The 115,343-nt window shown below is 53.0% G+C and carries 100 protein-coding genes, 1 tRNA gene and 1 riboswitch (1 of these 102 only partly in view); of the genes, 29 read left to right on the forward strand and 72 right to left on the reverse strand.

All coding sequences use genetic code 11. The features are described 5' to 3' along the window. Positions 1–991, forward strand: partial view of an MFS transporter gene (locus tag LKH74_RS06175; protein ID WP_287788678.1) — the 3' portion only. Its footprint begins 269 nt before the window's first position; 991 of the gene's 1,260 nt are visible here — the last part of the coding sequence; its start codon lies off the left edge, out of view; its stop codon occupies positions 989–991. A gap of 484 nt (positions 992–1,475) precedes the next feature. Here LKH74_RS06175 and LKH74_RS06180 read toward each other — a convergent pair whose 3' ends face one another. From LKH74_RS06180 to LKH74_RS06215, 8 genes are all read right to left on the reverse strand, one after another. Beyond that, positions 1,476–2,171 (reverse strand): glycerophosphodiester phosphodiesterase, encoded by a 696-nt coding sequence (locus LKH74_RS06180; RefSeq protein ID WP_287788679.1) that lies wholly within the window; start codon positions 2,169–2,171, stop codon positions 1,476–1,478. A gap of 583 nt (positions 2,172–2,754) precedes the next feature. Continuing rightward, positions 2,755–4,110 carry an extracellular solute-binding protein gene (locus tag LKH74_RS06185; RefSeq protein WP_434737653.1) on the reverse strand — a complete coding sequence of 452 codons (1,356 nt, stop codon included), beginning with the start codon at positions 4,108–4,110 and terminating at the stop codon, positions 2,755–2,757. 5 nt (positions 4,111–4,115) lie between these two features. After that, the gene (locus tag LKH74_RS06190; RefSeq protein WP_135368594.1) at positions 4,116–4,934 is read right to left on the reverse strand and encodes a carbohydrate ABC transporter permease; all 819 of its coding nucleotides are present in this window, start codon (positions 4,932–4,934) and stop codon (positions 4,116–4,118) included. Further along, positions 4,934–5,878, reverse strand: coding sequence for a carbohydrate ABC transporter permease (locus LKH74_RS06195; protein ID WP_287788843.1), 945 nt, complete (start codon positions 5,876–5,878; stop codon positions 4,934–4,936). The genes LKH74_RS06190 and LKH74_RS06195 overlap by 1 nt, the downstream gene beginning before the upstream one ends. Then, entirely contained in the window at positions 5,844–6,962 is a 1,119-nt protein-coding gene (locus tag LKH74_RS06200) for an ABC transporter ATP-binding protein (protein WP_287788681.1), read from the reverse strand. The genes LKH74_RS06195 and LKH74_RS06200 overlap by 35 nt, the downstream gene beginning before the upstream one ends. Before the next feature lie 266 nt (positions 6,963–7,228). Next, positions 7,229–8,359 (reverse strand): vitamin B12 independent methionine synthase, encoded by a 1,131-nt coding sequence (locus tag LKH74_RS06205; RefSeq protein ID WP_287788683.1) that lies wholly within the window; start codon positions 8,357–8,359, stop codon positions 7,229–7,231. Positions 8,360–8,849: 490 nt separating this feature from the next. Continuing rightward, positions 8,850–10,370 carry an ABC transporter permease/substrate-binding protein gene (locus tag LKH74_RS06210; protein WP_287788684.1) on the reverse strand — a complete coding sequence of 507 codons (1,521 nt, stop codon included), beginning with the start codon at positions 10,368–10,370 and terminating at the stop codon, positions 8,850–8,852. Then, complete coding sequence (locus LKH74_RS06215) at positions 10,371–11,303, reverse strand: ABC transporter ATP-binding protein (protein WP_287788685.1); 933 nt, start codon at positions 11,301–11,303, stop codon at positions 10,371–10,373. A 218-nt stretch (positions 11,304–11,521) separates the two neighbouring features. Between LKH74_RS06215 and LKH74_RS06220 the strand changes: the two genes are divergently transcribed. Beyond that, positions 11,522–11,944, forward strand: coding sequence for an Lrp/AsnC family transcriptional regulator (locus LKH74_RS06220; RefSeq protein WP_287788686.1), 423 nt, complete (start codon positions 11,522–11,524; stop codon positions 11,942–11,944). A gap of 800 nt (positions 11,945–12,744) precedes the next feature. Beyond that, positions 12,745–13,980: an ArgE/DapE family deacylase gene (locus LKH74_RS06225; RefSeq protein WP_287788687.1), complete on the forward strand. Its 1,236-nt coding sequence runs from the start codon at positions 12,745–12,747 to the stop codon at positions 13,978–13,980. Positions 13,981–14,804: 824 nt separating this feature from the next. On the opposite strand, the gene LKH74_RS06230 is transcribed toward LKH74_RS06225, so the two are convergent. The 16 genes from LKH74_RS06230 to LKH74_RS06310 all read right to left on the reverse strand — a co-directional run bounded on the left by LKH74_RS06230 (position 14,805) and on the right by LKH74_RS06310 (position 37,982). After that, complete coding sequence (locus LKH74_RS06230; RefSeq protein WP_287788688.1) at positions 14,805–16,934, reverse strand: WxL domain-containing protein; 2,130 nt, start codon at positions 16,932–16,934, stop codon at positions 14,805–14,807. 12 nt (positions 16,935–16,946) lie between these two features. Further along, positions 16,947–17,957: a DUF916 and DUF3324 domain-containing protein gene (locus tag LKH74_RS06235; RefSeq protein ID WP_287788690.1), complete on the reverse strand. Its 1,011-nt coding sequence runs from the start codon at positions 17,955–17,957 to the stop codon at positions 16,947–16,949. Positions 17,958–18,025: 68 nt separating this feature from the next. Beyond that, positions 18,026–18,676, reverse strand: a complete 651-nt coding sequence (locus tag LKH74_RS06240; protein WP_287788691.1) for a WxL domain-containing protein — start codon at positions 18,674–18,676, stop codon at positions 18,026–18,028. A gap of 284 nt (positions 18,677–18,960) precedes the next feature. Beyond that, complete coding sequence (locus LKH74_RS06245; RefSeq protein ID WP_135368603.1) at positions 18,961–19,623, reverse strand: hypothetical protein; 663 nt, start codon at positions 19,621–19,623, stop codon at positions 18,961–18,963. Positions 19,624–20,578: 955 nt separating this feature from the next. After that, positions 20,579–21,952: an amino acid permease gene (locus LKH74_RS06250; protein ID WP_135368604.1), complete on the reverse strand. Its 1,374-nt coding sequence runs from the start codon at positions 21,950–21,952 to the stop codon at positions 20,579–20,581. 204 nt (positions 21,953–22,156) lie between these two features. Beyond that, the gene (locus tag LKH74_RS06255) at positions 22,157–22,675 is read right to left on the reverse strand and encodes a GNAT family N-acetyltransferase (RefSeq protein ID WP_125577557.1); all 519 of its coding nucleotides are present in this window, start codon (positions 22,673–22,675) and stop codon (positions 22,157–22,159) included. A gap of 228 nt (positions 22,676–22,903) precedes the next feature. Beyond that, on the reverse strand, positions 22,904–23,350 hold the full coding sequence (locus LKH74_RS06260) for a flavodoxin domain-containing protein (RefSeq protein WP_287788693.1): 447 nt from the start codon (positions 23,348–23,350) through the stop codon (positions 22,904–22,906). 254 nt (positions 23,351–23,604) lie between these two features. Further along, positions 23,605–24,807, reverse strand: a complete 1,203-nt coding sequence (locus LKH74_RS06265; protein ID WP_287788694.1) for a trans-2-enoyl-CoA reductase family protein — start codon at positions 24,805–24,807, stop codon at positions 23,605–23,607. Between the two features lie 201 nt (positions 24,808–25,008). Continuing rightward, a complete protein-coding gene (locus tag LKH74_RS06270; protein ID WP_135368608.1) occupies positions 25,009–26,004 on the reverse strand; it encodes a tRNA dihydrouridine synthase in 996 nt (331 codons plus the stop codon). A gap of 381 nt (positions 26,005–26,385) precedes the next feature. Beyond that, positions 26,386–32,166 (reverse strand): MBG domain-containing protein, encoded by a 5,781-nt coding sequence (locus tag LKH74_RS06275; RefSeq protein ID WP_287788696.1) that lies wholly within the window; start codon positions 32,164–32,166, stop codon positions 26,386–26,388. 57 nt (positions 32,167–32,223) lie between these two features. Continuing rightward, positions 32,224–32,634 (reverse strand): hypothetical protein, encoded by a 411-nt coding sequence (locus LKH74_RS06280; protein ID WP_135368610.1) that lies wholly within the window; start codon positions 32,632–32,634, stop codon positions 32,224–32,226. A gap of 1,163 nt (positions 32,635–33,797) precedes the next feature. After that, the gene (locus tag LKH74_RS06285; RefSeq protein WP_287788697.1) at positions 33,798–34,757 is read right to left on the reverse strand and encodes a DUF4097 family beta strand repeat-containing protein; all 960 of its coding nucleotides are present in this window, start codon (positions 34,755–34,757) and stop codon (positions 33,798–33,800) included. Then, positions 34,754–35,389 (reverse strand): DUF1700 domain-containing protein, encoded by a 636-nt coding sequence (locus LKH74_RS06290; RefSeq protein WP_135368612.1) that lies wholly within the window; start codon positions 35,387–35,389, stop codon positions 34,754–34,756. The genes LKH74_RS06285 and LKH74_RS06290 overlap by 4 nt, the downstream gene beginning before the upstream one ends. Then, a complete protein-coding gene (locus tag LKH74_RS06295; RefSeq protein WP_135368613.1) occupies positions 35,382–35,699 on the reverse strand; it encodes a PadR family transcriptional regulator in 318 nt (105 codons plus the stop codon). The genes LKH74_RS06290 and LKH74_RS06295 overlap by 8 nt, the downstream gene beginning before the upstream one ends. 191 nt (positions 35,700–35,890) lie before the next feature. Further along, complete coding sequence (locus LKH74_RS06300; protein ID WP_287788699.1) at positions 35,891–36,793, reverse strand: D-alanyl-D-alanine carboxypeptidase; 903 nt, start codon at positions 36,791–36,793, stop codon at positions 35,891–35,893. Between the two features lie 271 nt (positions 36,794–37,064). Next, positions 37,065–37,982, reverse strand: coding sequence for a hypothetical protein (locus LKH74_RS06310; RefSeq protein WP_287788702.1), 918 nt, complete (start codon positions 37,980–37,982; stop codon positions 37,065–37,067). Positions 37,983–38,509: 527 nt separating this feature from the next. Here LKH74_RS06310 and LKH74_RS06315 point away from each other — a divergent pair. Beyond that, on the forward strand, positions 38,510–39,061 hold the full coding sequence (locus LKH74_RS06315; RefSeq protein ID WP_287788703.1) for a cysteine hydrolase family protein: 552 nt from the start codon (positions 38,510–38,512) through the stop codon (positions 39,059–39,061). A 60-nt stretch (positions 39,062–39,121) separates the two neighbouring features. Here LKH74_RS06315 and LKH74_RS06320 read toward each other — a convergent pair whose 3' ends face one another. The 8 genes from LKH74_RS06320 to LKH74_RS06355 form a co-directional block, all read right to left on the reverse strand. After that, on the reverse strand, positions 39,122–40,108 hold the full coding sequence (locus tag LKH74_RS06320) for a LacI family DNA-binding transcriptional regulator (protein WP_287788704.1): 987 nt from the start codon (positions 40,106–40,108) through the stop codon (positions 39,122–39,124). Positions 40,109–40,262: 154 nt separating this feature from the next. Then, positions 40,263–40,805, reverse strand: a complete 543-nt coding sequence (hxlB, locus tag LKH74_RS06325; protein ID WP_287788705.1) for a 6-phospho-3-hexuloisomerase — start codon at positions 40,803–40,805, stop codon at positions 40,263–40,265. Further along, entirely contained in the window at positions 40,805–41,425 is a 621-nt protein-coding gene (locus tag LKH74_RS06330) for an orotidine 5'-phosphate decarboxylase / HUMPS family protein (RefSeq protein WP_287788706.1), read from the reverse strand. The genes hxlB and LKH74_RS06330 overlap by 1 nt, the downstream gene beginning before the upstream one ends. Beyond that, complete coding sequence (locus LKH74_RS06335) at positions 41,425–42,387, reverse strand: sugar kinase (protein WP_135368970.1); 963 nt, start codon at positions 42,385–42,387, stop codon at positions 41,425–41,427. Before LKH74_RS06335 ends, LKH74_RS06330 begins: the two co-directional genes overlap by 1 nt. A gap of 25 nt (positions 42,388–42,412) precedes the next feature. Next, a complete protein-coding gene (locus tag LKH74_RS06340) occupies positions 42,413–43,702 on the reverse strand; it encodes an SLC13 family permease (protein WP_135368969.1) in 1,290 nt (429 codons plus the stop codon). A 1-nt stretch (position 43,703) separates the two neighbouring features. Further along, positions 43,704–44,453, reverse strand: a complete 750-nt coding sequence (locus tag LKH74_RS06345) for a sugar phosphate isomerase/epimerase (RefSeq protein WP_287788708.1) — start codon at positions 44,451–44,453, stop codon at positions 43,704–43,706. Positions 44,454–44,468: 15 nt separating this feature from the next. Next, positions 44,469–44,723 (reverse strand): hypothetical protein, encoded by a 255-nt coding sequence (locus LKH74_RS06350; protein ID WP_135368967.1) that lies wholly within the window; start codon positions 44,721–44,723, stop codon positions 44,469–44,471. 289 nt (positions 44,724–45,012) lie between these two features. Beyond that, on the reverse strand, positions 45,013–46,299 hold the full coding sequence (locus tag LKH74_RS06355; RefSeq protein ID WP_287788710.1) for a CAP domain-containing protein: 1,287 nt from the start codon (positions 46,297–46,299) through the stop codon (positions 45,013–45,015). 363 nt (positions 46,300–46,662) lie between these two features. On the opposite strand from LKH74_RS06355, the gene LKH74_RS06360 reads away from it, so the two are divergent. The 5 genes from LKH74_RS06360 (at position 46,663) to LKH74_RS06380 (ending at position 51,475) form a co-directional block, all read left to right on the forward strand. Then, positions 46,663–47,655, forward strand: coding sequence for a C39 family peptidase (locus tag LKH74_RS06360; protein WP_287788712.1), 993 nt, complete (start codon positions 46,663–46,665; stop codon positions 47,653–47,655). 19 nt (positions 47,656–47,674) lie between these two features. Then, entirely contained in the window at positions 47,675–48,712 is a 1,038-nt protein-coding gene (locus tag LKH74_RS06365; protein ID WP_287788713.1) for a DUF5776 domain-containing protein, read from the forward strand. Between the two features lie 526 nt (positions 48,713–49,238). After that, positions 49,239–49,757, forward strand: a complete 519-nt coding sequence (locus LKH74_RS06370; RefSeq protein WP_287788715.1) for a helix-turn-helix domain-containing protein — start codon at positions 49,239–49,241, stop codon at positions 49,755–49,757. Positions 49,758–49,925: 168 nt separating this feature from the next. Next, complete coding sequence (locus LKH74_RS06375; RefSeq protein ID WP_287788717.1) at positions 49,926–50,747, forward strand: ABC transporter permease subunit; 822 nt, start codon at positions 49,926–49,928, stop codon at positions 50,745–50,747. Next, positions 50,747–51,475 (forward strand): ABC transporter ATP-binding protein, encoded by a 729-nt coding sequence (locus tag LKH74_RS06380; protein ID WP_135368962.1) that lies wholly within the window; start codon positions 50,747–50,749, stop codon positions 51,473–51,475. Before LKH74_RS06375 ends, LKH74_RS06380 begins: the two co-directional genes overlap by 1 nt. A gap of 58 nt (positions 51,476–51,533) precedes the next feature. Here LKH74_RS06380 and LKH74_RS06385 read toward each other — a convergent pair whose 3' ends face one another. The 6 genes from LKH74_RS06385 to LKH74_RS06410 all read right to left on the reverse strand — a co-directional run bounded on the left by LKH74_RS06385 (position 51,534) and on the right by LKH74_RS06410 (position 58,333). Beyond that, positions 51,534–52,403 carry an arginase family protein gene (locus LKH74_RS06385; RefSeq protein WP_287788719.1) on the reverse strand — a complete coding sequence of 290 codons (870 nt, stop codon included), beginning with the start codon at positions 52,401–52,403 and terminating at the stop codon, positions 51,534–51,536. A 41-nt stretch (positions 52,404–52,444) separates the two neighbouring features. Then, positions 52,445–53,176 (reverse strand): MerR family transcriptional regulator, encoded by a 732-nt coding sequence (locus LKH74_RS06390; protein WP_287788721.1) that lies wholly within the window; start codon positions 53,174–53,176, stop codon positions 52,445–52,447. A 117-nt stretch (positions 53,177–53,293) separates the two neighbouring features. Then, positions 53,294–54,427, reverse strand: coding sequence for a glycerate kinase (locus tag LKH74_RS06395; RefSeq protein ID WP_287788723.1), 1,134 nt, complete (start codon positions 54,425–54,427; stop codon positions 53,294–53,296). Between the two features lie 237 nt (positions 54,428–54,664). After that, entirely contained in the window at positions 54,665–55,651 is a 987-nt protein-coding gene (locus LKH74_RS06400; RefSeq protein ID WP_287788724.1) for an aliphatic sulfonate ABC transporter substrate-binding protein, read from the reverse strand. After that, the gene (locus tag LKH74_RS06405) at positions 55,648–57,174 is read right to left on the reverse strand and encodes an AMP-binding protein (RefSeq protein ID WP_287788726.1); all 1,527 of its coding nucleotides are present in this window, start codon (positions 57,172–57,174) and stop codon (positions 55,648–55,650) included. Before LKH74_RS06405 ends, LKH74_RS06400 begins: the two co-directional genes overlap by 4 nt. Continuing rightward, the gene (locus LKH74_RS06410; RefSeq protein WP_135368700.1) at positions 57,155–58,333 is read right to left on the reverse strand and encodes an acyltransferase; all 1,179 of its coding nucleotides are present in this window, start codon (positions 58,331–58,333) and stop codon (positions 57,155–57,157) included. Before LKH74_RS06410 ends, LKH74_RS06405 begins: the two co-directional genes overlap by 20 nt. A gap of 337 nt (positions 58,334–58,670) precedes the next feature. Here LKH74_RS06410 and LKH74_RS06415 point away from each other — a divergent pair, with 337 nt between their 5' ends. After that, on the forward strand, positions 58,671–60,413 hold the full coding sequence (locus LKH74_RS06415; RefSeq protein WP_287788728.1) for an aryl-sulfate sulfotransferase: 1,743 nt from the start codon (positions 58,671–58,673) through the stop codon (positions 60,411–60,413). Between the two features lie 67 nt (positions 60,414–60,480). Here LKH74_RS06415 and LKH74_RS06420 read toward each other — a convergent pair whose 3' ends face one another. From LKH74_RS06420 to LKH74_RS06435, 4 genes are all read right to left on the reverse strand, one after another. Further along, the gene (locus tag LKH74_RS06420; protein ID WP_287788729.1) at positions 60,481–60,606 is read right to left on the reverse strand and encodes a hypothetical protein; all 126 of its coding nucleotides are present in this window, start codon (positions 60,604–60,606) and stop codon (positions 60,481–60,483) included. A 236-nt stretch (positions 60,607–60,842) separates the two neighbouring features. After that, positions 60,843–61,523, reverse strand: coding sequence for a YoaK family protein (locus LKH74_RS06425; protein WP_287788730.1), 681 nt, complete (start codon positions 61,521–61,523; stop codon positions 60,843–60,845). A 127-nt stretch (positions 61,524–61,650) separates the two neighbouring features. Then, positions 61,651–62,586 carry a pyrimidine-specific ribonucleoside hydrolase RihA gene (gene rihA, locus LKH74_RS06430; protein WP_287788731.1) on the reverse strand — a complete coding sequence of 312 codons (936 nt, stop codon included), beginning with the start codon at positions 62,584–62,586 and terminating at the stop codon, positions 61,651–61,653. Positions 62,587–62,702: 116 nt separating this feature from the next. Beyond that, positions 62,703–62,774, reverse strand: a tRNA-Gln gene (locus tag LKH74_RS06435). 197 nt (positions 62,775–62,971) lie between these two features. Here LKH74_RS06435 and LKH74_RS06440 point away from each other — a divergent pair. Next, entirely contained in the window at positions 62,972–63,958 is a 987-nt protein-coding gene (locus LKH74_RS06440) for a LacI family DNA-binding transcriptional regulator (protein ID WP_225428721.1), read from the forward strand. Here the strand turns inward: LKH74_RS06440 and LKH74_RS06445 are convergent. From LKH74_RS06445 to LKH74_RS06470, 6 genes are all read right to left on the reverse strand, one after another. Then, positions 63,950–64,582, reverse strand: coding sequence for a pentapeptide repeat-containing protein (locus tag LKH74_RS06445; RefSeq protein WP_287788735.1), 633 nt, complete (start codon positions 64,580–64,582; stop codon positions 63,950–63,952). The two genes, LKH74_RS06440 and LKH74_RS06445, sit on opposite strands and share 9 nt — an antisense overlap. Positions 64,583–65,259: 677 nt before the next feature. Next, complete coding sequence (locus LKH74_RS06450) at positions 65,260–65,652, reverse strand: VOC family protein (protein WP_125577281.1); 393 nt, start codon at positions 65,650–65,652, stop codon at positions 65,260–65,262. A 13-nt stretch (positions 65,653–65,665) separates the two neighbouring features. Next, on the reverse strand, positions 65,666–66,373 hold the full coding sequence (locus LKH74_RS06455) for a fructose permease (protein ID WP_287788844.1): 708 nt from the start codon (positions 66,371–66,373) through the stop codon (positions 65,666–65,668). Between the two features lie 90 nt (positions 66,374–66,463). Next, on the reverse strand, positions 66,464–67,465 hold the full coding sequence (locus LKH74_RS06460) for a zinc-dependent alcohol dehydrogenase family protein (protein ID WP_125577277.1): 1,002 nt from the start codon (positions 67,463–67,465) through the stop codon (positions 66,464–66,466). Between the two features lie 20 nt (positions 67,466–67,485). Next, a complete protein-coding gene (scrK, locus tag LKH74_RS06465; protein ID WP_287788737.1) occupies positions 67,486–68,361 on the reverse strand; it encodes a fructokinase ScrK in 876 nt (291 codons plus the stop codon). A 428-nt stretch (positions 68,362–68,789) separates the two neighbouring features. Further along, a complete protein-coding gene (locus tag LKH74_RS06470; RefSeq protein ID WP_287788738.1) occupies positions 68,790–69,677 on the reverse strand; it encodes a LysR family transcriptional regulator in 888 nt (295 codons plus the stop codon). A 135-nt stretch (positions 69,678–69,812) separates the two neighbouring features. On the opposite strand from LKH74_RS06470, the gene LKH74_RS06475 reads away from it, so the two are divergent. Continuing rightward, positions 69,813–71,450 (forward strand): malolactic enzyme, encoded by a 1,638-nt coding sequence (locus tag LKH74_RS06475; RefSeq protein ID WP_287788739.1) that lies wholly within the window; start codon positions 69,813–69,815, stop codon positions 71,448–71,450. A 214-nt stretch (positions 71,451–71,664) separates the two neighbouring features. Here LKH74_RS06475 and LKH74_RS06480 read toward each other — a convergent pair whose 3' ends face one another. After that, on the reverse strand, positions 71,665–72,774 hold the full coding sequence (locus tag LKH74_RS06480; RefSeq protein ID WP_287788740.1) for a glycerol dehydrogenase: 1,110 nt from the start codon (positions 72,772–72,774) through the stop codon (positions 71,665–71,667). A 181-nt stretch (positions 72,775–72,955) separates the two neighbouring features. Next, positions 72,956–73,049, forward strand: a riboswitch (guanidine-I (ykkC/yxkD leader). Positions 73,050–73,105: 56 nt separating this feature from the next. Here LKH74_RS06480 and LKH74_RS06485 point away from each other — a divergent pair. Beyond that, entirely contained in the window at positions 73,106–73,429 is a 324-nt protein-coding gene (locus tag LKH74_RS06485; RefSeq protein ID WP_287788742.1) for a DMT family transporter, read from the forward strand. 2 nt (positions 73,430–73,431) lie between these two features. Beyond that, the gene (locus LKH74_RS06490; RefSeq protein WP_135368712.1) at positions 73,432–73,746 is read left to right on the forward strand and encodes a DMT family transporter; all 315 of its coding nucleotides are present in this window, start codon (positions 73,432–73,434) and stop codon (positions 73,744–73,746) included. On the opposite strand, the gene LKH74_RS06495 is transcribed toward LKH74_RS06490, so the two are convergent. From LKH74_RS06495 to LKH74_RS06555, 13 genes are all read right to left on the reverse strand, one after another. After that, positions 73,735–74,229: a GNAT family N-acetyltransferase gene (locus LKH74_RS06495; protein ID WP_287788743.1), complete on the reverse strand. Its 495-nt coding sequence runs from the start codon at positions 74,227–74,229 to the stop codon at positions 73,735–73,737. The two genes, LKH74_RS06490 and LKH74_RS06495, sit on opposite strands and share 12 nt — an antisense overlap. Before the next feature lie 73 nt (positions 74,230–74,302). Next, complete coding sequence (locus LKH74_RS06500) at positions 74,303–74,773, reverse strand: hypothetical protein (RefSeq protein WP_287788744.1); 471 nt, start codon at positions 74,771–74,773, stop codon at positions 74,303–74,305. A 4-nt stretch (positions 74,774–74,777) separates the two neighbouring features. Then, positions 74,778–75,209 (reverse strand): hypothetical protein, encoded by a 432-nt coding sequence (locus LKH74_RS06505; protein WP_287788745.1) that lies wholly within the window; start codon positions 75,207–75,209, stop codon positions 74,778–74,780. Positions 75,210–75,392: 183 nt separating this feature from the next. Next, a complete protein-coding gene (locus tag LKH74_RS06510) occupies positions 75,393–75,947 on the reverse strand; it encodes a DUF2441 domain-containing protein (protein WP_287788746.1) in 555 nt (184 codons plus the stop codon). 729 nt (positions 75,948–76,676) lie between these two features. Continuing rightward, positions 76,677–77,507, reverse strand: a complete 831-nt coding sequence (locus tag LKH74_RS06515) for a histidine phosphatase family protein (protein ID WP_225428722.1) — start codon at positions 77,505–77,507, stop codon at positions 76,677–76,679. A 226-nt stretch (positions 77,508–77,733) separates the two neighbouring features. Next, positions 77,734–78,810, reverse strand: coding sequence for a hypothetical protein (locus tag LKH74_RS06520; RefSeq protein WP_287788749.1), 1,077 nt, complete (start codon positions 78,808–78,810; stop codon positions 77,734–77,736). Between the two features lie 195 nt (positions 78,811–79,005). Then, positions 79,006–81,210: a glycoside hydrolase family 65 protein gene (locus LKH74_RS06525; RefSeq protein WP_287788750.1), complete on the reverse strand. Its 2,205-nt coding sequence runs from the start codon at positions 81,208–81,210 to the stop codon at positions 79,006–79,008. A gap of 27 nt (positions 81,211–81,237) precedes the next feature. Beyond that, a complete protein-coding gene (locus tag LKH74_RS06530; RefSeq protein WP_135368719.1) occupies positions 81,238–82,290 on the reverse strand; it encodes an alpha/beta hydrolase fold domain-containing protein in 1,053 nt (350 codons plus the stop codon). Between the two features lie 265 nt (positions 82,291–82,555). After that, positions 82,556–83,383 (reverse strand): alpha/beta hydrolase, encoded by an 828-nt coding sequence (locus LKH74_RS06535; RefSeq protein ID WP_287788751.1) that lies wholly within the window; start codon positions 83,381–83,383, stop codon positions 82,556–82,558. Further along, the gene (locus LKH74_RS06540; protein WP_287788752.1) at positions 83,370–84,743 is read right to left on the reverse strand and encodes an MFS transporter; all 1,374 of its coding nucleotides are present in this window, start codon (positions 84,741–84,743) and stop codon (positions 83,370–83,372) included. The genes LKH74_RS06535 and LKH74_RS06540 overlap by 14 nt, the downstream gene beginning before the upstream one ends. Before the next feature lie 361 nt (positions 84,744–85,104). Next, on the reverse strand, positions 85,105–85,887 hold the full coding sequence (locus LKH74_RS06545; protein ID WP_135368722.1) for a tyrosine-protein phosphatase: 783 nt from the start codon (positions 85,885–85,887) through the stop codon (positions 85,105–85,107). A gap of 498 nt (positions 85,888–86,385) precedes the next feature. Further along, positions 86,386–87,108, reverse strand: a complete 723-nt coding sequence (locus LKH74_RS06550) for a hypothetical protein (protein ID WP_287788753.1) — start codon at positions 87,106–87,108, stop codon at positions 86,386–86,388. 603 nt (positions 87,109–87,711) lie between these two features. Beyond that, positions 87,712–88,248 carry a PadR family transcriptional regulator gene (locus LKH74_RS06555; RefSeq protein ID WP_287788845.1) on the reverse strand — a complete coding sequence of 179 codons (537 nt, stop codon included), beginning with the start codon at positions 88,246–88,248 and terminating at the stop codon, positions 87,712–87,714. A gap of 171 nt (positions 88,249–88,419) precedes the next feature. Here LKH74_RS06555 and LKH74_RS06560 point away from each other — a divergent pair, with 171 nt between their 5' ends. The 9 genes from LKH74_RS06560 to LKH74_RS06600 all read left to right on the forward strand — a co-directional run bounded on the left by LKH74_RS06560 (position 88,420) and on the right by LKH74_RS06600 (position 98,424). Continuing rightward, on the forward strand, positions 88,420–88,956 hold the full coding sequence (locus LKH74_RS06560) for a phenolic acid decarboxylase (protein WP_135368725.1): 537 nt from the start codon (positions 88,420–88,422) through the stop codon (positions 88,954–88,956). Positions 88,957–89,268: 312 nt separating this feature from the next. Beyond that, positions 89,269–89,727: an NUDIX hydrolase gene (locus LKH74_RS06565; RefSeq protein WP_135368726.1), complete on the forward strand. Its 459-nt coding sequence runs from the start codon at positions 89,269–89,271 to the stop codon at positions 89,725–89,727. A gap of 549 nt (positions 89,728–90,276) precedes the next feature. Continuing rightward, entirely contained in the window at positions 90,277–91,380 is a 1,104-nt protein-coding gene (locus tag LKH74_RS06570) for a TcaA second domain-containing protein (RefSeq protein ID WP_287788756.1), read from the forward strand. An 18-nt stretch (positions 91,381–91,398) separates the two neighbouring features. Then, a complete protein-coding gene (locus LKH74_RS06575; RefSeq protein WP_135368728.1) occupies positions 91,399–91,857 on the forward strand; it encodes a zinc ribbon domain-containing protein in 459 nt (152 codons plus the stop codon). Beyond that, positions 91,854–93,329: a zinc ribbon domain-containing protein gene (locus tag LKH74_RS06580; protein ID WP_287788757.1), complete on the forward strand. Its 1,476-nt coding sequence runs from the start codon at positions 91,854–91,856 to the stop codon at positions 93,327–93,329. Before LKH74_RS06575 ends, LKH74_RS06580 begins: the two co-directional genes overlap by 4 nt. 12 nt (positions 93,330–93,341) lie before the next feature. Beyond that, positions 93,342–94,205, forward strand: coding sequence for a zinc ribbon domain-containing protein (locus LKH74_RS06585; protein ID WP_287788759.1), 864 nt, complete (start codon positions 93,342–93,344; stop codon positions 94,203–94,205). A gap of 183 nt (positions 94,206–94,388) precedes the next feature. After that, positions 94,389–94,931: a GNAT family N-acetyltransferase gene (locus LKH74_RS06590; RefSeq protein ID WP_287788761.1), complete on the forward strand. Its 543-nt coding sequence runs from the start codon at positions 94,389–94,391 to the stop codon at positions 94,929–94,931. Between the two features lie 169 nt (positions 94,932–95,100). Then, positions 95,101–95,760, forward strand: a complete 660-nt coding sequence (locus LKH74_RS06595) for an EAL domain-containing protein (protein WP_135368732.1) — start codon at positions 95,101–95,103, stop codon at positions 95,758–95,760. A gap of 1,014 nt (positions 95,761–96,774) precedes the next feature. Further along, positions 96,775–98,424 carry a peptide ABC transporter substrate-binding protein gene (locus tag LKH74_RS06600; protein ID WP_287788763.1) on the forward strand — a complete coding sequence of 550 codons (1,650 nt, stop codon included), beginning with the start codon at positions 96,775–96,777 and terminating at the stop codon, positions 98,422–98,424. A gap of 180 nt (positions 98,425–98,604) precedes the next feature. Here LKH74_RS06600 and LKH74_RS06605 read toward each other — a convergent pair whose 3' ends face one another. Then, positions 98,605–99,609: a LacI family DNA-binding transcriptional regulator gene (locus LKH74_RS06605; protein WP_287788765.1), complete on the reverse strand. Its 1,005-nt coding sequence runs from the start codon at positions 99,607–99,609 to the stop codon at positions 98,605–98,607. Between the two features lie 238 nt (positions 99,610–99,847). Here LKH74_RS06605 and LKH74_RS06610 point away from each other — a divergent pair, with 238 nt between their 5' ends. After that, positions 99,848–101,242 (forward strand): SLC45 family MFS transporter, encoded by a 1,395-nt coding sequence (locus LKH74_RS06610; protein WP_404819923.1) that lies wholly within the window; start codon positions 99,848–99,850, stop codon positions 101,240–101,242. 32 nt (positions 101,243–101,274) lie between these two features. Continuing rightward, on the forward strand, positions 101,275–102,948 hold the full coding sequence (locus LKH74_RS06615) for a glycoside hydrolase family 13 protein (protein WP_287788766.1): 1,674 nt from the start codon (positions 101,275–101,277) through the stop codon (positions 102,946–102,948). Between the two features lie 712 nt (positions 102,949–103,660). On the opposite strand, the gene LKH74_RS06620 is transcribed toward LKH74_RS06615, so the two are convergent. The 3 genes from LKH74_RS06620 to LKH74_RS06630 form a co-directional block, all read right to left on the reverse strand. Next, positions 103,661–104,206, reverse strand: a complete 546-nt coding sequence (locus LKH74_RS06620; protein ID WP_135368388.1) for a phosphoribosyltransferase family protein — start codon at positions 104,204–104,206, stop codon at positions 103,661–103,663. 3 nt (positions 104,207–104,209) lie between these two features. Continuing rightward, positions 104,210–105,286 (reverse strand): NCS2 family permease, encoded by a 1,077-nt coding sequence (locus LKH74_RS06625; protein ID WP_287788768.1) that lies wholly within the window; start codon positions 105,284–105,286, stop codon positions 104,210–104,212. A 195-nt stretch (positions 105,287–105,481) separates the two neighbouring features. Continuing rightward, positions 105,482–106,177: a hypothetical protein gene (locus tag LKH74_RS06630; protein ID WP_287788769.1), complete on the reverse strand. Its 696-nt coding sequence runs from the start codon at positions 106,175–106,177 to the stop codon at positions 105,482–105,484. Positions 106,178–106,326: 149 nt separating this feature from the next. On the opposite strand from LKH74_RS06630, the gene LKH74_RS06635 reads away from it, so the two are divergent. The 4 genes from LKH74_RS06635 to LKH74_RS06650 all read left to right on the forward strand — a co-directional run bounded on the left by LKH74_RS06635 (position 106,327) and on the right by LKH74_RS06650 (position 109,743). Next, positions 106,327–106,749 (forward strand): MerR family transcriptional regulator, encoded by a 423-nt coding sequence (locus LKH74_RS06635; protein WP_287788770.1) that lies wholly within the window; start codon positions 106,327–106,329, stop codon positions 106,747–106,749. A gap of 245 nt (positions 106,750–106,994) precedes the next feature. Beyond that, on the forward strand, positions 106,995–108,275 hold the full coding sequence (locus LKH74_RS06640; RefSeq protein WP_287788772.1) for an MFS transporter: 1,281 nt from the start codon (positions 106,995–106,997) through the stop codon (positions 108,273–108,275). Positions 108,276–108,407: 132 nt separating this feature from the next. Further along, positions 108,408–108,974 (forward strand): TetR/AcrR family transcriptional regulator, encoded by a 567-nt coding sequence (locus LKH74_RS06645; protein ID WP_287788774.1) that lies wholly within the window; start codon positions 108,408–108,410, stop codon positions 108,972–108,974. Between the two features lie 76 nt (positions 108,975–109,050). Beyond that, on the forward strand, positions 109,051–109,743 hold the full coding sequence (locus LKH74_RS06650) for a DUF4097 family beta strand repeat-containing protein (protein WP_287788775.1): 693 nt from the start codon (positions 109,051–109,053) through the stop codon (positions 109,741–109,743). Between the two features lie 96 nt (positions 109,744–109,839). Here the strand turns inward: LKH74_RS06650 and LKH74_RS06655 are convergent, their stop codons facing one another. The 6 genes from LKH74_RS06655 to LKH74_RS06680 all read right to left on the reverse strand — a co-directional run bounded on the left by LKH74_RS06655 (position 109,840) and on the right by LKH74_RS06680 (position 115,069). After that, complete coding sequence (locus LKH74_RS06655; RefSeq protein ID WP_287788777.1) at positions 109,840–111,027, reverse strand: NADH-dependent flavin oxidoreductase; 1,188 nt, start codon at positions 111,025–111,027, stop codon at positions 109,840–109,842. Further along, complete coding sequence (locus LKH74_RS06660) at positions 111,024–111,317, reverse strand: hypothetical protein (protein ID WP_135368380.1); 294 nt, start codon at positions 111,315–111,317, stop codon at positions 111,024–111,026. Before LKH74_RS06660 ends, LKH74_RS06655 begins: the two co-directional genes overlap by 4 nt. 109 nt (positions 111,318–111,426) lie before the next feature. After that, positions 111,427–111,801, reverse strand: coding sequence for a winged helix-turn-helix transcriptional regulator (locus tag LKH74_RS06665; RefSeq protein ID WP_135368379.1), 375 nt, complete (start codon positions 111,799–111,801; stop codon positions 111,427–111,429). A 186-nt stretch (positions 111,802–111,987) separates the two neighbouring features. Beyond that, the gene (locus LKH74_RS06670; protein WP_287788780.1) at positions 111,988–112,968 is read right to left on the reverse strand and encodes a cation diffusion facilitator family transporter; all 981 of its coding nucleotides are present in this window, start codon (positions 112,966–112,968) and stop codon (positions 111,988–111,990) included. Between the two features lie 121 nt (positions 112,969–113,089). Beyond that, positions 113,090–114,079, reverse strand: coding sequence for a serine hydrolase (locus LKH74_RS06675; RefSeq protein WP_287788782.1), 990 nt, complete (start codon positions 114,077–114,079; stop codon positions 113,090–113,092). A 213-nt stretch (positions 114,080–114,292) separates the two neighbouring features. After that, the gene (locus tag LKH74_RS06680; protein ID WP_287788783.1) at positions 114,293–115,069 is read right to left on the reverse strand and encodes a hypothetical protein; all 777 of its coding nucleotides are present in this window, start codon (positions 115,067–115,069) and stop codon (positions 114,293–114,295) included. Between the last annotated feature and the right edge of the window lie 274 nt (positions 115,070–115,343).

Below are 115,343 nucleotides of genomic sequence, written 5' to 3' on the forward strand. Positions count from 1 at the left end.
TGCCATCCTAATGGCTGGTCAATTTAAATGGACAGGTTTCATTATAGTTCTAAGCCTGAGCATCATAGTCAGCCTTATTGGCAGTTACAATACATATGGGGCCATTCCCATAATCAAGGATATTGTAAAACCAAGTGACATTCCCGAGGCGGAGGGGTTCGAGTCTGGTATTAACTCCACAATATCTCTTACCGGAGGCCTCATCGGCGCCTCACTGCTTTCACTATTCCAATATCAGTACAGCTTATTTGCATTTCTCAATGCTATCTCATTTTTTTCAGCTTTTTGGTTATTATTTCATTCTCGTGAATACTTTCTTCAATTGCCTTGTAGTCATGTCAAAATAGGAAAAACATACGGGATGTTTAATAACTGTCGTAAATTTCTTCGGAAAACCCAAGCCAATTTCACACTTCTCAAAAAAGAATCGACAATTGTTCAATTCATAAAAGTTTTTATGGCAATCAACCTTTTTGATTCAGGTCAAGGCGTTCTTTTGAATCTTTCTTTTGCTCATGAACAAAAGTTATTATTTATTAATTATGGATATACAGTCGCATTATTAGGAATGGTTGAATCTGTAGGAAGCATCGTTGGGTCATTATTGCCCGGTCGAATTACACGATACTTTAGTATTTCCATATGCATCATCTCGATTTATGTTGCATATGGACTGCTCGCATTAAATATAATCTTCTTCAAAGGAAAAATATTACTATTGGTTTTAACTGTTATTTCAAGTATTCTTATAGGAATCTTGAATCCTATAGTTCAAGGAAAAATGATAAATGAGCTACCTAAAGAATCAATTGGGTCTATTATCAGTGCTTTTTACACAGTTGTACAACTGACTGTCCCACTAGGATCTATGATTTTTGCAACAATGGCTAACACTCTCTCGCTACAGGTCTCTTGGATCAGTTTATTTTTATTTAATTTAGTAACGCTATTACTCTGGATTTTACTTCAGCGTAAACAAATAACAATATAGAAACTGAAGGTTACAAGTAAAATTAACGTGCTGATTGCTGTAACGACGGTGTTCCGACACCTAAAATTGGCGAAACCAGACGCCTGCGTTAGCCATGGTTCCACCTGCTCTGGGGAACGGCTCCAGCCTGAGGAACGGTCTTCCGCCTCGCTTGAAAGCCTGGCAAAAGCGACCAGTCTCTCACGACACAGCTGGCTCCACCCTGGCTGCCTCCGGCAAGGTGGAGATTATCAGTAACACTGTGTTAGTCAAAGACTAGTCATTAATGAGCTACTACCTGGGGTTAAGACGACTGTTACCGACAAGCACAGCTAAGCCGAGAGTTCACCAAATATGGGTTCAGCCGCTGAAAAGAGTGGGCCAACAGGCCACCCTTCAGGAAATCAGTGACTAAACCAAATCGGACGCATCAGGAAAAAGTTCCCGGTGCGCCCGATTTTTTAGTTTGGGTATAAATATGCACTAGCACTGCAAGTCGCAGTCCTTATTTCACCATCACCTCATCGCGCAGCGCCGTCATCGCCACGAAATCATCCGTGAAGATACCGGCCACGCCGTCTTGAAACAGTTGCTTGGCTAGTGCTGGGTCATCCACGGTCCAAATGCGTTCGGCAACCGGCACGTCGGCTTGATAATGGCTGAGGTGCAGGCCCGCCAAGTGCTCACTGGCCACGAAAGCCGCGGCGTTGACCACCGGCTTGCCCGTCAACCAGCAGTAGGCCTCGTCGGGGGCGAACTGCTGACAAGTCTTCAATGTGGGCAGGTGAAACGACGAGTAGATGACCGGATGCTTCAGTGGCGTGGCGTTGACCATCCCCATCACGATGCGTTCAATGTGGGGGTACTGGATTTTGTCGGTCTTGAATTCCAGATTCAGTTGCACGTCATGCGTCCCGACCAGCGTGAGAAACTCCGCCAGCGTGGGAATCGGTTCGTTTTCGGCCAAATGAAACTGGCGCAATTCGGCCAGCGTGTAGCTGTTGATGAGGCCGGTCCCGTTACTGGTCCGGTCGATGCGCTCGTCATGCATGATGACTGGCACCTGGTCTTTGGTCAAGTGCACATCAAATTCCAGGCCCTCGACCCCATGATCCAAGGCGTAGGCAAAGCCCGCCAAGCTGTTCTCAGGAAATTTCGCCGGATAACCCCGGTGCCCAAACACTAACGTTTTAACTGTCATTTTACCGCTCCCTACTACATTTTTAATATTTGTTTCTATATCCCGCCTCCAGCCTGCCCCAGATGAGACTGGAACGCGGTGGGCGGACGGGCCGAGCCAAAGTGCGGTCTCGACGCCTCGCTTTGAGCCGCAACCCGCGTCTCAAAGACGCCAGTTTTCTAAGCGGTCCCAACCCGACCGCTAAGGAAACTCCCACGGCTGAGCTCATCTGGGACAGGCTTCCGGCTACGTGGGTGCTTGCCAACTACCACCACTAAAATCGGCAGCAGACCGACTACAACGGTGTGATTTGCGCCAACGGACCGTGAAATCACAAACCTGCCGGAGGCGGCCAGGGATGGAACCGGCTGTGTCGACGGTGTTGGCAGAGGTTTTTTCTCTGCCTACAGCGTGGGACGACTTGAGAGACTGGCGGTTTTTGCCGGGCTTTCAAGTGAGCCGGAAGACCGCTCTTTGGCTGCAGGCGGTCCCCATAGCAGGTGGAATCCCTGGCGGCCGCAGGCGTCTGGTTGGCTCGACCCGTCCACCCACCGCGTTCCAACCCATAGTTGGCGAGCGGTAAGGCGAAGGCGTTGCTCACTGGTCAGTACCCGTTGGCACGGTTGTTACCCTGGATGTAGCTGTTCATGGACTTCTCCGCCGTCTCCAGGGACTTCTTGATATCACTCCCATTATAAATCTGTTCCATGGCCGTTTGGCTTAAATTACGTTCCTGAATCAATCCTTGTAAGAAGATCCCGGAATTCGTAGCGTTAGGCGTGGCTGCGCGTAGTTGTTCGCCGGGAACCTTGGTAGCCGGCAACTTCTGGTACAGCTTCTGCAAGACGGCCTCTTTTTGCGAGCCTTGGTTCAAGGCCAAGTACCCGGTGGCAACTTGCCACTGGGCCTGGCTCTTGGCGGTCATCAAGTATTTAATAAAGTCCCACGCCCCGCGCTGGACGTGCGCGGACTTGTCGTTGGAGATCCACAGCGAAGCACCGCCAATGGCGACCCCGTTGCTCTTTTGACCATCCGGGTGAGGGTAATACGTAATGCCCAGTTGGTCGTGATTGCCGGTCGTCAGTTGCCCGATCGACGCGGAACTTTGTAGAAACATCCCCAACCGACCGGACAGGAAGCTGGCGGTCTCGTTGTTTTGGGCGTTGGCGCCGGCCCCGTAATTGACGAAGTCGCCGCGTTTCAAATTATCCTGAATCCATTTCATCGTCGTCAAAGTCGACGGGCTGGTGAAGTTGACGGCCGTGGGTGTGCCCGCGTGACCGTCTTGGTGATTGGCCAGAGACACGCCGGCGTTGGCCATGAATTGTTCAAACAACCAGCCGTAGATTTCCACGGTCATCCCCTGCACCTGCTTGTGCGAGCGGTCCGTCAGCTGGGTGGCGACCCGGGTGATGTCGCTGTACGATGGGTTGACCGGCGGTGGCGTGATGTGGTATTTCTTCAGCAGCGTTTCATTGTAGTACAGCACGGGTTGTGAGGTGTTGAACGGCATGGAGAGCTGGGTCCCCTTGTTGGCGTAAAAGGCCCGCGCCCCGACCGCAATCTGATTGACATTGTAGTGGTCGGCATCGATGAATTTCTGAACTGGCGTGGTGTAGCCCGTGTGGTGGATCTGACTGGTCGAAATGTCCATCGACTGAAAGACCGCGGGCGAGGCGTCAGTGCCGTGGGTGTTGATGATCTTTTGGACGGCTTCGTTGTAGTTGCCCTCGAATTCCGGCACGACCTCATACTTGTGTTGCGAATGGTTGAAGTCCTTGACGAAGGTGTCCAACTGTTGCTGGGCGGGCCCCGTCATCTCGTGCCAAAAGACGATCCGTGTGCGTTTGGCGCCTTGGGCCTGGGCGGCGGGCTTGCTCATGACCGACCAGCCCACGAATACGGCCAGTACGGCCAAGAAAAGCCCACCGAGTGCTAAGAGCCGTTGACGTCCTTTCAAATGTGTCATTTCGTGGCCCCCTCATTTAACCCATTCTTGAAGTAATGTTGTCCCACGAACAAGACGATCAGCGTCGGCACGACCACGATGACCGCACTGGCCTGGATCATGCCCCAGTTGTTGAAGGTTTCTTGCGATTGCAGCTGCCGCAGCCCATCTTGTACAGGGCGGAACTTGTCGCTAAACGTGGTCAGCATAGGCCACAGGTATTGGTTCCAGCTTTCCAAAAAGCTGTAGGCCGCCAGCGTGAACAGGCTGATGCGCGCGTACGGCAGGGTCACGCGCCAGTAGAATTGCCAGTGGTTGAGTCCCTCGACGTCCGCGGCTTCCTTTAACTCCGGTGGGATCTGGCGAAAGGCCTGACGCAACATGAAGATGCCAAAGGCCGAGGTCAGAAACGGAATCACCATGACGCCGTAGTGGTTCAGCAAGTTGAGCCGCCGAACCGTGGCGAAGTTGGGGATGACTTCCGCTTCAAAGGGCAACATCATCGTGGCCAAGATCAGGTAAAACAGCAGGTCGCGGCCCTTGAAGGACAGGAACACAAAGGCGTAGGCGCCCAGCGAACAGAACAGCAACTGGGCGGCCATGGTCAGCGTGGAAATCACGAAACTATTGAGCAAATACCGCAAGATGGCCGTTTGCTTGACGGCTTCCGCGTAATTGGCAAAGGAGATGTGACTGCTCCACAGCGCCCCTTTGGCAATGTCGGCGGTCGGCAGCAGGCTGGTCCAGAACCCCAAAATGAACGGTCCTAAAATCACAATAGCTAAGAGAATCAGGACCAAATAGCGCAGGGGCTTTAAAGTCTTGGTTTGAATCATCAGTAGGTCACCCGCTTCTCTAAGAACTTGAATTGTAGTAACGTAAACAGCGCGATGATGACGGCCAAGATGACCGATTCGGCGCTAGCGAGGCCGTAGTTGCCATTTAAAAAGGCATCCCGGTAGACCTGGTAGACCATCAGGTTGGTGGCGTTGTTGGGCCCGCCAGCCGTCATTAAGTCGATCAGCCCGAAGCTCTTGAACGCGCCAATCAGTGTGACGGTCGAGGTGAAGAACAGCGTGGGACTGATCATGGGCAGCGTCACGTGAAAGAACTGATACCACGGCGATGCGCCCTCGATGGCCGACGCCTCATACAGCGGCTGGGGCACCATTTGTAGCGCGCCGAACAGAATCAAAAACGTGAAGCCCAGGTTCATCCACACCGTCGAAATGATGACAGCCACCATCGCCGGTCCGGGCGTCGTCAACCATTGGACCAGCGGTAAATGCAACAACTTGCCGATTTGGTCGAACAGACCCACGGATGGACTGAAGATGAAGAGCCAAAAGATGGCGGCAACGGAGACGGAGACCCCCATGGTGGCGGAGAAAATCGTCCGGAACCACTGGATCCCAGCCAGTTTGCGCACCGCCATTTGGGCCAGTAGTAAGCCGAGGACCAAGGTGCAGACCACCACGCCAATCACGTAGACGGCCGTGGCTTGCAGGCTGGCCTGGTAGGCGCTAGACGTTAACAGGTTCACGTAATTTTTCAAGCCGACAAAGACCGTGGGCCGGCCGACGTTGTTGGTTAGAAATAGGCTCAGATACAGCGTCCGCAACATCGGGTAGAACACGAAGACGCCCAAGACCAGCAAAGACGGTCCCAAGAAGGCCAACGCGTAGTACTTGTCGTTGACGTGCAGGTTGAAGCTACGTTGCTTTTCTCGCTCGGCGACTTGGGGCTTAGGCGTGGACTGCGGCTTTGGTGTTGACATCATTTCCGCCATGGTGCACGCCCCCTTCCACGATGAATTGGGCCTGACCGGCGTGATCAAAGACGTACGCTTTGCCAGCTAACGCCACGGTCAAGCGGTCCCCGACCTGATAGCTTTCCTCGGCCGCCGTCATCAATTCGATCGGCGTGCCATCGGCCATTTGTGCCTCAAGTAAGATGTCCGAGCCCAAATACTCGACCGTCTTGACCTGGGCGTTGGCCGCGTCCGCTGACGCCCGCATGACGCGCAGGGCGTTGGGCCGCAAGCCGACCACATAATCGGCCACCGGCAAGTCACTCGGCACCGCTAACCGCAGCGTGTCGGCTAACAACAGCTCCCGGTCACCGACGACGCGGGCCGGCAACAGGTTCATCCGCGGGGTGCCAAAGAAGCTGGCCACGAAGGTGTTGGCCGGTTGGTTGTAAATTTCTAGCGGTGTGCCGATCTGTTGGATCGCGTGGTTGTGCAACACCATGATGTGATCCGCCATGGTCATGGCTTCGACCTGATCGTGGGTCACATAGATCACGGTCAAGCCCAATTCCCGCTGGAGGTTCCGCAACTCGGTGCGCATCTTGATCCGCAATTGCGCGTCCAGGTTAGATAACGGTTCGTCCATCAAACAGATCTTCACGTCACTGGCAATCGCCCGCGCCAAGGCCACCCGTTGCCGTTGCCCACCAGAGAGGTCACGGGGCTTGCGGTCCTTGAACTCGTTTAAATTGACCAGGTCAATGGCCCGGTCGACACGTTCCTTGATCTCCGCCGCCGGAAATTTCCGGGCCTTCAACCCAAAGGCCACGTTGTCGCTAACGGATAGGAACGGGAACAACGCGTAACTTTGAAAGACCATGGTCAACTTGCGATCCTTGGGGGGAAGATTGGTGGCCACTTGGTCATCGATCTTCAATTCACCCGCAGAAATCGGAATCAACCCGGCAATCATCCGCAGTAGCGTACTCTTGCCACACCCGGAAGGCCCGACAATCGCAAAGAACTCGCCACTGTTGATGTGGGCACTGACATTTTCCAGCACCCAGTTGCCCGCTGTATACTCTTTGCCTAAAGCATTTAATTCAATCGCCATACTGCCACTCCCCTTTTTATGAATCTGTGACTAGTCTACGTGGCCCACGTAATGAGATGATGTTGTCCTTGTAAATAGTGTGTAAAGTTCTCCGGGAACCCCTTTCAAACCGCAAGTTACCCGCTAGTGCCAAAAGTTGCCGGATTAATTTCAAACCAACGCTAAGCAAAAAAGTGACCGAAGAAATGGCGGGGGCATTCCTTCGGTCACTTATCTAATTAACCTATCTTTTTAATTGCGACTGCTAACTAACTTGCAGCGCCTGCCTAATCCTCGTCCCAAACCTCATCGGCCACCTGCTTCACCAACCGCAGCTTGGCCCACTGCTGGTCTTCGGTCAAGATGTTGCCCTCTTCCGTGGAGGCAAAGCCGCATTGCGTGGAAATGGCCAGGTTAGCCAGGGGCACCTGCTTAGCGGCGTCAGCAATGCGTGCCTTGACCGTCTCAACGTCCTCCAGTTCGGGGAACTTAGACGTGATGAGCCCCAGCACCAGACGCTTATGGGCATCGTGGTGCCAGATCTTCGCCAGCGGCGTGAAACTGCCGGCCCGTTCGTTGTCGTATTCCAGGAACAAGCCGTCATAATTGAGTTCGCCCAGGTAGTCGGCAACATCATCATAACTGCCGGAGAACAGGTAGGTCGACTTGAAGTTCCCCCGACAAATGTGAGTGGTCACGGTCAAGTCGTCCGGCAGGTCCTTTAACAGGGTGTTGATCACGTGGACCGCATCTTGCGCCAGGTTGACGTAGGTCTGATGGGCGGTCACGTCGTCGGTCGTGGCGTTGAGCTTGCTGATGAGAAAGGCCCAGGTCGTATCATCCAGTTGTAAGTAACGACACCCCAGTTCATAGAAATGCAAAATCGTTTCGTGGTAGGCCTTGGCCAGGTCATCTAGGTAGGCGTCCCAGGTCGGGTAAAATTCGTGCCAGTTGTCACTGCGGTTGTCCCGGAACAACATGGTCGGTGACGGGATGGTCTGCTTGACCAGGACACCCGCCGGCACCAGGCTCTGTAAGTATTGGAAGCTCTCAAAAAACGGGTGGTTCGGGTTAAAGGCCACCTTGCCGACCAAATCGGCGTTGTCGGTCCGGGTCTTGCTGCCGTGGAACTTATAACTTTGTTGATAATCATAGTGGCCCACCCCGGTCAGACCCCACAAAAAGTCGAGGTGCCACCAGCTGCGGTTGAATTCGCCATCGGTCACGGCCTTGAGGCCCAGGTCGATCTGTTTTTGCACGACGCGTTTGGTCTCGGCGCGCTGGACTTGTTTCAACTGTTCGGCGTCGATGGCCCCCTGGGCAAACTCGGCGCGGGCTTGTTTCAGCGGGGCTGGTCGCAAGAGACTGCCGACGACATCGTAACGGAACGGAATCTGTGTTTCAGTAAGTGTAGTCATATAAATTCCTCCTATATTTAAACCTAGACAGTGTTTTCCAATCATCAGCTAACGCAAAAACGCGCTCATCCCCAGAACTAATTGCTTAGTTCCAGGGACGAACGCGTCGTTTTACCACCCTCATTTACAAGGCCCTCACAGACCTTGCCTCACCGGTACCATTGATACCCGGAAAGTTAACGGTTCCTACCGACCAAGCAGCGTGAACCGCTTGATAGCTGACGGGAGTTCATCTTCACGATTGGTCGTTGACCCGTTTGCACTGACTCGGGCTCACTGCGCAACGACCTGACCGTTACTCTTCTCCCAGCTTTGTTTATGAAAAACTGATTAGAAATTAATGATAGTTTAGTCTTCTGCTGTCCGCCTGTCAAGGTTAATTTCAGGAAAGCTCGACGACCTTGCTGAAACTGTGTTGCCTGACCGATGAGAGCATCCGTCGCGCGTGAACACCTCCGAGTGATTGCGTCCGCATACTGATCATCTTTTTCTAATCCAACAATCCGTGACTCCTCAGGTAGTCTCTGGCCACCGTGGCGGCCTTTTGGTGCTTGACCGAGACCTGATAATTCATCTTCTGCATGTCCGTGGTCGTGACCTTGCCAGCGAGCTTGTTCAGCGTTGCTCGCAGCTCGGGGTGGGCCGTCAACAGCTTTTCCGTCATCAACGGGGCACCTTGGTACGGCGGGAAGAATGCCTTGTCGTCCTTCAAGACGACCAGGTGGTATTCCTGGACCTCCGGATCGGTGGTGTAGCCGTCGACCAGGTTGACCTTGCCGTTGGCGATGGCCTTGTAGCGAATCGACGGCTCCATGGTCTTGACGCTGGCAAATTTCAAGCCGTACGCCTGACTCAAGCCGGGATAGCCATCCTTTTGTTGGTGGAAATCGGGGTCAAAGCCGGCGTGGACCTTGTCTTCGACGGCGACCAGGTCCGAGATGGTCTTGACGTGATATTTCCGGGCAAACTGTTTAGTGACCGCCAAGTCATAGCCATTTTGATACTTCATCGGCTTGAGGTAAGCCATCTGAAACTGCGACTTCAGCGCACTCTTCGCCGTCTGGTAAGTCTTGGCCGGGTCGTGGCTGGCCGATTTTTCCCCTTTGACCAACGATTCCAGGACGGTCCCAGTGAACTCGGGATAAATGTCGACCGAGCCCGACTGAAGCGCCTTGAACAGGAAGGAGGTCGCGCCAAAGTTGGCCTTGATGGTCACCTTGATGTTCGGGTGGTCGTGTTCGATCAGGTCCTTGTACATGTTGATCAGAATCTCCGGTTCGCTGCCGAGCTTGCCGGCCACCGTGATGGTCGTTTGTGGGTTGGCAAGCTTGCGGTAACCCGCGAAGCCACCAATCAAGACGACCAACGTCATTAAGATGATGCCGGCCTGCTTAAATGACAACTTGCCCAGCCAATCGATTGCGGCGCCAAAGACCAACGCCAGAATCGCCGAGAGCACGGCCCCAATGATCAGCAGAGCGTTGTTGTTGGTTTCGATTCCCAACAGGATGTAAGTCCCCAGCCCACCGGCACCAATCAAGGCAGCCAGCGTGGCGGTCCCAATGATCATGACGGTCGCAATGCGGATCCCCGAGATGATCATCGGTAACGCTAAGGGCAATTCAATCCGAAATAATTTCATCCGCCGTGACAATCCAAACGCCGTCGCCGCCTCTTCCAAGTTGGGGTCGATGGTCGTCAGTCCGGCATACGTATTTTGAAAAATTGGCATCACCGCGTAGATGACCAGCGCGATGATCGACGGCACGGTCCCGATTCCGACGATGGGAATCAAAATCCCCAATAACGCCAGGCTGGGAATCGTCTGGAGGATGCTGGTGATCTGCAGCATGACCTTGGCCCACCGGTCGTGGTGCATCAATAAAATGGCCACGGGAATCGCGATGACCGCCGCAATCAGCAGGGAGATCAACGACAGCCCAATGTGTTGGCCAATCGCGTGAAGGATGTCGCCACCCTGGGTCTGCAAAATATGGTTAATCTGTGACAACTAATTGGCCTCCTTTGTGGCTAAGTAATCCAAGAGATCGGCCGTGGTGAGCTGGCGCACGCCCTGGTCCGTGGTGACGGCCACCGCCGTTTGGGTGCGCAAAGCATCCGCCAGTTCACTGATGGACGCCGTGGCCGGTAACGTGGCCGGCGCACTGGTCGTTTCCCCGTAACCTTCCAGCAATAGATCGTGAATCGCGGCCGGTCGCGGCGTGTGTTCATTTTCAAAGAAGCCCTGCACGAAGTCGTTGGCCGGGTGCTGCATGATGGCCTCGCCCGTGCCAATTTGCTGGATGTGGCCGAGGCGCATGACCGCGATGTGTTGGCCCAACCGCAATGCCTCGTGCATGTCGTGGGTCACGAACACAAACGTCATTTTCAATTCCTGATGGAGGTGTAAGACCAGGTCCTGGAGCTGTTTACGTGAAATCGGGTCCAACGCGCTAAACGGTTCGTCCATCAACACGACCTTAGGCTTGATGGCCAAAGCGCGAATGATGCCGACCCGCTGTTGTTCCCCACCGGACAGCTCGCTGGGCATCCGGGTGGCGTATTGGTCCGGATCCAAGTCGACTTGTTTGAGCAGCGCCCGGGCCCGGTCAATGCGGCGTTTACGCGACCAACCCAGCGACTCGGCTTGAATCGCGATGTTGTCTTGAATGTTCAAATTGGGAAACAGGGCGATATTTTGTAACACGTAACCCATTTGTTGGCGCAACTGTTTTAAATCATAATCAATAATCCGTTTATCATCGAAGTAGATGTTGCCGTCGGTCGGTTCGATCAACCGGTTCAGCATCTTTAATGTCGTGGTCTTGCCACTACCACTGGGGCCGACCAGCACAAAAAAGTCCCCGGTCGGAATCGTCAAATTCAAGTCGTCTAGGGCTTGATTCCCGGCGTAGCGTTTACTAACGTTCTTAAATTCTATCATGACGACCTCCGTCCTGTTACTTTGTTATTAACAAGAACTATCTCACTACTGAGATAGTTCAAATAGTAGTTACCGTTTAATTATACTAATCTTCACCTAGATTCCTAAGCAAACGGCTTACAAATTTCCTAATGCAATGACCTCTACTTTACACGCTTTGAGTAGGACTGTTAATATTAAAACCAAAGCATTGGCCCCCTAAAAACTTAGAAAACAAGGTGTTTACCATCCCAGACGAAATCGACATGGCCATCATCAAGGCCCTAAATCGCGACAGCCGCATCAAGACCAGTCACCTGGCCAAATTGGTCCACCTGACCGCCCCAGCCGTGGCCGCCCGCATTCAACGGTTGACCGATACCGGCGTCATCACCCGTTATACCGTGGAAGTGGACCTCGACAAGTTGGGGTTCCCCCGGCAGGTCTTCATCCAAGTCGCGGTCCAAGAACAACAGCACGCCGCTTATTTGAAATTGGTCCACCACTATCACAATGATATTCGCCACCACTACCGCACGACCGGTCAGTTCGCCTACATGATCGAAGGCGCGTTCCCGGACCGCCACGACTTGAGCGACTTCCTTCAGGCTTTGAGCAAGCTGGCGACCTACCAGGTGATTGACGTGATCGACGATATTTGAGGCCTGGAATGATAGTATTCTAACACCTGAAATTGGTTAAACCAGGCGCCTACGTCAGCCAGGGTTCCGCCTGCTCTGGGGAACACCTCCAGCCTGAGGAACGGGCTTCCGGTTCGCTTGAGAGCCTGACAAAGACCGCCAGTCTCTCAAGTCGTCCCACGCTGTAACCTGGCAAGCAACGCCAGGTAACACCGCCGACACAGCCGGCTCCACCCTGGCTGCCTCCGGCAAGGTTGATGGCTATCAGCAGCACAGTGTTAATGAAAGACTAGTCGTCAATGCAGCTGCTATCCGGGGTTAAGACGACAGTTTCTAGCATGACGCGGTCAATAACTACTCCTAACACCACGCACCTAGCTGATTTTATCTTTCAATCTTTAGACACCTGCTACTATTTAAAAAGCGTCAGAACAATTGGGTTCTGGCGTTTTTTACTAGTTATCTAGGTCAACCAGCGTAATCTCAACTTAATCATTGTCCACAAACACTTGTCCCGGCTCGCGGCTGGCCATCACGTAGCGGTGCGCCTTCTGAATCTGGTCTGCCTACAGTATCAACTGACAGACTAGTGGCAACGTCGCTGGCAACTGGCCGTCCGCTTGCCCCTATTTTTAGTACCTTCATCCTGCACAAAATCAGCCCGCATCACTTCCCAGTACATTTGCCACCCTCACCCCAATTCGCCGCCTGACAGTCTTGACCCCTCCCGCGAAAAGTGCTGTAATCAGGTTGAACATCATTTCTCTGCTTAATCAATGATAACTATTCGTGGTCAAACTAAACCTAAGGTGGAATCAATTATGGATGAAGTAGTTCAAGCACTAAGCGATATTATTCAATTAAACACGGTCAACGGCCATGAAAAATTGGTCGCCGACTACCTGGCGAACCTTTTGAAACAACACGGTATCGACAGCAAGGCGGTCGCCTACGAACCGGATCGAGTCAGCCTGGTCGCCGAAATTGGCGATGGTCACGGTCCCGTTGTTGGTTTTGATGGTCACGAAGACATCGTGGCGCTCGGCGATGCCGCTAAATGGCAAGTCGAGGCCCTTTCCGCCACCATCAAAGACAACAACATGCTGGGTCGCGGGACGTCCGATATGAAGTCCGGCTTAATGGCCGGCGTCTTTGCCCTGATTCATTTGAAGGAACAAAACGTGCCGCTTCACGGAACCCTGCGTTTGATGGCCACGGTGGGCGAGGAATACGGCCAATACGGTGCCAAACAACTCGCCGAAGCCGGCTACGCCCAGGATCTGGACACCCTGATCGTCGGCGAACCCAGCGGTGTCAACAAGCAGTTACTCTTGCAAAAGCAGATTCAATACATGCTGCAAAGCGATGAAGCTGGCGCCAAGGACCTGTTAGCGGCCAACCAGACCAATGAACAACACTTTATTGAACTGGCACACAAGGGCTCTTTGACCTACACGGTGCACTCCAAGGGTGTCGCCGCTCACAGTTCCATGCCCGAAATCGGCAAGAACGCCATCACCCCGCTGATGACCTTCTATCAAAAAGAAGAAGCCTACTTTGACAGCATCAAGGCCTACCGCAACCCGGTCTTGGGCCCGGTCACGCCCGTCGTCACCATGGTCAAGGGCGGCGAACAAATCAACACGGTGCCCGCCAGCGCAGACTTGTCCGTCAAGATTCGGACCATTCCTGAACTGGCCAACGCTGACATCACCGCGTCCATCAAGCAAATCATTGCGGAAATCAACGCCCAAGGGGCCGACCTGAGTCTGGAAATCCACAGCGACTTACGGCCCATGCACACCATGGACGACACGCAACTGGTCACCGTGGCCAAGGCAATCGGTGAGGACGTCTTGCAACAAAAGCTCCCATTGATCGGCGTTCCCGGCGGCACCGACGCGTCCTCCTTCTTGGCGGTCAACCCGAACATCGACGTCATCGTCTTCGGCCCCGGCAACATCACCGCGCACCAAGTCAATGAGTACGTCGATCTGGACATGTACCACCGGTTCATCACCATCTACGAACGGTTGATCACAGAACTGTTGAAATAGATTGGCGATATTGGTTACGGCGTGCGGAGCTGGTCGCCTTGCCGTCCGGCCAATCTGAGTTGGAACGCGGTGGACGGACCGGCCGAGCCATGAGGCGGTCTCGTCCTCGCTTTGAGCCGAAAAACACGTCTCAAAGTGGCCTCATGGCCGAAACGTGCGCCAACAGGCAACTGGTTCCGCTTAACAGGGCTAGGCAAATAATCTAGGACCAGGATTATCCGCCTAGCACCGTTAATGCTCGCCAGTTAACCGCCTGTCGTCACACTCTTGTTAAGCGGCTGAACCCATATTTGGCGAACTCTCGGCTAAGGTTGTGCATGCCAGTAACAGTCGTCTTAAAACCAGATTGTAGCTGCGTTGACGGCTAGTCTATCATTAACACTGTGTTGCTGATAGACATCAACCTTGCCGGAGGCAGCCAGGGTGGAACCAGCTGTGTCGGTGGTGTTGGCTGAGGTTTTTTCTCAGCCTACAGCACGGGACGACTTGAGAGACTGGCGATTTTTGCCAGGCTCTCAAGCGAACCGGAAGACCGCTTCTCAGGCTGGAGGTGTTCCCCAGAGCAGGTGGAGCCCTGGCTGACGCAGGCGCCTGGTTTCACTAATTTTAGGTTCAACCTTCAATTCACCATCATAAAAGCGCAGTCGTCTCGTCTCCCACCTTCACAGGGAGCGAAACGACTGCGCTTTGCTTGCCTCTAACTATGCCGCTGGTCACCACGTCAACCCGGTCACATTAGGTTGGGCTGTCGTCGCGCCAACTGGTCGTCTTTAGCCGGTCGCTGACCGCTAAAGCGTACCTGTGACATTCCGTTAACGCGGTGGTCATTGCGGCGCATCGGTCAGCGCCCAGGTAATCGTGCCCTGGTACTGACCGCTAAGTGAGGCGCTTTGCACGTGCAATAGGACGCCGGTGTCATCGCGCCAACCACCGGCCACATCGACCTCACCATCGGCCACGCTATCATCCGTCACGTGCGAATACACTGCGGTAGGGGTGGTCAAGATGGGGATGCGCTGGTAGTCAGTGACGTAGACCGGCTGGCCCACCAGTTGAGCGCCGTGCGCGTCCTTGGCGATAAAGGGGGTCGCCGCCGCGGTCAACGTCCACCGCTCACCGGTCCCGCGGGTATCCCGCACCGCGAGTTGCCACTGACCGGCACGTTTGACCAACTGGCTTTGCCCCGTTAGTCGCGTCGCTTGGAAATTTTCCTGTGGTGAGACCGTTGAAAATTTCAGCTCGCCAGCCACCGCGAGGGTGACGGTAACCGGCGCCGATTCATCCCCCATCGCCGTCACGGCTCGCAGAACCAGATTGTTGGTCCCACCCTGTAGCTGCTTGGCCGTTAATGGAAGCGTAAACTGGCCGTCCTTGACCGACACGTCCGGTAAGGCCTGACCGTTCAACACGGGCTTGACCCGCAATCCAGTCAACGCCGGACTGACGGTCCCGGTCACCGTAGTAGCGGTCCCGGCTGCCAATTTGGCAGGATTGTCGCTAGTCACCTTCAGGTCCAGGTCGGCGTGCGGGTTGATGAAATACTTGGGACTATCGACCGCACACGTCTGCGTGGTGGACGTAAACGTACTGGTGACCGGCGCCACGGGCGTGCAGGCCGTCACCGTATCGACCTGCCCAACAACGCGAACGGTAGCTTGGCGATTGGCGGTGTTGAGCGCCTCACGCAGCCGCATCGAAAGCCGGTGGTCCTTGACATCGCGCACCGGTACCGTCTGTGGTGGCAAGTGGGCATCTTGGTAGGTGATGGTAATGGCTTCGGGCGTAAACGCCGTTGGCAGGGCCAAATTGGCCAAAATGTTTTGCCACGGCTGACGACCATCCACGTATTTCAGCTGATAGTCGAGCTGGAGGCGATCACCGCCGAGCACCTGGCCGTTGGTCGTGAGTTCGCGGGCCTGCGACAGGTTGGTGGCCGTCAGATCGGCGTTCGCACTGACCAGCCCCGGGATATTTTCCAGGACCACCAGGTTGTTTTCCGCCTGACTGCCACTGGTCGCGGTGAATCCCCAACGCACCTCCCCCGTTTGGTGGGGGTCCAGCATGAAGGGAAAGACGCGCGCCTCATCATGGCGGCCCGGTTGCCGCTCGCCCGTGACCGGGTTACGGTCATCAAACGCGTACGACAGCGTTTCGGCGCGATAGTCCCACTTCAACGTCACATGGTACCACTGCCCGTTCGCTAGGAAATTCGGGTGATTGACGTCCTCAATGACGCCGTGATGCGTCATGTTGAAGTAGTAGTGCTTATGGTTCAGGAGCCCTTTGTCAAAGACCCGCTGGGTATAAGTCCGAGGATCGGCGGGAAAATTGTTGCCGATGTGGGGACCATGCTCCGCGCCGTCAAACGCGTTGGCCTGACCGACCGCGGATTTCCCCCAGTCGCCGTTGTAGCCCGTGTCAAATTCCAACGCCCAGCTATTTTGAATAGCCGTTTCGGCAAGTGCCTTCGGTTGGGACTGGTGGCGATCATTGTCGATGCCCCAGACCCCTACCGTTTCCGCTGGGATGGCATCCTTACTCTTGACCGGCATGGCCCCGATGCCACGCCAGTCATTTTGCAGGACAAAGGCTACCCCGCCGGCTGACTTGACACCCTGGTCTCCCAGGTAGAGCCACGCCGAAATCGTCTGGTCGTGGTACAGGCTAAAGCTCCCCGCATCCAAGGACCACAGCGACCCGAACTGGTGCGTCCCGGACGTTAACGCCGCAACGTCGGTGCCGGGCGTCGCTTCATTTTTGCCATCCATAACGGTGGCTGAGCTCTTCTTTGTCGTCTCGGTTGTGACGAACGCATTGGTTTTGTCGAGGACGATACCCTGCGGCGCCGTCGCCAATGCGTGATCTAAATCACTATCGGCGCGGGCAACAATGGGCGCACTCCCCAGACAAATCGCCAGTAACAACCAGCCAGCGCTTAACCACCGTTTAAACAACACACTTTCCTCCTATTGCAATGACTTTCTCTGTTGACGATTGCGGTAAATCAGGTAGCCGATGACGGCCAGTAAAGCGACAATGATGAGCCCCAAGACCAGGTACAGCCAGTAGTTTGGCCGCTTAGTTGGCGTAATCACCGTCTTATTGAGCCGTTTGACCGTCTTCTTGGCAATCGTAAAGTTGCGGGTGAACTGCCAATTTTGTTTGCCCGCCTGAGCCGTTAAGTGCAGGATGTACTGGCCCGCCGGCAGGTCTTTGTTGCCCCAAGGGATGGCGAAGTTAAAGTTACTGTTAGGCGCCATACCCATGTGGCTTTGTTGCTGGCTGATCAGCGGTTGCAATTGGCTTTGCCCCGCCTTCATGACCTGCGCATTGACCTTCAAGCCAGACATGATGCCGGGTTCCGGATTTTGCAAATTGGCCGTGATGAAGTTACGACGGTTGAGCTGGGTCGCCCGAACCTGGTGTAAGACCAGATTAGGCTTGACCAGCGCACCCTCACGCAATTCCACCCCGATCGCGTAAGCAAACGCATTTCTGATGGAAATGGGAACTTTCGGTTTAGCCGCCTTGCCTTGCAGTTGCGCCACATAGACGCCGCCGAGCAAGGTGCCCCGCACCGTTTTTTCAGGCATTTGTAACGTCAACACGACAGTTTTTTGCGAGTTGGCCGGCACCGTCACGCGTTGGCCGCTCGCCTTGGTGAAGAGTTCTTTCATCCCCACCTGAAGCGTTGGATCCAACTTAGGGTCGCTTTGGCTATAGTCAATGACCCCGTTGTCGTTGGTCACCGCCTGATTGACGCTGACCGCGAACCGTTGCGTGGTGTTGCTGGTATTGCTGATGACGATCTTGAGCTGCTGTTGTTGACCCGGTTGCGTGTGCAAATCAAAATAGCTGACCTGCTTGCTCAACTGGTCGCTAGGCAACTCCGCCTTCACGGTATAGCCCACCGAACTGGCCGACGCGCTGGCCAGTTGCGCACCCCACGCCAACATGGCCACTAGTACTGCAAACAAAATTTTAAGTCCCCGCTGCATACTGACTCCCCCAATCAATCAGCGAAAAAGTCCTAACTCAGTTAACCTCATTGTGGCGTGTCACTTAATTGCCACGTCAACGTTGACGTGTAGGTCCCTGGCAATTGCCCTGAAGGAACCGTCAAGTTGACATTGTCCATCGCGTAACTGGAATCCCAAATCCCTAAACCGCCTTTAGCAGGGGCACTAAAGACGACTTGGTTGTCACCAGACCCAGTCAGTGGGGCACTGTCTTGGGTTGGTGCCGTTGAAGGGTTGCCACTGTTACCAGCAGCGACGTCAGCGGTCCCCAAGGTCAATTGGGCCCCGCCTAACGTGTCACCGTCAGCATCCGTAAATGGCGTGTTCTTCAACTGAACGGTCCACCCGGAAGACAGGCCGGGATTAGAAACTTCTAGGGGTGCACTCAACGTACTTGCCGTGTAACTCCCATTTGACTTGCTGTTAGGCGCAATGTTGGCCCCAAAACCAATGTCAGGCGCCGAATCCAAGGAAATCGCCGCATTGGGACTCATGTCAAATTCCGCCGTGGCAGTCGTGCTGTCACTGGTGACGGCCGATGAGCTACTACTGCTACTATCGCTGCTACTAGACGTGTCCGTCGTCGCAGCCAATGCAGGTGCAGCGCCCACTAATCCAACACCAATACTCAAAACAGCCAGACTACGCAGTAAAGTCACTTTTAATCTGCGTGTCATCATGCTCACCTCTCTAAAATAAGTGCTACACTCCTCGCGCGACAACGCATGATATCGTTTAAAAATGTAGTCCATTGATTACCGGCTTTAGTATAAACGAATGACCCTGGTAATGGCTGAGTCACCCAGCAAATGACCACCTAACTTGTTCCGTGCCGGCCACTAGGTTCGCCGACCTTCATTCTCTATGATTGCTTTACGGACCAATCACTTGATCCAATTAAGATAATACCTGCTCCCAACAAAAAAGACCAGACTTTAGCTGGCCTTTCGTATCTAGTCATTTAATGGTGGTGACCGCTCACGGTTAAGGCTAGTAAGCCGTTTAACCATTCACGGGTCTGGTCATCGGGTGTCCCCTGAATCTGAAAGCCCATGGGTTCAAACAGCGCGTCGACGGCGGACCACTGGACCTGACCGTCTTGAAAGAAGCTCTGGGTTAACCGCTCGCGTTGACTGGGCGTAATCGGCGTGGCCATCACGGTCAGTAAGTTCACCGCCAATTGGTCGGCAATGAGGCCCGCGTACGCCGTAGCCGTCAGGGGTTTGACGATTTGCCGCCGGGTCGCCAACGGGACGACGGGCCCTTCGCGCAACAGTAGCTTTTGCCAGCGCATGACCTGCCCCGCTAACACGTAGTAAAATTGCCACGGCACCTGATTGCCAATGCGCTTGAGCGTCACCGCCGTCGTGGCCGCAATGTCCCACTGCACCTGCTGTTCGCCGGCGGCCATGGCGGTGGTCAGCCACTCGCTAAAGAAACGCTGGACCGTCGCGTCGACTAGCGGCGGTAACTTGCTGCCCTGCACCAAGTGGTACCGACCCAACAGAAAGTCTGCTACCTGGTCCCAGTTGATGGTATTGCCCGCTTGTTGTTGCTTGCGCCGCTTGAGTTGACGCAGTTGTTTCAGCCGGCTTGACTTGCCGTAATTGCCTGGACGACTCATGTTTGTTCGCTCCCTTTTCCTTTAGTCATGACAACATCATACCGCAAATCTGGCGGGATTTGAACTGCTGGCATTGCTGACTCTGGCTGACGGGATAGTGGGGAGCTGGCCGCCTACCGCGGCGCGCAAGATGCGTTGGTACGCTGTGGGCGGACCGGTCGAGCCAAAGAGCGGTCTCGACGCCTCGCTTTGAGCCGGAAATCACGTCTCAAAGACGCCAGTTCCCTAAACGGCATGGCCCGCGCCGTTAAGGGAACTCCCACGGCTGAACGCATCTTACGCGCCGCTCCCGGCTCCGGTGGTGGTTGGCAGTAATGCTGGTTTAGGTCCCCGGATTGGCGGCTGTGGGTTGGCAGTCATGACCATTGGTGATGACATGACCAAACCAGCAGACATCGCATCATCTGATTGCTGCCGGCACTGGTTTCGTCAATCCCAACAGCTGAAGGTTGAAAGACAGAAATCAGCTGGAGCTACTGCTAGCATGCGACTTATAGCGTCAAAAATAGTCGTTTACAGCCACACAATACGAACTGGCCGGCTACGGTAGTGCGTGTTAGTAACAGTTGCCTTAACCCCAGATAGCAGATGCATTGACGACTAGTCTTTGGTTATCACAGTGTCACTGATAACCTCCACCTTGCCGGAGGCAGCCAGGGTGGAGCCAGCTGTGTCGGCGGTGTTGGCTGAGGTTCTTTCTCAGCCTACAGCGCGGGACGACTTGAGAGACTGGCGGATTTTGTCAGGCTTTCAAGCGAGGCGGAAGACCGCCCCTCAGGCTGGAGCCGTTCCTCAGAGCAGGCGGAACCCTGGCTGACGCAGGCGCCTGGTTTCACCAATTTTAGGTGTTGGAACGCCGTCGTTGTAGCAATCAACGCGTTAATTTTACTTTCAACCTTTAGCCCAACAGTAAAAAAACGACCGGGACACCTAAAGTCCCAGTCGCTCATCTTACTTATTTATCATTATTCGCAGCCTTTTCGCGAGGCTGGTATTTCTTGAAGTAGATCACGGTCATGATGGCCAAGAAGACCACGCCGACCAGGATGGAGACCCGCGTTTCGGGGTTCAGGAACATAAAGATCAGCGTGATGGCCAGGAATGCCAGCGTGATGTAGTTGGACCACGGGGCGAACGGCATCTTGAACGGATGCTCGGCCATGTGCTGCTGGTTTTGCTTGCGGAACTCGATTTCGCTGACCAGAATCACGAACCACGGTACCATCCCCGGCAAGACACTGGAACTGTACACCATGACGAAGATCTGACTGGCGTCCTTGAAGAACATCGGCAAGACCACGTTGAGCACGATCCCAATCGCAATCCCCAGTGAAATCGCGATAACGGAGTAAAAGGGCACCCCATGACGGTTCAGCAGCGTCACCTTGCGTGGCAACTGCCCCTTTTCCGCCAGGGTAAACGCCATCCGGCTGGCACTGTAAATCCCGGAGTTAGACCCGGATAAGGCCGCCGTGATGACCACGAAGTTGATGATGGAGGCCGCCGCGGTGATCCCAATCTTGGCAAACGTTTGAACGAACGGTGAGCCGATTTGGTTCAGTTTATCCCACGGGTAGATGGAGACGATGACGAAGATGGCCCCCACGTAGAAGATCAGGATCCGCGCTACCGTCGAACGAATCGCGGACACCAGGGTGTGTTGCGGGTTTTCCGCTTCCCCGGCCGTGACCCCGATCAGCTCGATACCTTGATACGACGCCAACACGATGGCCAGCGCGAAGATGAAGCCCTTGGCGCCACCGGTGAAGAAGCCGCCGTGCGTCCACAGGTTACTGATACCGACCGCGTGACCGCCGTTCCCAAAGCCAAATAAGATGACGCCCAACCCAGCGATGATCATTAAGATAATGGTGACCACCTTGATCAAGGCAAACCAGAATTCGAGCTCCCCGAACATTTTAACGGAAATCAGGTTGGCGACACACAGGAAAGTGATGGCGATCAGGCCGGGAATCCAATCCGGCAGGTTCGGCCACCAGAAACGAAAATACCCGCCCAGCGCAATCATTTCACTCATGCCGACCACGATGAACTGGAAGATGTTACTCCAGGCCGTCAAGAAGCCAAACACGGGATGCATGTATTCGGAAGCAAAGGTCGCAAACGACCCAGTGGTGGGATGGACGTACAACATTTCGCCCAGCGCCCGCATAATTAAGTAGAGAAAAATACCAGAAATAATGTAAGCGATGAGGACGGAAGGTCCCGTCCACTTGATGGTGGAACCAGACCCCATAAATAATCCAACGCCGATTGTACCGCCCAACGCAATCATCTGCATTTGGCGGGCACTTAGTTTTCTCTGCAATCTAATTCCTTCTTTCTATGATTTGGATAATTAAAACTTCATGAGGAAAGGTTACCTGATTTGGCCCCTTTCCGCAATGTTTTTTTCGTAAATTTAGTAAGACACTGTTTCAGTATGCCGCAAAACCAGTTGGCTTTCAAACGTCTCTCGACACAAAAAAGGCCGTTAACGGCGATGTACCGGTAACGGTCTCGGGTGATTTTTTTAAAGAACTTTTTCGTAAACGAAGCAGACATCGTCTGGATGGTAAACGCCGACGATTTGGCCCGCCTTAACGAAACCGAATTTTTCAATCAGATGTTGCATCTTGGCGTTGTCGCGGTGCGTGTCGATCCGGATGCTTTCAGCTTCGGGATGATTCTCAGCGATGTAATCGAATAAGTCGCGGAACAACTGGGATGCGTAGCCCTTCCCTTGATGATGGGAGAAGATGGCGACCCGGTGAACCGTCACGTACTTATCGGTATCCTTTTGCCATTCACCTTGCAGCGTATCGTAGGCGTGGTCTGGCGCTTCGATGACGGCAGCGACACCCAACGTTTCGTGGTCATCACTGTTGTAAATCACTGCCCGGCCGTCTTCGATATCACCCTTGATAACGTTGCGGTTCGGGTATTCATTTTGCCATTGGTCGATGCCGGCATCGGCGAGTTGCTTCTTGCCGTCTTCGATAATGTCACAAACTAAGTCTAATTCTTCAATCTTTGCTTTCCGTAAATACATGGTGGTCTCACCTCATCTTAAATTTTTTCTTACTCAACTGAAGGTTGCAAGACGAAAATCAGCTGGCACTGCTGTTATCATGCGACTCATGATGCGAACTGGCCGCCTACCGTTCGCCAAATATGGGTTGGAACCCTGGCTGACGCAGGCGTCTGGTTTCACCGATTTTAGGTGTCAGAACACCGCTGTCACGGCAGTCAACGTGCTAATTCTAGTTTCAACCTGCAGTTACTCAGCCAAGCTAGCTAAGACGCGCTTAGCCAGTTGGTCGACGCGGGCCCAGTCGGCGTCATCGGGATCTTGATCGATCTTGACCGAATCGGCGACCTGTTCGCCATTGCTGGCATTCAGCTGGATGGTCAGGTAATCCACGGCCCGGCCAAAATGGATGTGCTTCTTCGAGCTGGAACCCAGCACGGCAAATTTTGTCCGCGCCAAGTCGACTTCTTTCAAGTCAGCAAAGAAGTCTTGGGCTTCATCCGGCAGGTCGCCGTCGTGGAACGTGTAGCTGACCACGATGACGGCATCGTTAGCCGGTAAGTCAAAGGCATCGGCTTGCGATACCTCGGTGACTAACGTCTGCGCCTGAGAAGCCAGTTGCGCCTGCAAATGACCGGCAATCGCTTGGTTGCGGCCAGATTGACTGGCGTAAATGATTTGAATGGATGGTGTCATAAGTTAAAAGTCCTCTCGATTCCACCAGCCTCCCCACAGTGGGCAAACTGGAAACTGCTAAGTATTATAGCCCTTTTTTCTCAGATTCCCTAGCAAAAAGCACCGTTTCTCGCCAATTTTTAATTGATGGCGGTTGCAAGCAAACCCCGGTGTAGCGCTACCAATCCCGCTCGTTCGTTGTGTCAACGACCTTTCCGACCGGCGCACCCAATAAAAAAACGACACCGCGGTGGCAGTGTCGTTTGAGCACTTGGCTAGTCTGTGGCTAATTGCGTAAAGGCGTCGTGGTCCATGGTGTCAGGCACCCCGGGAACGTCAAAACCGTTTAACTGGCGAAATTCGCGCCGGAACTGTTGGTACCCGGGCATTGTCGTGCTGAAATGATCTGGCGTCAGCTGGGGCAACAGGTCCTCGACCGCACCCTGGACTGCCGGCGACAACTCCGCGGCGTCGGGCCGCAACCGACCACGGCCATCGACGACCCGTTTCGTCCCGTAGACCATGTCGCGGAACAGCCGGTCGATGTGAGCCACGGGTTGTTCATGGCCGCCGCGTTGCTGTTCGACTTGGTACAGCGCCATGCAGTAGCGCGAGAACCCCGGAATGACCACGGACGCCTTGGTGGTCACGGAACGGTTGACGCTAATCAGCGCCTCGCCGCCCGTCTTGGCCAATTTGGCCTGAATCTTGTGAGCACTGGCCTCGGCCGCACGCTTGGCCTGTCCCAGCGTCCCGTCGTGGTAAATCGGCGCCGTGACCCGCGGGCCTTCGTAGGAAAATAGAATCGTCTTGAAATTAGGCGCTAAGACGCCGGCAGCCTGCAGGGCGTCGACCCACAGCTCCCAGTCCTCGCCGCCCATGACGTGGTTGGTAGCGGCGACTTCTGCCACGCTGGCGGGTTCCAGTGTCGTCTTGACTAGACGCTGATGTTCCAGGTCGACCGTGTAGTCGGTCACCGGATTGCCCAGTGGCTTGATGACAGAACGCCAAGCCTCAGCAGGGTTGTCCGGATTCTTGCGTTTCGGCGCCGCAATCGAGTACACCAGCAGATCTAATTGCCCCCCAAATCGGTTGCGAATAAATTGGATGACTTCCTGTTTGGTTTGTGGCAGGAACACATCGGCATTTAAGTTGTTGGCAACGAGCCCCGCTTGAGCGGCCTGTTGCTTAAAGAACCGCTGATTCCACCAGCCGGCCGTTCCCAAGAAATCGGGGCGCGGTGGCCGCTCGTAGCCCACGGACAAGGTGGCGGCCCCCATCCCAAAAGCCGCGGTGATGCGGCTGGCCAGGCCATAACTAGAGGAGCCGCCAAGAATCAACGCGTGCTTGGCCCCGGTATAGTGCGGTTTTTGCGCGACCGCCGCAATCTGCTCGGCCATCATCCGTTGCAAGCCCAGTGGATTCACCGAACGCGCCACGTTGCCTTCAATTTTTTCCGTAAACGTCAGCTGTGTCATACCATTTCACTCTCCTAGGATCTTTCCTCTAACTTACCACTTCTCACCGGTGGATTGATAGAATTTTGCCCGAAGAAAAGCGTGGGGATTTCATCAAAGCTGGTGGCGCTTGCTTTAGCTAGCCGAAACGTGGGCCAACAGGCACCTGATTCTGCTTAACCAAAAAAGCCACGCCATCCCCGCGGACAACGTGACTCGTATTTAATCCGTAAATTCGGAAGCCGCCAACAACTGACGAACTTCGTCTGTCGTGTGCGTCTCCATCATCGCGTTCCGCAGGCTAGCGGCGTTGCGTTGGTTGCGCACGTAGATCTTGAAGAACCGCTTCAAGGATGCGAATCGTGACGTGTCGAAGCGTTTTTCGAAGTCGTCGTACAGGTCCAGCTGGTAGTTCAACAGGCCCAACAATTCCTTGATGTCGTGTTCTTGTGGCGTCTTTTCAAAGGCAAAGGGACTGGTGAAGATGCCGCGGCCAATCATGATGCCATCGACGCCGGGGTGTGCTTGCGCCAGCTTGACGCCTTCCTGGTAATTTTCGATGTCGCCGTTCAGCTGTAACAAAGTGTGTGGCGCCACCTCGTCGCGGAGCTTCACGATGTCGTCGATCAGCTCGTAATGGGCGGGCACGCGGCTCATTTCCTTTTTCGTCCGCAGGTGAATCGTCAGCAACGGGATGTCTTGTTCAAATAAGAACGTGAGCCAATCGCGCCATTCATCCAACCGGCTGTAACCTAGCCGCGTCTTCACACTGACGGGCAGGCCAGCCTCCTTGGCACCGGCAATCACGGCCGCCGCACTGTCGAAGTTGCGAATCAAATCGCTGCCCCCGTGGTTCTTGATGACCGTGGAATCGGGACATCCCATATTCAGGTCGATGGCCTCGTAACCCAGGTCCTTGACGGCCACAGCCGCGCGGGCAAAGGCGTCATGGTCGTTGCCCCAGAGTTGAGCGACCGGCATGTGGGCCTCTTCGGGAGCGACGTACAGCCGACCTTGGACGGTGAACTTAGCCTTGGGGTGGGTCACACTGATGGCGTTGGTAAATTCCGTAAAGAAGACATCGGGCGCCGCGGCCCGCGCCACGACGCGCCGGAAAATGGCGTTGGTCACGGCCTCCATCGGTGCCAAGCTAAAGAAGGGCCGGTTTTCCGCCCGTGCGTGGTCCGCAATTTTTTGCCAGTAAGATGAATCAGACACGATAAAATCTCCTTGTGTAGTTAAATTTGATGTTTAGTCCGGTTTAACGCAGTCCATATATTTTACCACGTTTGCCGAGGAAAGCCAGGAAAACCGATTAGCGCGGGAGTTTGTGTGGGTGGTCACGATTGAAGAAGTGACGATTGATTTGTTGGCAAACACCGCAACAACTCCTTTCCACGACCAATCTAACTGTCTGGTTTTCGGCTCTGTGAGAATCGGTTAACCTCGCCCCTAATACCCTCAAATGGTCTTGGGGTAAGGGCCACACAGAGTAATCAAAAAGAGGCTCAACTCGTAAGTGAATTGAACCTCTCAGATTCTCGGTTAACCAACGGCCACTTTTCCAGCCCAATGATTAGCGTAATTTTGCATAACTCATTAATGACGTCGACGGAAAATAAATGGTACGGCCAACAATGTCAACAGCAATTCACCTAAACGAACCAAAGAACTCTCATTCTCTTGTCCCGTTTGCGGTAACTTCTTTTCCTGCTGACCATGCACACGCTTAGTTTCTGCGAGATTACGCGTATGTCCCGCGTTGGAAATTGTTGCAGACTGTGAGTAGCGATCATTCATTTCATTAGCAGTTTGTCGGGTAAAGAATGGGACTGTCCCAGACTTATCAAATTGAACAATAATAACGCCACCATTATTATCTGACAAAATTGTACGCAAGGAGCCGGGAGCAACGGCTTGTTGTTCAATAAGATAACCATTTCTCAGTTCACGAATGAGTCGTTTAGTCGTTACGGGATCATAGGTATAAATTATCTTACTGCCATCCGGCCATTGTTTGGTAATCGTCACGGGTTTCTCAGGCTCACTCGTAGATTCATCGGTTGGTGTGTCAACAACCACATTGTGACTAGCTGGATAGTGCGTAATCGTTGGCTGCGTATCAGATTTATCAATCTTAACCACGATTGTACCACCATTACCATCTGGTAAGGTCACACTCGAATCACCAGGGTCAAACGACTTGTCACTAACAATTTTGCCATCCGCTTGTTGTTCCGTGACCTCTCGCTCACCAGTCGTTGGATTCGTTGGATTATAGGTGTATGTGGTGATACTCCCATCATTCCACTTCTTGATAACCTTAGTGACATTCCCAGTTGAATCTTTCTCAGTAACCGTTACGTTACCAGCTGAATCAACATCGCGTCCTAAGACCTTCAGTTGACCAAGAAAAATTTTCACCGCATAGTTTGAATTGTTGGCCGTTGCGCCAATCGTGTAAGTCCCAACCTCCTTACTATCTGGTTCCACATAATGCAAATCTAATTCGGAAAGTGACTCCCCATTAATCAAAGTCCCATTAACCAACTTAGCTTGATTTTCAGGATCCTGGTGACCTGCGTACATCGTCTGATCGACCACTTGAACGCTAATTTCGCGTCTATCAATGTTTAATTGTCCAGGATTAACCGTAACCTGGTAGTTTTGGCTGTCTGCCGAACCACTAATCGCGTAGGAACCAACATTTTCTCCAGCCTGACGGGTTAACGTGACCCCCAAAGCTTGCTCCGAATCACCATTAACTAGTACTTGGTCGCTAGTCTTCGTCAGACTTAAAGTGGGATCACTGTCGCCATAGATCTTATGTGGACTATCGGCGGTAACTGTTACCGGCCGCTTAGTCACCGTTAAAACACCATTTTTAATGGTGACTGCATAGTTGGCATTCGTTGTTGCTCCCGAAATGACATAGGTGCCGACATTTCTAGCAGTTCCACAGCTCAACTGCAACTGTAAATCGGCTGGCTGCTGCGTTTGTGGTAAAGGCGTTTGCGTACTTACTTGCCACGTCAACTCAGGATTAGCGTCTCCATAGACTTTTGTTTGATTGTCAATAGTGACGGTGACTGGTCGTGGATCAATTAGAAGCGTGCCACTATCAATGCTAATGTCATAGTTCTTAGAATTTGCGGAGCCACTAATCATGTAACGGCCAACGTTTTCACCTGACTGTCTCTGTAAGGTAACCTGCAAATCTGATGGTAAATTCTTAGCTAGCAATGGCGTTGCGCCCGAAACCTGCCATGTCAATTGTGGATCGTCTTCCCCATAAACTTTACGCTGGTTGTCTACCTGAATCACGATGGCTCGTTTGTTAATGGTCAGTTTAGCTGTTGCTATTACAAAAGTATAATTATTACTCTTGGAAGCTCCGCTAATCGTATAAGTCCCAACGTCTTCTCCAGAATCACGCGTCAACGTTAATAAGTCTGATAATTTTTGACCAGCTGCAAGCGTTGAACCATCAGATAATTGACAGGTCAATGTTGGGTCTGCTTCGCCATAGATCTTCTCTTGAGGATCAACTGTGACTGTAACCACCCGCGGATTAATCAAGAGCGTTCCATCGATAAACCGAACATCATAATTAGGATTATCAAATGTTCCCGTAATAGCATAGTGACCAACTTCTTCACCAGCCTGCCGCTGCAAACTAACGTTTAGCATATCGCGGGTATCGTTCTTAGTTAGGCCTTCTTGAGAAACAATCTCCCACGTCAAATCCTGATCGGTTGAAGCCGTACCATCATAGGTTTTACTCTGATTATCAATCTGAACGGTAATCGCCCGTTTAGTTATCGTAAACGTTCCATCTTTCACCGTCACATTATAGTTAGACGTCGCAACATCTGATCCTGTAATTTTGTAAGTTCCGACTGATTCACCCACATCTCGGCTCAACGTAAAGTCCTTATCGGTTAATTGATGCCCATCAACAAGTGTATCAACTAATACCAGTTGTGGGTCATCATCACCATACGTTTTCGACAGGTCCTTGGCCTGCACCGTCACTGGCAAGCGGGCAATCGTGAAAGTCCCTTTGTTGACCGTAATCTTATAATTACTGTTAAGCTGCGAACTCTCACCTTCAGTAATGTCATAAGTACCGGCATTTTCGCCAGCAGCACGGGTCAAAATCACACCAAGTGAATCGAGCGTATCGCCATTCACCAGGCCATTTGCGGAATCACTAGTCAAATCAAGTATAGGATCACCAGCCGTACCAAAAGTCTTACCGTGATTGTTCGCAGTTACCATAATCTGACGCGGCGTAACCGTCAGCTTAGCTGTACCAAATGACGTGAACGTATAGTTCTGGTCTTTGGCTAATTCAGCTTGAGCTTTCTGCGTATAGCGAATCGTGTAATTACCATTGGCTTGTAACTTGGTAATGTCGGTAACGACATTGCCACTTCCATCGACAACTTCAAAATCAGCCGAACTTACAGTGTGGTCTGCATCGGCCGTACCTAGACTACCCGTGAAAGCTGGCCAAGTACCCACCGTACCGTCAGCCGCATGACCACCGCCATATTCAACCGTAGCTGCGTCAACAGTTGCTGCAGTTTCCACCGGCTTGATTGTCAGCATCGCTGAGACATAAAGCCCGATCTTGTCGTTATTGGGGTTCAAGCTCTTTAAATAAGCTCGCCCAGCATCAGTCAATTTAAAGAAATAGTTGCCAACTGCCTTGGGGGTAACTGGGGTCCCGTCAGCCGCATCAGTACTGTAAAAGGCATAGTAGTCAGGATTGTTAAAATCAGCTGATGTCTCTGTTCCGTTAGTCCAGAAATCAGGGCCGAAGCTGACGACATCAGCTGGAATCGTAATCGGACTGCCATAATCTTCACTCCAAGATTCGAACGTTGCCAAACTGCTTGCCGCATCTGTATTGTTATTATCCAAATTTGTCAAATCAGCTTCAAACGATACCAGCAGGTTTTGAACTTTTTCCAATGAAGCATAACCATTTTGGCCGTCTTCATAAATATCGTTCGCTGCCGTGGCACCCTTAGCGGCTTCAAAATCCGCTTTGGCTTCCCCATTGGCTACAGAAATGTTGGTATAAATATCACTGACCGATTGCAGTAAGGCTTGCGCATCATCTTTTTGCGCCTGTGTCAGACCAGTAATTTCCATGAATTTATCGTACATCTGCTGTGCTTGCGTTTTATAAGTATCCGCTTTTGTCTGGTTATCCGTTGCTTGTGCTTCCCAATAATCTAAAGTACTGGTCGTTGGTAAGAGTAAACTCCCACCGGCTTGTGGATTGGCTTCATCCGTTGAATCTGTAGCGCCGGCGTTGCCAGTCGTAGACCAATAGTAATCACTACTAGTAATCGTTTTACCACCACTGGTAACGGCCTGACCGTTTGAATCAACTAATGGCTGTTGATTGAAGTTATCGGAAACGGACTGCCCTGTCCCAGCCATGACTGTCCCGGTCGTCACCGTCTGGCCATCAACTGTCTGGCCAGTGCCGACATAGTAATGGCTAATTGGTGTGGCTGTGTCATTGGTCGTTGTCGTATCCGTTCCCGTATTCGTTGACCCTTGATCAATCGGTAATTTATCATCGGCAACTTCTTCGCCAGCCTCTGGTGCAGCCAAAGTGACCTTTGTTGGCGTATACCCTGGTATTTGCACTAAAGTTGGCTCCCCATCCACTGCGACCACCGTTACTGGATCTAAGCCTGCAATAGGTTGTCCAGTCTTCGAATCAACCGGGGTCACCTTAGCTTTAAAGGCTAACCGCACGGGAATCGTCACTGACTGGTCATCTCTATCTTGGACCGTATAACTGTAGTACGTATTATCAGCAACGCCCGAATTGTCAATTGTCTTAGCCGTTCCCGTACTGCTAGGGGTCTGAGCGCCATCAATGACATACACGTTGCCGGCACTATCAGTCGGCAAAATGGCAATCAAATTAGGATCGACTAATCCCGCTGCAACCGCTCTTGCCGCTGCTGCTTGCGTGGAAAAAACCGAAACCGTATCCCCAACATTGGCGATTGCTTGTACTTTTGCCTGATCAAGTAAGGCTCCCTGATCGGCGCTATCCACCATTTGATAATCTAATGGCATTGTCTTGGGCGTATAGGTAAATTGGTCGATCCGTGCAGAGTAATCGTTCTGGCTCCCACCGGTAGAAGCAGCAATCGAGATGGAATAACCTTGGCTCGTATCCGAAATTTGTCGCACAAACGTCTGACCACCAAGCGTAACTGTCAACGTCTTTTTGGCCGCATTATAATCCATCGTAAAATCGTTTAACGGATTCGTCGACCGGTTGTTTAAGTTAAGCCTACTTGCTAACATCCACTCACTGGAGCTCGCTACGCGTTGCAAATTACCATTGCTGTCAGTCGTTCGCCAACCAAAATAAGGTGTAGACGGATCATTCTTATCCGAATTAGGATATTCGTCAAAAACGAAGCCAAAGGCGTTGGCCAGGCCACCAATACCCAAATCACCACCGGAACCACCCTCAGTGGCTTTCTCTGGGTTACCAGGGGCAAAAACAACCCCGACACTGTCAGCACCACCACTAGTCTTGGTCCCAATTCCTAACGCACCTGACAACGAAAAGTCGTGGCCAAAGTCAATTTCATGTTCAAATGAAACGTGGGCAACTTGATGCCCCGTTATGGAGGTTTTAGTGCCGTACTGTGAATAAACATCATGGGCATCATTTGATGTCAACGCAACACTGCCGTCTTTGCCAATCGTTTGGACATGCGTGTTTTTAGTTGGATTAACGTTTTTATCGTTATTATCCCGATCCACGACCGTCGCCGTAAAATGATCGGCAATCTGGTCAGCTGTCAAATGAACCTCGGTATTGTCGACACCAATTTCAGTCGTCCCATCCTGTGAAAGAACTGGGTACTGACTGCTACTATCCGAAGTCTTGTCCTCAGATGTTCCGTTCGTCGAGTCATCTGCTGCTGAGGGTTCTGGTATAGTTGGCGTCAGTGGTTCACTCTCAGAGACCGGCTGCTTGGTCGCATCTTTAGCTGCGTCGTCATCGGGTGCCGTATCCGGATTTAAGTTTTCATCTGATTCCTGGCTAGCTGGCGCAACCGGAGCTGCACTTGACTTCACGCTTGACCGCAAGGCTACTTGTGATGACGGCTTTTCTGAGTCTTTCACCGTCTTAGTCATCTGACCAGTTGCGGTTGAATCCTCGGTCGCTGCATGCGCATCCACTGACCCACTCCCCTCGGCCAAAGTTACCGCCGATAAGGCCACCACTAGGCTCCCAAAGAGTCGTGTCTTTACTTTCCAACCCGTATGTCCTTTGTACAGAATAAAGTTTTTCTTGAACCCTTGATTTGCCATTTTTTGTTTCAAGACTTAACTTCTCCTCTCGTATCCTCTAAAATCCGCAATGACTATCCTGGCCGACTGTCAAGAATCAGCCACCGCTTGCTCTTGCGCCAGTTCGTAGTATTCAGGCGCAATAATTTCATGTTCTAAGTATTGGGGACTCCCCTGCAGGCTCAAAGCACTCTGCCACCAATACAAATCCCGTTTATCAAAAAAGTCCGTGAATCCTTCCGCTAATGCGCCATATTGGTCGCGCTCGATAAACAGCAGTAACTTAAATAAATAATCTAATTTCGTTTGAGACTCTATGTACAAATCACATGCCTGACTTCTGGTCAGCTTGTCGTCGAAGAGGTAAGGATGCAGTTGTGGTCGAAGAACCTTTGGTAAATTTAATGTATTTTGAAGAGACAGCAACGTCTTACGTAGGTCTTCCATTCGACCGTTAATATTCGCAAGAGTCTTTGAATACGCTTCACTGTAATCTGTCATAAAAATCCCCCGTATTGTCTATAGCTCAAAACCATGCCGTTCTTCACGACCAGAGCCGCTTAATTGGCATCGTTTTTTAGCTGTAGCATTGTCAAATCATTAAATAAGTTGACCACTAACATTGCAGGACTAGATTATCACTATAAATTTCCACTCAGACTCTTCCTGCAGGAACTCAAGTGGTTGGCTAGCGTCCCATTGCTCAAAGCCAATGACCAAAATAGGCTCTTCGGGTTAGTTTGAAAACAATCATAAAATTACTTCTAAATATAATACAGAAATTATAGTATTAATTCAGCAAATGTTCAACATGTAAATATTAACTTATTGTTGAATGTTACTCATGTAATCGTTTGTGCACATTCCTCATTGCTTCTTCCTTATTACCCGACTTATATACTCTTGATTTTCAAGTTGAATGTTCTTTTTTTACGGAAAATGCTTATCGTTAAGTTTTCTTCGCAGCTCCTTCAATATCACGAACTTCCCGTTTACTATCACGAATCGGATTTTATGCCGTTCCATCTACATCAGCTGATCCCTGCTGCATTACAAAACTGATCAGCAGGCCACGTATTTTTAAAAATAATTAAACGTTTACGTTAAAAACAAGCTCAATTGTTTAGCCTTGCTGCGCGGTCAGTTCTGAATAGAAATCATCTTTTTATCTCAAATATACAAAACTATCAGCACCGCCATCCCGATTATTCAGATTAAAACTAGTGAAATTTTAATCAAGATGGGAAATCTGTCCATGATTACATCTAGTAAAAAAGGACTTTCGTCTAAAACCTTTCCAACCGCGATCAAGTAGCCGTTGGGCATTGTGTTGGATATCTTTTTTTCTGAACATAACGTGTCGTCGGCCAGCTGATAGCTACCGAAACCATTGTGACTAACGACCGCAAGTCAGAAAGTACACGTGCTTTACTGTATACAAGACACCACGTGTATGATTGCATCGTCTGAAATATAATCTCCGTCACCGTAAGTGGCCGACCAAAGAGCAATCTTGACGTTAACGTCTCGAGCAGGCGGTTACCCGTCAAATCAGTCTTTATCACAAGCAAAGATTCTGCCAACGACTGCTTTTCTACCGTACTCAAAAAGGCGACTTCGCCTCCCAACGAAATCGCCTCTCAACTCATCTTCTAAAATCCCCACTACTCCGCACTGACCGTCACATCCCCGTCTGCTGACGCCAAGCGATACTGGGCAGCGGCCTTGGGATGGCGCTGGTAACCGCTGTTGTGGACCTTGCCGAAGACCTTGATGTCACCCATATCGGGATCCTTGACCGTGGCCTTGACCCCGGCCGACGGTGCCACGTGAGCGGTGATGTCGCCATCAGCCGTCTTGGCCGTCAACAGGCGGTCCAGGCGGTTGTTCAACAGGTGGATATCCCCGTCATCCGCTTGGAGTTGACCGCCACCAAGGGTGTTCTTGATTACCCGCAGGTCGCCGTTGGCCGCAGACACTTGATTGTGCTGGCTGGTCAAGCGACTATTGTTCAGGCCCACGTCGCCATTTTCGGCCCGCAGCGTCAATTGCCGAGCGCGCAAATTGTTGACCCACACGTCGCCGTTGCTGGATTGCACGTCCACATCACGATCCACCGTGACGTCGTAGAGATGCAGGTCATCACTGATACGCGCGTCAAGGCGTTTGGCCCGTAGCGATTGCATTGATACGGACCAGCCGTGTTTGACGGTAACCGCCGCCAGCTTTTGATCGCGTGGCACGGTGATCAGCACGCCTTGTCGGTAATCGCTGTCGCTAAAGCCAAAGATGGTGTTGCTGAGGTGTTCGGTCGCGTTGCTGCCACTAACCGTCAACGTGCCGTGGTCCACCTTGGTCCGCAATTGTCCTTGGGTATCGCCGAAGCGACTGATCCGCACGCGATTGGTCTCTCCCGCTTCGATAGTCACCGGGGCGTGCGCGTCAATCACGATCTTGTCGTAGGCCGCCGGTTGATAACTTGTCGTGCTGTGGCGAATCACCTCAAAGCGCCGCGCCTGACTGGACCACGCGATGCCCTTGTTGCCGTGATTGAGCCAGCCGATACCCATTAAAATGGCCCCCAGGACCAGTAAGATGATGGCAATTTTTGTCGTTCGTTTCATTGTTTACGCCCCCGTTCTGCCCGACTCCGTGGAATGAAGCGGTTGTAAATCTTCTTGGCCGCCCAGGTTAACGCCCAGGCAATCTTGCTCCCCAACCATTTCAACAGGAGCCAACCAATCCAACTGGCCCCTAATGCCGCCAGGCCGACGCCCAGGTAAAAGATTCCGGTCCACGGCGCCTGCCAAATGGTGGCGATGCCGACGACCACGCCAGCGACGCCGACTAAGATGATACTTAAAAAGACAGCCAACGCCGCAACCAGTAGACTAAACACGACCGCTGCAAACGCGATGAATAGCGCGCCAATTACGATCAAAATCGGAATCGTCACCGGCGTCGACAACAACGCTAAGATGATCAGCCAGACCGTCTTCACGTTGGCCTTGGTCGCCTGGACGGACGACCGTGATTGCGCGGTGTCGCCTTGGTCTTGTTCCGTGAGTTTGATAGAATAATCCGCCAGGACCTTGCGCGCCAGCGACCGGGGGGTGCCCAGCTCGTCGACGGCCTGTTCGTAGGTCGTGATGCCTGCGTCCAATAAGTATTCCCGATAGTATTCGACGACTTCTTGTTGTTCCGCCGTCGTTAGCTGGCCGAGTAAGCGTTGCACGGCCTGAATGTAATCATTCATCTTGGTTGCCCCCTAATAACTTGGTGATGGCCTGGTTAAAGTCTTGCCACTCTGCTTGAATCTCCGCGAGTCGCTCCCGGCCACTGGCGGTCAGCCGGTAGTAACGGCGATTGCGGCCCTGAAAGGGTTCGTCGTAGGTCTCCAACCAGCCATTTTTCTTCAATCGGCGTAAGACCGGGTACAGGGTCGACTCGGAAATGGGAATCAGCGCCCGCACTTCTTGGGTCAGCGTGTAACCGTAATGGTCTTCGCGCGTCAGTAGCCCCAGCACACTGCCGTCTAACAACTCTGTTGGTACCTGAATGGCCATGTGACTGCCTCCTTTTCTGATACTATATCGCGTATAATATCAATTCACTAATAATATACGATAGCGGGTAGCGGTTGTCAAGGTGAAAAATGATTGAGGATGTGAAAAGCGCCTCACGGGTTGGCGTGAGGCGCTTGCTGGTAACTATTCTACTGTAAATTTTGACTTTATTTTGCTGCTCGTCGGCTAACTTACTTGGCCAAGCACAGGCCATAATCGTTTTGAACATTGAAAGCTGTATTGATCGTCCACGGATAGCCGCTCTTAGCCGCACTAACGCCGGTATTATCATTCATGTAAATGCCCAGCTTATAGCCTTGGTTGATCAAGCTGGCAATTTTCTTTTGCGTGTAGCCGTTTTTGACTAAGATCTTGTTGACTTGCTTAGCCTTCTTCGCGTTGCTGGTCAACACCGGATCCATCAGCGCATCCTGAACATAGGTATCAGTGATTGTCCGCGACGTGGTCACTTTAAAGTGTAACTTGGTTAAATCAATCACGTGCTGGTAGTCTTTCAGCGTCATGGCCTGGTAGCCTTTCAACGGCGTGGCCTGGCTGTTAACGTATTGACCCGCAGCGTGTCTGGTTAACGTCAGGTCAACCGTCGCGTTCGGAAAGTACTTTAAGAGCGCTCGCGATAGCTTCTGCGATGGGTTCGTCTTTAGGTATTTAACATACGCCTTATTCGAAGTGAAAGATGGCAAATCCCTGGAAATCGCTGGCGTTAGGTAGCCGTGCCAAACGTACCCAGATACCTTGCCGCCGTACACTTTGTAGTAGACCTTCCCGTTGCGTTTAAAGGATTGCTGAACGTACCAAGTGTGGTAAGGAAAGTTCTTCAGATTGTGCGTTTTCTTAGTGAACTTCTTATTCCAAATGTACGCGGACTTCTGCGTCTGCTTGACCTTGGTGTAATAAACTGGTGCGGCATCTTTGGGCTGCTTCCAGGAATAATTCTTCTTCAACCCGTACTTCCATGGATAGGATGCGGTTATTTTGGCACTTGCTTGCGTCTCCGATTGCAGTAGACCAATCCCCGTAGCCACAGCCAGCAACATCAGCCAAATGGCACCTCTTCTGCTGATTTTAAACAATCACATTACCCCCTAATCTATCATTGTTGCTCGTCTAGAACCGTTTCTCGTTGCTTAATGAGTTCTCTGAGTTCTTGCAGATCCTCCTGGGTGGCCTTATTGCGAATAAAACTACGTGCACTTGATCTGGCACTTAGATACCGCATTCTGTCTTTATTCTTTTCGTTCCACTCTTTATTGGCCTTGGCTCGTGCCTCAGTGTACGCGTTCTTAGCCATAGCGGTTCACTCTCCTCATCCGTTCATTCAAGTCCCCTTTGCGCTAAAATCAGCTACTGCAAATTGGCAATGTACTTTTGCGCGTCCGCCGGCTTAACCGCATTCTCAACATACTGGTCGTTCTTCGCGTTGCCAATGTACGTTTCAGCGATATTCCCCAGGTTAACATAAAAGCTCTTCTTGCCAACCTTGACTGTTATTCTGTAGCCGCCCGGATCCAAATTATAGTTATCATAGCTTCTGAAAACATGGCCTAAGGAGACTTTCAACTTGTATTGGTATGCCTTGCCGACGCGAACCTTCTTAGCGCCGAAGCCCTTCATTGGCTTGGCCAGGTAATAGGTAAAGTTGGTCTTACCGCGCTTGAGCTTTTTGATTTTGACTGACTGCGAGTACTTGCTGTAATTGACTTTCCCCGACTTACTCCGGTAGTTCGTGTAGTCGTTCAAGTAGTTATCAGCGGTAACCGTTAAAAATGGATTTCCAGTACGGTCGCCGTCAAAGTACGATTGCAAATTTTTACTCTGCAAGTCCGGTAGATTTTGAACACCCCGGTATGAAAAAGCCGTCTTCTTGGTGTATGGACCAACAGCAGTCTGATTCTTCCCTTCAAGAACGAAGTAGGCGCTTGGCTGTACTTTACTCAATGATTTAAAAACCCGCTTCTGATTCTTCTTACTAAGATTTTCAATTGCAATGCCGAAGCGACTGGGGAAGTCTGGATTCAAAGTGTACTTGCTCCCCAATACAACGGACCCTTTAGGTAACGTCACTGACTTCTTACCCCCGACAGAAATCTTAACTGCCCGCGTCAGCTTGTGTGTACTCAAGGCCGCCGGCAAGTCCGTGGGTAACTCGCCATTATTATCGTCTTGCATTAATGCACTGAGATTCTTCACACCGACTTGATCAAGCGCTGCATCAATCTGACGACTAGTCGCTGTTTTCTTGTTTTCCCTCTTTTTTAGCATTGTCAGGGTCTTTTTAGTCCCTTTACTCATGGCTGATGCGTTTGTTACGGCCATGCTCCCCGTTACAGCGCCCAGCAACATCAGCCAAATGGCACCTCTCCTGTTGATTTTAAACAATCTCATTACCCCCTAATCTATTTCCTACCTAATAATTGTAACTCAAATTAAAATGGATTAACATCCACCTCGTGGGAAAGACAGCCACCGCCCGCAAAACTACTTGTGTACAATCATTGTAGTGTATTGATTGTTATTTCGCACTAATCTAATTAGCCTGATAGTCGTTACTTTCTGATAATAGCAGCCGTTACAGGGGGCCACACCTTCACAAACTAACTAGTATTACAATTCTTATAGACCCGTTAAGACTCCGTTGCCTTTACTTTTTCACGCTTTACCACACCAAATCCTGCCGGTCATCCCGACACCACAGTTAGTCTTATTAAAAAAACGAATAACGTAATCCGTTGACTTCCCCACCCGGCTTCGGCATACTAGTGAAAACGACTGAAAACGGGGGAATTTTCATGACTAATCAAGCATTGTTGATCATCGATTATACCAATGATTTCGTAGCGGACCAGGGCGCCTTAACCTGCGGACAACCGGGGCAAGCTTTGGCACCTAAGATCGTCCAATTGGCCGAGGAGACTCACGAAAAGGGCGGCTGGGTTCTATTGCCAACCGACGTCCACACGCCCAACGACCCTTACCATCCCGAGACCAAGCTTTTCCCACAACACAACGTTCGCGGCAGTTGGGGGCGGGAACTCTTTGGGCCGCTCAAGGAGTGGTACGCCACTAACCAGTCCGCCGATGACGTCTGGCAATTTGATAAGACCCGCTACAGCTCCTTTGCGGGCACCGACCTCGATTTACGCCTACGCGAACGCCACGTGGACACCCTGATCCTTACCGGTGTTTGCACAGACATCTGTGTGTTGCACACGGCCGTGGATGCCTACAACCTGGGCTACCGCCTCATCATCCCCCAAGACGCCGTGGCCAGCTTCGACCCCGCCGGCCACACCTGGGCGTTGAACCACTTCAAGACTTGCCTGGGGGCGGAATTGATTTAAACTTCATTCAAAAAGAACGGCCACACCAGCATCCAGAAGATGTTTGCGTGACCGTTTTGCTTACTGTAATTTGGCCGGGATAATCATCTTATCCGGCGCGACCTGTTCACCCGCCAGTTGTCGGAGCATGAGTTCTGCCGAGCTGGCACCCATTAAAAAGGGATTTTGGGTAATCAACGTCAGCTTTGGTTCCATCCGGCGAATGAAGTCCGTGTCGGCAAAACCGGTGGCCGTCACGTCTTGATTGTCGATCAGACCGGACACAATCAGATTGGGGAAGAATTCCAGCAACCAACGTTCCTTTAGGGCAAAGACCACCGTCTTCTGGTCGCTCTTGGTAATCAATTGCGTCAGGCGTTGGTGCACGTCACTGTGGTTGTAGGATGTTTCGGATACCTCCAGCACATCCACGTTGTCGGCGGCCGCCTGAATCCCGCGAAACCGTTCCTGCCGCGTCCGACTAAGGGCCAGTTCGGACGTGACCACGACCACGTGTTGGTACCCTTGCTTTTCAAAATACGTCGTCGCCGCCTTGGCTGCTTCGTAGTTGTCCGTGATTACTTGCGGCCACGGGCAAGCGTCCATTTCCCGGTCAACGCTGACCACGGGCATCTGTTGGTGCAAGATTTCCCGCACCGTTTGCGGATTACTAAAGGACTGTAGAATCAGACCGTCAAAACCGCGCGAGCCAATCGCCCGTAACAGGGTCTTTTCCCGCTCAATATCCGCGTTGGCATCCAACAGAACACCGATGTAGCCTTGGCTTTCCAAAATCGAACTGATCCCTTTAAAGAGTTCCGTCGAGAAGTAATCATCCACGTTGGCCACCATCACGGCAATCAGCTTGCTGGACTGGGTAATCATCTGTCGCGCGACCGAATTGGGCACGTATTTCAACTTGGTAATTGCGTCTTGGACCTTATCCGCCGTAGTCTTAGACATGCGGCCCAGATTACCGTTGAGAAAGCGGGAAACCGTCGCAATCGACACGCCGGCCAACGCCGCAACATCCTTGATATTTGCATTTTTGTTTGCTTTCCGTGCCATCGCCTAGTTCGCTCCAATAAGTTAGTTTATGTCGATTACCCCGTTTATCGGGTAACATCATTCATTAGTTTAGCATGGTTTGTCCGTTCCGCGCAAAATTCCGTTTAACAAAAAAACAACGAACCGAGGCCCGTTGTTTTCCGCGTGGTCATTTCTATTCCATATTACTGTGAGTCGCCGCAGCCGAGGCGTTCGACACGTTGTCACGCCGACTTAACTTCAAACACAGAACGTCTAACGTCAAATGCACGCTTTGATCAAATAGCGTACTCAGGAGTTGAATGGACTTCACACCATCCCCACCCTTCGTGGCACCAGGTACCACGATCACGGCTTGGCCGACCTTGCCCAGCGGTGAATCGGCGTGGCTGGTGACGGAAATGACGGTAACCCCGTTAGCCGCAGCCTTTTCTGCCAGTTCCAGGATGCTAGCCGTCTTACCAGAACCAGAAACGGCCAACAACACGTCGCCTGCCTGAACGGATGGGGTAATCGTTTCCCCAATCACAAAGACCGTGTAGCCGATGTGCATCAACCGCATCGCAAACCCTTTGGCCATTAAGCCGGACCGACCCGCGCCCAGTACAAAGATGCGTTTATCCTTTTGAATCAGCTTTTCTGCCTGGTCTAATTGGCTTTCGTCAATCATCCCCATGACTTCATTTACTTCTTGCGTCACTTGTTCAATCAGTGTCATTAGTGCATAACCTCCATAAATTTTTGAGCAGCGGCCACGGGATCGGCCGTCTTGACGATGGCGCTCCCGACGATAACGGACTCGGTAATGCCCTGCGTCGCCAGTTTTTGCGCCATTGCCAGGTCGATACCCCCGGCCACAGAAATGTGCTTGACCGCCGGATACTTGGCGTGGAAATCTGCCACCGTTGCGGCCGCATCAAAACCAGCCCGTGAATCCTTAGCGTGGTGAATTCCGTAGATGGCGTCCGGATGGTCCACGATTTGGGCCGTCTTGGCGTCGGTAATCTCCATCATGTCGATGAACATCTGCTTGCCCCGCGCCTGGGTCAGTTCGTAGACGCTGGTCAGGGTATCTGGCGAAGCCGCACCCATCACGGTCAAAATATCACCGACTGCGAAACCCTTGTCAAATTCATACTCGCCTTCGTCAATCGTCTTTAAATCCAATAACAGCTTGGCGTGCCGCAATTTCGGCAACTGCGCGTGAATCTGTTCCAAACCATAGTCCTTGATCAAGGACGTTCCCAACTCAATAATATCAACCTGTTCGTCTAGCTGGCGAGCCAATTCCACGGCTCGGTCCAAGGTGACGCGGTCAATTGCAACTTGTAAGTCCATTACGCTTCTGCCACTCCTTCTCTTTGATAAAATGCCTGTAACTCTGCTGGAGTCGGGTACCCGTCGTTATCGCCATAAGTCTGCACCTGCAAGGCCCCGACCGCATTGCCGCGCATGACGGCTGACTTCAAGGACTTGTGTTCTAGTAATGCCGTCAAGACACCCATGGCAAACCCATCTCCGGCGCCAACCGTATCGGCCACGTTGTCGACCTTAAAGCCCTTGACCAAATAACTATCGCCGTTATCACGCTTGACGAAGGCGCCCGCGGGTCCGACCTTGACGATGACCACCTTGGTCCGAGCACCTTGCAAATAGAAGTCCGCAATGGTCTCCGGATCAGCGGACCCCATGAGGATTTCCCCCTCTTCAACCCCGGGTAACACGATGTCGGCGTGCCCCGCGAGTTCATTTAGCGTGGCGACCATCTTCTCATGACTAGACCACAGCGTTGGCCGTAAGTTCGGGTCAAAGGTCGTCAAAATATCGGCGTCTTCCAACCGTTGCAAGAGCGTCCGAAAGGCGGCTTCTGCGGTATCGGAAATGGCTGGGAAGATGCCAGACATGTGAGCCGCCTTGACGTCTGATAAATCAATTTGGTCCACGACCGCTGGCGTTAGGTGTGCCGCTGCGGAAGCGCGCCGGTAGTTGTGCGTGGTCGGATTGCCTTGGGTGACGCGGTCCTTCAGCTGAAAGGCCGTCCAGTTTTGCGAATCGCGGCTAATGTAACGCGTTCCCACGTGATGGGACTTGATGGTCTTGATCACGTAGTCGCCCAGGGGCTCTTCGCCTACCTGAGAAACGTAGTCCACGGAATGACCCAGCCGCTGGGCCCCAATCGCAACGTTCAGCTCAGCGCCACCCAAAATTTTATGGAATTCCAGGGCGTCACGCAGGGAAACATCCGGTTCTTTGGAGGCAAACGTCACAATTGGTTCGCCCATCGTTAAAATTTCACTCATCTTAGTTATCCTCTTTTCGAAATATTTAGCCGAAGAAGCAGTACACTAGCAATTCGTTAATAATCGACACGGCCCACATGATGGGTACCCCGTGTTTCAGGAAGTCCTTGGTCTGAACCTTCATATAGTCCAGTCCCCAGACGTTCCAAGACTGGGTAATGTCGGTGGAAACGGCCAGCAAGGTAGGCACGTACAACAGCGGTAGGAGAAAGGCATCGCTGAACAAGCCAATCCCAGACAGAACTGCCGCCGTGGCAGCCCCGGCACCCCAAACGTGAAATGGTCCACGGAACAACGCCAGCGGTGCCAAAATCCCAAAGGCCAAGGCCAGGACCAACATGTTGTGTGGCAATACCGCTTCAAATAACGGCCGGAACCGCACCGCATCCATGGATGCCGCCCCACTGAACATGATTAGAGCCATCAAGAACATGATCAGACCGGCAATATCGCTGATGGCCTGCTTGATGGTGCTGTTCAAGAACGTGACAAATTTTTGATATCCCTTGAATTTGCCGGTCAACAGCATCGCCAGCAAGGTGGCCAGCGTCAGTGCCGGAATCGCATCCCATTTGAATAACATATTCATCAAGACGGGGACGATTGGCACGATGAAGGCCAACTTAGGGACCTTCACGTCGGCAGCCTGTTTGGTCTCCGCGCCGATGATCCGCAGATTTTCGTCGGCCTTGCTGGGGTCGATCTTTTTACGGTGCCAGAAGACAAAGATCATGACGGCGACCAATTGTACCAATGTGGCGCAGACTCCAAAGACCAGATAAGTCCCGCCGTATTGGGCCTTGGGGAAGAACGCCTTGATCTGGTTGTAAAGCACGACGTTTAAGTACATCGGTGCCCCGATGGCCATGGAGAAGGCCGACAGCGCAATGTCGCGAGGCAAACCCACCGACAACATGATGGGCAGTAAAATCACCCCAATAGCAATCACAGAGCCCACGCCGTAAGCACTAACAAAGATGAAAGCCGTGACGATAATGACTAGCAGAATGGCCAACAATGGCCGTTTTTTCCCCACTTGATTGGTGGCTTCGGAAATGGCTGGCGCAATCCCACTGTCGACCAATACCCGGCCGAACCAAGACCCGAAGACAATGTAGATGATGGTCGGCCCGTAGTTCAAGGCGGGTTCGGCGAAGACCTTTTGAATCACTTGGTCCGCCGGAATCTGACCGATGATGGCCCAGAGAATCGCCATGATGAAGAAGCCAATCATCAGGTTGCCACCCTTGACGATGTAATAGATGAAACCAGCGAACGTCAGCAATAATAGGATGGCGCTAATCGTTGAACCCATGCTAATCACCTACTTCCGCCCGCAGCAAGTGTAACTGCTGGGTAATCTCGGCGTCGGTCGCCATTGGGTATTCCAAGGCAAAGTGAACGTCGTGAGGCAGGAGCTTTAGCAATTGGCGCCAATCATAAATACCCGTATCCAGGTCAGCTGTCGTCTGCAGCTGGCCATTTTGGTCACTGGTATTTTTCAAATGAATGTAATGCGTTTCTGCCGCTAATGCGCGGGCAGCCGCGGCGGCATCCCCGTGGGTAAAGGCCCAGTTGCCCAGGTCGTAGACGTAGCCGATGTTGGCCGTCGTGGCCTGATGTGCCGCTGTCAAGAAGGCCTGAATCGCCGCCACTGTGCCAGAAACCGGCGTTTGGTCATTTTCCACGTTCATCTCGATTTGGTCGAGTGGCAGCTGGCCTAATGCCTGCGCCAAGTCACCCGTGAAGCGGTCGAAGTGGCCCGTGTTGAATTTGATTTTAGCAATGCCCATGGCCTGGCCTTCCGCAAAGTAGGTTGGCAGTTGTGGATTCAACCGTCCGTCTGGCAAGAAGACCTCGTCGGGCACACTGTAGTTGACGACAAGGCCCAGCTTCTTAGCCAATTGACCGACAGCGACGGTCTCGTGGGCGATGTCCGTGAAGTATTCGCGCCGAACCTCAATGCCATCGGCGCCCAGGTCGGCCACCTTCTGGGTCAATGCGACTTGTGACGTTCCTTGCTTGACCAACGCTTCAAACACCCACGTATTTAAAATAACTGTCATGATTTTTCCTCCATCTCAGTACTTATTGAGCTGACTGACTCGCTCAAGTAATTGTTCAAAACTCATATCTTTAAACTTAACCGTTTTCATTGCGAAGTTTTGGGCCTCCGCCTGGTTAAAATCGTTAGCCAGGTAAAATGCCGTGAGGTAACTTAACAGGTAACTCTTGGCCGCCGGGGTAATCTGACTGGTCGCAATCCCCGCCTGCGTCGCCGCATTGGCAAATCCACGGGCAAACGCCGCTGAATCAATGACTGTTCTATCTGCCATTTCTGAGACCTCCATCATCATTTCTTTGTTCAAAAGCCAGCTGGTGATTTCATGAGGTTATGGTAAACGTTTTCCCAATCCTTGTCAAACGTTTTTCGCTGGATTACTACGGCTTTAAATCGCATAGGTTGGCTGGACTCCTTGGTGCTACTGATTTTCTTAGGTAAACGTTATCCTAAAAATATTTTTTTCGTTATTGCCAGTGATTCTCCTAAATTGCTTTTAAAAAAACGGGCCCCATCAGCTCAAAATCCGCTGATGAAGCCCGTTACCTATTCATTTTTTCCAATTAATCTTTCAAATCAAACAGTTTCGTCTTGTAAGTCACATCTTGCTGATGCGCAATGTTGCTAATCTTAATCGTGTAGGTATGGTTCCGCTTAATTTTAACAAACGACGGTTCATAGTAAACCGTGGTCCCAAACCAGCCGTAAGCATCCCCACTAATGCCCACCTCAGAAACATGAACATTCTTATGGATCGTATCATCCGTCACCTTAACTGTTGGTTTCGCAGCATTTGATCCCAAATCATGGTCAAATGAGACGGACCAAACCGTATCCGCTGCAGCCTGCTTCGGAAAGACGCCTGCCTTAGGGAAGGCCACCGTTGACGGTGAATAATCACCGTCGTGACTACCAAAGACCTTCAAGTCATTATAGTCACCGACCTGACCAACGCCGACTTTGGCGATACCACCCAAGATCCACTCCCGGTGTCCCGGAACCATGCTTGTCATGTTGTTGCCATCGTTTACGTACCCTAAAATATTGTCGTATGGCTTAGTTAATCCTTCACTCAAATTACTCGAATTCGTCGCATCGGCCCCGCGTTGCCAGTCAGCCTTTGACACGAAACTGGGTCTGTTGAGGCCGACCAACCCGTGAGACAGGCCTTTTCCTGCCGCAGCCAACGTCGCTGCACCATATTGGGCCTCGGTGTTCCACCCAGCATCGGCCGTCACGGGTGACAGGCCGTACATCTTACGGTAAAAGTTAATCGAATCGACCGTCGCGTTCACGTATTTGGCACTCAACTTACCTGGAGCAAAGTGGCCCTTTACGGATGGCTTCTGCACATACATTCCCTTGGTGGTATTGGCAATCTGTTTAAGTTGCTTACGGTACGTCGCAATCTGTTTGCGTTCACTGGCGGTAAAGGCCTTCTTTTCAGCCGCTTTGGCCTTCTTGGCTTTTTTCACCTTCGCCTGATAAGCCGCCGACCGGTGATCGCTATCCTTTAAAATTTTGACATGCTTCTTGGCAACGTAACCCACTAGGTGACCGTTCTTCTTAGCCAGCTGACGATAGCTAACGTGTTTCCCGTTGGTCAATTTTAAGGTATACATGGTGTCAGACCAAAAGATTTTTTGTTTGGTCTTGGACTTCTTCTTCAAATTTAACGATTTATAAATCGGGCCCTTCGTCACGACATATTGCTTCGCCCATGGCGTCGATTGCCAGCCCCAGCTACTGATTTTTGCCTGCTTTTTCGCCTGAGCCGGTGTTGCGCCGCCGACACTCCCGACTGCCAGGGTGACTAAGCCAGCCGCGATGATTCGCGTGTACCATTTCACGTTAATCCCTCCGAATTTCTATGTATTAATTATTTTAACAACATCCTTAATCATACGAGTCTTACTGCCGAAAAGCCATTGCGCCTTGCACACGACACCACACTGAATTCTGCCTGACCATCATCACGTCAAACGCCGCCATCACGCCAATTTGCGGCCCAGGTTCTATTGCAATTCTGCCCTAGCAGCGGTAGAATTGTCCTTGTTAAAACCATTATTCAGGCGGATTATCCGCTCGTGAATGATATATAAAGGTGGCCTGACACATTGTTTTTCGGCTGTGGAAGCGGTAAAATAATCCTTGTTAGGGTATCTATACAGGCATATTATACCTCATCATTACATACAAAGGTGGACACCTCTATGAAAAAGTTAATTGGCGGCTTGGCTGCGCTCAGTCTGGGCCTCTTGCTGGGCACGGCTCCCAGTGGCTTGGCGTACGCGAAAACCGCGTCATCCAGTGCTGCGACCACGACCAGTCAAACGACCACGACCGACCAGAATGCTAGCAGCCAAGAGTCTGAGTCATCCTCGGCATCATCTGAGTCCAGCGCCGAGTCCGAGTCGACGACTAAGCCGAAACCCAAGCCTAAGCCAAAACCGAAACCGACTTATCGCAAGATTTTGAACAAGCGGGTCGTCAACTACTACACCAAGATTGGTGCCAATAAGAAGCATAACTACAAGGTCTACAAGTCCGGTGGTGCCAAATCCTCGGCCAAGAACATGAAGGCCATTTCGACTGGGCGGCATTACGCCAATCGGAAGGTGCACATCACCCGTGAGGAAACCATGGCCGATGGCACCTGGCTGAAATTTACCTACAAGCACACGCAGACCGGTTGGATTCACCGCAACGGGACGGTCAAGTCTTACCGCTGGCTGAATGTTCCCCTGATTGCCCAACGGCCACAACTACCGACCGGTTGTGAAATCACGGCCACGACCATGATGCTGAAATACGCCGGCGCCAAGGTCACCAAGATGTCGTTAGCTAAGGAAATGCCGCGCAGTTCGAACCCGAACAAGGGCTTTGTCGGCAGTCCCTACTCGCGGTCCGGCTGGTGGATCTATCCCAAGGGCCTCATGTCGACCGTGAAAGCTCACCTGGGTTCGGCCAAGAATATGACTGGCGCCTCATTTAAGAAGATGAAGGGCCAAATCAATCAAGGCCATCCCGTTGTCATTTGGGTCGCGGGCGTCGATGGTTTCGTCAACCACGCCATCACGTTGTCCGGCTACAGCAGTAAGCGGGCCTACTACAACGACCCGTGGACCAAGAAAAAGACTAGCATGACGTTGGCCAATTTGCACAATCACCGCAAGCACGACGCTTATCGGGCGCTGAGTTATTAAATTTAAGGAAGCGAATCTCATGAAGAAAACCTGGCTCACCACATTACTCGTCATTGCCGGTTTAGCTAGCGTTGGGGTTACCACCTCTGCACAAGCCAAGACCAGCTACTACACCAAGAACCCCGGTATCATTCGGGTCAAGCAGACGGTCGCCTACTACAAGGACGCTGCCAAGAAGCATCATTTGGCCACGATTCACAAGGGCCACTATGCCAAGATTTCCAAGGTTGTGACGGTCAAGGGTCACGCCCCCGTTTTGAAGACCAACACCGGCAAGTACGTCACGGCCAACAAGGCGTTTGTCGCCAAGACCAAGGGCTACCAAAACCCCAAGAAGTACTACCAAGTCAACTACAAGCAGATCAAGCCTTACGGTAAGGTCGGCTACACCGTCAAGCGCGGCTACGAAGGCATCAAGACCTGGAAGATCATGCGCCGCTTAGGCACGGCCAACGGTTATAACAAATATAATTCTGTGACGGTTTACGCCGTAAAGAATTTCCAACGCAAGCACCACTTAAAGGTCACTGGAACCGTCAACAAAAAGACCTGGGTCAAATTAGGCTTCTCCAAGTCCAGCTGGACCAGCATTGATTCCTACGTGGCCCCACTGGGTGCGCACGCCTGGAATGGCCGCAAGGAACACGTCGAAGCCATGATCAAGCAAGCCTACAAGTACAAGGGCAACCCATATTTGGTTGGCTCCTCATCCAAACCTATTTACGGCACGGACTGTTCTGGACTGGTCATGCAGGCCTTGTACGCTGGGGGCATCAACCCCAAGCCAGTGAGCGCCATTCACCACGCCTTCCCGGGCAACGAATGGAACTCACGGAACCTCTGGGCTAGCAAGAAGTTCCAGCACGTGGCCTACAGTCACAAACGCCGCGGCGACCTGGTCTTCTACTATCAACCAGGGACCCACACGATTTGGCACGTGGCCCTGTACTTAGGTAAGGGCAAAGTTATCGAAAGCTGGCCACCACGCATCATGGTCCAACCGATCAAGAACGGACAACGTTCCTACGTCGCGGGCATTGCGCGGGTATTCCACTAAAGATTAATGATTAAGCGGTCACACCTATTGGGGCGTGGCCGCTTTTGTTGTGGCATTTATCTACCTGAGATAGTTCTCATAGCGGGGACTGGCCGCCTCCAGCTCGCCAAATATGAGTTGGAACGCGGTGGGCGGACCGGACCGAGCCTGAAACCCGGTCTCGGCCTCGCTTTGAGCCGAAGTTCACGTCTCAAAGACGCCAGTTGCCTAAGCGGCATGAATCGCGCCGCCAAGGCAACTCCCACGGCTGAACTCATATTGGGCGAACTTCCGGCTACAGAACCGATGCCAATAACAATTTGCTTAGCCTGTGATAACTATTAGCTGGCCGACTACCTTCTAATAAATCGATCTCGCTAAGAACAACTAGGATGGGTCCGGCTGCATCAGTGCTAGTGTCTGGCATTAATGAGTAAAAGCTAATTTCAATCTTTGAAGAGTATTTAATCATCATCAATCGTTATTCTATGTTATTCTACAGTAACGAGCATTATCGGTTCTACCATCCCTAGAAAAGAGGCCGCTCATGAAAATCATCAACCACATTACGTCAACCGATATCACCGGCAATGAGATTGCCTATACCGTCATCGCCGTTCAAGAGACTGCCATGATTGCCGGTGACCCACTGGAAAATACACACTATTACTGGGTCCCGGCCGGTGCTGACCTAAACGACACCGCTAATTATCTGGAACCGCTGGATCAGATTGACCAGAACTTTGACACTGATTATCAGCTTTACCGGGAACAATATGGCTTTTTGTTCCCAGAAGAAATCAAGGCCGCCCGCGCGGGACTGGGATTAACGCTCCGTGAAACGGCGTTGTTGTTGGCTATGAGTTTTAGTACATTATCCAACATTGAGAATGGCCTAGTCCTACAGTCGCTCGATCAAGAAATCAAGTTACGCCTGCTCACCCAACCAGCTGCCCTCACCCAGCACGTTCGCCAACACCAGCAACTGTTTGTGTCACGGGCCACGCGCCAATCGCTCGATGCTAGAAAACTTTTCGCCAAATTACACCTACCACTGCCCCAATGACGGTCCAGCGAGCCGCCCATCCCACCTTTCTAAGAAATTCTTATTTAACACTTAGAAAACGGCAATAGTTGTGACCCGAAATTACTTGTAAACTACGGGTAGGCTGGCGGTCGTCATCGGCACCGCCTCCCTTTAAACTTGTCATTATTGCCTAGGAGGCTCATTTTCATGCAAAAATCTGTTGCCCTGTCCCCCGCGCTTCCGCCAAAACCGAAGTCGCGGTCCTTCTCATTTAAAGGGTTCTTACCATTTTTGATTCCCGTGCTCGTCGTCGTTATCTGGCAGCTCAGCAGTAGTCTAGGGTGGCTGTCGACCAACATCTTGCCGTCACCGTGGGCCGTCTTAAAGGACGGTGTCAAGCTGACGCAAACGGGCGAACTGCCTAAGAACATGAGTATCAGTCTGTACCGGGCTACCTTAGGGTTGGTGATTGGTGGTGGATTGGGCTTCATCCTGGGCTTTTTAAACGGGATGTCCAATACGGCACGCCTGCTGTTCGATTCCTCCATCCAAATGGTCCGCAACGTGCCCCACTTGGCGCTGATCCCGCTGATCATCCTGTGGTTGGGGATCAACGAATCCGCCAAGATCTCGCTGGTGGCCATCGGGACCATGTTCCCGGTCTACATCAACACCTTCAACGGGATTCGTAACGTCGACCCGGACCTGATTGAAATGGGTAAGTCCTACAATTTATCCAAACGTGAACTATTTCAAAAGATTATCTTCCCCGCAGCCTTACCACAAGTGCTGGTCGGCGTGCGCTACGCCCTGGGTGTGATGTGGACCACGCTGATTGTGGCCGAAACCATTTCCGCCAACTCCGGTATCGGCTACATGTCGACCAACGCCGAAGACTTCGTGGACATGGAAACGGTCATCTTGTGTATCGTGATCTACGCCATCCTCGGGAAGATTTCTGACCTGGTCGCCAAGAGTTTTGAAACGCTCTTCCTCGACTGGCAGACGCTGGGAAGGAGCAATAACTAATGACCACCAAACCAGAAATTACCATCGACCACATCGGCAAGGATTACGGCCAAATCACCGCGCTAGGCGACGTCAGCTTTAACATCGAGCCTGGCGAATTTCTCGCCCTCGTCGGCATGAGTGGTGGCGGGAAAAGTACCCTGCTGCGGATGATTGCCGGCTTGGAAACGCCCACGCGCGGCCAAGTCCTGTTCAATCACCAGACCCGCGAAGACTCCGCAGTCGTCATTCGCGTGATGTTTCAAGAAGACCGGCTGTTGCCATGGATGACGGTGCTCGACAACCTGTCGTTTAAGAGCCACGACGCCCAACAACAGGCCGAAGCCAAGAAGCTCTTGCACTTGGTCGACTTGGACGAATACGCCCAACAGTTCCCCAACCAGTTATCCGGTGGGCAAAAGCAACGGGTCGCTCTGGCCCGCGCCTTGATGTCGCATCCGCAAGTCCTGTTGCTCGACGAACCGCTGGGCGCCTTGGACGCCTTGACTCGGCGGAAAATGCAGGACCTGATCCTGCGCATCTGTGAGCAACAACAGCTCACGACCATCCTGGTCACCCACGACGTCAACGAAGCCGCCCGCATGGCGGACCGCATCGTGGTCATGAAACACGAGACCAACTACGCTGAATTCAACGGCCCCGCCGACCGTCACGACGCCGGCCAAGTCGGCCTGGTCGCCGAAGACGTGCTCGACGCCATCTTGCACGACAAGGTACCAGAATCTTAAAATTGCGATGAAAAGTCCCAGTCACGGGTTGCGCCGGTGGCTGGGACTTTTTTGGGTGCTATTTAAAAATAGCGATCTCACGCAACGCATGCCGCAAGTTAATCGCGTCCCACGGCATGTGCTCGGCAATGCTGAAGCCCACGATGTCTGCCTGTTGACTGACATCGTGCATGACCCGCACGATTTGGCGCAGCGCCATTTGCCCAACGGCAGCACCGAAGTCACTGATAGCCGTGTGGGGTTGGGCCGGTAGAATCGAGCGGAAATCCGCCGGTGTCAAGACATCGAGGTCAAAATGGACCGCCAGATGTGTCAATTGTTCGGCTGCCAGCCAATCCAGAATCGACTGACTGTCGCTGGCCAGGTCTTCCGGCGTGGCGTAGCGAATTCCCAGCGCGTCGACGGCCTGATCCATCGGCCGCAACGCCGCGTGGTCCAAACCACCGTACATCAGCTGCCGCGGCAAGATAGGGTTGGCAACGGCCTTGCTGAAGTCAGGGTCGCCCTTGCCCAACAGGTTAGCCACCACCATTTCGTGCACGTGTTGGGACGTGCTGGGGTCGGCGATGTCCGGGTGCACGTCTAACCACAGCACACCCAGGCGCTCGCCGTATTTGCCGCTGAGATAGTCAAAAGGCGCTTCTGAGATAGAGCAATCTCCGCCGGCCGTAATCACGCGGTCCGGTTGCTTAACGTCTAAAATCGACTTGGTCTCGGCCATCTGCTGTAACAGCACCGGCTTGCCAGCCACGCCATCAGTGGCCGTTTGGCTGGCCGCCAAGTTTGTCGACACCGGCACGTGAATCGTCTCGACCTGGTCGTCTGGCGGTAAGACCTGCGCCAACAATTCTGCCCCAAACAAATAATCTGGATTGACGCCACCTTGCCATTGCGGCAAGATCAGCCGCACGGTTCGTTGCTCACTCATCAAAATTCCACCCTTCTGTGAAGTCTGTCACTAGCTTCAGTTTAGGGGTTCAGGGCATCTTTGGCAATCGTTTCCACACAAAAATCCGTTTGACCACAGTGCGGACAGGTCAGCTTGCGGGTGCGTGGACTGTGGCCGGCCCAAAAGGCTTGCCAGAAGCGCGGTTGAAAGGTCGTGTGGCAGTGCGGACAGGTGTAGGCCACTTGCAAAAAGTAGTGACGCGTCAGGCCAATTGCCACCAGTACGGCCACGAGCATGGCGCCACCAAAGACCCACCAGTTGCCGGTCAGCCAGGAATAGACCAACCCAGCAATCTCCAAGGCGTCCATCACCAGACCACCACCCACCAAGCGTAAATGAACTTGACGTAAAGCACGCTGATTTGCCATTAGTCGATCCATGTCCTGAATGGATTTGAGGGGTAAATCGGCCGCGCCGGTCAGGCTCTTGCGGACTGCCGTCACGGTTTTCAGCTGCGCCACCGCCTGGTCACGGTCATGTTCCAGCCGCTGGGCCTGTTCCGCTAACAGGAGCTCCAACACCGGTTGGGCGTTGTCGCTGGTCAAAATTTCCCGAATCGCCGCCAACTTTAAGCCCATACTCTTCAACAATAAAATCAGCTTGAGCGTCGCGGCATCGTCTGCCGTATAGATGCGGCGGCCGCCTTCACTCGTGGCCGTGGGTTTTAACAGGTCCTTTTGATCATAGTACTGTAGCGTTCGCACGGAAATACCGGTGCGTTTGGCTAATTCCCCCGTCGTGTAAGTGGACATGAATCTCACCTCCTGAGTCTAGTTATAGTGGATGACGCGGCGTGATGAGCAAGGAAAATGTATTTATTTCCCGGGTTAAGTTGGTAATGTCCCACCATTACCGATTTATTTCCCGGGTTATTTTCCCAATAGGAACGCTCGCATGGCCGTCATTCCCGCCTGGGCCAAGAGTTCAGGCGTTTGGGCAATAGCCCGGGCAACCGACATCGGCGCCATGGTCGAGGACAGGACCAGATCGACCCCGGCGGCGTATACGGCCGCGAGGTCTTTCCCGACGCTACCGGCTACTAAAATGACCGGCTTGTCCTGCTGCTTGGCTAGCCGTGCGATTCCGATTGGCGCTTTACCCATCAGTGACTGGCCATCGATTTGGCCTTCCCCACTGATGACCAAGTCCGCCGTCGCGATTTTTTCCGCCAAGTGGGTCAACCGCAAGATTTCCTGAATCCCCGGTTCCAGTCGACCACCCAAAAAGGCCAATAACCCAAAACCAATCCCCCCGGCGGCACCAGCACCGGGAACCGCGCCCCAATCCGTTCCCAACTGCGTTTGACACAGATGCTGTAAGTTTACTAACCCGGCATCGAGTTGGGCAACCACGGCTGGCGTCGCACCCTTCTGGGGACCAAAGACGGCCGATGCGCCTTGCTGGCCAGTCAATGGATTCGCCACATCCGTTAAACCAATGATTTGTGTGTCGGCCAGTCGGGCATCAAGCTGACTCAAGTCAATGGTCCTGATATTTCCCACTGCCGCACCAGTCTGGTCGATCAGCGCGTGCTGGTCATCGTAAAATCGCGCACCTAGGGCTTGAGCCAGGCCTACACCGCCATCGTTGGTGGCACTGCCACCGAGGCCCAGATACAGCGTCGTCGCCCCCGCATCCAGAGCCGCTTGGATGACCTGACCGACGCCATAACTCGTAGTCGCCAGTGGATCTAACTGATCACGGGAAACTTGGGTAATGCCGGCACCCTCCGCGACTTCTAAAATGGCCACGTGATCGGCCAGCAGGCCCCAATGTGCCGTCATGGGCTGGCCCAGTGGTCCTTGAATCGGCGTCGTCATGACCTGGCCCCCAACAGCGGTCAACACACTGGTAACCGTCCCTTCGCCGCCGTCCGCAATGGGTACCGCCTCGACCTGGGCCGTGGGTGCCACCTGTTTAATGCCCCGGGTTAAGTACGTCGCCACTTCTTGGGAGGTTGCACTGCCCTTAAACGAATCCGCCGCTATTACGATTTTTGTCATCCTACGCCACTCCTTCATTAGATAGCCCCATTATACCGCATTGCCTCCTTGCATCAGCTACGCCTTATCCCACCATCACCAATCACCAAATACCCTTAAGTATCCCTTAATTTTCCCAAATCCCCCGCACAAACGCCCCACCAATTTCGTTAGTACCAGTAGACGCCACTTTTTGGCAACGCCAAAAAGGGCCGCCAACTCACAGATTGGCGACCCACATGTCCCAGCGAACTGACCCTACTTCAGGTAGGTCACAGCGCTGCTAACATTAATTTTTTTGGTTGTAATGCCGTTCTTATAGAAGTTATCGGCCATTTCTTGTTGTTCCTTGATAACGCTGGCGTACATGCCCCGAATGCTGTAGCGGCGGCGGTCAACCATTTTCTTGACCACTGACTTCTTCAGCTTCAGCGACTTACTGAGCATGGTCGTCAATTGCTTGTGGTGCGTATCGGCCCAGCGCATGTCGTCTTCCAGGTATTTGACCAGATATTTCGACACGGTCTTGTGCGACTTGGCGTAGGATTGCATCGATAAAATGTAGTCCCGGTTGTTACTCATACCGACCCCATTGCTCAAGGCCTTGGCATTTTGCGTCAGCTCGGCTTGAGCCGTGTACGGATCCCAGGTGACCCAAGCATCGATCTTACCCTTAGCAAAGGCGACACTGGCCGCCGATTGGTCCATGTTGACCCAATCTACGTCATTGACTTCCAGACCGGCCTTCACCAGCAGCTGGAGCAGCAGGTATTGCGAACTGGTCCCTTTGGTATAGGCGATCTTCTTGCCCTTCAAGTCCTTCAGCGAGTCGATGCCGCTGTTCTTCTTGACCAGGATGCCGGACCCCTTGGCCTTGGTCGACCCGACGCCGACATAGGCCAGCTTGGTTCCGGCCGATTGGGCCGTGACGGGCGGCGTATCCCCGGCCCGGGCATAGTCGATACTCCCGGACTTCAGGGCCTGCATCAGCGCGTTGCCGTCTTGGAATTGCTTGAGAACCAGGCGATAGCCCTTAGCCTTCATTTTCTTGACCAGCTTGCCGCGTTGCTTGGCGATATCAAAGGGATCTCCCTTTTGATACCCGACCGTGACCGTGGTTAATCCGTTGGTGTGACTGCTCTTGGCGCCGTCCGTTTGCCGGTAGCCGTAATAGGCGACCCCGACCCACAGAACCAGCACGATACCGACCAGCCATTTTAAAAATGTCCGCTTGGTCCGACTCATGCGCTAGCACCTAATTTCACCGGATCGTTTACGACCAGGTCCCGTAACTTCGGCCGCAAGACCTTACCCGTGGCGTTGCGCGGGTAATCGCGAACGAACAGCACGTGCTTCGGTTGTTCGTAGCCGGCCAAGGACTTCTTGGCTTGGTCGAAAATGGCCTGTTCTTGATCCGCTTGGCTGCCGCTGTTCGGCCGACTGATGACGACCGCCGTGACGGCTTCACCGTACAGGTCGTCAGGCGTGCCAATGACCGTGACTTCCTTAATGAAGTCCAGTTCACTCAAGACGTTTTCCACCCGGGCTGGGGCGACCTTTTCGCCACCCACACTGATGATATCCTTCTTCCGACCGTTGATGTAAAGGTAACCATCGTCGTCGAAGTAGCCCAGATCCCCGGTCAAGAACCAGCCGTCCTTGAAGGAATCGGGGTGCGGATCGAGGTAAGATTTGATGACGTGATCGCCCCGCACCGCAATCTCACCGGATTGTCCCGGCGTCGTGGTGAATTCGCCGTCGATCAAGATAGCCATGTCGGTACCCACCGGCAAGCCCACGGAGCCGACCTTCGGCTTGTCAAATGGGTTCAACGTGCATTGACTGGCGGTTTCGGTCATGCCGTAGCCTTCCAAGATGCGGGTGTGGTAGGTGTCTTCGAAGTCCGTCAACTTTTCTAGCGGCAAGGAGAACGACGAGCACCGGACGAAACGCAAGTGGGTCTGGTCGTTGTAAGCGGCCTTGGCCTTGTCGTTTAACAACAAGATGTTGATGATGGTTGGTACCACGGAGGCCCAGGTCACGCCGTTATTTTGGACCTGTGGCCAGAAACGACTGGCTGAGAACTTAGGCGTGATAACCATTTTACCGTCGGACAGGCGCGTTGATAAGACGGAAACGACCTGCGCGTTGATGTGGAACATCGGCATGGTGATCAGCGTCGTGTCGGCGGCCGTCAACCGGTGAGCGTCGATGTCGTGTTGGGCACCGTGACGAATCAGGTCGTGGGTCAACCCCACCCGCTTCGGCTTCCCGGTGGTCCCGGACGTGTGCAAGATCAGCGCCAGGTCCTCTTCGGTCGGCGTCGCAGCCACGTGGCCGGCAACCGCCATGTCCCGGATGACCGTCAACTTATCGGCGGTGTTGAGCGTCAAGTCAGCGCGTTGCGTTTGCCGATCTGCCAAGACAGCGTCGACCAGTTCGTCGGCCACGATGACCGCCGCGTAGTCGTGTTCCTTCAGGTCAGCCAACATTTCTGCCGCTGGCGTGTTGGCGGAAACGGGGTTCATGATGGCCCCGATTTCCCAGATGGCTTGCGTCAAGACGGGGTACATCCCCGAGTTCGGCAAGCACACGTAGATGACGTCGCCGTGGCCCACGTGCAAGCCGCGCAGTTGATCGTCGAGTTGGTCGACGTCGGCCGCGAGTTCCGCGCCGGTGTACCACTGGTCGCGGGCCTCGTCTTTAATGATCTGGTCATTAGCATGTTGTTTTAATTGATTGGTTAATTTAAGCGTTACTTTTGACATGTGAACGTGCTCCTTTCGAGAACAGGTGCCATTGTGGCCGACCAATCAGGATACCAAATGGCGGTACCTTGAAGCAGAACCACGAAATCAGCAGAGCGCCACCGGCCACGAACAGGTAGCCAACGGGCAGCAAGAGTAATAGCAGCCATGCCGGTAAGCTGATGTGGGCCAAGATGGCATTTAAGGCAAAAATCGGTAAACTTTGACACAGGTAGATCCCGAAGGAAACCTTGGAGAAGGCTTGGATCAGGTTGTCTAGCCAGTCTGGTAAGCCGTGTTGGCGCGCCTTGGCGTACTGCAGACCGAACCAGAGAACAAATAAAATCATAAAGCAGTCGTAAATGAAGATGAACGGCTGGTGCACGGAGAAGATGGCCTTGCGACTCAGCTGCAAGATGTCGCGGTCCCCGAAGAATAAGAAGACCGTACCGATGGCCATCAACCCGGCCATCCAGTTGATGAACTTGTGGTGCTTTTCAATAAAGGCGACCACATCGTCGTAGTGAATGGCGACAAAGCCCCCGACCACAAAGTAGAACTGGTAGACAAAGACGTTGTTACCATACGCGCGGAACCACCAGAGCCAGTTGCTGGTGTCGATGTGGGGCAACCAATATTTGATGCCCGTGATCAAGAACAGCTGCACCCCGGCACTAATGCCGATAATGGCGAAATGGTGATCCGGAAGTTTCTTAAACATATAGACGATCGCGGGGAACAACAGGTACAGCTGGAAGGTAACCACAATATAGTACATGTAATACTCATTCCCATACTGCAACGCGTTGCCCAAATGAGCCCAATACTTCGGCCAATCGATGCCGCCGCTGGCAATCAACGTCGCGACGATCATGATGATGGCGTTCCAAGCAATGTAGGGGACCCCGGAACTGATGTAGCGTTTTTTCCAAAATCGTAACCACTGATGATCGCGGTTGTAATAATTCAGGACCAACACTAACCCGGTCATGAACATAAAGCCCATCCGCGTAAAATGCAGGGCCAAGTGGGTCGCTTCTAACAATAATTGACTATTCGTGGTATCGACCAAGCGGTTCTCAAATGCCGTCGTGGTGTGATTGAGCAACACCCCACCGATGAACATGACCCGCATGAGATCAACCTCATGTAAATACCGCCGTTTTTTCCGTTCGGCCACGGTCTCACCTCTTCTAACGGGTCGCCCCGTAATTAATACGCCTTTAGTTATATCATTCGATTAACCCTGACGTCCTGATGGTTTTCTAAACAGAAAATAAGAATTTCTTAGATAACCTCATTTCTGGCTTAAAAAGACCAGTCACCGTTTACATTACACTTGATAATCCACTAGTTATAGTAGAATTCATAAAGTTCACAACTTGTTCACAAAAAAGTCAGTTTTTATTAACAAAGCTCCTTCGGCAAAAGTGTTATATTGTTAAGTGTTACATAGCAGTTGGGGGAGCTTGGTCTTAGTGACCACTCCCCCTTTTTTTCGACAATTTTTAAAGGAGATGGCTCATTTGCAATTCAAACACCCCCGGATGGTAACGCTTGCTATTGCCTCCCTGGCAGTTCTGACAGTCGGTTTGGCCGGTTGTTCTAGTTCCAAGAGCTCGTCAAGCTCATCGGCGGCGAGTTACAAGATCAAGACGAACAAGTCCGTGTTGACGGATGCTCAAATCAAGAAGAATTTGGACACCAAGATCATCACGACGCGCCAAGACAGTCAGAAGAGTTTGACCGCAACCTATAAAGCAGCAGCACAAAACAGTAAATACACGTTGGACAACCCCTACGTCAAGGTCAACCCGTACAAGACGTCCCCGCTGTCCGCGTTAGTCACGTTCAAGACCAGTGACGCTGAAAAAGTTAGCTACACGGTCGTTGGCAAGTCGGATAAGACGTCCATCACCAACACCGTCAAGGGTGGCTACACCACAACGCACCAAGTTCCCGTTGTGGGGCTGTACGCCGACACCAACAACACGGTGAAGATCACCGCTACCAACAAGGATGGCAAGACGACCACCAAGACGCTGAAGATGCAGACCGGTAAATTACCGACTTACGTTGCCAACGCCACGATCACGACCAAAAACGTCGACAAGTCCAAGATGGAGATCGGCAAAAACAAGCTGACCATCATGAACCGGACGACCAAACAACCCTTCGCCATTGACGCGGACGGCGCCGTGCGGTGGTACAGCACCAACTACTCCCAACACACGATTGAACAGTGGTCGGGTGGCCGCATCATGATGCTGTCGAAAAAGGACGTCAACTCCGACGTTTATAACGATTTAATTGAAACCGACTACTTGGGTCGGGTCTACAAGGAATACAGTTTCGCGGCCAACACCAGTAGTTCCGATGCAGCCAGCATCAGTAAGGCCGCTGCCAAGGCCAACAGCGAAACCACGGTCATTCACCATGACTTGGTCGAACTGCCGAACCACAACTTCCTGGCCACCGTTTCCGACGGGTCCAAGTACAAGGAAGACACCATGGTCGAGGTTTCCCACAAGACTGGTAAGATCGTGAAGGTCATCGACATGAAGAAATTGCTACCGAAGTCCATGTGGACCAAGTACGCTAAGGGTGCCGATGGCAAGATCGACTGGCTCCACCAAAATGCCGTGGACTACGACAAGAATGACAAGTCCATCGTCATTTCCAGCCGGAACCAAGACATGATCATGAAGCTGGATTACAAGACCGACCACATCAAGTGGATCTACTCCGGTAAGAAGGCTTCTACTTGGCCTAAGGCTTACCGCCCTTACTTGTTGAAGCCGGCCAAGGGCACCGTCGTCACCGGTGGTCAACACGGGATCTACCTGCTGAACAACGGCGGCAAGAACTCCGCCAACAGCGAAGACTTCCTGTTGTACGACAACAACATTGCCGTCACCAACGGGAACAAGAAGACGTCCGGGAAGTACTCCCAAGCCGTGCAATACCACGTCAACGCCAAGGACATGACCATTAAGACGACCTGGTCTTACGGAAAGTCCCTGGGTAAGGACAACTTCACCTACGTCATCGGTTACGCCGAACGGCAAGCCAATGGCAACACGCTGATCGACTTCGGTTACAAGCACAATGGTGCGCAAAGTAACGTCATCGAAGTCACCAAGTCAGGCAAGCAAGTCTTCAACGCCACTATGAAGAGTGCCGCGGACAAGGCCTACGCCTACCGGGCTTACCGGGTACCGTTCTACAGTGCCGATTACCAATTCGACGCCACAAAATAGACTTTTGTTCCACGTGAAACACCCCTGAGAACTTTTCTCAGGGGTGTTTTTTGGGTTGGATTGCGATTTACTGAAGGTTGAGCCTAAAATTGGTGAAACCAGGCGCCTGCGTCAGGTCCGCATGCTCATCGAACAACGCGTTGGCGATTTCCAAGATGGTTGCTCTAGCCGAATCGACCTTTCTAAAGGTCACTTCTTTGCCATCCGGAGAAATGCTCTTTTCAAAAACCGTTTCATCATCTGCGCCTATGTCACAATCACTTTTCGAGAGCCGAAAAGCAGATGAATCGCCGCTTTTAACTAACTTTACTGGTTTCAGATTATGACCTGCCCTTCGTTCGTGGGTCCATTATATCGCCTCGAATACCCAAAAACTATTGATAATTCTGCCAATATCGTCAGCCGTCAGGCCCAAATTTACCCACCGTCTCAGTGTTTCCACCGCCGCCGATGGTTCTGCTGGTAAAGCCAAGCAATCAAGGCGACCACCAGCAAGATGGGCACTAAGATGGCGTAGCCGGCCAACAGGTGGCTGAAGGCCGCAACCAAAACGGCGCCGGCGATGAAGCTGCCCAGCACGGCGAAGGTGTCTCGGGCCCTGCCACGAGCTTCTCGGTCATGATAACGCAGGCCGTCGACCAGTGATTCCGTGGCCGTGCGCAGGTTGCCAGTCATCATCAGCGGTGTGAACGGCGCCCCCTTGATGCGGCGAAATTCCTGCAACTCCACGGCCGCCGCCAGAGACAGCAATGCGGTGGCTGCCCAGTCGGGAATCACGTTGGTCGTGATTAAGGTAACGATTAAAATAGCAAACTCAAACCACAACGCCACGCTCTGTGGGCTCACCTGGCGTTGGGCTAACCAGTGCTGCAACAACCGCGCCACCGCCGTGCCCAAGGCAAAGGCCAGTAGCGCCGTCAAATACCGCCCCATTTGGGCCAATTGTAAGTGGCCGAAGTTAATCCCCAGTAAAATGAGATTCCCCGTTTGCAAGCCCGCAAAGACGGCGCCGTGTTCCAAATAGGAATAGGCATCGAGCGCCCCGGCAATCATGGTCAAACCACTGCCGAAGATCAACTCCTCGTGGGCAGGAAAAGCTTTCTGTCTCACAATATTCACCTCTACACAAAAATTTCGTTCTTCCAGTATACGGGAAATTGTTTAAGTTTTTCCAAGGACGACCAAAAGGCCCACCAGCAACGGCGGTCCGTCACTGATGGGTCAAGGGTTTACGTGGCTAGTTAAATGTTTCTAAAGACGTGGTAATCAGCCGAATGAAGGCGTCTCGGTCGAGGTCCAAGAGCACGTCGGTATTCTTGGGCTTGCCGGTCAGTTCGTAATAATCACAAACGGTTTCGCCTCGTACCAGTTCACCCTGCGTTTCGACGTCCACGTTCATCAATTCGCTGTGGAACATCTCTGGATGCAACAACCAGGCAATCGTGCACGGATCGTGTAGTGGCGCGCCTTTGAAGCCCCATTTAGGATTTTCATGGTACAGCTCAAAGAAGTTCAGCAGGCCGAAAAAGGCGTGGGCCACGGGATTGTCGATTTGGCCGATAGCGTCGATCTCTGGCTTTAAGATCTGCGCCTTGTGAGTGACGTTCAAGGGCGCCATCGTCAACGGAATGCCAGCGTTGAGCACGATCTTGGCGGCTTCCGGGTCGACGTAGATGTTGAACTCAACGGAAGGTGTCCAGTTGCCCAGCCCCATGGCGCCGCCCATGAAGACGACACGGGCGATTTTGGCTTTTAACTCGGGATAAACGCGCAAGAACAGGGCCAGGTTGGTCATCGGTCCGGTCACCACCAGCGTCACCGGTTCAGCGCTGTGTCGCAAGGTTTGGGCCATCAATTCGATGGCGGTCAAGTCTTGGACCGAAAAATCCGGGTCAGGCAACTCGGCACCGTCCAATCCACTCTTACCGTGAACGTTGCCGGCCGTTTCTAACGGCTTTAACAGCGGTGTGCGGTTGCCGCCAGCCACCGGGATCTCTTGGTGGTGCATCAGCGTCAAGAGCCGCATAGCGTTGTTTAACGTCTTCTCCGGCGTCTGGTTTCCGGCCGACGTGGTCACGGCCAACAGGTCGATTTCTGGGTTGGCCAGTGCCAGCATCATGGCTAAGGCGTCGTCGTGGCCGGGGTCGCAGTCTAGAATAATCTTCGTTGTCATTATCGTTGTCTCCTCTTCAGGTCATTAGGTCCATTCTAAACGAAAATGGCAGCGCTTTCTACCGGACACAAAAAAATTCTCGCCACCATGACGAGAATTCACGTTCAGCTATTCGATTGGGCTAGCTGGGTTCGAACCAGCGCATCACGGGATCAAAACCCGTTGCCTTACCACTTGGCTATAGCCCAAGAATTGTAGTCATCACTGACCCAACAGAAATAAATTTTATCATTAAGTAGGGGGATAACGCAAGTCTTTTTTGAAATTTTTTGCCAAGAGATTTAGTTGCACCGGTCAAATCAAACCGTTACCATGAATTGTGTAAGCAAAAAGTTGCCGATAACCATGATTATTAATATTAATAAACAATTATTAATTATATGAGGTGAAGACATTGACCGGAAAAGTTACGATTAAAGATGTTGCCAAAGCAGCGGGAGTTTCAGAAGCGACCGTTTCACGGGCGTTAAGCCACAGCCCGCGGGTCAAACGTGACACGAGTCAAAAGATTCAAAATATTGCCAGCAATCTGGGCTACCACCCCAACGACCTGGCCCGGAGCATTCGCGTCCAGCAAACGCACACCCTGGGGCTAATCATCCCCGACATCCTCAATGCCTTCTTCACCCACCTGAGTCGCGCCATCGAAGACGCGGCGTCGCGAGCGGGCTACGACGTGATCTTGGTCAACACGGATGAGAACCTGGCCAAGGAAGCCAGCGGTCTGAATTTGTTATTAGAAAAACAGGTCGACGGCGTCATCATCACCAGCGCCGGTGGCCCCACCGACTACGCCGCCATCTTAGGGCCGACGCCGGCCGTCTTCGTGGACCGCATGCCGCCGACCCCCAATCACGCGCCTTACGACCGGGTCCTGGTCGACAACGTGCAGGGCACTCGCGCCATCGTCTCTCAACTGATTGCCCAGGGTGCGACCCGCGTCGGCATCATCAACAGCGCAGTGTCCTTTACCGCCAGTGAACGTTTGACTGGCTACCAGGAGGCCCTGACCGCGGCTGGCATCGAACCGGACGAGGCCATCGAAGCCACCGCCCGTACGGACAACAGCAACGTCCAGCAGATGACCCGCCAGCTATTGATCAATCAAAAATGTGACGGCCTGTTCGTTGCCGACAACACCATCATGCAAAGCGTCTTGCGCAAGCTCCCGGACCTCGACGTCCCCCACCTGCAACTCGGCGGCTTTGACGACCAGGACTGGTTCGACTTTCTCCCCCAGCCCATCGTCACCGCCCGTCAGCCGATTGCCGAACTGGGGCAAACGGCCATCGATCGGCTGGTCGCCAAGATTGAAGACCCCGACCTGTTGCCGGAGGAAATTCGCCTGGCCGCGACCACCATTTCACGCTAACGTAATTCCCAGGAACAGCCGGGCCAAATACGCCGCCTGCGTTTCATTGAACCGGCAGTCACGGACCGCCCAGTCGGACACCCGCAGTGTTTCAAAGCGGCAGGTGCTCAGGTCATGGTGTTTCAGTGAGGTGCCCGAAAAATCGGCCTGGTTCAGGTCGCAGTCGGTGAATTGGCACTGTTTCAGCGTACTTTCCCAGCAGTTCAGTTCCGTGAGCTTGCTGTGCTGAAACGCGACCTGGGTCAGCTTGGTTTCATTAAAATTCGTCAATGAGCCGTCACAGTCCACAAACGTGACGGCTTTTAGGGTGCCGTGATCCAGGGTCGTGCCGACCAACTTGCAGTTTTCAAACCGGACGCGAAACAGGCTAATACCCGTGAAATCACAGTTGACCAGCGTGCAGTTGCGAAACAGCGTATCGGTCACCTCGAAACGATTGAAGGTGTCGCCCATGAACACCATCCCCGATAACGTCGACTGGTCGATCAGCGGGTGTTCCAACTGCTGTTCCGTGATGGTTTCTTGTTTCATAGCCACCTGGGCCAACAGGTGGTCTTCGGCTTGGGTGATGCTCGTGAAGGACTGGGGAATCAGGGCTTCGGTGGGAATTTGGGGTGCTTGCATGGTGTTTCAGCTCCTTTTAGGGGTAGTATATCGCAATACCAGGCGACTGAATAGCATGATAATCACGCCATCGTCAACCTTTTTAGCACAAGATTATCCGCTCAATCAACCAATTCCAAGTGATTCCATCTCTGCTTGTCATCCCCCAATTCATCCCGTACACTAAAACTTATCAGGAAAATTCTCGAAAAAAAAACGAACCACCCTGGCTGGGGTAGCTCGTTTTTGCTTTACTCGCCAATCCGGCCACGCGAAGGTAGTGGCGGTACTTTTCACAAGATTGATGAGGTGCTTGGAAAAGGATTGGTGAGGTTGTTGCTGTTGATTGTGGATGGGCGACTTTTTGCATGGACAAGAAAGACTTGCTCAGGCAAAGGCAGCTCTCGCCCCGTCTACCCGGAAACTGGCGGCCTCCGAAACGTGTTCCGCGAGCCAGACTCCTGCGCTTAACCCAGCCAAGAAGATTTCCCAAGCCCAGGGTGGATTCTCCTTGCTGGTAAGGTTCGCTCAGAGCGTTGCGGCCGCTCTCGCCCTGTCTATCCGGAAACTGGCGGCCTCCGAAACGTGTTCCGCAGGGCAGCTGGTTCCGCTTAACACCGCTAAGCAAATAACCCAAACCCAGGGTTATTCACTTAGCGCCGTTAATGCTCGCCAGCTTAGCGCCCTGCTCCACACTCTTATTTTAAAATCTCACAAAACTCAATCGTCTCATGGTTTGGTCCCAAAATGTTAAAGAACCGAATGCCCTTGTCCCAGAATGATGGGATGGATTGGATTTCGTCGTTGACCAGGTCTAAGCCCTGTTCCTTAGCGGCGGCGAAGGCCTTGTCGACGTCCGTGGTGTTGAGTGAGATGTGGTTGATGGCGCCGGCCGTTGGGTTGGTCGGGTCGCCTTCCCAGGTTTCAATCGTCAAATTGCCTAATCGCATGAAGGCACAGCGGTTGTCGCCATTGGGAAATAACCCAGCGCGCTCAAAGCCCAACGATTCGTAAAACGCCATCGTCTTGTCTAAGTCTGCCGTGGGAATTCCCACGTGTTGAATTCCAGTAATAAAGTCTTGAACTGCCATTTTGCATTAGCTCCTATTCAATCTTTTGTCCGACGTCAACGGCCTGGTGCTTCAGCTTCGGGAAGATCACCTTGTCGGCCACCCCAGTAATCCCACCTTGAGCGAGGAAGGCAAAGACCGTCCCCAACCCGAAGTTGGTAAATTGCCGCGTGATGACCAAAGCGATGATTGCCATGATGGTCGGCGGAATGTAAGACGCCCACATGGCTTTGGCCGCTTGCCCCTTAAAGTAGCGGAAACGCAGGATCTGCATCAAGTCATCGGCCGGGTGCAACACCAAGTTGACCCGTTGGTAAATGGAAATGGCGACCGCGATAAACGCGACACCTAAGAAGTTCAGCGCGACGTAGAGGATGACCATCCCCGTACTGCGTGCCTCGGGAAGGCCGGCAAACAACGCCGGGTATTTCCCATCAAAGAAGTCCTCAAACACTTGAATCAACGCAGAGAACGGGACCATGAAGACCATGTTGCCGGCGATTCGTTTCCAATCCCAGTGGTGAATCAAGATGGCATTTAACACCGCCGTCAAGAATCCCATGATCAGAAACGCCCAAAACAGGTTCCAATGAAAGGCCGTTCCCAAGTTGGCTTCGGCTGCGGACCAGTAGGCCGCCCCCAAGAAGGACGGGTGAATCTTAGCGCTCGTGACCAACGTCAACACATTACCGGCCGAGTTGATGACCAGTGACAGTGCGAAGTAGGCAATCGCCTTGGACATGGAAATCGTCCGTTGGTTACTTACCGTAACGTCGGCACCCGTATTCAAATCGCTTGCTGCTTCAACTTTCACAATAATCCCTTACCTTTACTAGTCGCTCACTTTAACGACAGCCTTGCTGACACCAGCAACCTTGCCGTTTAAGACATCCTCAACTTGTTCCAAACTTACTTCGTGGCTGATCAAGGATTCCACATCCAATTGACCGCTGGACAACAGGGCGATCCCGTCTTCGAAGGCGTAGGGGTTGATGAAGGCCCCTTGGATCTTCAATTGCTTTTGGTAAACTTCGTAGGTGTTCATGGAGAAGGTCTGATTTGGCTTCCCGACACCGAACATCAGGACTTGGGCGCCCTTCTTCGTAGCTTCAACGGCTTGTTCTTGCGTTTGTGGCAACCCCACGGCTTCAATCACAACGTCGTAGTCGGCAGGAATGCTGTCACGCGTGGTGTTGTAGGTGTTGGTAACGCCAAATTTTTCCTTGTTGAAGGCTAATTTTTCGTCCACGATACCGGCAAAATCAACTTGGTGCACCCCGTAAGCTTGTAATAATTGCACAAATAATTGCCCCATGAAACCATCGCCGATGACCAATGCCTTTTGGTAAGGCTTAACGCTCAGTAAGCTCATGCCATGAACCGCACAAGAGATAGGTTCAGTCGTGGCAGCGGCCTTTAAGGACACGTTGTCAGGAATTGGGTAAACGACGGATGAAGGTGCCGTGAAGGATTCTTCCAAGCCACCATCGCGGGTCACCCCAACGGCGGACAGGTTGTCACACAGTTCTGGGCGGTCGGTCCGGCAGTATTCGCATTGGCCACAGTAGATGTTGGGGTCAACGGTAACCCGGTCGCCGACTTTCACGTTGGTAACGTCACTACCGATAGCGGCAACGATCCCGGAATTTTCATGGCCCAACACGATTGGTGGCACAGCGTCAGCAGACCCTGGCAAACCGGCGTAAAGGGCCCGGTCAGTCCCACAGATGCCAGCGTAAGCGGTGTTGACCAATACTTCGTTGGCTTTAACCTCTGGCTTGGCGACGTCTTGGATCTCCATCTTTTTGGTTCCCGTTAAAACTAAGGCTTTCATAAGTTAAAATTCTCCCTCTCTTACTTGTTGTACTCGTTAAGTGCTAAGGCAAAGTCCCCTAGCGTGGCTGAACCATTGTCTTTGACGGCCGGCATCACGATGTAATCCGTGAGCTTGCCGACGTTGACATAATCATTCAATAACTCAGCAAATTCGTGCCGCACCTTTTTCAAGAAGGTCTCGCTGACGACACCGCCACCAAAGACGATCTTATCGGGCCGCATCATCAACGTGACTTGCAGAGCTGCTTGTGCAACGTAGTAAGCCATGATGTCCCAAACGTGGTCGGTCAACGGCACGTCCTTACCGGGTTTCCCCAGCCGCGCGTCGAACGTGGGTCCGCTGACCAGACCTTCCAAGCAATCCCCGTGAAATGGGCAAATGCCGGCGAAATTCAAATCGTCGGGGTGGCGCTTCAAGCGCACGTGCCCCATTTCAGGATGCCCCAAGCTGCCGACGAAATGCCCGTTAATGACGGCACCGGCCCCCACGCCGGTCCCAATCGTGAAGTAAACTAACGAGTCGATATTTTCATTGAACAGCGTGGACATCACGTACTCGCCATAAGCGGAGCCGTTCACGTCGGACGTCCAGTACATCGGCACGTCTAGTTCCTGCTTCAGTCGGCCCACGAAATTCGTGTTGGCCCAGCCGGGCTTCGGCGTGTTGGTAATGTACCCGTACTTCGGCGAGTTGTGCCGCAGTTCGATGGGCCCAAAGGATGAAATGGCAATCGCCTTTAGTTCCGGGAACTGCTTAAAGTACGCGATGGTCTTGCTTAAGGTTTCTTCCGGGGTCGTGGTCGGAATCCGCACCTTGTCCTTGGTCTGATAATCTTCGTTACCGATTGCACAAACAAACTTGGTTCCCCCAGCTTCAATACTTCCGAGTTGCATAGTTGCTACCTCCATATTTACGCCGGGGGCCGTGACCCGCGGCACCTTTTATCTAAGTTATGATGACTGATACAGTCATTTTTAAATCGTTTTCAGTATAGCAACCTCCCAGCGAAATTTTAAGGCGTTTTTCCGCATCGAATTTTCAGAAAAGACGCCAAAATCGCATGATTATCGAAATACAAACGATTGTATTTATCGTGAAATTAGTCACTTATTCGACAAAAAAGGGCGTTTTGTTCAGTTTCTGGTAACGCTTTCATTATCTTTCAGCCCTGAAAAGCGCCCCGCCAATTGCGACGGGACGCCTCTGGATGATGCTATTTTTTCGGTTGGTGGTGCTGCTGAATGCACTACCGCAACGTGTGCCACTGGCCCGACTTGGGCACGCCGCCTCACTAACCCAGCGCCCCAAGACCGGGGGCCGGTCACGACCTGGTCAACGTCGCCCGCAAGACGGTCAGCACCTGTTGCTGGGCCGGGGTCAAGACGTGTGACGACCGGTAAACGATACTCGACAGAAACGCGGGTTGCTCGTCATCCAGCAATTCTAGCCGCGCCACATCGGGACGGTGCTGGTCAACGATGCCCGTTAGGAAAGTGACCCCCACATTTTCCGCGACTAGATTCATAATCGCATGGGTATCCGTCGCCCGGAAAACAACGTCTGGTCGGAAATGGTTCCGCCGCGTTAACAGATTAAATGCCGTGTTATGCACAAAACTATGATTAAAGAGAACAAACTTTTCTTGCTTCAATTCACTAAAGTAAATCCGTTTGCGCTTGGCTAACGGGTGCGCCGCCGACACAAAGATGTTGAACGGTTGGCGATCAAATTCTTCGGCAATCAACGACTTATAGGCAAGCGGTGCCGTCGACCCTAATAAGGCCAGGTCCGCCTGCCCATCACGCAGGGCATTCCGGAGCCAGACCGACCCGCCCGTCAAGGTTCGGATATCTGCCAGCATCCCCCGTTTCTGCAGGGACGCCGCCACCTGGGGAAAGTAGTAATTTTCGATGATCGGTGGGAGCCCCAAAACCGTCTGATCCTGCGTTAAGTGCGTGATTTCCTGGTGGGCCAAGGTCAACTCCTGGAGCACTGATTCCGCGTGAACGGCCAGCTGCCGGCCACTTGCCGTCACCACCAATTCATGATGAACCCGGTCCCGCAAGACGAGTTTCGCCTGAAATTCGGCCTCTAATCGCTGAATCGCCATGGTGATCGTCGGCTGGGTGACCCCAAATTCGTTAGCCACCTGCGAAAAGTTTTTTAATTTAATTAGGCGATCGAAATAGGCCAAGTCTTTTGTGTTCATTTTAACGCCCCTTTATCACACTGATTGTAGCCCCATTATAAATTATTTTTATAGTCACTGCCACATTTGACTATACCCGCCTCCCGCCGCTATGCTGTTTCTATAGAGTTAATCAAATAACTGGAGGCATCATTTATGAAAAACGCAGATGCAATTTTAAATAACCCCTTTCTAAACAAGGGCACAGCCTTTACGCAAGCCGAACGCCACGCTCTCGGCCTGGTCGGCACACTACCTGCCCACGTCCAAACGCTGGCTGAACAGGTCACGCAGGCTTACGCGCAGTTCCAAAGCAAGTCCAGTCACTTGGAAAAGCGCCTCTACCTGATGACCCTGTTCAATGAAAACCGGACCCTCTTCTTCCGCTTGATGGCTGACCACGTCGTTGAATTCATGCCCATCGTGTATGATCCCACGGTGGCAGATTCTATTGAAGCATACAGTCACCTCTTCACGGATCCTCAAAACGCCGCGTTCCTTTCCGTTGACCACCCCGAAGATTTCGAAGCTTCCCTGAAAAACGCTGCTGGCGGCCGTGATATCCGCTTGGTCGTCGTCACTGACGCTGAAGGCATCTTAGGGATGGGCGACTGGGGCGTTAACGGCGTCGACATCGCCGTGGGTAAGCTGATGGTCTACACGGCCGCAGCCGGCATCGATCCCGCGCAAGTCCTCCCCGTCAGCATTGATGCCGGAACGAACAACCAAAAGCTACGCGACGATCCGCTCTATTTAGGAAACCATCACCAACGGTTGACTGGCGACCCATACCTGGACATCATCGACCAATTTGTGACGGCCGAACGGAAGCTCTTCCCTGAATCCTTACTCCACTGGGAGGACTTTGGCCGGGCTAACGCGCAGGTTATTCTTGACAAGTACCAGGACCAATTTGCCACCTTCAACGATGATATTCAGGGAACTGGGATGGTCGTGTTGGCCGGAATCTTAGGCGCCTTGAACATCTCTAAGGAAGATATCAAGGACCAAAAATTTGTCACGTTCGGTGCCGGAACTGCCGGCATGGGCATTGCCAACCAGATTCTCGATGAATTACAACGCGCCGGCCTATCTGAAGCAGAAGCTCGCAAGCATTTCTACGCGGTCGACAAGCAAGGGCTGTTATTTACGGATACGCCGGACTTGACCGCCGCACAGCAGCCCTTTACGCGCGAGCGCTCCGAATTCACTAACGCTGACGACTTAACGACTTTGGCCGCCGTGGTCAAGACGGTTCACCCGACGGTCTTGATTGGGACTTCCACCCAGCCCGGAACCTTTACGGAAGACATCGTCAAGGACATGGCCGCCCACACGCCACGGCCAATCATTTTCCCCCTGTCTAACCCGACCAAATTGGCCGAAGCAACCGCTGCCGACCTCATCAAATGGACGGACGGCAAGGCCCTCATCGCAACGGGGATTCCCGCTGACGACGTCGATTACCAGGGCACGACCTACCACATTGGCCAAGGCAACAACGCCTTAATGTACCCCGGCTTGGGCTTCGGCCTAATTGCCGCAACGGCGAAGGTCTTAAACGGCGAAACGTTATCTGCCGCTTGCCACGCCCTTGGCGGTATCGTTGACACGACCCAGCCCGGTGCGGCGGTCTTACCACCTGTTTCTCAATTGACGGAATTCTCACAAAAATTGGCTGAAATCGTGGCCCAAAGTGTCCTGGACCAACAGTTGAACAAAGAACCCATCGCAAACGCCAAGCAAGCCGTTGCGGCCATAAAATGGGTGCCGGAATACCGGACGATCGACTAATCTGCTCGCTGCCGATTGAAACGGGAGCCTGTGACCGCGCTTGGCAATGGTTAACCCAACCACTAAAAAAAGACTTTTTCAGAACGACTAAAATTCTGAAAAAGTCTTTTTTGATGATGCCAGCTATTTGTTTCACGTGAAACAACATTGGGCAGTCAAACCACTCTTGAACGCGCCGACCACCTCACCGAATTTTCAAACGGGTTCAACCTGGCTATTTCTGCATTCTTGCCTGATAAGCCCGACTGTACGCATCGACCCCACGCATGGCTTGGGCCACGTCGTCTGGAGTGACTTCGAATGGCATCCGGTCCATGGTATCTGCGGGTGCCGTGGCTTGTTCGCCGACCTTTAAGAGTTCTGCATCCGTAACGTCTGGAATCTTCAGGTCTGCTAAGGTCGTTGGTAATCCTAATGACAGGTCAAAAGCCAGGTAGCGGTCGAATTCTTCTTCAGTCCGACCTTCCAAGAAGAGTTGGGTCAACGTGCCGTAAGCCACCTTTTCCCCGTGGGTCAGTTCGTGGATTGGGCCGTCTAACGCGGTCAACCCATCATGAATGGCGTGGGCCGCGGACAAGCCGCCACTTTCAAAGCCGACCCCACTCATCAAGGTGTTGGCTTCAACGATCTTGTTCAAGGCATCGGTCACGGCGTGTTGCTTGACGGAAGCCAGGGCCAACCGACCGTACTTGAACAGCGTATCTTCACATTTTTGGGCAATCGCGTTACCAACCAAGGTCTGCTTGGCCCCCAACATGTTGTCGCTGTTCCCCTTGGCAACGGCTTGGGCTTCAACGTTCGTCGCTAAGGCGTCCGCAATTCCGGAAGCCAATAAGCGCGCTGGGGCCCCAGCAACCAAGCGAGTATCGATCAGGACCAGGTCAGGGTTCTTGTCATAGAACCGGTAAGCCTTGAACGATCCGTCTTCGTGATAAATAACAGACAACCGCGAGCAAGGCGCATCGGTCGAAGCCAGTGATGGCAAGATGGCCACTGGCACCTTCAAGTTGTCGGCGATGGCCTTGGCGGAATCCAAGGTCTTCCCGCCGCCTAACCCGATCACAACGTCGGGGCCAAAGTCGCTACCGATGCCCGTGATCCGGTCGATCTCTTCCGGTGAGGCCTCTCCGCGAAAGATGACCTTGTGGACATCAAATTTGTTTTCGGTTAAGTAGTCTTTAAATTGGTCACCGACAATTTTGTAAACGGCAGTATCCGCCATTAAAATGGGTTTGCGGCCTAATTTTTCTAAGTATTGAACACTATCAAACAAAACACCTTTACCTTGAACATATGAAGCGGGACTCCCAAACATCTGTGTCATTAAAAATCGCTCCTAACTGTTTTTGTGATAGTTGTGATTGGTTGAATACTGGTTTGTGTGTGATGTTATTCACAACACCTTCTATTATAAAGATGAAACCGGTTAACATCAAACATTTTCCAACACCCCTTGCCCCAATTTTCCGGATGTGCTAAACTAGCGCTACCGTATCAAACTGAATACTTTTGTTCTCTAGGGTTCCGCCAATTGGGTCTGGTCCGAGAGAGAACCTGTGGCTTAAGCCGCAGACACGGAAGGGAAAAAGCCTGGGAGATTTTGTCAATGACTGACAAAATTTCTCGGGCTTTTTCTGTATAAGGAGGATCTTTTTATGTGGCAACATTGGGTGACCGTCGTTCTCGGCGCGGTCTTTGAAGTCAGCTGGGTCGTGGGGTTTAAACACGCCACGACACCATGGGAATGGTTAATCACTGGCATCGCTGTTTATTTAAGTTTTTATTTTCTGATTCGGGCCAGCCGGCACATCCCCGCCGGTACGGCCTACGCTGTCTTCGTTGGGTTGGGAACCTTGGGCACCACCAGCGTGGGGATGCTGGCCTTTGGTGAACCCGTCAGCCTGGCTAAGCTTGCCTTGATTGGGCTCTTACTCATCGGCATCGGTGGGCTACAATTTACCACGAAAGGAGGCCACTAATCATGGCTTGGCTATTCCTAATTTTTGCCGGGCTGAGCGAAATGCTCGGCGTGACCTTCATGAACTGGGCCCTGCATGCGAAGAAGTTGTGGCTGTGGCTCGCGATGATTGTCGCCTTTACCCTCAGCTTTGGCGGTCTGGAACTGGCGCTTAAGACGCTGCCCATGGGGACCGCCTATGCCGTCTGGACTGGGATTGGGGCCGCCGGTGGCGTGATCACCGGGATGTTATTTTTCCACGAGTCCAAGGACTGGCGCAAGCTGGTGTGGGTCACCGTCATTTTAGGGGCGACGATTGGCCTCAAGCTAATCGGTTAATGGTAAGACCAGGTTGTACCAGGTCTCGCCCGCATGCGTCGACGCCGAGACACCCTCGTTAACGTAGCCATTGCGCTCGTAAAACGGGACCAGGCGCTGCAGGCAGGTCAGGGTCACGGCTTGGCGGTGTTGGTGGCGCGCAACTTGTGCTAACGCCGTGAGCAATTGGCTCCCCAATCCCGATTGACGGTAGTCCGGACTAACTGCCAAGCTCAGCACCGTCTGGTAGGAATCCGTGGCATTGTTGGGCGTTGATTTCTCGAATAGGGCGTCGGTCAAATAGCGCTGGTCAAAAGCGGGACCGACGATGTATCCCCGCACCATATCGCCTTCCTTGGCGACCAAAAAGGTATCCGCAATCAGCCGAATCCGTTCGGCCATGCTGGCTTCACTAGCCGCTTCGGCGGGCGTGAAGCCAGCTTTTTCGATGGTCATGATTTGGGCTAGGTCTTGCGGTTGCGCGGAATTAATGGTGATGGTCATGGGTAGTTCCTCCTAAAGATTGTCTGGCATCAGTATAGCATGTGCCAGACAGCGGAGAAGCAACCACCTCAAGTTACTGGTTAGCGAACCGCTTAGCCGTCGCCTTACTATGATAGGCATACCCATCGGTTTGAATGTTACGGCCATGAGCCATTTGTAGAGCGGCGTAGTTTTTTCCATTCAGCCGTCGATGTTGCTTACCATAATAACTGCCATACCCCATGGTCTGGTTCCAGTCAGAAGTCCACAGCCACTTTTTGCCGACCGTCGCAATGATCCAGTGTTGGTGGCGGGTCGAATTGGGATTTCCTGTGGCGGACACTGACCGCGAGTGAAGCCGATAGGTCCAACCATCAGACCGCATCGTTTTGGCCGTGATTTTTATCCGATGGTACCGACCGCTATCGTAGGTATACCAAGTCCCCCGAAACCGCTTGGGAAAAGACCGCAGCGTCCGTTTCCCCTGAGCCATGGCAGGTTGGGTCATGGTGAGACCGCCGCCCAGGCTCACTAGCAATAACAACATGCCAATCGATCGTTTCATGCGCCTATCCTTTCACGTGAGTCGTCAGCTTAAACCGGTCGGGCATCGCAAAGTTATTGTGACGATTCTGCACGAAGTAAAGGCTGTGGCCTTTCTTCTTCAGGCCAAATGTCACCTTGCCACCCAGCACAAAGCCGATGTGCTGGAGTGTGCCCTTGAACTGATAATGCCCATGCACGTGTTGATACTTGAGGTGCTTCACTAATTGTAACGGATTGTTCGAGATGTTCAGGCTAAACGTCTTGGCTTTGACCTCAATCACCGGCGCAAATCCCGCCGCCGAGTGCTTGCCAATGGGCGTGGTCGATTGATACATGCCCCGTAAGTGCTTCGGTGTGCCGTGATGCCAGGTAGCCGCCTGCGCCCCGGTCGGAACCCCCACGCCACCTAACATCGCCATCAATAAGCTTAACCACATGATCCGTTTCATTTGCAATCTTGCCAGCTCCTCTCAAAATCCTATTCCAACAACCTTCGATGGTTACTATCTTAAGTGATTGGTCGCCCATTAGCAAGCACTTTCACTCCATAAATTTTATAATAATCCGGCTATTAGTGAGATTAGTATTGAATATAAAAGGCCGGTATCATCCGACCCATAAATTTCTTAATCATTCAGTTAAAATGTCCGCACAATCCGCGTCACAACGCACCGGCCACCCAACAAGACCTCACTGAGCTGTGCTTGCGGCGCCGGCGTATCCCAATACCGCTGGGCTTGGGCGAGCTGGTCGCGCACCGCGGCCCCATCCGTGGCGGGCAACAGACCGGCATCCCCGGCAAACGTGGGCCCGGTCGTGGTGATCTGGACCATTTGCAAGACTTGCCGGCCATTCTTTTCAAACAAGTCACGCCAGGCCAGCGCGTGATCATAGGTCCGGGCGGCAAACAGGCAGGCCAGTCGCGACGGGTAGTCGGGGTGGTCGCGCAACCGGACCAGTTCCAACACCGTTTCCCGCAGTGCGTGGACTTGACGGTCTCGGTCGCGACGCAACTGCGTGGTCTGTGCCGGCGTCAGCGTTAGCCGCGGCGTTTTTAACAACTGGTCCCAGGGCAATTGCTCGCCGTGGCCCCAAAAGACCTTGGCCTGGACGTTGGCCTGACCCTGTGAAAAATCAAAAACCTGCCGCTCATGGACGGCCTGGCGCGTGATCAAATGGTAGAAGACTGGCATACCCCTCACCTCACTGACAGAATTAATTGAAGGTTGAAAGACGAGAATCAGTTGAAACTACTGTTATCATGCGGTTCGTGACGTCAAAGATAGTCGTTTACAGCCACATAATGTGAACTGGCCGCCTACCGTTCGCCAAATATGGGTTGGAGCGCTGGGGCGGACGGGCCGAGCCAAAGGGCGGTCTCGACACCTCGCTTTGAGCCGAAGTTCACGTCTCAAAGACGCCAGTTGTCTAAGCGGCACGAACCGCGCCGCTTAGACAACTCCCACGGCTGAACCCATATTTGGCGAACTCTCGGCTACGGTAGTGCTTGCCAGTAACAATTGTCTTAACCCCAGATAGCAGCTGCATTGACGACAGGTCTTTCATTAACACAGTGTTGCTGATAGCCGTCAACTTGCCGGAGGCAGCCAGGGTGGAGCCAGCTGTGTCGGCGGTGTTGGCTGAGGTTTTTTCTCAGCCTACAGCGCGGGACGACTTGAGAGACTGGCGGTTTTTGCCAGGCTTTCAAGCGAACCGGAAGACCGCCCCTCAGGCTGGAGGTGTTCCCCAGAGCAGGCCCCACCCTAGCCTGACGCAGGCCCCTGGTTTCGACAATTTTGAGTGTCAGAATACCGCCGTTACGCCAATCAGCGCATTAATTTCTCTTTCAACCTTCAAGAATTAATCTCATTATACACAAAAACGCGGGCCAGCTGTCTGGTCACGCGCTTTTATGAAGCTATTTATTTGGCGAGCTTAGCACCCTTGTTAGCGTAGTACATGGAGCCAATGTTACCAGAAACGCTGAGCTTACCGTTCTTGTAAACCAGCTTAGTCACGGAAACGTTCTTCAGCGGCGTGCCTTTGTACTTCTTGGTGACCGTTGAGAGGTATTCGTTGATGGACATCCCGGAACTAACGACCAGCACGTTACCGCCGCCGCGCTTCTTGGTTGCCTTGGCAATGGTCTTCATTTCCTTAGCCATCCGCTTTTCAACTTGCTTGGAACTTTCAGCCCGGTCAGCCTTGACCAATTTCGTCTTTTGGCTGTTCTTCTTGTCCAGCTTGTAGTAAGCGTCTTGCAGCTTGGTCCAGTAGTTCTTGCCTTGCTTGGCCATCATTTCGTCACCGTTCTTGAAGCCGTAAACACCGGCGATCAAGGCGTTGTCTGCCGCAATGCTGTCCCCTTCAAAGCTACCGTAGCCGCCTTCACGCAGGTACTTGGAAACGTTGACCTTGACCTTCTTGTTGCCAGAGTACTTCAGGGCGTGCTTGGCCGTGACTTGTTGGCGCGTCAGGTTCCCCGCGTAAGCCGCCACAAACTTCTTGCCCTTTAACCCGCGGCCGAGGTCATTGGCGACCTTGGTCCCGTTCTTGGTCAGTGGGAAGTCACTCCAGCCTTGGACCCGGCCCATCACGTTCCCAGTCGTTTCCCCATGGCGGGTCAAGTAAATGGTCACGGGCTTGGTCGTGGTCTTCTTCTTGGCTTGGGCAGTGGTGGTGCCACCGATCATGGCAACGGCCCCCGCTGTAACTGCTAAGACGCCCAGAACTTGCTTACCGAACTTCATCATGAATCTCCTCCGTATATGTATAAAATTATAAGGCCTATCACTAAAATTGCCGGCTTAGTCAGCCAGGTTAAACGTTTTAGCAAGCGCTTACAAGTATAAATTTAGCATAAAGTCTACCGGAGCACAACGCCTATTTGTCAAAATTTCTGCCCGCCGTGGCGCTTCCAACTCGCCAAAAAACGTGTGTAACCAACTGGGCGTTGGCGACACACGTGATTAACTGCACTTAAAATTTTAATTCATACTCAAATTTCAATTTTTTATAATAGTCTTGTTCAATCAAGTCCGTCGGGCGAACCTCACCCGGCTTCATGTCGAAGTAGGCCACGCCCGCCTGTTTGAGCATGGTGTAGACGAACTGCGAACAAAACATGATGTTGGGCTTGGCGGAATGCTTGGACACCAGCCCGACCATGTTGTAGGCGCTGCCCTCACGGTTGATTTCGGCAATCTTCTCGGCAATGGCTTGCTTTTGGGCCACCGTCACCGGCAAACTGTAGACCAGCAGGGACGCCCCCGCCTTTTGGTGGAAGAACTCCAGCGTCTCGGCGTTCATGCCGGGGGGATAGACGTTATCGCCGCCGTTATAGCTGATGATCGTCTTCAAGTCCCGGTCAAACGCCAACGACACGTGATTGAACTGCTTGCGCGTGAACACCGAGATCATCTCGCTGGCCGCACTCCCAGTATTCGAGACGGCCAAGTAGATGCGCGCGTCCGTCATCGTGGCCTGAACCGCCGCAAAGTAAGCCGGGGTCAGGGTGCCGTGATTGATGTAATGAACGGCGCTGTGTCGCGGCAGATTCTCAATGATCGTCTTCACGTGGTCGACGGAGACCTTTTCCTTGGCCTCGGCGGCGCTGTTGAGGAGGTCGCTGAGTTTGTCGGCACTCTGGCGCAGCTCATCAAAGCTGACCGTCGCGGCCTCTTCGACCGTGGGAAGGTAAAACGCGGTCTGGTTGTTGGTCGTCACGAACCGTTCGACCCATAATGGCAAGACGACCAGCATCACGCCGACCAATTTAGCCACCAAATAAGCCGGGAAGAGTCCCCGCAACGGAAAGACCCCGACCGAAACGAAGACGATCTGAATCACCATCAGGAGCCCGTACACCACGGTCAAGCCAATCTTGGCCGGGTGAGGAAAGTTGGCCAGCCAGGTCCGCAGCACCATCACCGCCGCGATGTAAAGGTAAACGATAATCAGGAGGGGTGGGTTGGCGAATAAATATAAGCAACCTAATAAAATCCAGCCCATCCCCCGAATCTTAATGGACTGGAAGTAATTGATAACCTCGTTCATGAAATGGTAGTCCCCTATCTCAAACGGGACGTTCAACACTAGCCGTCTGATTTTTCATGCAAATAGTATAGCATATCTGGCCTGGATTACCAGCTCACCTCGTGCTAATTGACTAGGAGACCAAAGCAGCCACCCCCACGACCAACCTCGCGAGAGCAGCTGCTTTTTCAATTCTATTCTGCTTGATGCCGGCCACTAACTGACCTTTTCCAGGGAAACCAGATGACCGTTGACGCTGACGCCGTACGTCGGAATGGGCCCGCTGATAACCGTCACGTTGGTCGTGGTGGCCGTCAGTTCGATCTCCAAGACGCTTGCGGCGATCTTCATTCGGTAGGTCAACCGTGTCAGTTCCTTCGGCAAGTGATTGGTGAAGTGGACCACCTCGTCTTGGACGTAGAAGCCCGAAAAGCCGGCCACCAGCGCCAACCAGCTACCGCCGAGATTGGCCAAATGCAGACCGTCGGCGGTGTTCTTTTGGAGGTTGACCAGATCCATTTGCGCCGTATCCATGAAGTAGTGGTAGGCCTTTTCCGTGTCGCCCATCCGCGCCGCTAGAATGCTGAAGATGGAGCGTGACAAGGATGAATCGTGAGTCGTAACGCCTTCATAGTAGTGGTACTCGCGTTTTAATTGCGACAGCGACAGGTCCTCTGGGAACAGATAGTCCGCTAACAACGTGTCGGCCTGCTTGGCAATCTGGTAACGGTAAATGGTCAACGGGTGGTAGTGCAGCAGTAACGGGAAGTTCTCCGGTGCCGACTGATCGACCGGCCACCGCGGCTTGCTCAAGAAGCTGTCATCCTGTTCGTTGATCCGCAATTCTTGACTGTAAGGCAGGTAAACGTGTTGGGCCAGATTGTCAAAGACGTCCAAGTCCGCGGAGCCGATGCCAAATTTTTCGAGGCCGTGCGGGTCATCCTTGAGGATCTCACGGGCCAGGTAGGTGACCAAGTTAAAGTTATGCTTGGCCAACCGATTGGTGTAGTAATTGTTATTGACCAGCGCGGTATATTCGTCCGGTCCGGTCACCGTATGAAATTCAAAGCGACTGTCCGTCCCGACCTGATGCCAGGACCCAAAGGCTTCCCAGAAGTGGGCCGTTTCCAAAACCATTTCAAAGCCACACTGCTCAATGAAGTCGATGTCGCGGGTAATCTCATAGTACTTGCCCACGGCGTAGGCCACGTCCGCATCGATGTGATACTGGGCGGTGCCGGCCGGGAAGTACGCGGAGGCCTCTTCACCGTTGATGGTCCGCCAAGCAAACAGCGCGCCTTGGGTCACGCCCAACGCCCGTGCCCGTTGCCGCGCCTTGGGTAAGGTCTGGTAACGGTACAACAGGAGCTGCCGCGCCATTTTTTGATTCGTGTAAATGAAGTACGGCAACATGTACATTTCCGTGTCCCAGAAATAGTGGCCCTCGTAGCCAGAGCCACTGAGCCCCTTAGCCGCAATGTTGGTGCGCCCATCCCGGCCAGCCGCTTGATTCAGCTGGAACAGGTTGTAGTGGATGGCCAAATCGAGTTCGTCGTTGCCCCCGACCGTGACCTCACTGCGGTTCCACACGTCCTGCCAGAATTCACGGCTGTCTGCCAGCAAGGCCGACAATGAGTTGGCCATGAACGGCGCGGCGGGATCGATGGTATTTTGCTGGCCCATTTCACCGACATAGACTTCGTAGGTCAGACTGTGCGTCCCCTGATCACTCAGGTCAACGTTCTGGCGCAACAGGCTGGCCCCTTCCGTCAGAATGCCCAGGTAAATGGTCACGGCCAGCTTGGTCTGCCGTGTCTTAACGTGGTAACGTTGGAGGTCCCGACTGACAAAGGCCGTTTCGCAAATCGGCAGCCCCGCCATCCGCGTCTTCCGTGGGTCAGCGGAGGCAATCGCTTCGGCTTCGGCCGGCACCGCAATGGCCTTGCTGACGACGAGACCGCCGGCAAAATTGCCCGCCGAAAAGCTGTAGTCGATGGCCCAAAATTCCGTCTTGGTCTGACCAATGGCTGATTTGACGGTCATCTTGATGGTCTCGCCCTGCAAGGTCTGCAGCGTATAGTGCTCGACCAACGCGCCGGTTGAGAGGTCCAAATCGACGCCGGTCCGTTCGCTGTTGGTGAAGTCATGCCCGGTGGCCGTGGCCACGTGCAAGTGCCGCAGATCGGGCAAATTTAAAATCGTCTGGTGCTGCGTCGCGTAGCCGATACCGGCCTCCCCATAGGTGATGGGGGCTGTTTCATAAAAGCCATTGATGAGCGTCCCGGTAATGGGATTGCCCGTAATCGGGTCGTTGGCCCGCACCCCAAAGTGGCCGTTTGCCAAGGAGAACACCGTTTCCAGGTACTCCGGTTGGTGGTCCGCTACGTCGTTTAACGTTAAATGATAGTCGCGTAAAGTCAAAATAATCTCCCCCATAACTCGTAACGTTTAAATCAGTCGTGCCGCCGTGGCCAGTGCGTCTTCCACCGCGGGCACGTTGCCCGTGAAGTTGAGAAACGCGTGGCTGATGCCGCCATACCGGAAGTACGTGGCGTCGTCATTGGCGTGGCCAACCTTCTTGATAAAGGCCTCGTCTTGTAATCGGAATGGGTCGTATTCGCCGACCAGCACCGTGACCTTGTGGAAGGTCTCCGGATCCGCTAGTAACGGCGACAGCAGCGGTGCCGTCAGATCGACCGGCTGATCCGCCACGTAATACCCACTCATGATGGTATCGAGCTGTTCAAACAGTTGGTAACTGCGGTGCAGCGCATCCCGTTGCTCATCGACGATAGGAATGCTGCGGTCGTCCCACAGCGGGCCGTTGAGATCCGAGCCCTGAATCAGCGTCGGGTAGAACAACAGGTGACTGGCAATCGTGCAAATGCCCATGGACTTGCACAGCTGGCTGACCGCCAAGGCAATCGACCCGCCGGCAGAATCCCCGCCTAACGAGATTTCCTGATAATTCTTGGTCATGGCGGCCACGACCGCTAAGCCATCGAGAATGCCCGCTGGATAGGCCTGTTCGGGCGCCAGGGCGTAATCCACGTTGTAGACCACGCAGTTGGCTTGTTCCGCCACAAACTTCAGCGCCAGCAACACATCTTCGGGCGTCCCACCGTAATAGGCGCCACCGTGGAAATAGATCAGCGCCTTATCCGCGGTCAACCGGTCCATTCGGGCGATGCGAATCACCCGGACTCGCCGATTCATGGAGACGATCTGTTGCATTTCAATCTTCATTTCTACATGCGTCAGATCCCGCTGTCCCGAGGTTTCGGTCCCTTGCCGTAGACTGAACAGATCCGTTGGCAGCTGCGGATTCTGCTCAATGCCCGCCACCGTCTCCCAAACCAATGGCTCAAACGTGTGAATCGGATCACGTTCCTTGATCCAGCTGGTGACCCCATCCTCAACGCTAGAAACGTGCATGGCTTGCAGTCGTTTCAACTCATCGTCGTACCCCAAAGACTGCTTGGTTGTCGTATCATTCAACATTGTGATTACCCCTTTTCGTGAAATGCCGTTACTCCGAAATTTGATGCTGCAATCACTGGGCTCTCACCGTCCACCCGCGCGTCATCCCCATGGCGCCCGGGGTTACTGGCTACGTTTTAGCACCAATCCGGACTGATGTAAACCCAGCTGTTTTCCGTAACACAGTTCTTACTTGCCGCCTACCAACAAGCGTCTACTTGACCCGCAGTGGGCAGTTAACACCTGCCTTAACCTCGTCCTCCACCCGGCCGGGCAAGCGCCCCTCCTAAATCAAGCGCCGTAGCCAGGCCAACTGGTCGGCAAACCAGGTGGCTACCGTGGGCTCGACGTAGCGCTCGCCGAACGTGGCGTCGTGGTCTGCCCCGGCGGCAAATGCCGTGAGGGGCCGCGCCAGGCTCAACGCGTGGGGACCGTGCGGATACAGATGGAACCGGACTGGCACCCCGACGCGTTGTAGTGCCTGTACATAGTCCTGCGCATTTTGTGGCGGGACCAGTTCGTCCGTTTTCGTAGTCCAAATAAACGTCGGTGGATTTTGGCTCGTGACCAGTTGGTCGGCCTCCGTCAGGTCCCAGTCGCCGCTAATGGCTTGCCGGGTCGCCGCATCTGTCGGCCAGCCCAGCCGCAAGCCAATCACGGGATAGGCCAACACCACGGCTTGGATTGCGCCCAGCGTTGCCGGCAAGCCACACGTTTGCACCAACTGGGGCCACAAATCGGCGTACAAGGCGGCCACGTGACCCCCGGCCGAGAAGCCGACCAGCAAGATGCGGTGCGCGTCGATGGCGTAGGTCGCGGCGTGTCGTTGAAACGTGGTGACGATTTGGGTCAGCTGATACAGCGCGGTCGGGTAGACCGGTGGCTGGTCAATTAACCGGTAAGCCACCACGGCGACGGCATAGCCCGCGGCCAAATACTGAAGGGCCACGATCTCATTTTCCCGGTCACTGTAGAATTGGTAGCCGCCCCCCGGCAGTAGAATCACCAACGGCCGCCGCGGTGGCTGGTCGAAGTCAGCGATGGCGGCCGGTTGATAGTAGGTGACGGTCACCGGAAAGTCCGGCTGGCCGAGCGTTAATTTAAGCGTCTTCATCGTCTAACTTCTCGGTTTCTAGTGCTTTGGCCGAAGCGATTTCATCTTCATCCAATTGGTAGAAGAAGAACAGGATGACCAGAATCAGCAAGGCCAAGACGATTGGTAACCAAACGAAGCTGGTGCTGATGGCCGTCAGTGCCTTGGCGCCTTGAATCTTCGCGGAGGCTTGGAAGCCACCCCAGGACAACAGCCAGCCTGAAACTAAACCACCAAAGCCCATGCCCAGCTTGGCACCGACCATTGGCACGGAAGACAGGATCCCGGGTTCGTCAATGTGCATTTCGGACCGCGCGTATTCGACGGTGTCGGCAATCATGACGAAGGAAATGGAGAACGCCGCGCCCATGGCAATCAGTGCGATAATATTGCCGGCAAACAGCAGCGGAATGCTCTTGAAGTGCATGATGGCTTCCCCAATCGCGAAGACGGCCATCGACAGGATCATGACGTTGCGGTGTTTCATAAATTTACTTAAGAACGGAATCGAAATGTTCCCAATCACGGCGACGATGACCAGCCCATTGAAGGCCCCGACCAGGTCTGCCCGCCGGTAAACGTAAGTCAGGTAGTAGACCGCCGTTTGCATCCGAATCACCCAGAAGGTTTGTAGTAAGATGAAACTCAAACTCAAGATGACCCACGGCTTGTTCTTGGCGGCACCCTTTAAGGATTCGCCGATGGACAAATGCCCCTTGATTTCCGGCGCGTCCGCAGATTGGTCAACGATGTCATCTTTTTCTCGCAAATTGGCAAAGGCACCGAAGAACAGAATGATGATGGCCAAGCCAATGATAATCCCCCAAATCATCCAGCCCTTTTCGGCATTCTTGCCACCTAATTTGGCAACCATCGGCAGAGAAATCGCGCCAATGACCGCGGTCCCGATGTTGGTCATGACCATCCGAGCACTTGCCAGGTTGGTCCGTTCGTCAGGATCTTTCGTCAGACTTGGTAAAATAGCGGTAATTGGTGTGTTCGCACCGGAATAAACTAAGCTAAATAACGTGTAAACCAATGAGATCCAAGCTAATTGAAAGAACTTGCTGCCACCAAATGATGGATTAAAGAACAGCAGCATGGTGAGAATCCCCAGTGGAATCCCAAACCACAAGAAGTATGGCCGCGCCTTGCCGTATTTTGAGTGCGTGTGGTCGATCAAGAACCCGTAAACCACACCATCAAAGGCGTCGATGATCCGCACCACGAAGAACAGGGTCCCAACAAACGCCGGTGAAATCCCCATGACCGTGGTGTAGTAGAACAGCAGATACAGTCCAACAATTTGCCAAATCAAGTTCCCAGCTAAGTCGGTTGACCCGTAGAAGAACCGTTGTTTCCATAACTGAGCTTTACTCATGATACTTACCTCCCCCAAAACTTTTTTCAACTATCTAGTTTCTTGTAACCGTTTACATCTAAAGCATAACGGCTAAGACCCTTGAGCGTAATCCTAAATTATGACCGCCCACTTACCTTTTCTAACCACCTCTTACTTATTGACCAATTGGTTAACCCGAATTGACTAACCAACCATTGGGTTCGTCCCTATCATACGCGATATTTGTCCTAATCAGTGGTTAGGGGCCTTTATTAGTTATCAATTTTAACCAATTGGATATTAAATTAACCTATCAACGAACGCCGTTTAAGCCAAAAAACAGCCACCATTCCGACAACACGGGGAACGGTGGCTGTTTAGGGTCAACTACTGCGGGCACTTAGGCCTTCGTCAGGTAGTTGGCCTTGATTTGTTTGATTTGGGCGGGGGTAATCTTCAAGCCCTTCTTGATGTAGTTGTTCATGGAACCGTATTGGCCCTTCACTTCGCTGTAGAACAGGTTCAACAGCGCTGGCTTGGCCCACGTCACGTTCAATTGGGTGTTGGACAGTAAGTAATCGCGTTGAATGTCCTTCTTGCTAACGCCCAGGATGGTGTAGAGAATGGCGGCAGAGGTTCCCGTCCGGTCCATCCCGTGGGAACAGTGGAATAACAGCGCGCCTTTCTTGTTCTTAGCGGCCGCAACTAAGAACTTGTGGTAGCTCTTCTTAGCGGCGGGCTTGTTCGCCATATCCCGGTACATGCCCTCATCATCGTTATCGTAGTTGGACTTGGTCCCTAAGATGGAGGAGCCTAAGTATTTGGCACCAGCAATCTTCACGTCTGGTTTTTCGGCAATCTGTGCCTTGGTTCTTAAGTCAAAGACTTCTTTGACATGGTACTTCTTAGCCAATTTCTTGGTGTCAGCCTTCGTCAGTTTGTCTAGCGAATCACTCCGCAATAACCGGTCCTTCTTCACACGTTGACCGGTCTTGGTCTTGTAACCACCCAGGTCACGGACGTTTTCCGCTCCCTGTAATTTGATCGGTGCATTGACCTTCTTGGAAATTGCTGGCTGTAAAGCCGCGTCTGCTTGGGTCGTGGCTGCTTGTGCGGGAGCGACTCCTACCCCGAGTAAAACTAATGAGCAACTAATTGAAGCTAACATGGCACGAACTTTCATAGAAATTGATATCCCCTTTCTGTGATAAGTTCACTTTACCAAGGCTACGTAAATTTTTCGCAAGCTTCTTGTAAATTTTGTGTATTAATTGTTGTGGGTATTATTAATATTTTAATACTGAGGGATTTGTGCGTGGCAAATGTTCGTGAAACAGTTCTGTCGCTGTTTCATTAATTACTTGGTAATAGTAGTTAATCCGCTCGACCGAAGATGGCTTTGTTGGCTGGATGCTGATACTTTCTTTAAAAATCCATCAATGATGTTAACATCCCATCCGCATCGTAACCATTTTAAACACACAATTATTGCTAGTTAAATTTATAAAAATGATTTTTTTAGAAACGTCTTTCTCAAAAGAAACTATCAAAAAGGCCAACTCACAAAAATCTATCGCGAGTTAGCCCTAACCATCCATTTTTCTATCTTTACAACAACCAATTCTTATCTAGCGCATACAAATTGCCACTCTCAAGGGACTAGAAATTTAAGCACCAATTATCAATTATTCAGATATGAAATGGCGTCAGATATATCATTGAGCAAATCAAAACCTGTTGACCAAACTGACTGGCCATTACGTCCATTTAGCGCATCATCGAAGTCATTATAATCATTTTGAATCCATTGATTTCGACTGCCATACCGTCCTTTAAATAAACGATACGTTTTCAAGATGCCTTGAATATCAGATGATTCATTATCATCATAATTCAGAGCCATGTTAGAAACAACGTTATATAAATCTCGGCCACTAGCACCATCATGATAAGCAGCCTTATAGCTCATGTGTGGGAATAACCCCAACGTATTATCCTGCACCTCTTGTGACATCCCCATCACAATTTTCTTCATCGCCGCAATATCTTTCTTCTGCCGCGAGTAAGTGGGTTGCTTGACCAGGTTCTTGTGCCAGACCCAGCCCTTCACGTTGCCGGCCTTATTCTTCACGTAGTAGTACTTCACGACCTTGCCGTTGCTCTTGCGGATCTTGGCGGACTTGTAAGTATAGAAATTCGTTCGCAAATACTTGCTGGCCTTGTGGACCCGCTTCTTTAGCTTGGTATTCTTGTAGAAATACCCGCCACTGACCTTGTAGGCCCGTTTCTTCATCTTCTTGGTCTGCAAGACCCGCGTTTTGGCCTGAGCTGGCACCGTTTCGGCGGCCGTGGCTCCCATGGTCACTAACGCTAAGGCTGCGACTAGCACTGTTTTGACTCGCATCTATGTCTCCCACTTTCCTGGAAAAATTTTAAACCAATCCTTTTCCCAGTATAGCGACCCACCCCGGCCGTTAAAAATACGGTGGACGGGCAACGTGACGTGCCGAGTTACCCGGAAATTTCCGCAAACAAATAGCCAGCCCCCAAACACTTAGGCTGACTGACTGTTTAACGTTCTAAAGATTGAAAGACGAAAATCAGCTAGAAGAATTGTTATCACATGCTTCATGACATCAAAGATAGTCGTTTACAGCCTCACCAGGCGAACTGGTCGCCTACCATTCGCCAAAATAGTGCCAGCCAGTAACAGTCATCTTAACCCCAGATAGTAGTTGCATTGACGACTAGTCTTTCATCAACACCGTGCTGCTGATAGTCATCAATCCTGCCGGAAGCAGCCAGGGTGGAACCAGCTGTGTCGGCGGTGTTGGCTGAGGTTTTTTCTCAGCCAACACCGCGGGACGACTTGAGAGACTGGCGGGTTTTGCCAGGCTTTCAAGCGAGGCGAAAGACCGCTCCTCAGGCTGGAGCCGTTCCCCAGAGCAGGTCCCACCCTAGCCTGACGCAGGCACCTGGTTTCATTAATTTTAGGTTCAACCTTTAGTTAACGTTCTAACAACTGGTTCAACCAGTCGACGTAGTACTGTTCGCGCCCAATCGCGTGGTCCAAGATCAGGTAGTGGCCATACGCCTGGTCAATGGCGGTCTGGTCGGGAAAGACCGTCTGGCGCCGCTGCTTGAGGTGGGCCAACTGGGTCCGATGCAAGACAGCTTGTTCCTGCAACATCGGCTGGAGCCGCGGGTCGTCGGCCGACTTGATAAAGTAGAGTTTCAAAATAAATTCATCCTTGGTCGCCGCCAGCTCCGGTGAGGGTTCGCTGACCCAGGCCACCAGTTTCTCGTGACCGGCCGGCGTCAAGGAGTACTGTTTCTTTGCCAGTTTTTCCCCGGCAATCGTATCTTCATGGGTAATCTCCCCCGCCGTTTCCAGCCGCTTGAGCATCGGGTAGATTTGGCTGTGCTGGGCCTGCCAAAACTCGCCAATTTCATTTTCAAACGCCTTCGCTAGGTCGTAACCCGTTTGAGGGCGCTGATTCAAAAGGCCTAAGATGATGTATTGCAATCGATTACGCTGACCGATGATTGCCAGCTCCCTTCTATGACGTGTCGTTCTCTCTTCATTGAACCAGTTCCCCCGCAAAACTGCAAGGAAAATTCTTGACAAGTCGGCGTATTGCCGTTATAGTAATCAAGTAAATTAAAACATGTAATTAATTACATGTTTGCTCGCAGAATAGAAGGAGATTTTCACATGACTAAAACATTTAAAACGCTTGATGATTTCTTAGGCACCCACTTCATTTACACCTATGACAACGGCTGGGAATACGAATGGTACGCCAAGAACGACCACACCGTCGACTACCGCATCCACGGCGGCATGGTCGCTGGCCGCTGGGTGACCGATCAGGAAGCCAACATCGTGATGCTGGTTCCCGGCATCTACAAGGTGGCCTGGACGGAACCCACTGGGACCGACGTGGCCTTAGATTTCGTCCCTAATGAAGGCAAGTTAAACGGGACCATCTTCTTCCCCAAGTGGGTCCAAGACCATCCCGAAATCACGGTCACTTACCAAAACGAACACATCGACGTGATGGAAGCCGCCCGGGAAAAGTACGCCACTTACCCGAAGCTGGTCGTCCCTGAATTCGCCAAGATCACCTACATGGGCGACGCTGGCCAAAACAATGAGGACGTCATCAGCGAAGCGCCTTACCCTAGCTTGCCCGACGACATCCGCGCCGGTAAGTACTTCGACGCCAACTACAAGCGGATCAATAAGTAACTAAAGGTTGAAAGCGTTGATTGCCAGAACGGCAGTGTTCTGACACCTAAAATTGGTGAAACCAGACGCCTGTTGGCGAACGATAGGCGGCCAGTTCACATCGTGAGGCTGTAAACAACTATTCTTGACGTCATGTGGCACATGATAACAGTAGTTCCAGCTGAATTCCCGTCTTCCAACCTTCAGCTCCTAATCAGTCAGCGTCAAAAAACGCCGTCACCACGATAACTGGGACGGCGTTTTTTTAGCGCGTGATCCCCCTATTTTGCGGTATACTGAGGGCAAATCCCTCAGAAAGTAGGTCATAGACTGATGGCAAATTATATTAAGGAAATTCGCGAACTGGTCGGTCATAAGCCGCTGATTTTAAATGCGTCGGCGGGCATCGTCGCCAACGACCAGCAGGAAGTTCTGCTCAATCTGCGGACGGACACCCACAACTGGAGCCTGCCCGGTGGCTACCTGGAATACGGCGAGTCCTTTGCTACCGCGATGGTTCGCGAGTACAAGGAAGACGCCGGTCTGGATGTAAAAGTGGTCAAGTCTCTGGGCATCTTCGATCAAGGTTTCACGAAATACCCTAACGGCGACGTCACCCAGGTCATTTCACAACTCTACTTGGTTCAGCCCATCGGCGGCCACACCCTAGATGAGGCGACAGACGAAACCTTGGATTTAAAATACTTTCCGTTAGACCAGCTGCCCCCGCTGCTGAATCAGCAGACGGCCGACATGTTGGCCGCGGCCAAGACTTACTTTGACCAGCTATGACTGGCATCATGCTCTGCAAAAATAATACTACGGACGTATCGACCGCTTTTCTCTTATTTTTCAAAGGACCAATCCCTAGCTTTGACCCTGCTTGCCATCCCCCAATCAGATGTGATTGATTCTATCACCGAAGTTGCGGATGTAATGAACAACAGTAACCCGTCACAGGTGGTACCGTTGACGCCTTTAAACGGAAATTAAATTCATGACACATAGTCTATCTTTCATAATTGTTTTCATAAACACGAAACCCCCTGTAAACATCATTTTCCGTTTGCAGGGGATTTTAGTGCACCAAGCATCGGTTACAATCACTGCCAGCAACTCGGCTGATCTACGAAATCTGCTAGGCACTGCCGATAACGGCCCCACACCTGTCAACTCATTTGTGAAAACCAACCACCCACTAGACCGGGATTGGCGTATAATAATAAACGTAGCAAAAACTTAAGAACCCATTTGGGTGCGGGCGCCAAGTATTTTCAGCGAGTCCGATTAACGTCATACATAGTTGCCCGACGCCCGCCCATCAAGGAGTGAAGAAAAATTATGAAGACTTGTCCCAACTGTCACCAGAAAATTGCGGCAAACAGCATGTTCTGCGAGCACTGTGGGTTTGACCTCAGTCAGACGCCGGCCAAGCCAGCTCGCCGGCAACGACATCACACGTCGTCTAAGTCGGGTAAGCGGTCTAAATGGCTTAGCCGCGGCGTTTGGTGCATATTGGCGGTCGCCGCGATTGCCGTCATCGTCTTGGGCGTTTCCTTTTACAACAAGCAGGCCGGTAAGGAAAAACAGGTCGCCACGATCACGGATTACATCACGGATAACCAGAGTGATGACTTGGCGGACCACTTAATCAGTGACAATCCCAATCTCAAGATTACCGGAGATACCGTCCAGCCACTGTTGACGTACGCCCGGACCCATCCCAACTACGTCAAGGAGATGAAGGCGGACCTGCAAAAAAATGGTGAGACGCGCGACCACACCTTTTCTTTGGTCACAGCCGGGCACAACCTGCTGGTCTTTCCCATTTATAAACTGCGGGTCACGACCATGCATCCCGTCTTGACGACCAACGTGGCCAACGCAACGTTGATGGCCAACAGCCATGCGCTGGCCACCTCGAAAAATGACCACTACACCTTCAAGGCCGGGCCGCTGTTCCCCGGACATTACACCTTTAAGCTCAGCGGCAGTCGCTCCCATGCCAAGGCGACGGCTAACCTGATTGCCAGTAACGATGTTTCCAAGCACGTCGACCTGATCGCCCAGTCCAGTCGCCGGGCCCACGACACCACCAATGCCAACGACGATGAGGCCAGCGTGAGCGACGCCACCAACGGGACGGTCACGGACAACACGACCCATGATGATGACGATGACTACGACGATAATGATGATTACGATGACCTGTCCGTCAACGCCCAAACGGCGGTCGATGAGCTTTATTATAACGATTACATTGATAGCGAAGACGATTACACCTACACGGAATCAGAGGCACATCCGGACGTGACCGAGGTTAAGCTGTACGACGCGGATACCGGCGACCACTACAGCACCTACCGCTACGATGATATTCACGACATCCTGTCCGAATACAATTCCAGCACTGGCAAATTTGAGACTGTCGACACCGACGACTAACAGAAAGGATTTTTCCCAATGAAACAAACCTACTACCGGATCTGTTCCAACTGCGGCAACCAAAATGCGGCCGACGCCAATTTCTGTCTGAAATGTGGCACGACGCTTTCCGCCGCAGATGAATACGCGTTGATCCCCCACGCTGCGGACCAGACCTTCCCCCTGATTGACCTGGAGTTGACCCCCGACGAGGTCGCGCAAACCAAGAACTTCAAGATCACTGAAGACCAAAATATCCCCGCGGGCTACCGGTCGGCCGGCCTGATCTTTGCCGAAAGCGACGTCGCCCCACGCGCTGGCGCCAAAGCCGCTTGGGAAGACTTGTTCAAACATGTTTACGCCCTGCTCCTGGCCAAAGGCTATGCCGGTGTGGCGCGCGTGTCGATCCAGCCGGAACCGATGCAGCCCAGCCAGCTTTGCCTGTACGGCGAGGCGCTGGTCGTGGATTCACCTTCTAGAATGGAGGCGCGCCCATGACCCCAGTAACATTTCACGCTCCGGCCAACAATCAACCGGGGGCCCAGGCGAATTTCTGCCCCAACTGTGGCCAACCGGTCGCCCCGACTGACACCTTCTGTCCCAACTGTGGCTACGACCTAAAGGCAGCAGCCCAAGCAGCCGGTCAAGTGCAACCGACGCCCACGCAAACGCAACCCACCAATGCCTCAGCCCCCGCAACGCGACGGCCCCGGCAACCCTGGTCCAAGAAAAAGAAACGTCTCTGGTGGGGAATCGGCGGCCTCGCCGTGGTCCTAGTGGCCTTCTTCGTTTGGGGCAGTAGCCATTACTCCCGTGCGGCCACGCTCGACCGGACCATTAGTGACATCAAGAGCGGCCAACATTTAACGGCGGACTTCACCAGCGCCAGCACCGATCTGACGCTCAACAAGCAAAAACTCCTGCCGATCAACCGCTACTACAGCGACCACGCCCGCGACCTTAGTAAACTAAAGGCTGACCTCGCCAGCAGCGGCCGGTCCAGCGATGGCAACTTCGTGTACGAACAAACTGGTCGGCATTTCCTATTCTTCCCGAAATACCAGATCAGCGTTAGTCCCGTCTACCCGACCGTGACCACCAACCACACGGGTAACGTCATTTCGCTAGACAACCATAAAATTGCGACGGCCACGACCGACAGCTATACCAAGAAACTCAGTGCGCTGGTGCCCGGCGAGTATCACCTGCAATCAAAGGGCCGAATTGGTGGCCACAATTTGACCAACAGCGGCGACTACCACATCACGTCGAGCAAGACCTACGACCTGCAGCTGACGACCATCACCGTGGACCTAGACACGGTACCCGGATCCGCCGTTTACCTCAACGGCAAGAAGCTGGGCACCGCCGACAGTAGCGGAACTTACCGGCTGAAGAACGAACCGTGGTCCTCCGACATGGCGGTCTACGCGGCTTACACCTCTGATATTGGGAAGGCCACGACGGCCACGACCAAGCTGAAAAAGAGTGACGACGGCAGTTACGTCGACTTGGATTACAAGGATATGATGGCCGAAAGCGACGCGGATGAGTTGATCAGCAACCTATTTGAAGCCGCCGATGGCCTGGCTAGATTTGGCGGAATCGATGATGCGACTGATGACGATGGCGACCCAATGTCTGACTTCTTCGTGAACGGTGCCAGCAATGCCTACTACGTCGACCTCAAGAAGATGGCCAAGGGGTATAACGATAATGACGACCTGGACGGCATCGGCATGGATACCAACGTCACAGCCGTCAAGCCCGGCCCCAACGGTACCAGCATCGTCACGTTTACCGTGGAGTATACCTTTGGTTTGACCAACTACGATTACGACCACGTCCAAGACTTCCAGTACACCGCCACCGTTCAACCGGCAGGCAACGACAACTCGTCTCAGAGCTATGAAATCGTGAAATACGGCCACGCGGTCAAGACCGACGACCGGCACGAAGACGAAGATTAAGGAGACGATACCATGACTGATCAACCCAAATTTTGCCCACACTGCGGCAATGAACTAAAACCAGACGCCCAGTTTTGTCCCCAATGTGGCTACGCGGTGGGCGCGGCGCTAAACGAAACGGCCCAACCGGACCCCACACCAGCCGCCCAACCCCAACCCGCACAGACTGAAACACCCACCCCGACGGCCCGGCGCACGGCCAACCCGTCCGGCAACTATTTTAACTGGTACTTCGCTACATTGCGGCATCCCAGTCAAGACTTGCCCGGCACCAACCGCTTTTTCGGCCTGATTTCGCTGGTCGCCGAAGCGTTGTTGCTGTCGCTCACGCTGGTCATGCTCAGCCAAAAGCTGACGACGATGGCCATCCGGACGATGGACCAATACGCAGCCGCCGAACTGAGTCGGGTGCTCAACGTCAACGGCTTGATCTTTAAGACCGGCCTGACCCTGTTCTTCTTAGTCATCATCGGCTACGCCATCTACGTGGGCATCAGCTACGCGTTCCGGCGCATCATTACCGGCGAAGCCCAGAACTTCTGGGACTTCCTCAACCACTTTGCCGGGGTGACCAACCTCTTGTTGATCTTCAACCTGATCACCTTCTTGTTGGGCCTCATCACTGGCGCCGGCAACCTCTCCAGTTTGAGCATCTTCTTGCTGTTCCTGGTGCCCGCCAATATTCTGATCAGCGCCGCGTTTATCTTCATCATCATCGACGACGTGCCCACGCCGCGGATGGACAAGTTCTACGCGGTCCTGCTGGCGGAATTGGCCCTGGCAGTTGCCTTTGCCATCTTCGGCTTCATCGCGGCCAATTTGGTCGGCGGCTCGATCGTCAGCTACGTTGAATCCCTCTATAACAGCGCGCTTTAGGTGCGGAAAGATCGGTTGGGCTGCGGCCTGGCCGTTTTTTTTGTGCGGTCTAGCGGGCGGTGACAGTCTCGGCTGGGACGTACTCCCCCTTGGGCGGACGGTAAGCCAGTAATCAGCTATCCCTTCGCCTGCGTTTAGTGGTATCCTAGAGGTTATTCTAAACGAAACGGTGGCGGACAATTCATGAGTTTAATCTATATCAAACGGGCGACGATGGCCGATATTCCGGCAATCATGACCATTATTGGCAACGCTAAGGCCTTGTTGAAGGCCGATGGCAGTCCGCAGTGGCAAGACGGGTATCCAGACGAGACGGCCATTCGGCGTGACATTATGGCCCAGTGTAGCTGGCTATTGATGATCGACGGGCAGATTGCCGGGACCGCGGCCCAGGTGATTGCCGACGACCCGAATTACCATGAAATCGCGGGTGCGGGCTGGCAAAACACGACCGACCCCTACGCCACGATTCACCGGATTGCCCTGAGCGCGGACTTCGCGGGGCAACACCTGAGCCATTTCTTCTTCTCGAACCTCATCAGCCAGGCCTACCAAGCAGGCATCCGCAACTTTCGGATCGACACACATGACTTGAATAAACGGATGCAGGCCATCGCGACTAGCCTGGGCTACCAGTACCGCGGCATCATTCACGTGGCCGAGCCCGGCGACAATGCCCGCCGCGCTTACGAGTTGAATTTAGGGGTTAAGCCGACCAATCTGTAACACCACAGGGCGTGGTTGACAGTCACTTAGCGGACGACCACCCGGATTTGACGGGACAAATTGCTAAAGTCGTGCATCTTTATGGCTATAAAATAATTTCAGGATGATGTATAATGGTCAGTGCTGATTGTAACTGCATTTTTTACCCAGAAAGGGGATTTTCTGTTTAATGTATCGATTTTTCGTCCAGCCACAAGTGAACGTGGCAACGCAGAAGTTAGCGGGCTACGAGCTGTTATTGCGCTCGTATCATCACAATTACTGGGTGACGCCGACTGATTTCACCGCGCTCCCGATGGACCAGCAGGTGTCCCTGTCCTATCAAGAAATCACCAACATCTTGAAGGACCACACCGACAATCCCGAGATCTCGCTGAACTTAAACCGCGAGCAATTCTCGGACCGCCAGACGATTGGCCACTTAATTCACTTAAAAAAGTCCATTAAAAATTTAAACCTGATCGTCGAATTGACCGAGGCGCCTAGCCTGGAAGAACTCCACCGCTACGTGGCGTTGTACCGGTCATTTGGCATCAAACTGAGTCTCGACGACGTGGGCACCGACAATCCGTGGGGCCCCCACGTGCAAGACGTGCTGCCCTTCATGGACAGTATCAAATTCGCCATGCAAAATTTCCGCTTGCAACACCGGCAAAAGGAATTGCTGCCCAGCTTAAAGGCTTGGCGCAAGATTGCCGACATGTACCAACTGGGCTTCACGCTGGAAGGGATTGAAGACCCTAGCGACGTGGCCCTGGCCAAGCAGTACAACGCGGAGATGACACAGGGGTATTACTATAGCAAACCTGTGCCTTATGCGGCTGGGTAGTTGTGTTTTAGGGTATAGGTAAAGGGAACGCTGGCTTTGGCTGGCGTTCTCTTTTTTGGCGTCTTCTGACCACCGCAACACCGTTTCAAAAATTACTTACCACGTATCACCCAAGGTGCCTTACAGAGTCTGGTTTAAACCTGGCTGAACTACCCAAACAAAAAAATACCTCGGTACTTCAGAACACGATAAATAATCAAATGGGTTTCGCGCAAATTAAATTTGCGCTATTCTAACAACCGCCAATGCAAGTGATAAATAATCAGACAATTTGAATAAAATTCATGCTCTGTCTGGTTATTGGGTAACTAGTATTTATTAGCAACTGTCCTTGGATTTACCGAAAACATTCGAAATAATCAAAGCTACGTACCCCATCGAATCGCGCAAAGATTTCCATCATTTAGTTATTAGACAATCCAGTCCATTTCATCAGTTAGTCTCATCCTATGCCGGCTTATCCAGCTTGTCTATACTTGTTTCAGCTGATTATTATCTATTTATAATGGAGATGCATTTTAATATTCACGTACCGCGTTTTACCCCGTATAATTATCCAAAAATAAAAATGTGAAAATCATGATAAATAAAATTATATTCCGTCCCCATTTCTCCGTTTCTTTCTATATATCCCACCGAAATCACCGCCACACAGCGCAACCAACCATTTTAAAATTCTCTGTTGACAAACCGAACCGACCTCGTTATTATTAGAGCCATATTAGAAATACACGAACGCATCGCCAGGAAGAGTAGTGACTCCCGCTAAGTTCAGAGACCACCGGTAGCTGAAAAGGTGGCTTACAACGGAGTCGTGAAGATGAGCCTGGTTGCTAACAATTGGTGGAAGCTGATTGTTCGATTTGAAGCCCGTTACCGCTTCCGACTTTTGGCAACAGAAGTTACGGAGATGGTGGATGTGAGTCCCCCATAAATCAAGGTGGTACCGCGAGTGAAATCGTCCTTATGTTTAACTAACATGAGGACGATTTTTATTTTGAGGAGATGTTTTGGATGAAGAAAAAGGGAACGATTTTAACGGTGGCGGCCCTGAGCCTCCTGACATTAGCTGGCTGTGGGAGCCAATCCAGTGCCAACAGCGATGGTGGTAGCGCCAAGTACGCGGCTGACCAAACCTTGAACTGGACGGAAACGTCTGAGCTGGCCACCAACGACCTGGCCAAGGCCACGGACACCTTGAGTTTCACCGTTTTACAAAACACGCAAGAAGGTCTTTATCGCTTGAACGACAAGGGAACGCCGGCCAACGCGTTGGCCACCAAGACCAAGCTGACCAACGGCGGCAAGACCTACACGTTTACCCTGCGCAAGGGCGTCAAATGGTCTAACGGCGATCCGGTCACGGCCAAGGACTTCGTTTACTCCTGGCAACGCACGGTCAATCCCAAGACTGCTTCACAAGACGCCTTTTACTTCTTCCAGGTGAAAAACGCCGAGGCCGTCAACAGTGGTAAGAAGCCGCTGAGTTCGCTGGGCATCAAGGCCGATGGCGACTACAAGCTGACTGTGCAGCTGACCAAGCCTGTTTCTTACTTCAAGAAGTTGCTGGCCTGGCCGCTCTTCTACCCGGTCAACCAAAACGCCGTGCAAAAATACGGCAAAAAGTACGGGACCAGTTCCGCCACGACCGTGTACAACGGGCCGTTCCGCTTGACCAAATGGAACGGGACCAGCACCACCTGGACGTTGGCCAAGAACAAGACTTACTGGGACAAGCAAGCCGTCCACCTCGACAAGATCAACACGGTCGTCACCAAGAGCACCACGACCAGTTACAATTTATTTAATGCCAAAAAGACCGACGAGACCTTACTCGACGGCCAACAGGTCAAGAACAATCAGAATAACGAAAACTTTGTCAAACGCCTCCCTACCGGTACCCAACGCCTGAGTCTGAACCAAAAGACGGTACCCGCCTTCAAGAACGTCAACGTCCGCAAGGCCTTCTCCCTGGCCATCAACCGGCAACAATTGGTCAAAAACGTCTTGCAAGATGGTTCAACCGTTTCCAAGGGCTTCGTTCCGGCTGGCATGGGCAACAACCCCAAGACCGGCGAAGGCTTTGACCAGGAAGCCGAGGTCAGCTCCGCCGTTTCCTACAACCTGAAAAAAGCCAAGCAACTGCTGGCTAAGGGGTATCAGCAAACGGGTAAGAAGTCGTTAGCCGTCACCCTGTTGGTTTCCGACACCGACGCCAGCAAGCAAACGGCCGAGTTCTTACAGAGTTCATTGCAAAAACTCCCCGGCGTGAAGGTCTCCATCAACACGATTCCTTACGTGCAACTGATTACGCGCCAACACAACAAGAATTATGACTTGACGCTCAGTGGCTGGCAATCCGTTTTCGCCGACCCCATCAACTTCTTGGACGTTTACGAATCCAACTCCAGTTACAACACATCTAGCTGGTCCAACAAGCAATACGATAAGTTGCTGGACGAATCCGAAAACCAAGACGGTAATCAACCGGTCAAGCGGTGGGCTAAGTTGGTCCAAGCCGAAAAGGTCCTGATGAACGATCAAGGGACCATCCCACTGTACCAAGCCGCCAAGTCGCAACTGTTACGGAAGAACGTCAAGAACATCAACTACAATCCCGCTGGTGTGCCTTACGACTTCAAGACGACCTACATCGCCAAGTAAGCTAGCCGCCTCAGCGCTTCGTCCACCACCGGCCAATCCCCCTAGTCGTCGGTTGGTGGCAGGCTTCATCAGCCAGCACCACTTGTCAGTTCCCATAAATGTCTTTATATAGTAGAAACAGGTCCCCATCGGCGTTTGAAGTGCGCTTCGATGGGGACCTGTTTTGTTGTTCATCCTAACCTACTTCCGATCCCCGTTCAGGCGCCGGACGCTCTGCCGGTTCACCAGCTGGATCGGCGTGATCTTCTGCGGTAGGGCTTCCTTGGCCCGCAGCTGTTGAACCCCGGCAATGCCCATTTCATAAAAATTCTGCGACACGCTGGTCAGTGACGGTTGGACCAGACTACACAATTCCGTGCCATCGATGGCGATGATCGACAGGTCGGTCGGCACCGCCAAGCCCAGGTCGCGGGCCTGGTTCATCACGCCGATGGCCGCCATGTCACTGGCCCCGACGACAGCCGTCAATGACGTTTTTGCGCCGTACGCCCGCATGGCCGTTTGCCCGGCGGCGTAGCTGTAATTGCCCAGCTGAACCCAATCCGGCGCCGGGGTGATACCGGCATTCTTCAGGGCCTGCGTGTAGCCAAGCACGCGCAACCGGCCGGTATGAAAGTCGCTGTCGACGCCCGCCAACCCGATGCGGCGGTGCCCCTGGTCAAGCAGCGCCTGGGTGGCCAGATAGCCGACCTGCCAGTCATCGGAAGTGATGTAGGGCAGCCGTTCGCCGTCAAAGGAGATCGACAAGAAGCAATACGGAAGCTGGGACTGCTGCAACAACGTTAAATTCTCCGCCGCCAGGTCCACCGACAACAGTAAGATGCCCATCACCGGCCGTTCAATCACGGTCATCAGCGCCCGCCGTTGTTGCTCGGCATCGGCATCCCCCGCGTACAAAATGATGACGTTCAAGTCGTGCCGATGGGCCTCGGCCTGGATACCCTCGATGATCTGGCTGGCAAAATTGGTCTTGGTCGAATTGACCACGGCCGCAATCACGTGGCTTTGCCGGGTAACCAACTCAGCGGCCGCCGTGTTCTTCTGATACCCCAAGGTTGCCGCCGCGGTCTGGACCTTCTGGGCCGTGGCCGCACTAAAGAAGGCGGTCTTATGGGCCAACACCCGTGACACGGTGGCCGTGGAGACCCCCGCTAATTTGGCAATGTCTTTAATCGTTGCGGCCATCTCGACCACCTCGCTTTCAACTGGTTTTGCATCTGTTCTTATTCTACCGTTAATCGGGAAAAACCACAAAGCCAATCCCGTCAAAATGGGTAAATTTACACAAACGTTTGCTTTATTGTTTTAAAGCTATTGTAAACGTTTGCGTAAAGTGCTAGAATTCAAATTGTAAGCGGTTACTTAATTCATTCGATCGATGTATGGCACTTATTCTAGCTTTCATTTTTGAGGAGGAATCACTATGGCGCAAAATACCGCCTTAGATGGTGAGCCCGCCACCACGACCACTACCACGGTCGCCGACAACTCACTACCCAAACTACCATTAAAAACGATCTTCGCCATGACGTTTGGCTTCTTCGGCGTCAACATGGCCTTTTCCCTACAGTCGTCCCAGATGGGGCGGATCTTCCAGACGATCGGCGCGGACCCGACGAAACTCGGGTTCTTCTTCCTGTTGCCGCCACTGGCCGGGATGGTCGTCCAACCCCTGATTGGAAAATATTCTGACATCACCTGGAACCGGTTCGGTCGGCGGATGCCGTACCTCATGATCGGTGCTCCCATCGCGGCGTTGGTCATGATCCTACTGCCTAACGCCGGATCCTTTGGCTTTGGCTACGCGTCACTGGCCGCCCTGTTATTTGGGGCCGTCGCCATCTTGTTCATGGACCTATCGTCTAACGTCTGCATGCAACCGTTCAAGATGATCATTGGCGACATGGTCAATGAAGACCAAAAGGATCTGGCCTGGTCTTGGCAACAATCCTACTCCAACTTGGGTGGGGTCTTAGCCACCATCTTCCCCTTCGTTTTGACCTGGTTTGGCGTGTCCAACGTGGCCGCTAAGGGGACCGTGCCGCTGTCCGTGCGGTTGGCCTTTTATATCGGCGCCGCAATTCTGTTGCTCACCTCAATCTACACGATCATCTCGGTCAAGGAATACGACCCCGAGACCTACAACCGTTACCACCACGTGAAATCAGAGGCCAAGCAAAAGACCGCTAGCCTCTGGCACTTAGTCAAAACGGCACCTCGAGCCTTTTGGGAAATTTCCTTCGTCCAACTCTTTGACTGGTTCGCCATTCAATACCTGTGGACTTACGGGACCGGCGCCATCGCCGACAACGTTTGGCACACCGCCGATGCTGCTTCTGCCGGGTATCAAGCCGCCGGTAACTGGTTCGGAATTCTGTCTTGCATCCAGTCCGTGGCCGCCGTTATTTGGGGCTTTGCCGTTCTGTCACACACCAAGCCAAACCAACGGAAATTCTGGTTCCGCATCAGCCTCATTATGGGTGGTCTGGGCATGATCTGGATCTACTTCATTCACTCACAATGGCTGCTAGTCTTGCCATTTTGCCTGATTGGTATCTGCTATTTAACCATGCAGACGCAAGCCATGTCCCTGTTCACCGAATCCTTGAACGGGAAAAACGAAGGGGCCTACCTGGGCCTGTTCAACTGTGGTATCTGCTTACCGCAGATCATCGCATCGCTCGCCAGTTTCGCCATCTTCCCGGCCATTGGGCAATCCATGCCCGGCATGTTGGTCATCGCCGGCATCGCCTTTCTCTTAGGCGCCGTCGCGGTGAGTGTTATTCATCCCAAATTATCCGAAAATTCTGTAAACTAAAGCTAACGTATTTCTATAGGAGGTTTTATCTTATGTCCAAGCAATGGTGGAAAAACGCCGTCGTTTATCAAGTTTACCCACGCAGTTACCAGGATAGTAACCACGATGGGATCGGGGATCTCCCCGGCCTGACCCAACGTTTGCCTTACATCAAAAGGTTAGGCGCCGATGTGATCTGGTTGAACCCCATTTACAAGTCACCCGACAAGGACAATGGGTATGACATCAGCGACTACCGCAACATTCAAGACGTCTACGGCACCATGGCCGACTTCGACACGATGCTGCACACCGCCCATCAACAGGGGCTCAAGATCTTGATGGATCTGGTGGTCAACCACACGTCCGACCAGCACGACTGGTTCGAACAAAGTCGTCAGTCCAAGGACAATCCTTACGCCGACTACTACATCTGGCGCGACCCGGTCGATGGCCACGCGCCGAACAACTGGGGCTCTTACTTCAGTGGATCGGCCTGGACGTTTGAACCCAAGCGTCAACAGTACTACCTGCACCTCTTTGCGCCGGGCCAACCCGATCTGAATTGGGAAAATCCCCAGGTTCGTCAAGAGATCTGGAGCCTCATGCGTTTCTGGCTGGATAAGGGCGTCGATGGCTTCCGGATGGACGTCATCAACCTGATCTCCAAACCCGCCGGTCTCCCCGATGCGCCGCAAGCCCCTGGTGCCCCGTACGGTAACGTCGAACCCCTGGTCTCTGATGGCCCGAAGCTCAACGATTATCTGCGAGAAATGAACACCGAAGTGCTTTCTCACTACGACGTCATGACCGTCGGCGAAATGCCGGGGTCAACGCCAGCCGATGCCATTACCTACACCGGTTTAGACGCCAACGAGCTGAACATGGTCTTCCAATTCCAACACGTCGGTCTTTCGCCTAACCCCGACCAGCGGCTGGGCAAATGGAACGACGCCCCAGTCAAGTTGACCGAATTAAAGGATGCCCTGTCACGCTGGCAAAAGGCCTTGGACGGCAAGGGCTGGAACAGCCTGTACTGGAACAACCACGACCAACCACGGGCCGTTTCTCGCTTCGGTAACGACACCCCCGCCTACCGCGACTTATCCGCGAAGATGCTGGGCACGACGCTACACATGCTGCAAGGCACGCCGTACGTTTATGAAGGTGAAGAACTGGGTGAAACCAACGTCCACTACACGTCGTTGGACCAATACGAAGACCTGGAGAGCCTCAACGCCTACCACGAAATTGTGGATGACGAAAAGCTCATTGAACCTAAGACGATGCTGACCTACCTATCCCACATGTCCCGGGATAACGCCCGCACGCCAATGCAATGGGATGACACCACCAACGCCGGCTTCTCTGATGCGCAGCCGTGGTTTGCGGTCAATCCCAACTACACCACCATTAACGCCGCGGCCGAAGTCGACGACGACCACTCTGTCTTCAACTACTACCGGCGGCTGATCGCCCTGCGCCACAACAGCGATTTGATTGTCCACGGCACCTACGAGGAACTCGATCCCGACGACGACCAAGTCTTCGCTTACCGACGCCACTACCAGGGCCAAACGTTACTGGTCATCAGTAACTTCACCGACCAAACGGTGACCCGCGATTACGACCAGGCCACGGCCAGTGAAAAGCTCATCGGTAACTACGCCGACGACCAGGGAACCACGTTGCGGCCTTACGAAACCAAGGTTTACCTGTTTAAATAATCAATTTTGATATATCTGAAGGTTGAAAGACAAAAATCAACTGGACCCATTGTTATCATGCGATTCGTGACGTCAAAAGTAGTCGTTTTCAGCCTCACAATCCGAACTGGCCGCCTACCGTTCGCCAAATATGGGTTGGAACGCTGGGGCGGACGGGCCGAGCCAAAGGGCGGTCTCGACGCCTCGCTTTGAGCCGAAGTTCACGTCTCAAAGACGCCAGTTGCCTAAGCGGCATGAACCGCGCCGCTAAGGCAACTCCCACGGCTGAACCCATATTTGGCGAACTCTCGGCTAAGGTAGTGCTTGCCAGCAACAGTCATCTTAACCCCAGATAATAGCTGCCATTGACGACTAGTCTTTAATTAACACAATGTTGCTGATAGACGTCAACCTTGCCGGAGGCAGCCAGGGTGGAGCCAGCTGTGTCGGCGGTGTTGGCTGAGGTTTTGTCTCAGCCTACAGCGCGGGACGACTTGAGAGACTGGTGATTTTTGCCAGGCTTTCAAGCGAACCGGAAGACAGCCCCTCAGGCTGGAGGTGTTCCCCAGAGCAGGCGGAACCCTGGCTGACGCAGGCGCCTGGTTTCACCAATTTTAAATGTCAAAACACTACTGTTACGGTAATCAGCGCGTTAATTTCACTTTCAACCTTCAGTATCTAAAAACATCAGCCCCTCAGCGACTGCGAGCGTTGAGGAGCTGGTGTTTTTTGTCTAATCCAACGGAAACAGGGGCAACTCCGCCAAATATCGGATATCTCGCCGCGAGACCGCCCCGCCTTCGGCCAAGATGGCCAGCTGGCCCACGACCGTTGCGCCGGCCTGTTCGATCAGCGCACGGGCGGCCGTCAATGATCCGCCGCTACTGATGACGTCATCGACGATCACCACCCGCTTGGCCACTAACCGATCGGCGTCGGTGCCGTCCAGCACCAGTTCTTGCGGCGCACTGGTGGTAATGGCGTTGACTGGCAACTTGATGGGCGCGCGCATGTAGTCTTTGGTCGACTTGCGTAACACCACGAATTGCGGATGGTCGGTCAACCGACTCAGTTCCTGGGCCAGCGGAATGCCCTTACTTTCCAAGGTCACCAAGTAATCAAAGTCCGCCGGCATGAATGCCAACAATTCTTTGGCGGCGTAATCCGTCAGTTCCGCATCCCCCAACAGCACAAACGAGGCGATGGCTAGGTCCTGGCTAATGGGAATGATTGGCAATTGGCGCGTAAGTGGTCCGATCTTCAACTGATATGTTTTCACAACTTAAACCCCCAGTCCGAAAAGTGGCAAGACAAATTTCAACACGCCGCCGGTCAACAGACCAGCGAATGGGTCGACCGTGGCCGTCACGACTAACGTCAACGCCGCAATCGTGGCATCGGCACCGTGCAAGGCCGTCGTCGCATCGGCGGGGAAGATGACCACCGCTCCCAAGATGAACAGAAAACCGGCAATCGAGGCGCTGGGCACGTACTTCCCCAACTTGGGCAACCAGCCGACCGCTAGAATCGCCGCCATAATCAGCATCATCATGATGCCGGCTACGACGGGCTCCGGAGCACTGGCCGTGGCCGAGATGATGGTCTCGACTGGCGCCCCACCCAGTAGACTCGTCCCCATGTCGGCCAGCGACTGCGTGATAGTCAACAGATTCAGATTTACCGGATTGGGCTTGATCCCGGTCATTTCACCGGTGATCAACCCGTATGAGATGTTGGCGCCAATGTTTAAACACGCCAAGCTCAAGGCTCCGCGGATGACCCGGGGATTGACGGTCGGCTTGGTAAAGACGAACCGGCGCGCCGTCACGTGAGCCGGCAGTTCGGCGCGGTAGTGTTGTAGGCTCACCGCAGCCAGGCTCGCCCCCACGACCGACACCCCGATGGTCCACACCAGATCCTTGGTCACCAAGTACGTCAGGGCAGCTAGGGCCACGGAGACCCACCCGGTCAAGCGCTCATTTTTCGCCATCCCCAGGGCAATTCGGACCAGCATCACCCCGACTCCCGCCATCATCCCAGCCATGATCTGGTCACCCAAGATGGCGACGATTTTGGTCAGGGTACCGGTCACCCCGATCAGCAACATGATCATGGAGCCCCCGAGGATGATCGACGTGCGTTCCCGCAGATCTCGCCCCAACTTGCCAGTCAACGCCAACGACTCGGCTTGAAAGGACAGCGGCGCCACGGCCCCGAAGACCCCATTGACCCCCGACGCAAAGAGAAATGAAAACATCGTTGGAAAAATGGCAAAGCCCAACGACATCGCCATGATGCCCTGTGGAATGCCGTTTAAGACCACGCCAATCGCCGCTAACAAGTCCGCCAACCAATGCACACCTGATTCCCCCACTCATTTAAAATTCGTATTTATTTCATCATCATACGGGACAATCGCGAAAAAGTCTACTATTTTTCTCAAATATACGAACATTTATAATTAAAATCGTTATTAAATTCGCGTATGGTTTAGGGATTAAAAAAGTGAGCCACGCAATCCATCGTGGCCCACATCTTTGTGGGTTGCATTTAATTAGTCCCGATGTAATTGCCGTTCCGTCCCGGCTACTCGCAACAACTGCCAAGCTGGGGGCAACGTTAAGGCTGTCAGGTGCCCCGTTGTCAGAGCCACCGCGTCTTGCGCCAATTTGCCAGCCCGCGTATCGCACCCTAACGGCACGTACGCGTCACAACTGGCATCTTGGTCCAAGAGCTGGTGGAACAGCTGCCGCAAGACCGTCACCCCCGCCGGCAACAGCAGTTGATGTTCCGATAGGCCAAGTTGTTGCAGCCAGCACTGCGCCTGACCGGCCATGCCGTTCAACCGAGCGGGGGACACGGCGGCGTCCTTGTGCTGCGCCACCATCAAGGCCACCAGGGCTCCTAGCGTGGCCAAGACCGTGGCGTGGTCCATCGCGGCCAGGTCGACTAGCAGGTAGGTGGCTGGCGTGGTGGGCGCCGTGGCGCTTGGCCAAGCCGCGGTCACCTGATCGGCTAAGCGACCGTAGATGCTGTGGGCTACCCGGTCCAGTAACGTTTCGGCCGAGAGTTGTGGCACGATTTTAAGCGCATCGGTAGCCTCATCGATCACCAACAAATCGCGCGCATCCGGGCCACTCAATGCCGCCGCGCTGATTGTCGGATCCGTTGACCACGCTAGCAGCGGCTCGAAGTCCGCCCCGGCACGTTGCACGTTAAACTGTTTCACACCCCCACCACCTTTCTTCATCCCGTAGTGTACCCCCTTCGCCCTACCTGAAGGCAACCCCTTTGCTTAAATTTCCAAGACAAATGCTTGCGCTAGTCAAATGAGACGCGTATGATAGATAGCATCACTTACAGTTAGTCGAACGCTAACCCTTGAAGGAGGAACCGGGCATGTCTTACACCATTCACGAAGTCGCCCAAAAGCTAGGGATCTCTACTTATAGCATCCGGTATTATCACGATCACGGCATGTTGCCGTACGTGCAACGCGATGAGAACAACAACCGCGTCTTCAATGACGTGGACCTCGAATGGCTACACGTCATCGTTTGCCTCCGGGGCACCGGGATGCCCGTTGAACGGATTCAACACTATCTCGACTTGGTCCAAGAGGGTGACAGTACCATTCCTGAACGCTACGCCATGATGCAAGCGCAACAGGAACGGACACTAAACGAAATCGCTGACTTAAAGCACCATCTTTCAACCATCAATTTCAAGGTGGAGCACTATGCGACCATCATGAAAAACCACGAACCCGATAGCTTTGTGCCGTCAAATTTGCGCGACACAGCCGCTGACCAAACGGTGTAAGCTTGACCGGCTCCCACTAGCATGCATCACAATAACCGCACCAAATCAGCCATGACCTCCGCAACATTGGGCCATGGTTTTTTGTTGGTCGTGGGTCCTTGTCGGCTAGCCGAAACGGCGGATAACCCGTCATCGGTGCCGCTTTCATTTCCCGAGTCAAGTTTCTTGTCCCCCCTTTACTAATATGCTAATATTAACAGCCTGTGAAGCATTTATTGCGTATTTTATAAAAGGGGGGATAACCCTTGGAAACAACTTTACTTCCGCATTGGCGGCGCAATATTTATTTATTTTTAACCAGTCAGTTTCTGTCCGGAATCACCAGTATGGTCGTGCAATACGCCATCATCTGGTATCTGACCAAACAGACCGGTTCGGCCACGGTCCTCAGTCTTGCCACGTTGCTAGGCATGTTGCCGATGGTCCTGCTTAGTCCGTTCGTTGGCCCCTTCGTCGACCGACTCAACAAGAAAGCCTTGTTGATCGTTCCCGACGTGGTCGCAGCCATCTTTGCCATTATTTTGTCCGTTGTCGGGACGCTACAGGCGACCTTTCCGCTGTGGCTGATCTTCATTTCACTCTTAGTCCGTTCCATCGCGCAGACCTTTCAGATGCCCACCATTCAGTCGATTCTACCGACCATGGTGCCCGCTGAAGAACTGACGCGCATCAACGGCCAGCTGGGCATGGTCCAGTCGGCCAACATGATTATCGCGCCAGCACTCGGGGCCTTTCTATTTGCCATCATCCCCATGAATTTCTTAATTTTAGTGGATGTTTTGGGCGCCATCATTGGGATTAGCCTGTTGACCTTCGTCATGATTCCGGAACATCCGGTGATCGACGAAAAGGTCCACGTCCTGGCCGATGCCAAATTTGGGCTGGATAAGCTCCGCCACACCCGCGGTCTGTGGGCCATCACCATGATCGGCGCGACATTTACGCTGATGTTCATGCCCGCCGCCAGCCTGTATCCGTTGATGACCATGGGTTATTTCCACGGAACGGTCGGCCAGGCCGGGCTGATCGAAGTCATCTATTCGGTCGGCATGCTGGGCGGGGGCGCTATCATCGGCCTGTTCGGCAATTGGCGTGACCGCATGAAACCCATCTTTTGGGCAACCATCGCCATGGCCGTGACCTTTGGCGGCAGTGGGCTTTTGCCCGGCAATCAAACCGGCTTCGTTTGGTTTGTGATTTTAAACGTTCTGGCCGGTGCCGTGACGCCATTTTACAGCACCTTACTGATGGCGATGATTCAACAGAGCTTCCCCGCTAACGAATTGGGCCGAGTCCTGGGTGTCTTAAACTCCCTGACCAGTATCGCCGGGCCCGTGGGCCTGATCTTTGCCGGGCCGATTGCCGACGCGATTGGCGTGGAAAAGCTGTTTATCATCGGCGGCGTGGGGTCTTTGATCTGTGGGTTAGCCATGTTGGCCATGCCTAGCGTGCGCACCTATGATCAGCAGTTACAAGCCCGCTTGGCAGCCGAAGCTGAGCCGGTTGTGGAAGAGTCGTTGGAGTAACCACAATTTTTTAATCTTTGAGACGCCTGGTCACGGGACTGGGCGTCTTTTTTGTTGGCCAACTTTCTCAATCTCTCTTCTTGACAAAATGAATGAATTGTTTTAATATTCATTCAGTAAGGAGGACCTCACATGGACGATAAACAACAACGTTTATTCACGGCCGCCCGCGACCTTTTCTTGGCCAACGGCTTCAAGGCCACCAGTATCGCCGACATTGCCGCCCGGGCCAACGTCGCGGTCGGCACCTTTTATAATTTTTATGATGCCAAGTCAAGCATCTTCCTAGCCGTCTACAACGCGGAAAACGAGCGGGTCAAACGGGCCATTCTGGCCAACGTGGACCTCACCGCCGACCCGGCCACCGTCTTGCGGACCGTGATTCGCCAAATTTTCACGCAATCCGCAGACAACCTGATCTTACAAGAATGGTTTCAAAATCCCAAGCTCAATCGCCAGATTGCCCAGGCTAACCAAAACGTCGTCGCCGATAGCGTGGTCTACGCCACCCTGTTGACGCTGATCGACCGCTGGCAGGCACAAGGCCTACTGGCGCCGACCATGACCAAGGCCCGTGCCGTTAGCCTATTCAACGCCCTCACCGTCATGGATTTCCATCAAAGCGAGATCCAGACGGACGATTACTTTCAGGTGCTCAACGACCTGATCACTGGGATTCTCAAAGTCGTTTTAAAATAGCCAGTGCGGTTATTTTTTTATCAATAAAAGTGAATGAATTTAAATAATATTCATTCACACTCACAAAGGAGTTAATATGAAAAAAATGTTAATCACGATCAGTATCATCATCCTCGTTTTGGCCCTCGTCTCTGGCGGCCTGATTGCCTGGGCCAACGCCAGTCATCACCGCATCAACGTCAACCGGCTGACCGTGCGCTCCCTCACCGACCGCCAAGTCACGCTGACCGCGGCACCTAAGGCCCTGAATCTGCGTGTCCAAACGGCCGTGGTCACCATCCGTTCCGGCGCCCAAAACCGACTGGACCTGACCAACGTCGCCGCCGACCAGTATCACCTGGACCAGCAAAACGACACCCTCAGTCTGACCGAAACGGCGGCGGATCGCCACCAATTGACACTGGGACGGTCCGCAAAGATCGTGCTCACTCTGGCCAACGCCGATGACCTCGACGCCGTCACCATCCATCAGCTCAACGGCACGCTCAACCTAACCGACCTGACGACCCACCACCTCGAGATCCACCACCACAACGGCACGACTCAGGCCCACCGTCTCACCGTTACGGGTGCCGGCCGATTGATCAAGGACAACGGCAGCACCACGTTGACCCAGCTAACGAGCGCCGGGTTGAACGTCGCCGTAAAAAACGGCCAGGCTCACCTCAACGGCCGCCGCGTCGCCACCAGTAACCACAACTACACCGTCGCCGGCCAACATCCCCTGACCATCACCAGCGGTTCCGGTCAGGTTAAAATTACCCAATAACCAAAAAACTTGCCCACTCCCAGGAGAATCCTCCCAGGTTGGGCAAGTTTGCTTTAACAAGTATTTTCTATTCGCGAAATTAATATCGAAAACGGCCTACATTTTCTTCTCGAAACCTTCCATCGGTGCCGCTTCATTTTGGTAATCCACCGCCGTAGCGGGATCCGTGGTGAAGTGCATCACCGAGTAAAAGGCCCCTTTTAGGTAGTATTGCATGGCGACTGGAATCTTCAATTCGGTCATTTCCGATGGGGACAGCTGGTAGCGGATGCTGGCCTCATCGTGGTCCTCGACCTTTTCCATCCATTGCGGTTCGCGAATCATTTCGCGGCCCATCGCCACCAGATCGGCACCCATGGCTAAAACGGCTTCGGCATCGGCGGGGGTTTCCACGGACCCGACACCGATCAACGGCTTACGCCCAGCTAATTGGGCAACAAATTTCTTCATGATCGGCTCGTGGTCGGACTTGTCGTTCAATGAGGTCCGTAGAGCGGAACCCATGGACATGTGGACGTAATCCACTGGGGAGTCCGCTAACATCTCCAGGAAGGCCAAGCTGTCGGCCAACCGGATACCGGGCGTTTCGATTTCTTCCGGCGAGATGCGGTAGCCCAGTAAGAATGGCCGGTCCGCGTAGGTATCGATGGCTTCGTGGACGCGGGCAATCACGGCCTGGGCCAGTCCCATGCGCGCATCGCGGTCGCCACCCCATTTGTCGGTCCGGCGATTTGAGTTGGGTGAGAAGAATTGCTGGAGCAAATACGTGTTGGCCCCGTGCAACTCGACGCCGTCAAACCCCGCCGCAATCGCCCGCCGCGTGGCCTCACCAAAGGCTACGATCAGCTCGTCGATTTCGTCGGCCGTCATTTCTCGTGGCGTCTGGGAATCGGCCGGAAAGACGGCCTTCACCGCGCTGGCACTGACCGGTTGTTGGCCACGCAAGATGCTGTCGTTAGACTTGCGCCCGGCGTGGAAGATCTGCAAGACGGCCTTGGTCCCATTGCGCTTCATGGCATTGGCGAGCTTACTGAGACCGTCAATATCCGTGTCGTCGGCAATCGACAGTTCCCCTTCAAAGCCCTTACCACCGGGCACAACATTGGCAACTTCACCAATGATCAGCCCCACACCACCAGCCCGGGCGCTGTAAAAGTCGATTTCATCATTGGTCACGTGCCCGTCGTAAAAGCTGGACATGGTCGTGGTGGGTGACATGACCACGCGGTTCTTTAAGGTCACACCGTTCGCAAATGCATAAGAATCCTGAAAATGATAAGTCATGGAAGTTTCCGCCTTTCTTGATCACAGGTTTGGATTGCGTTTAAAATCGGTCGAAGCGTCTCGCCCGCGGTGGTCAACGTCCAACCGTGTTTCACGTGAAACATAATCAGGTGGTGGCGCCACAATTGCCACAGGCCGACCCCGCATTGGCGCCGTTGCAATCGCGGCAATTGGCGTCGCAACCGGCTCCCGAATTGCGGCCCGTCAGCCAGCAACAAGAGCAAGTGCCATTGCGTGGGCGTGCCGACCAGACTGTGCGTCACCGCCAGGCCCCGAACTGTTGGCTGCATTGGGCCACCTCCTTAACGAGACCTAGCATAACCGGCTTGGCCAAATAAAAAAAGAAGGCACTTAAAAGTACCTCCTAGGTCAAGTGTCTGAAAAACTGTGCTCCAGACGCTAGTTCGTCGTTAAAATATGGCTAAAGCCGCTGTGATCATGGGTGACTTCCATGTCCGGCACCTCGCTGGCCCGGCGTTCACCCCACACCGACATCTGCACCAAGATTTGGCCCAATGACCGGCCCAAATCCGTCAAGGCGTAAGTCACTTTAAAAGGGGCCCGCTCACCGGACACGTGCCGGACGATGATGCCGTCTTGCTCGAGCTCGCGGAGTTGTTGCGTCAACACCTTTTGCGAAATGGCCGGCAATTCCCGCCGCAGGTCACACGTTCGTTGCGGCCGATTACCCAGGTGGCAGAGCAGTTGCGGCTTCCATTTACCGCCGATGACGCCCAGCGTTGCCTCAACCCCATTGTCATATGACTTCTTCACGTGATGACCTCCCAACTATTTTTCCCTATTGTACGCCCTAACCGCCCATTTGGGGAGTAGGCACCTTTTGGTAAGTATACTTGGTTCATCAATTATTAATAACTAATAATTATTAATAATAACTAATAGCAAGAAAAATGATTGGTTACCGACATCTCTCCGTAACCAATCATTTTCAGTGAGTCACTATTCTGCTGGCACCGCCATCACGTTGGTATCGACGACCCCGAATTCGCGGCGCATGGCCGCTTCGATCTCTTCGCCCAGGCGATAACTGTCCTTGACTTCCATGTGCGGGTCGACCGCGATGACCAGATCGACCGTCACCACGTTGCCGTTGTAATGGGCTTTCAAATCCGCCACGTATTTAACACTGGGAAACCCAGCCGCCGCTTGTCGGAACTGGTCTTCGACTTGGGGGTCAAAGTAATCCGCCAGATTCAAACTGCTTTCGCGGAAAATCTTGATGCCCGCCGTCAAAATAAAGATCCCGACCAACAGACTGGCGACCCCATCAAGCCAAGTCAGCTGAAACGCTAGCGCACCGCCAATAGCGATCATGGTGCCCAGGCTGGTCACGGCGTCGCTCAAACTATCTTGGGCCGCGGCCGTGAGGGCAGCATTTTTCAATTTCCGCCCGGCGCGCCGGTTCAACCACCAGACGCCCAGCATGATGACCGTCGCCACGCCGGCCCCCAGTAAGGTAATCGGCTGGGGAATCTCCTGGTCGCCCGGGTGCATCAGACTCTTGATGCCACCATAAATGACGCTGGCCGCAATCGCAATCATGACGATCCCGGTGATCATGGTGAAGACCGTCTCGTAGTGAAACCGCGTTAACTGAAGCCGTTGACCGCTGTGGCTATAGTCCTCCGGCAGCGGTTGGCCCATCAGGTCGTCGTCATGAATGTCACGGGCAATGTAGATCCCAATCAGCAACAGGACCGAGGAAATGATCCCCGACAAATTATTAAACGCATCGGCACGCAAGGTTTGTGAATGGCCGATCACCGCGAGATAAAACTCGATCACGGAAATCGCCAAATACGCGCCCACGTTCAGGTACAAATGGCGTTGCGCGCCCCGCAGCTTGGCCAATTCTGCCTGTTGCCGGGCTTTCCAGGCCGCCTGCTCGCGTTGCCAATGTGCTTGCATGTCTTCTTTCATCCAATCAACCCTCTCATCCGCTTAGCTAGGTCCATTATAGCCCTTCGACTGGCGAGCGAAACGTTTCTTGGCAAGGATTCGGCGGTTAAATACGGCCACCTGCCACAACCAGACGAGCCGATCACTTGGCCGTAAAGACCGCGTGATCGACCTGTTGGCCTAGCCGGTTCATCGCCGGAATCTGTTCGGCTAGATGACCGTGTTGCGACAGTACCACGACCACCACTGCGCGCTGACCGTGCGCGAAAATCGCGGCGTCGTTTTCCACCCCGTAGGTGTCAAACTCACCGGTCTTGTTGTAGACTTGGCGACTGGCCGGGACGTTCGCCGGTAATTTGGTGTGATTGGTATTATCCGCCAGCAACTTAAGCATGGCGGTATCGGCTGTCGGCGAGATCAGTTGATGGTGCCACAATTTCATTAATAATTGGCCTAAATCCCGCGCCGAGGTCACGTTGTCTCGCCCGGCTGCCAAGGCTTTTTGGTCCATCATCAGCCGGCGTAACCGCGTCTGGGTCGCCCCCAGCCGCTGGATCTCGCGATTGACTACGGCCCGCCCACCAACTTCGCGAATGATGATATTGGTGGCGGTGTTATCACTCACCGTCATCATGGCCTTGAGCAACGCTTGATTGGTGACGCGGGTACCCGCCGGTTGGGCTTGTAAATTACCGGTGCCACCGACCTTATCGGCTTCCCGTAACGTATACGGCGTGGCTAGCTGAAAGGTCCCCGCCGCCACCTGTCGATAGACCGTGGCTAGAATAAATAACTTAATATCGCTGGCCGCTTTTTGCGAACGATCGTGCCAGCTCAGTGTTTGGCCAGCAGTGGTCTGGATATAGACCGCATTTTGCCCGGTCAACCGGCCCACGGTCCGCTGGGCAATCGACCGCAGGGGCAGCTGGACCCGGCTTGGAGCTGATTTCGGTTTAGCCGCGGTGTGGCGGGCTTTGCTCGACGTCGCTGAGCGCTGCGTTTGCGAGTGACGCACCGCCGACGACGCCGTGGTGTGCGTGGCGGGATGCGCTGCTACTGGGCGTTGACACCCCGCTAAGGCCATCCCCGCGCTGATTGTCAGGCCAAAAATTAGCCACCATCGCCATTTCATCAACTTCTGCCTCCTCAAAAAATGAGCCCGGGACAAAAACCTCCCGGGCCCGTTCGCGTCACCTTTACCTAGCTGAAACGTGCGCCAAACGGCAGCCGGTGCCGCTTAAACCCGACAACCCAACAATCCCAGCCCGGGATTATTCGGTTAGCAGCCTTAATGCTCGCCGGCTAATCGCCTTTTGGCTCACCCTCATCTGCCTATTCTACTGAATTACTGCATCCAAACTTCGTTGACTAAATCGCCATCGTAGGAATTACCATCGGTCAAGACAATATCATCATCGTACGACGTGTAGCCGTAGTAGGCCTCGTGCTCGCCATTGCTCCAGGTCACGTCGATCTCAACGTTGGCGTCGATGGTCTTGGTATCGTTGGTGCCGGTCGTCACGTCATAGGACAGCACGCCGGTCGCGCTGGAGTTCTTGATGGTCGCCGTTCCGTGGAAGGCTGAACCGTCATTGTTATTTTGAACCACGGTCCCATCCCCGTGAATCGTCAGGGTCTCTTGTTGCCGGTCGCCGTCGTCATCGTTGTAGAAGTAATAGTCGCCGGTGTACTTGCTGTAACCATCAAAGCTATGATTCGTGGTCGGCGTCGTGGTGGTCGTGCCCCCGCTAGCCTGGCTGGTCGTGCCACTGGTTCCCGTGGTCTTGCCCTGGTTTTTCTTCAGCAAAAACTTATCATTACTCTTCTGTAAGCTGAAAAATTCCGTCTTGAGCGCGCCAAAGCCCTTTTTGTTCAAATCGGTCAGGTTGATCGTACTCAATTTTTGATTAGACTTTTTATATTTGCCGTCAGCGTTCAGTTCCTGTGCGGCCTTGATGATCGACTCGTCCTTAGCCGTTTTGCCGCTGGTCTTCTTGCTCGATTGCGCCTGTTTGAGGGCATCCTTGACCTGATGGCCACTCAAACTCGATGAACAACCCGCCAGACCGCTGGCCGCCAATCCGACTGCCAGTAAGGTCAGCCAGTGTGTATGCGTCATCATTTAACTCCGCCTCCATTTAAAAGATTACTATGTATCCTAAGGTCAAGTTTACGGCAACTAGTCAACAACTACAACGGCTAGCAACCAATATAACTAAATAAATAAACAGTTTTACCCCAACGTCATTTGGTGTCGTTGCGCAAAATTGCAGCAGGGGGTTCACGACCGGCTGAAACCTCCTGGCCCACCCGCTGACCGGGTAAAATCACACTTAAATGAGAACAATTTGTTTAGCCTTTCATTAACCCGACAGCCAATTTGTAAGCGCTAAATT

The sequence above is a fragment of the Levilactobacillus sp. genome (genome assembly GCF_022646225.1).
GTDB lineage: Bacteria > Bacillota > Bacilli > Lactobacillales > Lactobacillaceae > Levilactobacillus > Levilactobacillus suantsaiihabitans.

Coding starts and splice junctions, on each gene's coding strand:
- LKH74_RS06180 (WP_287788679.1), bottom strand. CDS start 2,171: ATGACAGTTAAAACGTTAGTGTTTGGGCACCGGGGTTATCCGGCGAAA.
- LKH74_RS06190 (WP_135368594.1), bottom strand. CDS start 4,934: ATGATTCAAACCAAGACTTTAAAGCCCCTGCGCTATTTGGTCCTGATT.
- LKH74_RS06195 (WP_287788843.1), bottom strand. CDS start 5,878: ATGATGTCAACACCAAAGCCGCAGTCCACGCCTAAGCCCCAAGTCGCC.
- LKH74_RS06200 (WP_287788681.1), bottom strand. CDS start 6,962: ATGGCGATTGAATTAAATGCTTTAGGCAAAGAGTATACAGCGGGCAAC.
- LKH74_RS06205 (WP_287788683.1), bottom strand. CDS start 8,359: ATGACTACACTTACTGAAACACAGATTCCGTTCCGTTACGATGTCGTC.
- LKH74_RS06215 (WP_287788685.1), bottom strand. CDS start 11,303: ATGATAGAATTTAAGAACGTTAGTAAACGCTACGCCGGGAATCAAGCC.
- LKH74_RS06225 (WP_287788687.1), top strand. CDS start 12,745: ATGGATGAAGTAGTTCAAGCACTAAGCGATATTATTCAATTAAACACG.
- LKH74_RS06240 (WP_287788691.1), bottom strand. CDS start 18,676: ATGACACGCAGATTAAAAGTGACTTTACTGCGTAGTCTGGCTGTTTTG.
- LKH74_RS06245 (WP_135368603.1), bottom strand. CDS start 19,623: ATGAGTCGTCCAGGCAATTACGGCAAGTCAAGCCGGCTGAAACAACTG.
- LKH74_RS06255 (WP_125577557.1), bottom strand. CDS start 22,675: ATGTATTTACGGAAAGCAAAGATTGAAGAATTAGACTTAGTTTGTGAC.
- LKH74_RS06260 (WP_287788693.1), bottom strand. CDS start 23,350: ATGACACCATCCATTCAAATCATTTACGCCAGTCAATCTGGCCGCAAC.
- LKH74_RS06265 (WP_287788694.1), bottom strand. CDS start 24,807: ATGACACAGCTGACGTTTACGGAAAAAATTGAAGGCAACGTGGCGCGT.
- LKH74_RS06280 (WP_135368610.1), bottom strand. CDS start 32,634: ATGACAGATTACAGTGAAGCGTATTCAAAGACTCTTGCGAATATTAAC.
- LKH74_RS06285 (WP_287788697.1), bottom strand. CDS start 34,757: ATGAAACGAACGACAAAAATTGCCATCATCTTACTGGTCCTGGGGGCC.
- LKH74_RS06290 (WP_135368612.1), bottom strand. CDS start 35,389: ATGAATGATTACATTCAGGCCGTGCAACGCTTACTCGGCCAGCTAACG.
- LKH74_RS06295 (WP_135368613.1), bottom strand. CDS start 35,699: ATGGCCATTCAGGTACCAACAGAGTTGTTAGACGGCAGTGTGCTGGGG.
- LKH74_RS06310 (WP_287788702.1), bottom strand. CDS start 37,982: ATGCTAAAAAAGAGGGAAAACAAGAAAACAGCGACTAGTCGTCAGATT.
- LKH74_RS06315 (WP_287788703.1), top strand. CDS start 38,510: ATGACTAATCAAGCATTGTTGATCATCGATTATACCAATGATTTCGTA.
- LKH74_RS06320 (WP_287788704.1), bottom strand. CDS start 40,108: ATGGCACGGAAAGCAAACAAAAATGCAAATATCAAGGATGTTGCGGCG.
- hxlB (WP_287788705.1), bottom strand. CDS start 40,805: ATGACACTGATTGAACAAGTGACGCAAGAAGTAAATGAAGTCATGGGG.
- LKH74_RS06330 (WP_287788706.1), bottom strand. CDS start 41,425: ATGGACTTACAAGTTGCAATTGACCGCGTCACCTTGGACCGAGCCGTG.
- LKH74_RS06335 (WP_135368970.1), bottom strand. CDS start 42,387: ATGAGTGAAATTTTAACGATGGGCGAACCAATTGTGACGTTTGCCTCC.
- LKH74_RS06340 (WP_135368969.1), bottom strand. CDS start 43,702: ATGGGTTCAACGATTAGCGCCATCCTATTATTGCTGACGTTCGCTGGT.
- LKH74_RS06345 (WP_287788708.1), bottom strand. CDS start 44,453: ATGACAGTTATTTTAAATACGTGGGTGTTTGAAGCGTTGGTCAAGCAA.
- LKH74_RS06350 (WP_135368967.1), bottom strand. CDS start 44,723: ATGGCAGATAGAACAGTCATTGATTCAGCGGCGTTTGCCCGTGGATTT.
- LKH74_RS06360 (WP_287788712.1), top strand. CDS start 46,663: ATGAAAAAGTTAATTGGCGGCTTGGCTGCGCTCAGTCTGGGCCTCTTG.
- LKH74_RS06365 (WP_287788713.1), top strand. CDS start 47,675: ATGAAGAAAACCTGGCTCACCACATTACTCGTCATTGCCGGTTTAGCT.
- LKH74_RS06370 (WP_287788715.1), top strand. CDS start 49,239: ATGAAAATCATCAACCACATTACGTCAACCGATATCACCGGCAATGAG.
- LKH74_RS06375 (WP_287788717.1), top strand. CDS start 49,926: ATGCAAAAATCTGTTGCCCTGTCCCCCGCGCTTCCGCCAAAACCGAAG.
- LKH74_RS06380 (WP_135368962.1), top strand. CDS start 50,747: ATGACCACCAAACCAGAAATTACCATCGACCACATCGGCAAGGATTAC.
- LKH74_RS06385 (WP_287788719.1), bottom strand. CDS start 52,403: ATGAGTGAGCAACGAACCGTGCGGCTGATCTTGCCGCAATGGCAAGGT.
- LKH74_RS06390 (WP_287788721.1), bottom strand. CDS start 53,176: ATGTCCACTTACACGACGGGGGAATTAGCCAAACGCACCGGTATTTCC.
- LKH74_RS06395 (WP_287788723.1), bottom strand. CDS start 54,427: ATGACAAAAATCGTAATAGCGGCGGATTCGTTTAAGGGCAGTGCAACC.
- LKH74_RS06400 (WP_287788724.1), bottom strand. CDS start 55,651: ATGAGTCGGACCAAGCGGACATTTTTAAAATGGCTGGTCGGTATCGTG.
- LKH74_RS06405 (WP_287788726.1), bottom strand. CDS start 57,174: ATGTCAAAAGTAACGCTTAAATTAACCAATCAATTAAAACAACATGCT.
- LKH74_RS06415 (WP_287788728.1), top strand. CDS start 58,671: ATGGCTCATTTGCAATTCAAACACCCCCGGATGGTAACGCTTGCTATT.
- rihA (WP_287788731.1), bottom strand. CDS start 62,586: ATGACAACGAAGATTATTCTAGACTGCGACCCCGGCCACGACGACGCC.
- LKH74_RS06445 (WP_287788735.1), bottom strand. CDS start 64,582: ATGCAAGCACCCCAAATTCCCACCGAAGCCCTGATTCCCCAGTCCTTC.
- LKH74_RS06450 (WP_125577281.1), bottom strand. CDS start 65,652: ATGGCAGTTCAAGACTTTATTACTGGAATTCAACACGTGGGAATTCCC.
- LKH74_RS06455 (WP_287788844.1), bottom strand. CDS start 66,373: ATGTCCAAGGCGATTGCCTACTTCGCACTGTCACTGGTCATCAACTCG.
- LKH74_RS06460 (WP_125577277.1), bottom strand. CDS start 67,465: ATGAAAGCCTTAGTTTTAACGGGAACCAAAAAGATGGAGATCCAAGAC.
- scrK (WP_287788737.1), bottom strand. CDS start 68,361: ATGCAACTCGGAAGTATTGAAGCTGGGGGAACCAAGTTTGTTTGTGCA.
- LKH74_RS06470 (WP_287788738.1), bottom strand. CDS start 69,677: ATGAACACAAAAGACTTGGCCTATTTCGATCGCCTAATTAAATTAAAA.
- LKH74_RS06475 (WP_287788739.1), top strand. CDS start 69,813: ATGAAAAACGCAGATGCAATTTTAAATAACCCCTTTCTAAACAAGGGC.
- LKH74_RS06480 (WP_287788740.1), bottom strand. CDS start 72,774: ATGACACAGATGTTTGGGAGTCCCGCTTCATATGTTCAAGGTAAAGGT.
- LKH74_RS06485 (WP_287788742.1), top strand. CDS start 73,106: ATGTGGCAACATTGGGTGACCGTCGTTCTCGGCGCGGTCTTTGAAGTC.
- LKH74_RS06490 (WP_135368712.1), top strand. CDS start 73,432: ATGGCTTGGCTATTCCTAATTTTTGCCGGGCTGAGCGAAATGCTCGGC.
- LKH74_RS06495 (WP_287788743.1), bottom strand. CDS start 74,229: ATGACCATCACCATTAATTCCGCGCAACCGCAAGACCTAGCCCAAATC.
- LKH74_RS06500 (WP_287788744.1), bottom strand. CDS start 74,773: ATGAAACGATCGATTGGCATGTTGTTATTGCTAGTGAGCCTGGGCGGC.
- LKH74_RS06510 (WP_287788746.1), bottom strand. CDS start 75,947: ATGCCAGTCTTCTACCATTTGATCACGCGCCAGGCCGTCCATGAGCGG.
- LKH74_RS06515 (WP_225428722.1), bottom strand. CDS start 77,507: ATGATGAAGTTCGGTAAGCAAGTTCTGGGCGTCTTAGCAGTTACAGCG.
- LKH74_RS06520 (WP_287788749.1), bottom strand. CDS start 78,810: ATGAACGAGGTTATCAATTACTTCCAGTCCATTAAGATTCGGGGGATG.
- LKH74_RS06530 (WP_135368719.1), bottom strand. CDS start 82,290: ATGTTGAATGATACGACAACCAAGCAGTCTTTGGGGTACGACGATGAG.
- LKH74_RS06535 (WP_287788751.1), bottom strand. CDS start 83,383: ATGAAGACGCTTAAATTAACGCTCGGCCAGCCGGACTTTCCGGTGACC.
- LKH74_RS06540 (WP_287788752.1), bottom strand. CDS start 84,743: ATGAGTAAAGCTCAGTTATGGAAACAACGGTTCTTCTACGGGTCAACC.
- LKH74_RS06545 (WP_135368722.1), bottom strand. CDS start 85,887: ATGAAAGTTCGTGCCATGTTAGCTTCAATTAGTTGCTCATTAGTTTTA.
- LKH74_RS06550 (WP_287788753.1), bottom strand. CDS start 87,108: ATGCGAGTCAAAACAGTGCTAGTCGCAGCCTTAGCGTTAGTGACCATG.
- LKH74_RS06560 (WP_135368725.1), top strand. CDS start 88,420: ATGACTAAAACATTTAAAACGCTTGATGATTTCTTAGGCACCCACTTC.
- LKH74_RS06565 (WP_135368726.1), top strand. CDS start 89,269: ATGGCAAATTATATTAAGGAAATTCGCGAACTGGTCGGTCATAAGCCG.
- LKH74_RS06570 (WP_287788756.1), top strand. CDS start 90,277: ATGAAGACTTGTCCCAACTGTCACCAGAAAATTGCGGCAAACAGCATG.
- LKH74_RS06575 (WP_135368728.1), top strand. CDS start 91,399: ATGAAACAAACCTACTACCGGATCTGTTCCAACTGCGGCAACCAAAAT.
- LKH74_RS06580 (WP_287788757.1), top strand. CDS start 91,854: ATGACCCCAGTAACATTTCACGCTCCGGCCAACAATCAACCGGGGGCC.
- LKH74_RS06585 (WP_287788759.1), top strand. CDS start 93,342: ATGACTGATCAACCCAAATTTTGCCCACACTGCGGCAATGAACTAAAA.
- LKH74_RS06590 (WP_287788761.1), top strand. CDS start 94,389: ATGAGTTTAATCTATATCAAACGGGCGACGATGGCCGATATTCCGGCA.
- LKH74_RS06595 (WP_135368732.1), top strand. CDS start 95,101: ATGTATCGATTTTTCGTCCAGCCACAAGTGAACGTGGCAACGCAGAAG.
- LKH74_RS06600 (WP_287788763.1), top strand. CDS start 96,775: ATGAAGAAAAAGGGAACGATTTTAACGGTGGCGGCCCTGAGCCTCCTG.
- LKH74_RS06605 (WP_287788765.1), bottom strand. CDS start 99,609: ATGGCCGCAACGATTAAAGACATTGCCAAATTAGCGGGGGTCTCCACG.
- LKH74_RS06610 (WP_404819923.1), top strand. CDS start 99,848: ATGGCGCAAAATACCGCCTTAGATGGTGAGCCCGCCACCACGACCACT.
- LKH74_RS06615 (WP_287788766.1), top strand. CDS start 101,275: ATGTCCAAGCAATGGTGGAAAAACGCCGTCGTTTATCAAGTTTACCCA.
- LKH74_RS06630 (WP_287788769.1), bottom strand. CDS start 106,177: ATGAAGAAAGGTGGTGGGGGTGTGAAACAGTTTAACGTGCAACGTGCC.
- LKH74_RS06635 (WP_287788770.1), top strand. CDS start 106,327: ATGTCTTACACCATTCACGAAGTCGCCCAAAAGCTAGGGATCTCTACT.
- LKH74_RS06645 (WP_287788774.1), top strand. CDS start 108,408: ATGGACGATAAACAACAACGTTTATTCACGGCCGCCCGCGACCTTTTC.
- LKH74_RS06650 (WP_287788775.1), top strand. CDS start 109,051: ATGAAAAAAATGTTAATCACGATCAGTATCATCATCCTCGTTTTGGCC.
- LKH74_RS06655 (WP_287788777.1), bottom strand. CDS start 111,027: ATGACTTATCATTTTCAGGATTCTTATGCATTTGCGAACGGTGTGACC.
- LKH74_RS06660 (WP_135368380.1), bottom strand. CDS start 111,317: ATGCAGCCAACAGTTCGGGGCCTGGCGGTGACGCACAGTCTGGTCGGC.
- LKH74_RS06670 (WP_287788780.1), bottom strand. CDS start 112,968: ATGAAAGAAGACATGCAAGCACATTGGCAACGCGAGCAGGCGGCCTGG.
- LKH74_RS06675 (WP_287788782.1), bottom strand. CDS start 114,079: ATGAAATGGCGATGGTGGCTAATTTTTGGCCTGACAATCAGCGCGGGG.
- LKH74_RS06680 (WP_287788783.1), bottom strand. CDS start 115,069: ATGATGACGCATACACACTGGCTGACCTTACTGGCAGTCGGATTGGCG.